At 72.6% G+C, this 113,684-nt stretch carries 102 protein-coding genes and 1 pseudogene (1 of these 103 running past the window's edge); 52 read left to right on the top strand and 51 right to left on the bottom strand.

Translation table 11 applies throughout. From position 1 onward, the window contains the following. Together ABT057_RS32965 and ABT057_RS32960 are read left to right on the top strand one after the other, a co-directional pair. On the top strand, positions 1–1,135 hold the end of the coding sequence (locus tag ABT057_RS32965; protein ID WP_352347318.1) for an AMP-binding protein. Its footprint begins 2,531 nt before the window's first position; the window shows 1,135 of its 3,666 coding nt (coding positions 2,532–3,666); its start codon lies off the left edge, out of view; the stop codon is at positions 1,133–1,135. Positions 1,136–1,275: 140 nt separating this feature from the next. Then, entirely contained in the window at positions 1,276–1,461 is a 186-nt protein-coding gene (locus ABT057_RS32960) for a hypothetical protein (RefSeq protein ID WP_352347317.1), read from the top strand. 43 nt (positions 1,462–1,504) lie between these two features. Here ABT057_RS32960 and ABT057_RS32955 read toward each other — a convergent pair whose 3' ends face one another. Next, the gene (locus ABT057_RS32955) at positions 1,505–2,500 is read right to left on the bottom strand and encodes an LLM class oxidoreductase (RefSeq protein ID WP_352347316.1); all 996 of its coding nucleotides are present in this window, start codon (positions 2,498–2,500) and stop codon (positions 1,505–1,507) included. Between the two features lie 252 nt (positions 2,501–2,752). Here ABT057_RS32955 and ABT057_RS32950 point away from each other — a divergent pair, with 252 nt between their 5' ends. The 18 genes from ABT057_RS32950 (at position 2,753) to ABT057_RS32865 (ending at position 22,479) form a co-directional block, all read left to right on the top strand. Then, positions 2,753–3,979: an IS701 family transposase gene (locus tag ABT057_RS32950; protein ID WP_352347315.1), complete on the top strand. Its 1,227-nt coding sequence runs from the start codon at positions 2,753–2,755 to the stop codon at positions 3,977–3,979. Positions 3,980–4,247: 268 nt separating this feature from the next. Further along, positions 4,248–5,888, top strand: coding sequence for a carboxylesterase/lipase family protein (locus ABT057_RS32945; RefSeq protein WP_352347314.1), 1,641 nt, complete (start codon positions 4,248–4,250; stop codon positions 5,886–5,888). 137 nt (positions 5,889–6,025) lie between these two features. Further along, positions 6,026–7,195 carry a 3-deoxy-7-phosphoheptulonate synthase gene (locus tag ABT057_RS32940; protein ID WP_352347313.1) on the top strand — a complete coding sequence of 390 codons (1,170 nt, stop codon included), beginning with the start codon at positions 6,026–6,028 and terminating at the stop codon, positions 7,193–7,195. Between the two features lie 56 nt (positions 7,196–7,251). Then, entirely contained in the window at positions 7,252–8,046 is a 795-nt protein-coding gene (locus ABT057_RS32935) for a 2,3-dihydro-2,3-dihydroxybenzoate dehydrogenase (protein WP_352347312.1), read from the top strand. A gap of 158 nt (positions 8,047–8,204) precedes the next feature. After that, on the top strand, positions 8,205–8,828 hold the full coding sequence (locus ABT057_RS32930) for an isochorismatase family protein (protein WP_352347311.1): 624 nt from the start codon (positions 8,205–8,207) through the stop codon (positions 8,826–8,828). Then, positions 8,825–10,747 (top strand): anthranilate synthase family protein, encoded by a 1,923-nt coding sequence (locus ABT057_RS32925; RefSeq protein ID WP_352347310.1) that lies wholly within the window; start codon positions 8,825–8,827, stop codon positions 10,745–10,747. The genes ABT057_RS32930 and ABT057_RS32925 overlap by 4 nt, the downstream gene beginning before the upstream one ends. Before the next feature lie 163 nt (positions 10,748–10,910). Then, entirely contained in the window at positions 10,911–11,966 is a 1,056-nt protein-coding gene (locus ABT057_RS32920; RefSeq protein ID WP_352347309.1) for a 3-oxoacyl-ACP synthase III family protein, read from the top strand. A 10-nt stretch (positions 11,967–11,976) separates the two neighbouring features. Beyond that, entirely contained in the window at positions 11,977–12,783 is an 807-nt protein-coding gene (locus tag ABT057_RS32915; protein ID WP_352347308.1) for an arylamine N-acetyltransferase family protein, read from the top strand. 5 nt (positions 12,784–12,788) lie between these two features. Next, a complete protein-coding gene (locus tag ABT057_RS32910) occupies positions 12,789–14,357 on the top strand; it encodes an FAD-dependent oxidoreductase (RefSeq protein WP_352347307.1) in 1,569 nt (522 codons plus the stop codon). 80 nt (positions 14,358–14,437) lie between these two features. Then, a complete protein-coding gene (locus ABT057_RS32905; RefSeq protein WP_352347306.1) occupies positions 14,438–14,923 on the top strand; it encodes an RrF2 family transcriptional regulator in 486 nt (161 codons plus the stop codon). Positions 14,924–14,999: 76 nt separating this feature from the next. Beyond that, on the top strand, positions 15,000–16,484 hold the full coding sequence (locus ABT057_RS32900) for an MFS transporter (RefSeq protein WP_352347305.1): 1,485 nt from the start codon (positions 15,000–15,002) through the stop codon (positions 16,482–16,484). Between the two features lie 140 nt (positions 16,485–16,624). Next, positions 16,625–17,929: an MFS transporter gene (locus tag ABT057_RS32895; RefSeq protein WP_352347304.1), complete on the top strand. Its 1,305-nt coding sequence runs from the start codon at positions 16,625–16,627 to the stop codon at positions 17,927–17,929. Continuing rightward, complete coding sequence (locus tag ABT057_RS32890) at positions 17,926–18,543, top strand: NAD(P)H-dependent oxidoreductase (protein ID WP_352347303.1); 618 nt, start codon at positions 17,926–17,928, stop codon at positions 18,541–18,543. Before ABT057_RS32895 ends, ABT057_RS32890 begins: the two co-directional genes overlap by 4 nt. 32 nt (positions 18,544–18,575) lie before the next feature. Further along, the gene (locus tag ABT057_RS32885; protein ID WP_352347302.1) at positions 18,576–18,968 is read left to right on the top strand and encodes a YybH family protein; all 393 of its coding nucleotides are present in this window, start codon (positions 18,576–18,578) and stop codon (positions 18,966–18,968) included. 104 nt (positions 18,969–19,072) lie between these two features. Then, complete coding sequence (locus ABT057_RS32880; protein ID WP_352347301.1) at positions 19,073–19,720, top strand: NAD(P)H-dependent oxidoreductase; 648 nt, start codon at positions 19,073–19,075, stop codon at positions 19,718–19,720. A 172-nt stretch (positions 19,721–19,892) separates the two neighbouring features. Beyond that, complete coding sequence (locus ABT057_RS32875; protein ID WP_352347300.1) at positions 19,893–21,536, top strand: class I adenylate-forming enzyme family protein; 1,644 nt, start codon at positions 19,893–19,895, stop codon at positions 21,534–21,536. A 42-nt stretch (positions 21,537–21,578) separates the two neighbouring features. Next, entirely contained in the window at positions 21,579–21,746 is a 168-nt protein-coding gene (locus ABT057_RS32870) for a hypothetical protein (protein WP_352347325.1), read from the top strand. A 148-nt stretch (positions 21,747–21,894) separates the two neighbouring features. Further along, positions 21,895–22,479 (top strand): NADPH-dependent FMN reductase, encoded by a 585-nt coding sequence (locus ABT057_RS32865; protein WP_352347299.1) that lies wholly within the window; start codon positions 21,895–21,897, stop codon positions 22,477–22,479. A gap of 256 nt (positions 22,480–22,735) precedes the next feature. On the opposite strand, the gene ABT057_RS32860 is transcribed toward ABT057_RS32865, so the two are convergent. From ABT057_RS32860 to ABT057_RS32820, 9 genes are all read right to left on the bottom strand, one after another. Next, entirely contained in the window at positions 22,736–23,962 is a 1,227-nt protein-coding gene (locus tag ABT057_RS32860; protein ID WP_352347298.1) for an FAD-dependent oxidoreductase, read from the bottom strand. Further along, on the bottom strand, positions 23,959–25,371 hold the full coding sequence (locus tag ABT057_RS32855; protein ID WP_352347297.1) for an FAD-dependent oxidoreductase: 1,413 nt from the start codon (positions 25,369–25,371) through the stop codon (positions 23,959–23,961). The genes ABT057_RS32860 and ABT057_RS32855 overlap by 4 nt, the downstream gene beginning before the upstream one ends. Further along, positions 25,368–27,527: a molybdopterin oxidoreductase family protein gene (locus ABT057_RS32850; RefSeq protein WP_352347324.1), complete on the bottom strand. Its 2,160-nt coding sequence runs from the start codon at positions 27,525–27,527 to the stop codon at positions 25,368–25,370. The genes ABT057_RS32855 and ABT057_RS32850 overlap by 4 nt, the downstream gene beginning before the upstream one ends. Before the next feature lie 22 nt (positions 27,528–27,549). Further along, positions 27,550–28,929, bottom strand: a complete 1,380-nt coding sequence (locus ABT057_RS32845; protein WP_352347296.1) for a nitrate/nitrite transporter — start codon at positions 28,927–28,929, stop codon at positions 27,550–27,552. 51 nt (positions 28,930–28,980) lie between these two features. Then, positions 28,981–30,381, bottom strand: coding sequence for a nitrosuccinate lyase (locus tag ABT057_RS32840; protein ID WP_352347295.1), 1,401 nt, complete (start codon positions 30,379–30,381; stop codon positions 28,981–28,983). Beyond that, positions 30,378–32,357 (bottom strand): FAD/NAD(P)-binding protein, encoded by a 1,980-nt coding sequence (locus ABT057_RS32835; RefSeq protein ID WP_352347294.1) that lies wholly within the window; start codon positions 32,355–32,357, stop codon positions 30,378–30,380. Before ABT057_RS32835 ends, ABT057_RS32840 begins: the two co-directional genes overlap by 4 nt. Positions 32,358–32,530: 173 nt before the next feature. Then, positions 32,531–34,093: a class I adenylate-forming enzyme family protein gene (locus ABT057_RS32830; protein ID WP_352347293.1), complete on the bottom strand. Its 1,563-nt coding sequence runs from the start codon at positions 34,091–34,093 to the stop codon at positions 32,531–32,533. Positions 34,094–34,159: 66 nt separating this feature from the next. Next, positions 34,160–34,723 carry an SRPBCC family protein gene (locus tag ABT057_RS32825; RefSeq protein WP_352347292.1) on the bottom strand — a complete coding sequence of 188 codons (564 nt, stop codon included), beginning with the start codon at positions 34,721–34,723 and terminating at the stop codon, positions 34,160–34,162. A 73-nt stretch (positions 34,724–34,796) separates the two neighbouring features. Continuing rightward, entirely contained in the window at positions 34,797–35,786 is a 990-nt protein-coding gene (locus ABT057_RS32820; RefSeq protein ID WP_352347291.1) for an NADPH:quinone reductase, read from the bottom strand. A 135-nt stretch (positions 35,787–35,921) separates the two neighbouring features. Between ABT057_RS32820 and ABT057_RS32815 the strand changes: the two genes are divergently transcribed. Further along, on the top strand, positions 35,922–36,362 hold the full coding sequence (locus ABT057_RS32815; RefSeq protein WP_502974007.1) for a GNAT family N-acetyltransferase: 441 nt from the start codon (positions 35,922–35,924) through the stop codon (positions 36,360–36,362). Between the two features lie 220 nt (positions 36,363–36,582). Beyond that, positions 36,583–37,029 carry a hypothetical protein gene (locus tag ABT057_RS32810; RefSeq protein ID WP_352347290.1) on the top strand — a complete coding sequence of 149 codons (447 nt, stop codon included), beginning with the start codon at positions 36,583–36,585 and terminating at the stop codon, positions 37,027–37,029. Between the two features lie 161 nt (positions 37,030–37,190). Here the strand turns inward: ABT057_RS32810 and ABT057_RS32805 are convergent, their stop codons facing one another. Genes ABT057_RS32805 through ABT057_RS32790 form a run of 4 tightly spaced genes read right to left on the bottom strand, consistent with a single transcriptional unit; the run spans position 37,191 to position 43,684 of the window. Then, positions 37,191–38,420: an MFS transporter gene (locus ABT057_RS32805; protein ID WP_352347289.1), complete on the bottom strand. Its 1,230-nt coding sequence runs from the start codon at positions 38,418–38,420 to the stop codon at positions 37,191–37,193. Next, the gene (locus ABT057_RS32800; RefSeq protein WP_352347288.1) at positions 38,413–39,708 is read right to left on the bottom strand and encodes an ATP-grasp domain-containing protein; all 1,296 of its coding nucleotides are present in this window, start codon (positions 39,706–39,708) and stop codon (positions 38,413–38,415) included. Before ABT057_RS32800 ends, ABT057_RS32805 begins: the two co-directional genes overlap by 8 nt. Positions 39,709–39,722: 14 nt before the next feature. Then, positions 39,723–40,268, bottom strand: a complete 546-nt coding sequence (locus tag ABT057_RS32795; RefSeq protein ID WP_352347287.1) for an NADPH-dependent FMN reductase — start codon at positions 40,266–40,268, stop codon at positions 39,723–39,725. Then, positions 40,265–43,684: an ATP-grasp domain-containing protein gene (locus ABT057_RS32790; protein ID WP_352347286.1), complete on the bottom strand. Its 3,420-nt coding sequence runs from the start codon at positions 43,682–43,684 to the stop codon at positions 40,265–40,267. The genes ABT057_RS32795 and ABT057_RS32790 overlap by 4 nt, the downstream gene beginning before the upstream one ends. A gap of 290 nt (positions 43,685–43,974) precedes the next feature. Here ABT057_RS32790 and ABT057_RS32785 point away from each other — a divergent pair, with 290 nt between their 5' ends. The 10 genes from ABT057_RS32785 to ABT057_RS32740 all read left to right on the top strand — a co-directional run bounded on the left by ABT057_RS32785 (position 43,975) and on the right by ABT057_RS32740 (position 55,015). Continuing rightward, positions 43,975–45,930 carry a WD40 repeat domain-containing protein gene (locus ABT057_RS32785; protein ID WP_352347285.1) on the top strand — a complete coding sequence of 652 codons (1,956 nt, stop codon included), beginning with the start codon at positions 43,975–43,977 and terminating at the stop codon, positions 45,928–45,930. Further along, the gene (gene ribA / locus ABT057_RS32780; RefSeq protein ID WP_352347284.1) at positions 45,927–46,559 is read left to right on the top strand and encodes a GTP cyclohydrolase II RibA; all 633 of its coding nucleotides are present in this window, start codon (positions 45,927–45,929) and stop codon (positions 46,557–46,559) included. The genes ABT057_RS32785 and ribA overlap by 4 nt, the downstream gene beginning before the upstream one ends. Continuing rightward, positions 46,556–47,527: a formylglycine-generating enzyme family protein gene (locus ABT057_RS32775; protein ID WP_352347283.1), complete on the top strand. Its 972-nt coding sequence runs from the start codon at positions 46,556–46,558 to the stop codon at positions 47,525–47,527. Before ribA ends, ABT057_RS32775 begins: the two co-directional genes overlap by 4 nt. Continuing rightward, positions 47,524–48,672 carry a pyridoxal-phosphate dependent enzyme gene (locus tag ABT057_RS32770; protein WP_352347282.1) on the top strand — a complete coding sequence of 383 codons (1,149 nt, stop codon included), beginning with the start codon at positions 47,524–47,526 and terminating at the stop codon, positions 48,670–48,672. Before ABT057_RS32775 ends, ABT057_RS32770 begins: the two co-directional genes overlap by 4 nt. Then, entirely contained in the window at positions 48,656–49,414 is a 759-nt protein-coding gene (locus tag ABT057_RS32765; RefSeq protein ID WP_352347281.1) for a class I SAM-dependent methyltransferase, read from the top strand. Before ABT057_RS32770 ends, ABT057_RS32765 begins: the two co-directional genes overlap by 17 nt. Positions 49,415–49,454: 40 nt before the next feature. Beyond that, positions 49,455–50,399, top strand: coding sequence for an isopenicillin N synthase family dioxygenase (locus ABT057_RS32760; RefSeq protein WP_352347280.1), 945 nt, complete (start codon positions 49,455–49,457; stop codon positions 50,397–50,399). Beyond that, positions 50,396–51,187, top strand: a complete 792-nt coding sequence (gene epsC, locus ABT057_RS32755; RefSeq protein ID WP_352347279.1) for a serine O-acetyltransferase EpsC — start codon at positions 50,396–50,398, stop codon at positions 51,185–51,187. The genes ABT057_RS32760 and epsC overlap by 4 nt, the downstream gene beginning before the upstream one ends. Positions 51,188–51,257: 70 nt before the next feature. Beyond that, complete coding sequence (gene trxB / locus ABT057_RS32750) at positions 51,258–52,226, top strand: thioredoxin-disulfide reductase (RefSeq protein ID WP_352347278.1); 969 nt, start codon at positions 51,258–51,260, stop codon at positions 52,224–52,226. A gap of 358 nt (positions 52,227–52,584) precedes the next feature. After that, the gene (locus ABT057_RS32745; protein ID WP_352347277.1) at positions 52,585–53,265 is read left to right on the top strand and encodes an NPCBM/NEW2 domain-containing protein; all 681 of its coding nucleotides are present in this window, start codon (positions 52,585–52,587) and stop codon (positions 53,263–53,265) included. A 25-nt stretch (positions 53,266–53,290) separates the two neighbouring features. Beyond that, positions 53,291–55,015 carry a phosphorylase family protein gene (locus ABT057_RS32740; protein WP_352347276.1) on the top strand — a complete coding sequence of 575 codons (1,725 nt, stop codon included), beginning with the start codon at positions 53,291–53,293 and terminating at the stop codon, positions 55,013–55,015. Here ABT057_RS32740 and ABT057_RS32735 read toward each other — a convergent pair. Next, positions 54,992–55,333 (bottom strand): MazG-like family protein, encoded by a 342-nt coding sequence (locus tag ABT057_RS32735; RefSeq protein WP_352347275.1) that lies wholly within the window; start codon positions 55,331–55,333, stop codon positions 54,992–54,994. The two genes, ABT057_RS32740 and ABT057_RS32735, sit on opposite strands and share 24 nt — an antisense overlap. Positions 55,334–55,373: 40 nt before the next feature. Next, positions 55,374–55,916 carry a DoxX family protein gene (locus ABT057_RS32730; protein ID WP_352347274.1) on the bottom strand — a complete coding sequence of 181 codons (543 nt, stop codon included), beginning with the start codon at positions 55,914–55,916 and terminating at the stop codon, positions 55,374–55,376. A gap of 129 nt (positions 55,917–56,045) precedes the next feature. Between ABT057_RS32730 and ABT057_RS32725 the strand changes: the two genes are divergently transcribed. Further along, positions 56,046–56,372, top strand: coding sequence for a nuclear transport factor 2 family protein (locus ABT057_RS32725; protein ID WP_352347273.1), 327 nt, complete (start codon positions 56,046–56,048; stop codon positions 56,370–56,372). Positions 56,373–56,441: 69 nt separating this feature from the next. On the opposite strand, the gene ABT057_RS32720 is transcribed toward ABT057_RS32725, so the two are convergent. Next, positions 56,442–57,170: an ABC transporter ATP-binding protein gene (locus ABT057_RS32720; RefSeq protein WP_352347272.1), complete on the bottom strand. Its 729-nt coding sequence runs from the start codon at positions 57,168–57,170 to the stop codon at positions 56,442–56,444. A 105-nt stretch (positions 57,171–57,275) separates the two neighbouring features. Beyond that, the gene (locus ABT057_RS32715) at positions 57,276–58,748 is read right to left on the bottom strand and encodes an ABC transporter permease (protein WP_352347271.1); all 1,473 of its coding nucleotides are present in this window, start codon (positions 58,746–58,748) and stop codon (positions 57,276–57,278) included. Positions 58,749–58,971: 223 nt separating this feature from the next. Between ABT057_RS32715 and ABT057_RS32710 the strand changes: the two are divergent. Further along, positions 58,972–60,113, top strand: a pseudogene (locus tag ABT057_RS32710) (D-alanyl-D-alanine carboxypeptidase family protein). A gap of 285 nt (positions 60,114–60,398) precedes the next feature. Here the strand turns inward: ABT057_RS32710 and ABT057_RS32705 are convergent. The 3 genes from ABT057_RS32705 to ABT057_RS32695 form a co-directional block, all read right to left on the bottom strand. Then, positions 60,399–61,382 carry a small ribosomal subunit Rsm22 family protein gene (locus tag ABT057_RS32705; protein WP_352347270.1) on the bottom strand — a complete coding sequence of 328 codons (984 nt, stop codon included), beginning with the start codon at positions 61,380–61,382 and terminating at the stop codon, positions 60,399–60,401. A 79-nt stretch (positions 61,383–61,461) separates the two neighbouring features. Next, entirely contained in the window at positions 61,462–62,628 is a 1,167-nt protein-coding gene (locus ABT057_RS32700; protein WP_352347269.1) for a serine hydrolase domain-containing protein, read from the bottom strand. Then, positions 62,583–63,878 carry a multidrug effflux MFS transporter gene (locus ABT057_RS32695; RefSeq protein ID WP_352347268.1) on the bottom strand — a complete coding sequence of 432 codons (1,296 nt, stop codon included), beginning with the start codon at positions 63,876–63,878 and terminating at the stop codon, positions 62,583–62,585. The genes ABT057_RS32700 and ABT057_RS32695 overlap by 46 nt, the downstream gene beginning before the upstream one ends. Positions 63,879–63,965: 87 nt before the next feature. Here ABT057_RS32695 and ABT057_RS32690 point away from each other — a divergent pair, with 87 nt between their 5' ends. From ABT057_RS32690 to ABT057_RS32680, 3 genes are all read left to right on the top strand, one after another. Then, positions 63,966–64,961 (top strand): Gfo/Idh/MocA family protein, encoded by a 996-nt coding sequence (locus tag ABT057_RS32690; protein WP_352347267.1) that lies wholly within the window; start codon positions 63,966–63,968, stop codon positions 64,959–64,961. Positions 64,962–65,003: 42 nt separating this feature from the next. Next, the gene (locus ABT057_RS32685) at positions 65,004–65,636 is read left to right on the top strand and encodes a TetR/AcrR family transcriptional regulator (protein WP_352347266.1); all 633 of its coding nucleotides are present in this window, start codon (positions 65,004–65,006) and stop codon (positions 65,634–65,636) included. A gap of 100 nt (positions 65,637–65,736) precedes the next feature. Beyond that, complete coding sequence (locus tag ABT057_RS32680) at positions 65,737–66,474, top strand: bifunctional DNA primase/polymerase (protein ID WP_352347265.1); 738 nt, start codon at positions 65,737–65,739, stop codon at positions 66,472–66,474. 9 nt (positions 66,475–66,483) lie between these two features. Here ABT057_RS32680 and ABT057_RS32675 read toward each other — a convergent pair whose 3' ends face one another. The 4 genes from ABT057_RS32675 to efeO are packed head-to-tail and all read right to left on the bottom strand — an operon-like array spanning position 66,484 to position 70,764. Beyond that, on the bottom strand, positions 66,484–67,497 hold the full coding sequence (locus ABT057_RS32675) for an SCO2278 family lipoprotein (protein WP_502974006.1): 1,014 nt from the start codon (positions 67,495–67,497) through the stop codon (positions 66,484–66,486). Continuing rightward, a complete protein-coding gene (gene efeU, locus ABT057_RS32670) occupies positions 67,445–68,329 on the bottom strand; it encodes an iron uptake transporter permease EfeU (RefSeq protein WP_352347263.1) in 885 nt (294 codons plus the stop codon). The genes ABT057_RS32675 and efeU overlap by 53 nt, the downstream gene beginning before the upstream one ends. A 3-nt stretch (positions 68,330–68,332) precedes the next feature. Beyond that, the gene (gene efeB, locus ABT057_RS32665; protein WP_352347262.1) at positions 68,333–69,604 is read right to left on the bottom strand and encodes an iron uptake transporter deferrochelatase/peroxidase subunit; all 1,272 of its coding nucleotides are present in this window, start codon (positions 69,602–69,604) and stop codon (positions 68,333–68,335) included. Positions 69,605–69,615: 11 nt separating this feature from the next. Then, positions 69,616–70,764, bottom strand: a complete 1,149-nt coding sequence (efeO, locus tag ABT057_RS32660) for an iron uptake system protein EfeO (RefSeq protein WP_352347261.1) — start codon at positions 70,762–70,764, stop codon at positions 69,616–69,618. A 291-nt stretch (positions 70,765–71,055) separates the two neighbouring features. Here efeO and ABT057_RS32655 point away from each other — a divergent pair, with 291 nt between their 5' ends. Next, positions 71,056–71,709 (top strand): PhzF family phenazine biosynthesis protein, encoded by a 654-nt coding sequence (locus ABT057_RS32655; protein ID WP_352347260.1) that lies wholly within the window; start codon positions 71,056–71,058, stop codon positions 71,707–71,709. A gap of 132 nt (positions 71,710–71,841) precedes the next feature. Further along, positions 71,842–72,111 (top strand): hypothetical protein, encoded by a 270-nt coding sequence (locus ABT057_RS32650; protein WP_352347259.1) that lies wholly within the window; start codon positions 71,842–71,844, stop codon positions 72,109–72,111. 93 nt (positions 72,112–72,204) lie between these two features. Here ABT057_RS32650 and map read toward each other — a convergent pair whose 3' ends face one another. Beyond that, positions 72,205–73,062 (bottom strand): type I methionyl aminopeptidase, encoded by an 858-nt coding sequence (gene map / locus ABT057_RS32645; RefSeq protein WP_352347258.1) that lies wholly within the window; start codon positions 73,060–73,062, stop codon positions 72,205–72,207. A 58-nt stretch (positions 73,063–73,120) separates the two neighbouring features. On the opposite strand from map, the gene ABT057_RS32640 reads away from it, so the two are divergent. Next, complete coding sequence (locus ABT057_RS32640) at positions 73,121–73,354, top strand: hypothetical protein (protein ID WP_352347257.1); 234 nt, start codon at positions 73,121–73,123, stop codon at positions 73,352–73,354. Here ABT057_RS32640 and ABT057_RS32635 read toward each other — a convergent pair whose 3' ends face one another. Together ABT057_RS32635 and ABT057_RS32630 are read right to left on the bottom strand one after the other, a co-directional pair. Further along, a complete protein-coding gene (locus tag ABT057_RS32635) occupies positions 73,355–74,647 on the bottom strand; it encodes an MFS transporter (RefSeq protein ID WP_352347256.1) in 1,293 nt (430 codons plus the stop codon). Between the two features lie 53 nt (positions 74,648–74,700). Further along, on the bottom strand, positions 74,701–75,294 hold the full coding sequence (locus tag ABT057_RS32630) for a hypothetical protein (protein WP_352347255.1): 594 nt from the start codon (positions 75,292–75,294) through the stop codon (positions 74,701–74,703). Between the two features lie 103 nt (positions 75,295–75,397). Between ABT057_RS32630 and npdG the strand changes: the two genes are divergently transcribed. Continuing rightward, positions 75,398–76,114, top strand: coding sequence for an NADPH-dependent F420 reductase (gene npdG, locus ABT057_RS32625; RefSeq protein WP_352347254.1), 717 nt, complete (start codon positions 75,398–75,400; stop codon positions 76,112–76,114). A gap of 62 nt (positions 76,115–76,176) precedes the next feature. Next, a complete protein-coding gene (locus ABT057_RS32620) occupies positions 76,177–76,383 on the top strand; it encodes a hypothetical protein (protein WP_352347253.1) in 207 nt (68 codons plus the stop codon). Here ABT057_RS32620 and ABT057_RS32615 read toward each other — a convergent pair. Further along, positions 76,373–77,173, bottom strand: a complete 801-nt coding sequence (locus ABT057_RS32615) for a site-2 protease family protein (protein ID WP_352347252.1) — start codon at positions 77,171–77,173, stop codon at positions 76,373–76,375. The genes ABT057_RS32620 and ABT057_RS32615 overlap by 11 nt on opposite strands. 180 nt (positions 77,174–77,353) lie before the next feature. Here ABT057_RS32615 and ABT057_RS32610 point away from each other — a divergent pair, with 180 nt between their 5' ends. Further along, entirely contained in the window at positions 77,354–80,671 is a 3,318-nt protein-coding gene (locus ABT057_RS32610) for an AfsR/SARP family transcriptional regulator (protein ID WP_352347251.1), read from the top strand. A 16-nt stretch (positions 80,672–80,687) separates the two neighbouring features. On the opposite strand, the gene ABT057_RS32605 is transcribed toward ABT057_RS32610, so the two are convergent. From ABT057_RS32605 to panB, 3 genes are all read right to left on the bottom strand, one after another. Next, positions 80,688–81,551, bottom strand: a complete 864-nt coding sequence (locus tag ABT057_RS32605) for an ABC transporter permease (protein WP_352347250.1) — start codon at positions 81,549–81,551, stop codon at positions 80,688–80,690. After that, positions 81,548–82,573, bottom strand: a complete 1,026-nt coding sequence (locus ABT057_RS32600) for an ATP-binding cassette domain-containing protein (protein ID WP_352347249.1) — start codon at positions 82,571–82,573, stop codon at positions 81,548–81,550. Before ABT057_RS32600 ends, ABT057_RS32605 begins: the two co-directional genes overlap by 4 nt. A gap of 166 nt (positions 82,574–82,739) precedes the next feature. Then, positions 82,740–83,606: a 3-methyl-2-oxobutanoate hydroxymethyltransferase gene (gene panB, locus ABT057_RS32595; protein WP_352347248.1), complete on the bottom strand. Its 867-nt coding sequence runs from the start codon at positions 83,604–83,606 to the stop codon at positions 82,740–82,742. A 192-nt stretch (positions 83,607–83,798) separates the two neighbouring features. On the opposite strand from panB, the gene ABT057_RS32590 reads away from it, so the two are divergent. The 5 genes from ABT057_RS32590 (at position 83,799) to ABT057_RS32570 (ending at position 89,147) form a co-directional block, all read left to right on the top strand. Next, positions 83,799–85,391 carry an MFS transporter gene (locus ABT057_RS32590; protein ID WP_352347247.1) on the top strand — a complete coding sequence of 531 codons (1,593 nt, stop codon included), beginning with the start codon at positions 83,799–83,801 and terminating at the stop codon, positions 85,389–85,391. Between the two features lie 67 nt (positions 85,392–85,458). Then, the gene (locus ABT057_RS32585) at positions 85,459–86,073 is read left to right on the top strand and encodes a TetR/AcrR family transcriptional regulator (RefSeq protein WP_352347322.1); all 615 of its coding nucleotides are present in this window, start codon (positions 85,459–85,461) and stop codon (positions 86,071–86,073) included. 193 nt (positions 86,074–86,266) lie between these two features. Then, positions 86,267–87,328: an endonuclease/exonuclease/phosphatase family protein gene (locus ABT057_RS32580; RefSeq protein WP_352347246.1), complete on the top strand. Its 1,062-nt coding sequence runs from the start codon at positions 86,267–86,269 to the stop codon at positions 87,326–87,328. 75 nt (positions 87,329–87,403) lie between these two features. Then, positions 87,404–88,630: an MFS transporter gene (locus ABT057_RS32575; RefSeq protein WP_352347245.1), complete on the top strand. Its 1,227-nt coding sequence runs from the start codon at positions 87,404–87,406 to the stop codon at positions 88,628–88,630. A 343-nt stretch (positions 88,631–88,973) separates the two neighbouring features. Beyond that, positions 88,974–89,147 carry a hypothetical protein gene (locus ABT057_RS32570; protein WP_352347244.1) on the top strand — a complete coding sequence of 58 codons (174 nt, stop codon included), beginning with the start codon at positions 88,974–88,976 and terminating at the stop codon, positions 89,145–89,147. Here the strand turns inward: ABT057_RS32570 and ABT057_RS32565 are convergent. The 6 genes from ABT057_RS32565 to ABT057_RS32540 all read right to left on the bottom strand — a co-directional run bounded on the left by ABT057_RS32565 (position 89,090) and on the right by ABT057_RS32540 (position 92,998). Continuing rightward, positions 89,090–89,449, bottom strand: coding sequence for a putative quinol monooxygenase (locus tag ABT057_RS32565; protein ID WP_352347243.1), 360 nt, complete (start codon positions 89,447–89,449; stop codon positions 89,090–89,092). The genes ABT057_RS32570 and ABT057_RS32565 overlap by 58 nt on opposite strands. A gap of 120 nt (positions 89,450–89,569) precedes the next feature. Next, entirely contained in the window at positions 89,570–90,139 is a 570-nt protein-coding gene (locus ABT057_RS32560; RefSeq protein ID WP_352347242.1) for an NADPH-dependent FMN reductase, read from the bottom strand. Between the two features lie 56 nt (positions 90,140–90,195). Further along, positions 90,196–90,597, bottom strand: coding sequence for a nuclear transport factor 2 family protein (locus ABT057_RS32555; RefSeq protein WP_352347241.1), 402 nt, complete (start codon positions 90,595–90,597; stop codon positions 90,196–90,198). A 78-nt stretch (positions 90,598–90,675) separates the two neighbouring features. Further along, positions 90,676–91,539 carry a fumarylacetoacetate hydrolase family protein gene (locus ABT057_RS32550; RefSeq protein ID WP_352347240.1) on the bottom strand — a complete coding sequence of 288 codons (864 nt, stop codon included), beginning with the start codon at positions 91,537–91,539 and terminating at the stop codon, positions 90,676–90,678. 32 nt (positions 91,540–91,571) lie between these two features. After that, positions 91,572–92,504, bottom strand: a complete 933-nt coding sequence (locus tag ABT057_RS32545; RefSeq protein WP_352347239.1) for a VOC family protein — start codon at positions 92,502–92,504, stop codon at positions 91,572–91,574. A 104-nt stretch (positions 92,505–92,608) separates the two neighbouring features. After that, positions 92,609–92,998, bottom strand: a complete 390-nt coding sequence (locus tag ABT057_RS32540; protein ID WP_352347238.1) for a lipocalin-like domain-containing protein — start codon at positions 92,996–92,998, stop codon at positions 92,609–92,611. 182 nt (positions 92,999–93,180) lie between these two features. Between ABT057_RS32540 and ABT057_RS32535 the strand changes: the two genes are divergently transcribed. Continuing rightward, on the top strand, positions 93,181–93,612 hold the full coding sequence (locus tag ABT057_RS32535; RefSeq protein ID WP_352347237.1) for an Rrf2 family transcriptional regulator: 432 nt from the start codon (positions 93,181–93,183) through the stop codon (positions 93,610–93,612). Between the two features lie 190 nt (positions 93,613–93,802). On the opposite strand, the gene ABT057_RS32530 is transcribed toward ABT057_RS32535, so the two are convergent. The 6 genes from ABT057_RS32530 to ABT057_RS32505 all read right to left on the bottom strand — a co-directional run bounded on the left by ABT057_RS32530 (position 93,803) and on the right by ABT057_RS32505 (position 100,849). Further along, positions 93,803–94,504 carry a GntR family transcriptional regulator gene (locus tag ABT057_RS32530; RefSeq protein ID WP_352347236.1) on the bottom strand — a complete coding sequence of 234 codons (702 nt, stop codon included), beginning with the start codon at positions 94,502–94,504 and terminating at the stop codon, positions 93,803–93,805. 149 nt (positions 94,505–94,653) lie between these two features. Beyond that, entirely contained in the window at positions 94,654–95,556 is a 903-nt protein-coding gene (locus ABT057_RS32525; RefSeq protein WP_352347235.1) for an NAD-dependent epimerase/dehydratase family protein, read from the bottom strand. A gap of 34 nt (positions 95,557–95,590) precedes the next feature. Continuing rightward, complete coding sequence (locus ABT057_RS32520; protein ID WP_352347234.1) at positions 95,591–97,345, bottom strand: NAD+ synthase; 1,755 nt, start codon at positions 97,343–97,345, stop codon at positions 95,591–95,593. Between the two features lie 90 nt (positions 97,346–97,435). Then, positions 97,436–99,376 carry a S53 family peptidase gene (locus ABT057_RS32515; RefSeq protein WP_352347233.1) on the bottom strand — a complete coding sequence of 647 codons (1,941 nt, stop codon included), beginning with the start codon at positions 99,374–99,376 and terminating at the stop codon, positions 97,436–97,438. A gap of 187 nt (positions 99,377–99,563) precedes the next feature. Then, complete coding sequence (locus ABT057_RS32510) at positions 99,564–100,184, bottom strand: DUF305 domain-containing protein (RefSeq protein WP_352347232.1); 621 nt, start codon at positions 100,182–100,184, stop codon at positions 99,564–99,566. Beyond that, positions 100,181–100,849 carry a thioredoxin-like domain-containing protein gene (locus tag ABT057_RS32505; RefSeq protein WP_352347231.1) on the bottom strand — a complete coding sequence of 223 codons (669 nt, stop codon included), beginning with the start codon at positions 100,847–100,849 and terminating at the stop codon, positions 100,181–100,183. Before ABT057_RS32505 ends, ABT057_RS32510 begins: the two co-directional genes overlap by 4 nt. A gap of 169 nt (positions 100,850–101,018) precedes the next feature. Between ABT057_RS32505 and ABT057_RS32500 the strand changes: the two genes are divergently transcribed. Beyond that, entirely contained in the window at positions 101,019–101,456 is a 438-nt protein-coding gene (locus ABT057_RS32500; protein ID WP_352347230.1) for an RrF2 family transcriptional regulator, read from the top strand. 42 nt (positions 101,457–101,498) lie between these two features. On the opposite strand, the gene helR is transcribed toward ABT057_RS32500, so the two are convergent. From helR to ABT057_RS32485, 3 genes are all read right to left on the bottom strand, one after another. Next, positions 101,499–103,667 (bottom strand): RNA polymerase recycling motor ATPase HelR, encoded by a 2,169-nt coding sequence (gene helR, locus ABT057_RS32495; RefSeq protein WP_352347229.1) that lies wholly within the window; start codon positions 103,665–103,667, stop codon positions 101,499–101,501. Between the two features lies 1 nt (position 103,668). Next, a complete protein-coding gene (locus ABT057_RS32490; protein ID WP_352347228.1) occupies positions 103,669–104,004 on the bottom strand; it encodes a hypothetical protein in 336 nt (111 codons plus the stop codon). Positions 104,005–104,231: 227 nt separating this feature from the next. Then, positions 104,232–105,458, bottom strand: coding sequence for a globin domain-containing protein (locus tag ABT057_RS32485; protein WP_352347227.1), 1,227 nt, complete (start codon positions 105,456–105,458; stop codon positions 104,232–104,234). 324 nt (positions 105,459–105,782) lie between these two features. Here ABT057_RS32485 and glnA2 point away from each other — a divergent pair, with 324 nt between their 5' ends. Further along, a complete protein-coding gene (gene glnA2, locus ABT057_RS32480) occupies positions 105,783–107,144 on the top strand; it encodes a gamma-glutamylpolyamine synthetase GlnA2 (protein WP_352347226.1) in 1,362 nt (453 codons plus the stop codon). 55 nt (positions 107,145–107,199) lie between these two features. On the opposite strand, the gene ABT057_RS32475 is transcribed toward glnA2, so the two are convergent. Beyond that, complete coding sequence (locus tag ABT057_RS32475) at positions 107,200–107,643, bottom strand: VOC family protein (RefSeq protein ID WP_352347225.1); 444 nt, start codon at positions 107,641–107,643, stop codon at positions 107,200–107,202. A 309-nt stretch (positions 107,644–107,952) separates the two neighbouring features. On the opposite strand from ABT057_RS32475, the gene ABT057_RS32470 reads away from it, so the two are divergent. Then, positions 107,953–110,991 carry a bifunctional [glutamine synthetase] adenylyltransferase/[glutamine synthetase]-adenylyl-L-tyrosine phosphorylase gene (locus tag ABT057_RS32470; RefSeq protein ID WP_352347224.1) on the top strand — a complete coding sequence of 1,013 codons (3,039 nt, stop codon included), beginning with the start codon at positions 107,953–107,955 and terminating at the stop codon, positions 110,989–110,991. 46 nt (positions 110,992–111,037) lie between these two features. On the opposite strand, the gene ABT057_RS32465 is transcribed toward ABT057_RS32470, so the two are convergent. The 3 genes from ABT057_RS32465 to ABT057_RS32455 form a co-directional block, all read right to left on the bottom strand. Further along, complete coding sequence (locus ABT057_RS32465) at positions 111,038–111,934, bottom strand: hypothetical protein (RefSeq protein WP_352347223.1); 897 nt, start codon at positions 111,932–111,934, stop codon at positions 111,038–111,040. Continuing rightward, on the bottom strand, positions 111,931–112,305 hold the full coding sequence (locus tag ABT057_RS32460; RefSeq protein ID WP_352347222.1) for a peptidase inhibitor family I36 protein: 375 nt from the start codon (positions 112,303–112,305) through the stop codon (positions 111,931–111,933). Before ABT057_RS32460 ends, ABT057_RS32465 begins: the two co-directional genes overlap by 4 nt. A 270-nt stretch (positions 112,306–112,575) precedes the next feature. After that, complete coding sequence (locus tag ABT057_RS32455; protein ID WP_352347221.1) at positions 112,576–113,439, bottom strand: phosphatase PAP2 family protein; 864 nt, start codon at positions 113,437–113,439, stop codon at positions 112,576–112,578. Between the last annotated feature and the right edge of the window lie 245 nt (positions 113,440–113,684).

Genomic DNA, 113,684 nt, shown 5'->3' with positions numbered 1-113,684 from the left:
CGCACCGGCACCCGAATCCGCGTCCGTCCCGGCTTCCGCCGCACCTCCCGCGCCCGCCGCCCGGGGCCGACTGCCCCTGGACGCGCCGGACTTCACCGGGCGCACCGCTGAACTGGCCGAGCTGACCGCCCTCACCGAGGAGGGGACGGCCGGGGAGAGCCCGCGGGTCGTCGTGGTCCTGGGGCCGGCCGGGGTGGGCAAGACCGCGCTCGCCGTGCACGCGGCGCACCGGATCACCGGCCGGTTCCCGGACGGGGTGCTGCACGTCCGGCTGCACGACGACGAGGACCGGCCCCGGCCGCCGGCCGCCGTACTGCGCGGGCTGCTGCGGGACTGCGGCGAGAACCCGGCCGGGCTGCCCGAGGACAGTGAGGAACTGGCCGGTCTCCTGCGGTCGTTCAGCGCCGGGCGGTCGCTGCTGATGCTGCTGGACGACGCCGCCGGCACCGACCAGGTACTGCCGCTGCTGCCGGCCGGCGGCGCGAGCCTCGCGCTGGTGACCTCCCGGGTCCGGCTGCCCGGCCTGCCCGGCGCCCTGACCCTGCCGCTCGGACCGCTGTCGGCCCGGGACGCGGCCGACTTCTTCGCCCGGGTCGCGGGGCCCGAGCGCAGCGCCGCCGAACCGGGCGTGCTGTCCGAGGTCACCCGGCTGATGGGCAACTTCCCGCTGACCCTGCGCGCCGTGGGCGAGAAGTTCGCGGCCCGCCCGATGTGGACGCTGCCCGACCTGGCCGGTGCGCTGGTGGACGACGGTCACCTGGCGGCGGAACTGCACGACGAGGCCTGCGACGTGCTGGCCCGGGCGGCCGGCGCCATCGCCCGGCTGCCCGGCTCGCTGCGCCGGGCGCTGGCGCTGCTGGCGACGACCGGCACGGCCCCCTTCGACATCCCCCTGGCCCGGCGGCTGCTGGGCGGCGACACCTGGTCCGCCCAGTCGTTGGTGGGCCGGCTGTGCGACCACCATGTGGTGGTGCCGGTGGACCAGGGCGACCCGGCCGTCCTCGCGTTCCGGGTGCCCGACCTGATCCGGCTGGCGCTGCCGTCCCCGGACTACGGGAAACTCCACGTCCTGCCCGGCGCCGGCCGCGACCTGGGCGACCGCTCCGTGGCCGGGGTGCTGACCTCGGCGAACTGAGCGTCCTGGCGGGCGGGGCGCGGCGCGGCCGACCACGGCCGTTGACCGTGCCTTCACCCCGGCTGGGCCGGCCGGGCCGATGCTGTCGGTCGGTCCGACCGGGTCCGCCGGTACGGCATGGCTCCGACCGAGGAGGCGGCGTGCGGCACGAGGAGTACGCGAGAGTACCGGCCCGCTGGCTGATGGTGCCCGCGGGAGTGGAGATCGACCTCGAACCGCCGTGCGGGGCCGTGCGTCCCGGACGGCGGCGTACCGGCGAGGAGCACGAACGGCACGCGGCCGTCTGCGGCCGGTGCGGCGCACGTCAGCCGGAGGAGGCCGCTTGACGGCTCCCTCCGGCTGACGTGCGTACGGTCGACTCCCCGCGCCTCAGGCGGCCGAGGCCGCAGGCGTGGCCGCCTCGTGCGCGGGGAAGTGCGGCAGGACGTGCTCGGCCAGCTCCTGCAGGACCTCGGCGGCCGGCCTGCGACCGTACTTGAGGTTCAGTACGACATGGTGCACGCCGGCCTCCCGCAGGCCCTCCAGGTGGGTGCGCAGATAACGACGGCCGGTCCGGTAGCCGAGATGGATGGCGCTGGGCCGGGCGTCGGGGCGCTCCACGAGGTCGAGGTAGAGCGACTGGGCGAAGGGCTTCCTCGGCTCACCCGCCTCGTGCACCGCCTTCTGCCACAGGGCGGTCGTGCGGCGCTGCTGGATCAGCGGGCGCGGGTACATGAGCCAGCCGTCGGCGTGCTCGGCGATCCACGGCACGCTCTGCCGGCTGTGCCCGGTCACCAGCACCGGGACGGCGCCGCCGTCCGGCTTCGGCAGCACACCCGCGTCACGCAGGGCGCCGTGACGCGAGTCGACGGCGGGGAAGTCCTCCGCCCACAGGCGCCGCAGCGTGGAGACCGCGGTACGGAACAACTCCCCGCTGTCGTCGCGGTCCAGGCCGTACGCCGGGAACTCCACGCCCCGGTCCCCGGTCGCCGCGCCCAGCACCAGCCGCCGCCCGCTGAGCCGGTCCAGCGAGGCGGCGGACTTCGCGGTGTCGATGGGGTTGCGCAGCGGCAGCACGGTGGAGCCGGTGGCCAGGGCCACGCGCGAGGTGCGGGCCGCCGTGTGGGCCAGCCACACCCAGGGGTCGTACATCTGCCCCGCGTCGCCGAACGCCGGGTCCAGCAGCGGGATGTCCCGCACCCACAGGGCCGCGAAGCCCGCGCGTTCGGCCTGCACGGCGCGCTCGGTCTGCTCCACGACGTCCATCCGGGCCACCGGGCCGTCGTACGACTCCAGCGGGAAGAACACGCCCAGCGTCAGGGCGTCGGGACGGAACATGCGCGCGAATCCGGGGCGCTCGGCGAACCGGGAGTCGAAGCGGGACACGGGACCTCCGAGAAGAAGAGCTCGCTCACCGCGGCCGGCCGTGACAGGTCCCGCCGCGGTGAGCGAACGCACCGACACCATCTCCGCCCGCCATCCTGTGCACCGCCCGGCCCGCCGGGTGCCGAGCCCGCGCACGGATCCTGACCGGTCCGCGCACCGACCTGCACGTTTCCCGTGCCTTGGCGGCTCCTTGGACGCCTGGTCCGAGGCTCCTTGGCAGAGAGCCGGGACCGAGTGGCGAGGTGGGATGGAATGCAGACCAGGCTGCACACGCGCACCACACCGGGGGAGTCGTTCCGCCGGGTGCAGGAGACGTCGCATGAGAGTGTGCTGGGGGAGTTGGGCCAGGTGCTCTTCGAGTCCCTCCCGCGCAGCGACCAGCGGCGCCGGGGGATGGAGTACGTCCTGGGTCTGCTCGGCGTCGAGGGCCGCAAGTCGATACGGAACATCTCCTCACTGTTCGGCGGGGAGGCGGCCGAACAGAGCCTGCACCACTTCATCAGCGGCTCCACCTGGGACTGGAGCCCGGTCCGCCGGGCCCTCGCCCGCCACCTGGAGGAGATCTCCCCGGCCCGCGCCTATGTGCTGGGGCCCATGGTGATCCCCAAGGCCGGCGACAGCTCGGTCGGAGTGGAACGCCGCTTCGACCCCAGCCGCGGGCAGATGCTCAACGCCCAGCAGGCGGTGGGGGTCTGGGCGGTGTCCGAGGAGCACAGCACGCCCGTCAACTGGCGGCTGCACCTGCCCGAGACCTGGCTGAAGGACGCGACCAGGCGGCGGCAGGCGTCGATCCCGGAGCACATGTCGGCCGAGACCATGGACCAGTGCTGTGTGGAGGCGTATCTCTCCATCGTCCGGGACTGGGGGCTGCCCGTGCGCCCGGCCGTGATGGACGCGCGCGAGTCCGAGGTGCCGGGTCTGGTGCGCCGGCTGCAGAGCGCGGGCGCGCCGATGCTGCTGCGGGTCAGCGCCAACATGCAGGTGACCCCGGTCGACCCGGGACTGCCGCGGACCGTCGCCGACAACGAGATGACGGCCCATCAGCTGATGATGGCGGTAAGGCCGTTGCGTCAGCCGGTCATCCAGCGCGGCCCGGCGCCGGGCGGCCGGGCCGTGCACGCGGGGCTGACCGCCGCCGTCCGGGTGCGGCTGCCCCGGCGCGGTGCGCGGCGTCCGGCCGGGGGCCGTGACCTGGTGCTGCTCGGTGTCGGCGAGAACGGCGGGCGCTGGCCCGGAGAGCTGTGGCTGACCGACATCACCGACCTGCATCCGGCGCAGCTGCTGCGGCTGAGCCGGCTGACCCGGCGGGTCGACCGGGACTTCAGCGAGATCGCCGAACGGGTCGGCATCCGCGACTACTCCGGCCGCTCCTTCAGCGGCTGGCACCGCCACGCCACCCTCGCCTCGGTCGCGCACGCGGTCGCCGTCCTCTCCGGCACGGCCGAACCGGTGACGGAGGTGAGCCGGGCGACAGCGTGACCCGGCGGGTGGGCGGGGGCCGGAATCCGGCCCCCGCCCACCCGCCGGGAACGGCACATCGGGCGTCGGGCACGGCGCAGTGTACGGCGCGGCAGCGGCCCTCCCGGCCGGTCCGCGCCCGTTTGAGTCAGCTCCGCGGACCACCTGGTCGAGGAGCTGACGGACTCCGTGGGGCAGCTGACGGATTGCCGGGGCGCTCTTTGGCGACCCCCGAGCCGGCGGCACACGATCGGCGCACCAAGCCGTTCCCGTGTCCGAGGAGTTCACCATGGCCAGCCAGCCGCAGGCCGAAGCCGAGCGGCGGGGCGTGTCCCCCGCCGTCGCGGCCCCGCCCCGTCCCCGCGCCGCCGAGCCCCGAGTGGTGGTGCGCACCTCGGCCGGGCTGATCGCGGGCGAACGAGTCGGCCGCGGCGCCGTCTTCCGCGGTGTCCCCTACGCACGGCCGCCGCTGGGCGCCCTGCGCTTCGCCTCCCCGAGGCCGCCCGAGTCCTGGCACGGGGTGCGCGAGGCCGTGCGCTTCACCGACGTCTCCCTCCAGAGCGTCATCCCCAACCGGCCCGTGCCGCCCAGCAGCGAGGACTCGCTGTACGCCAACGTCTGGACACCCGACCCCGGCGGCAGCCGGCCGGTCCTGGTCTACATCCACGGCGGCGGCTGGCAGGCGGGCGCCGGCAGCATGCCCGCGTACGACGGGGCCCGGCTCGCCGAGCGCGGCGACCTCGTCGTCGTCACCTTCAACTACCGGCTCGGCGTCCTCGGCTTCGGCCTGCACGAGGAACTCACCGACCCGGACACCGGCCACTTCGCCAACTGGGGTCTGCAGGACCAGGAGGCCCTGCTGCGCTGGGCGCACGCCAACGCCGCCGCCTTCGGCGGGGACCCGGGCAACATCACCGTGTGCGGCACCTCCGCGGGCGGCGCCACCGCCTGGCAGCTGGCGCTGCGGCCCGAGCTGCGCGGGCTGATCCGGCGCGTCGTGTCCATCAGCCCCAGCCATGCCACCCCGCCCGCGACCGCCCTGACGCCCGAGGACGCCCGTACCGCGTACGAGGCCGTCGCGGGCCGGCTGGGCACCACCGTCGCCGGTCTGCGCGAGGTGCCGGCCGCCGCGCTCGCCGGGGCCTGGGAGGAGCTCTTCGCCCCGCGCCCCGAGGAGCGGATCGTCGCCAGCGGGCGCTGGTACCGCGGCCCGGTGGTCGACGGGCGCACCATGCCCGCCCACGACCACCGGCTGCCCGGCCCCGATGTGCCCGTGCTGTCCGTCCACACCCGCACCGAGGGCTCGTTCTACACCGGCCCGGCCTCCCCGCAGCCCGCCCCCGCCCCGCGCGGGGAGGCCGAGCTGCGCCGGGCCGTGCGCGAGGTGCTGCTGCTGGGCGAGCCGGGCGCGGACGACCGCCTGACGGAGACCTGCGTCGCCGCCTACCGGGCCGCCGCCGTGGACGCCGGCCTGCCCCGCGACCCGCTCACCCTGTGGACCGAGATCTGGGGCGACGCGTACTTCCGGCACCAGATCGTCCGGTTCGCCGAGCGCCACGCCCGGCACGGCGACTCCCCCCTGTACGCGATGGAGTTCGCCCACGAGGCCCGCCCGCCGCACTTCGGCACCCCGCACGAGGCCACCTCGCCGTTCCTGTTCGGCACGCACCGGCTGCCGCAGTTCGCCCAGGTCCTCGGCGACGGCCCCGTGGAGCGGCTGTTGTCCGACGTGTTCATCGACGCCGTGGCCGCCTTCGCCCGTACGTCCGTCCCGCGCACCCCGAACACGCCGGACTGGCCGCCGTTCACGCCGGACGCCCCGAGCACGCTCGTCCTCGGCGGGCCCGGGGTCGTGGAGGTCGCCCACCCGGCCAAGCTCGCCCAGCTCGGCTTCTGGGACGCGGTGGGCTGGGAGCCCCGCCCCCACTGACCCGCACCCTCTCCGACCTTCTCCCGCACCCGTATCCGCCCTGTCCCCCTGTCCGCCCTATCCGCACCCGCACCCGCACCCGTATCCGCAGCCGTGGCGTGCGCCGCGCTGCCCGCCGTCCGTGTCTGGAGACAACCGTGGACGATTCCTTGCTCGACATCGAACCGAAGATCACCCCACAACAGCCGCAGTGGGACGACCTGGCCCAGGTGGGCCGGGTCCGCTCGGACCTGGCGAGCCGACCTCCTCTGGTGAGCGCCGACGACGTACGCACCCTGCGCCGGCGGCTCGCCCGGGTGGCCGCCGGCGAGGCCCTGGTCGTCCAGGCCGGGGACTGCGCCGAGAACCCCGACGAGTGCACCGCCGGGCACGTCACCCGCAAGGCGGCCGTGCTCGACCTGCTCGCCGGGGCGCTCCGGCTCATCAGCGGCAAGCCCGTGATCCGCGTGGGCCGCATCGCCGGACAGTTCACCAAGCCGCGCTCCCGGCCCACCGAACTGGTCGGCGGCCTCGAACTGCCCGTCTACCGCGGCCACCTGGTCAACGGCCCCGACCCCACCCCGGAGGGCCGGCGCCCCGACCCGCTGCGCCTGCTGACCGGCTACATGGCGGCCGACGAGATCATGCACCACCTCGGCTGGCGCCTGCCCGCCCCGTCCGACCGCATCGACCCCGAGGTGTGGACCAGCCACGAGGCGCTGCTGCTCGACTACGAGGTCCCGCTGCTGCGGCCGGAGGACGACGGCATGCTGCTGTCCTCCACCCACTGGCCGTGGATCGGGGAGCGCACCCGGCAGCCCGAGGGCGCCCACGTCGCCCTGCTGGCCGGCGTGACCAACCCGGTGGCCTGCAAGGTCGGCCCGACCACCAGCGTCGGGGACCTGCTGGAGCTGTGCCGGCGACTGGACCCGCGGCGCGAGCCGGGGCGGCTCACCCTGATCGCACGCATGGGCGCCGACAAGGTCGCCGACGCGCTGCCGCCGCTCGTCGAGGCGGTGCGTGCGGCCGGGTACCCGGCGATCTGGCTCACCGACCCGCTGCACGCCAACACCGTCACCACCCCCGGCGGATTCAAGACCCGTTACGTGGAGGCGGCCGAGCGCGAGGTCGCCGCCTTCCACCACGCGGTCGTCCACCACGGCGGCATCGCGGGCGGACTGCACCTGGAGACGACGCCCGACGCCGTCCTGGAGTGCGTGTCCGACGCGAGCATGGCCGACCGGGTGGGCGACGCCTACGAGAGCTTCTGCGATCCGCGGCTCAACGCCGGCCAGGCCGTCTCCGTGGTCTCGGCCTGGCCGGCGTGAACCGCCCCGTGTCCGACCGTCCCCCCGCGCACGGCATGCGAAGGAGAACGCACGACATGCACAGCGAAAGCGCAAACGAGAGCGAGAGCAGGCTGGCCCTGGTGACCGGCGCCGCCGGTGGCATCGGCGAGGCCGTCGCCCGGGTCCTGGGTGAACGGGGCGTCGCCGTGGCCGCCGTCGACCGGGACGCCGAGCAACTCGGCGAGGTCATCGGAAAACTGGGCGCGGACGCGCTGCCGGTGGCGCCGTTCCCGGCCGACGTGACCGACGCCGCGGCGGTGGAGGCCGTCGTCGCCGAGATCGAGAAGCGCCTCGGCCCCGTCGACTACCTCGTCAACGCGGCCGGTGTGCTGCGGCTCGGCGAGGTCAGCACGTTCAGCGACGACGACTGGGCCAGCACGTTCGCCGTCAACACCACCGGGGTCTTCCATCTGTCGCGCGCGGTGGTGAGCCGTATGGTGCCGCGCGGGCGGGGAGCAGTCGTGACCGTCGCCTCCAACGCGGCGGCCACGCCCCGCAGCGGGATGGCCGCGTACGCCGCGTCCAAGGCCGCCGCGGAGATGTTCACCAAGAGCCTCGGGTTGGAGGTGGCACGGCACGGGATCCGGTGCAACATCGTGGCGCCGGGGTCCACGGACACGCCGATGCTCAGTTCCATGTGGCACGACGACTCCGGGCCGCGGGCCACGCTCGCCGGGAACCTCGACGCCTTCCGGGTCGGCATCCCGCTGGGAAAGCTCGCCCAGCCGAAGGACGTGGCTCGTGCCGTCGCCTTCCTGCTGTCCGATCAGGCGTCGCACATCACCCTGCACACCTTGACCGTCGACGGTGGCGCCGCGTTGGGCGCCTGAGCGCTCCGCCGGCCAGGCCGGTTCGAAAGCCGCGGGCCGCCCGTGGCCGGCCGCGCAGTTCCCCGAGCCCCTCGCGGGGCGCTGTGCCGCGGCGGACCTCGTCGAACCCGCTCGGCGCCCCGTCATCCCAAACCGCAGGAAAGGAAACCGAGTTCGTCATGGCCGGAATTCCGCCCATCGCGTCGTACCCCTTGCCCACCCCGTCCGAACTGCCCGCCAACACCGCGCCGTGGATTCCCGACCCGAAGCGTGCGGTTCTGCTCGTGCACGACATGCAGCGTTACTTCCTCGAGCCGTTCCCCGATCCGCTGCGCGGCCAACTCATCGAGAACGCGGCACAGTTGCGGGAGCGGTGTGCCCAGCTCGGGGTGCCCGTCGCCTACACCGCCCAGCCCGGCGGGATGAGCGAAGACCAGCGCGGGCTGCTCAAGGACTTCTGGGGGCCGGGCATGCGGCCCGCGCCCGCCGACCGCGAGGTGGTCGACGCGCTCGCCCCCCGCGACGGGGACTGGCTGCTCACCAAGTGGCGTTACAGCGCCTTCCACCAGACCGACCTGCTCACCCTGATGCGGTTCCACCGGCGCGACCAGCTCATCGTCTGCGGGGTCTACGCCCACGTCGGCGTGCTGGTCACCGCGGTCGAGGCGTTCAGCCACGACATCGAGACGTTCCTGGTCGCCGACGCCGTCGCCGACTTCGACGAGAGCCACCACCGGATGGCCGTCGAGTACGCCGCCGCGCGCTGCGCGGTCGTCACCACCGCCAAGGAGGTCCTCGCATGACCGGCACCCGCGCCGGCCACCCCTACCAGGGCGGTCCGCTCGACGAGATCCTCGGCCCCACGCCGCCGCCGTTCGCCCTGCTGTACCGCCCCGAGGCGACCGGCACCGGTGTACTGGACGTCCTGGTGGGCGAGGTGAGCGAGCACCGGACACTGGCCGGCATACCGCTGCCGGCGCCCACCGCGGGCACCGGCGGCCCCCGGCACGACGTCCTCGCCCTCGTCCCGTACCGGCAGATATCCGAGCGCGGCTTCGCCGGGCACGACGACGGCACCCCGCTGGTGGCGCTGAGCGTCACCCGGCAGGAGACGGTCCCGCTGGCCGCCGCACTGCAACTGCTGCCGGACGAGCCCATCCGGACGGCCGCGGGCCGCTTCGACGTCGACGACGACGAATACGCGCAGACCGTCCGCCGGATCATCGCCGACGAGATCGGCACCGGCGAGGGCGCGAACTTCGTCATCAAGCGCACCTTCACCGCCGACATCTCCGACTACACCCCCCGCAGCGCCCTGACCTTCTTCAAGCGGCTGCTGGAGCGGGAGAAGGGCGCGTACTGGACGTTCGTCGTGCACACGGGTGAGCGCACCCTGGTCGGGGCCACACCCGAACGGCACATCAGCGTGCACGGCGGGACCGCGGTGATGAACCCGATCTCGGGGACGTACCGCTATCCGGCCTCCGGGCCCACCCTGCCGGAGGTGATGGACTTCCTCGCCGACCGCAAGGAGGCCGACGAGCTGTACATGGTCGTCGACGAGGAACTGAAGATGATGGCCCGGATCTGCCCGGGGGGCGGGCGGGTCACGGGACCCTTCCTGAAGGAGATGGCCCGCCTCGCGCACACCGAGTACTTCATCGAGGGGCGCACCGACCGCGATCCGCGCGAGGTGCTGCGGGAGACGCTGTTCGCGCCGACCGTGACCGGTTCGCCGCTGGAGAGCGCCTGCCGGGTCATCGGCCGGTACGAGCGGGAGGGGCGCGGCTACTACAGCGGGGTCGTCGCCCTGATGGGCCGGGACGCCGAGGGCCGCTCCGCCCTCGACTCGGCGATCTGCATCCGTACCGCCGACATCGACGCGGCCGGCACGCTGCGCATCGGCGTCGGGGCCACCCTGGTGCGCCACTCCGACCCGCTGTCCGAGGTGGCCGAGACCCGCGCCAAGGCGGCCGGGCTGCTCGCCGCGCTGGAGGGCGAGGACAAGGGCCGGTTCGCGGCCCACCCGCAGGTGCGGCGGGCGCTGGAGCGGCGCAACGAGACCATCGCCGGCTTCTGGCTCGCCCAGGGCACACCGCCCGCCGGGCAGACGGCGCTGCCGCCGGGCCGCCGGGCGCTCGTGGTGGACGCCGAGGACACCTTCACCTCGATGATCGGGCACCAACTGCGCTCCCTGGGGCTTGAGGTGACGGTCCGCCGGTTCGACGAGCCGTACGATCTCGAGGGTCACGACCTGGTCGTGATGGGGCCGGGGCCCGGTGATCCGCGCGATCTGTCCCACCACAAGATCGCCCACCTGGACGCCGCGACCGAAAGGCTGCTGGCCGATCGCCGGCCGTTCCTCGCGATCTGCCTCAGCCATCAGGTGCTCAGCCGCCGGCTCGGCCTGGACCTGCGCCGCCGGACCGTCCCCAACCAGGGCGTGCAGGTGGACGTGGATCTCTTCGGGCGGCGCGAACGCGTCGGTTTCTACAACACGTTCGCCGCCGTGAGCGCCGAGGACAAGACGGAGGCGGGCGGCACCGGCGTGGTCGAGATCGCCCGCGACCCGGAGAGCCAGGAGGTGCACGCGCTGCGCGGCGAGTTCTTCGCCTCGATGCAGTTCCACCCCGAGTCGGTGCTCACCCAGAACGGCGTGGCCATCATCGGCGACCTGGTGCGAGGTCTGCTGGACGGCCTCCCCGTGGCGCCCGCCGCGTGACACCCCGCGGCCGGCCCGGCACCCGGTGCCGGGCCGGCCGCCCCAGCTGACGTACTCCCCGGCGACCTGACGGCTTCGCCGTCCGGGCTTTGTCCGCGGCCGAGCGTTCTCGGGAGCATCGGGCTGCGCGGGGAGGCCCGAACTCCGACGGAAGGGTCACACAATGATCACCACGGGTACGGCCCGGAGCGGCCGGCCGAACACCGGCATCGCCATCCTGGGCACCGGCTCCTGTCTGCCCTCCCATGTGGTCGGCAACGACGAGGTGGCAGCCGCCGCCGGGGTCACCGACGAATGGATCGTCCGCAAGACCGGGATACGCAGCAGGCGCCGGGCCAAACCGGACGAGGCCACCTCGGACCTGGCCGTCGCCGCCGGCCGCGCCGCGATGGAGGCCGCCGGCATCGGCGCCGCGGACCTCGCGCTGATCGTCGTCGCCACCTCCACGCCCGACCAGCCCCAGCCGGCCACCGCGAGCGTGGTCGCCGACGGCCTCGGCGCGGGCCACGGCACCGCCGCCTTCGACGTCAACGCCGTCTGCAGCGGCTTCGTGTTCGCGCTGAACGCCGCCCAGCACGTCCTCGCGGGCTCCGACTCACCGTACGCGCTGGTCATCGGCGCGGACATCTACTCCCGCATCCTCGACCCCGCCGACCGGCGTACCGCGATCCTCTTCGGCGACGGCGCCGGCGCGGTGGTGCTCGGGCCGGCCCGGCCCGGACGCGGACTGCTGGCCGGACGGCTGGCCGGGTTCGGTGCCGAACGCGATCTGATCGAGGTGCCGGCCGGGGGCAGCCGGCTGCCCGCGAGCGCCGAGACCCTCGCCGAGGGCCGGCACTACTTCACCATGAACGGGCGCGGTGTCCGCGACTTCGTGAACGCCACGGTCACCCCGGCCATCACCGCCTTCGTCGAGGAGTCCGGCTTCCGCGCCGGCGACCTCGACCACTTCGTGCCGCACCAGGCCAACGGCCGGATGCTGGAGGCCCTCTCGGGCACCCTCGGCATCCCCGACGGCCGCACCCGCTACACCTACGAGGACTTCGGCAACACCGGAGCCGCATCCGTCCCCGTCACCCTCGACCACGCGGCCCGCTCCGGGCGGATCGGCGACGGCGACCTCGTACTCCTGGCCGGTTTCGGCGGCGGCATGGCGATGGGCCTGTCGCTGCTGCGCTGGCAGCTCAACCACCCCTCACCCACCACCCCCGACCTCTAAGGAGACGGTGATGTCGGACACCATCATGGACGACTACCTGCGCCGCATCGGCGCCACTCGGCCCGAGCGGGCGGACCTCGAAGGACTGCGGCACCTGATGGAGCGTCACCTTCTGTCGGTGCCCTTCGAGAACCTCGACTACCACATGGAGGGCACGGACATCTTCATGGACGAGCGCGTCCTGGAGAAGATCGTGTACGGCAACCGCGGCGGCGGCTGCTACGAGGTCAACCCCGCCCTGTACTTCCTGCTGACCTCGCTCGGCTACGAGGTCGACATCCTGCCGGGCTGGGTGCACCGCCCGGGCGGTGTGCTCGGCCCGTTCCTCGGCCATCTGGCGCTGCGGGTGAAGGCGGACGGCGAGGACTGGCTGGTCGACGTCGGCTTCGGCCGCAACAGCCGCTTCCCGCTCAACCTGGCCTCCCGCGAGGTGCAGCACGACCCGCACGGCGAGTACCGGCTGCACGACGCGGGCGACGGCGCCGTCGATGTGTACCTCGGCGGCAAGCCGCTGTACCGGGTCGCCGACCGCCCGGTGACCATCCCCGACTTCGCGCCCACCCTGTGGTGGTACCGCACCTCTCCCGACTCCTCCTTCCTGCAGGGCCTGTTCTGCTCCATCCGCACCACGGACGGCCTGGTCACCCTCAAGGCCAACCAGCAGGTCAGCCTGGTCGCGGGCGAGGAGCGCTCCAAGCGCACGCTCGCCGACGAGGCCGAGGCGCTGGAGGCGTACAAGGAGTACTTCGGCATCAGCCTGGACCGGCTGCCGAAGGAGCCCGCCGGGGGCATCACCGCCGGGGTGCGCACGGAATGAGCGCCATGACCGAGAACACCGCGCCCGACATGGACGTGCTCGTCGTCGGCGCCGGCCCCACCGGACTGCTGACCGCCGTGGAGCTGATGCGCCGCGGCGTACGGGTCCGCGTCATCGACCGCGCCGAGACACCCTCGACCACGCCCAAGGCGCTGTCCGTGTGGCCGCGCGCCCTCGACATCCTCGAGGACGCGGGGCTGGCCGACGGCGTCGTACGCGAGTCCGTGCGGGTGAACCGGCTGAGCTACTTCTCCGAACGCAGACCGCTCGCCTCCTTCGCCCTGACCGAGGACACCGCCTGCCGGGTGCTCCCGCAGCACGTCACCGAGCGCCTGCTCGCCGAGCGGTTCGCCGAGCTCGGCGGGAAGGTGGAGCGCGGGGTGCGGCTGCTGGCCCTGGAAGGCGTGGACCACTCCGGCGGCATCGGCGCGAGCGACGGCGTCACCGCCGTCGTGGAGCTGCCCGACGGCGGTGTCGACCGGATCCGGGCGCCCTTCGTCGTCGGCGCCGACGGCGCCGGCAGCGCGGTGCGCGGCCAGCTCGGCATCGGCTTCCAGGGCAGCACGTACGAGATGGCCTTCGCGCTGATCGACGCCCGGGTCGAAGGCCACCTCCCGCCGGACGAATGCCTGTTCTACCAGGCGCCCAGCGGCGCCCTGATCATCGTGCCGATGCCCGGCGGCGTCCACCGCTTCCTGTCCGTGATGCCACAGGGCCGGCGCGAGGTCTCCCTGGAGATGATGCAGGAACTCCTCGACGAGCGCGGGCCGCGCGGGGTGCGCCTGACCGAGGCGGTGTGGCACGCCGTGTTCCGGGTGCACGCGCGGCACGCCTCCGACTTCAGCGCCGGACGCGTCTTCCTCGCCGGAGACGCCGCGCACGTGCACAGCCCGGCCGGCGGCCAGGGGATGAACAACGGCCTGCAGGACGCCCAGAACCTGGGCTGGAAGCTGGCCGCGGTCATCCAGGGCCGCTCGCCCGCCTCGCTGCTCGCGAGTTACGGCACCGAACGCTCGGAGGCGACCCGGCAGATCGTGCGCGACACCGACCTGCAGACCCGGGCCTGGGTGGCCGGCAGCCGGGCCAAGGTGCTCGCGCGGGACGCCGCCTTCCGGTTCCTCGACCGCACCGGTGTCGTGTCGCGGTTCTACACGCCGGTGATGGCCGGACGGCGCCTGGCCTACCCGCCGGTGCGCGACACCCAGCGGCCCTCGGGGCTCGCCGGCTGCCGGCTCACGGGCCGGATACCGGGCGGCCTCAGGGACGGCGCCGTCTTCCCGCGGCGGCAGGCGCTGGCGCACGGTGTCAGCGGGCCGGACATCGACCCGCGGGCCTGGACGCTGGTGCTCGCGCCGCCGTCGGACGCCTGGCGCACCGAGGCCGGGCATGTCGTGGGCCGGTACGGCGCAGCCGTGCGCACGGTCGTGCTGCGCCGTCGCGAGAGCTCCCACGCCACCGGCTGCCGCAGCGCCGGCTACTGGCTCGTGCGGCCCGACGGGCATATCGCCGCGCACGGCCACGAGGCCGATCTCGACCGGCTGGCAGCCGAGCTGAAACATGCTCTGACCAGCTAGAACGGGTGCTACCCGGGCGACTTGACATTAAAAGAGGCGAGCCCTGTCAGCGGACATCGTGGATGCGTAATGTCCAGAACATGAAGCTGAGAGAGGGCGTGGAATGGGCAGTGCACTGCTGCATGAACCTGTCCTGGATCCTTCCCGACAGGGCGGTGCCGGCCGTCCGGCTGGCCGAGTTCCACGACCTGCCCACGGCCTATCTGAACAAGCAGTTGAACGCGCTGGGACGAGCCGGCATCGTCTCGTCCCGCTCCGGCCCGCGCGGCGGATTCCGTCTCGGCCGCGCACCGGAGGAGATCTCCCTGATGGATGTGGCGGCGGCCATAGACGGCTCGGCACGGGCCTTCCTGTGCACGGACATCCGCCACCACGGCCCGGCCGGCGACCTCGCCGGTCCGGCCGTCCACCGCACCACCTGCACCGTCGCCCAGGCCTTCGCCCACGCGGAGCTGGCCTGGCGGCACAGGCTGGCGGACCGCACGATCGCCGCTCTGGCGGACGAGGTCCGGCGGGCCGACCCCGCCGTGCCGGACCTGGTACGCCGCTGGTTCGACCAGGCCTGAGCACAGCGCAACAGCCGCACCCCGGTACCTCGTACCGATTCCCCCAGTGACCCCCCCCGTAGTGAAAGGCACAGTCATGCCGTCTCCGGCCACAGGCGCCGCCACCGAGGCACCGCGCCGGCGCCCTGGACTCCTCCTGGCGCTGCTGGCGTTCGCCCAGCTGATCATCTCCATCGACTACAACATCGTCTATGTCGCGCTTCCCGAGATCGGTGACGGGCTCGGATTCTCCGCCCAGACCCTGCAGTGGGTGATCAGCGCGTACGCCGTCGCCTTCGGCGGGTTCCTGCTGCTCGGCGGCCGGGCCTGCGACCTGTGGGGGCCGCGCCGCATCTTCGTCCTCGGCCTGTCCCTGTACGGGGTGTCCTCGCTGCTCGGCGGCCTGGCCTCCGACCCGTGGACGCTGGTCGCGGCCCGCGCGGTGCAGGGCATCGGCGGCGCGTTCCTCTTCCCCGCCACCCTGACCCTGGTCTCCACCAAGTTCGCCGAGGGCAAGGAGCGCAACCGCGCCTTCGCCGTGTGGGGCACGGCAGGCGGCTCCGGGATGATCCTCGGCTCGCTGCTGGGCGGCGTCCTCACCCAGGCGCTCGGCTGGGAGTCCGTGTTCTTCGTCAACGTGCCCCTGGCCGCCCTGGCGATCCTGTTCGCCTTCCCGCTGATCGCCCGTGACGAGACGGGCGGCACCCGCCGCTCCTTCGACCTGGGCGGCGCCCTGACCGCCACCGTCGGCACCACCTCCGTCGTCTTCGCCGTGGTCCAGGGCCCGGAGTCGGGCTGGGGCTCGGGCATGGTGGTCGGCGCCTTCCTGCTCGGCGCGGTGCTGCTGGCCTCCTTCTTCGCCATCGAGAAGCGCAGCGCCGACCCGCTGATGCCGCTGCGCCTGTTCGGCAACCGCAACCTGAGCACCGGCTCCGCGGTCACCTTCTTCTACATGGCGACCTTCGGCACGCTGCTCTACTTCCTCACGGTCTACTTCCAGGGCGTGCACGGCTACAGCGCGCTGGAGACGGGTCTGGCCTTCCTGGTCCCGATGGTCGCCATCTCCATCGGCGCCCAGACGGCCGGCCGGCTGGCCACCAGGTTCGGCCTTCGCGCCATCATGATCGCCAGCCTGCTGGTCGGGCTGGTCGGCACGGTCGTCGTCGGCCTGACCCTGGCGACCGACGGCTCCTACGTCTCGCTGATCCCCGGCATGATCGTCATGGGGCTCGGCCAGGGCGCCGGCTACACGCTGATGTTCGGCGCCGCCACCGTCGGCGTGGACCCGATGGAGCAGGGCATCGCCTCCGGCATGGCCTCCACCACGCAGCAGATCGGCGGCGCGGTCGGCCTCGCGGTCCTGGTCGCCATCGCCAACTCGGGCCTCGGCGGCCTCCACGGCGAGGCGCTGCGCTCGGCCACCACCGACGGACTGCGCACCGCGGTGTTCGTCGCCGCGGCCGGTATCGCGCTCACCGCGCTGGTCGCCCTCGGGCTGCAGAAGCCGGTCAAGGACCGGGCCGTCGCCCAGGGCGGGGCCGCGTCCGCCGCCGCCGACGAGCCGCAGACCGCCCAGGTCTGACCCCCCGACGCCGGACCTCCGCACCGTCCATTCCCCCGCCTGGTGCGGGGGTTCGGCATGTCAGGCGTCGCACGAAAGGGACTTGACGCATAGTCAGGTCGCCGATTGCGGACGGTCCGGGCCCCTCGGACGATCGGTGTATGTCGAAAACACCGGTTGCCGAGGTGTCGTCCCCGGCCGCACCGCGCACCGCGCCGCTCGCCGCGACCACCGCGACCGTCTCCGTCATGGGCGTGCTCGTGGTCGGCCAGATGTACGTCACCATCCCGCTGATGCCCGAACTCGCCGGCGCCTGGGGCGTGTCGACCGGGTCGGCCGCCGCCTCGACCACCGCGTTCGCCTTCGCCCACGCGGTGGGCTCGCTCGTCAGCGGGCCGCTGTCCACCCGCTGGGGGCGCCGCAACGTGATGGTGGTCAACGTGCTCGCCATGGCCCTGATCACCGCCTTCCTGCCGCTGGCCGCCTCGCTGGGCGCCGGAGTCGCCCTGCGCGCCGTGCAGGGCCTGTTCGCGGGCTCGTTCATCCCCATGTCGTACGCCTATCTGCACGCCCGCATCGCCCCGCACCGCGTCTCCCTCGCCCTGACCGTGGTCTCCGCCTGCATGGGGGCCACCGTCCTGATCGGCCAGCTCGAGGCGCAGCTCGTGGCGTCGCTGGTGGGCTGGCACTGGGTGTTCTGGGGGACCGTGCCGCCGCTGCTGGCCGGAGCCGCCGTCTCCTGGCGGGTGCTGCTGCCCGAAGAACGACACGGCACCGGCACCGGCGGGCCGTCCGGTCTCGGGCCCGCCCTCGGCGCCCGGATGATTCCGCTGTACCTGGTCATCCTGGTCGGTGCGGGCAGCCTGACCGCCGTCTACACCGGCGTCCAGCTGTACGGGCCCGCCTCCGTGGCGGGCGGCGGCGCACCGCTGCTCGCCCTGCGCGCCAGCGCCCTGCCGGCGCTCCTCGGCGCCGTCCTGGCCGCCCCCGCCCTCGCCCGCTTCCCGGCTCCCCGGCGCGCCGCCGTGGCCCTCGTGGTGACCGTCGCCGCGATGCTGGCCGCCGCCGCGGCCCGGGACGACGCGGTCCAGCTCGGTGCCGCCCTGTTCGTGTTCATGGCGGGCTTCGCCACGCTCGGCCCCGCGCTCATCCAGTCCGTCGGCGCCCGCGCCGGAGCGGCCGCCCAGACCACCGCGATCGCCCTGTACGGCTTCACCCTCAACGTGGGAGCCGGTGCGGGCGCCCAACTCGCCGCACTCTTCGACCGGTTCACCCCGCTCGCCCTGCTCCTGGCGGCTGCCCTGACGCTCGCCGTCGGCGGTGTCGTACAAGGCGGTCGTCGACCTGACGCACTCCCCGGCCCTTCGTTGCCGCATCCGGGCGCGGCGCCCCACGATGCGGACAGCGCCGCACACCCCACCACCCCGTCCTCATCACCCGTACGCCCAGGGAGCACCCGACCATGACCAATGTCGCCGTCATCTACTACTCGTCCACCGGCTCCACCCACCAGCTCGCCCGGGCCGCCGCGGACGCCGCGGTCGCGGAGGGCGCCGAGGTGCGGCTGCGCCGGGTGCCCGAACTCGCCGCCACCGGGCGGCCCGGCTCCACGGAGCACGCCGCCAGCGTGGCGGACATACCCGAGGCGACCCTGGACGACCTGGACTGGGCGGACGCCGTGCTGCTCGGCTCGCCCGTCCACTTCGGGCTGGCCGCCCCGCAGCTGATGCAGTTCATCAACACGACCTCGCCGCTGTCGATCCAGGGCCGGCTCCTGAACAAGGCCGTCTCCGCCTTCGCCTCCGGCTCCGCCGAGCACGGCGGCCAGGTGACGGCCATCCTCGCGCTGCACAACGCGATCTGCCACTGGGGTTCGGTCATCGTGGCCACCGGCTCGGCCGAGAAGGTGCTGTACGAGAAGAACAACGGCAACCCGTACGGCGCCAGCACCGTGGCCGGCAGCCGCGCCGGCTTCATCCACGAGGAGAACGTCGGCGCCGTCGCCTACCAGACCCGGCGCACCATCCAGGTCGCCGCCGCCCTCAAGGCCGCCGCGGACGTCGTCCCGGCCGTCTGCTGACCCGCCGGACGACAGGAACAGGAGGAGACACCATGGCAGTCAGCGACCCCGCCCTGCTCCCCTCGACGTTCGTCGAGGCCTTCAACGCCAAGGACCTGGGCGCCATCGACCGGCTCTTCGAACCGCAGGCCGTGCGGGTACTGACGCCCGGCGTGGTGGTCACCGGCGACGACCGCCGCCGCGCGACCAGCAGCTTCCTCGCCCTCGGCGTCCCGATCGGGATCAGCCTGCGCCACACGTACGTCTACGGCGACACCGCCCTGCTCATCGGCGACTTCGTCATCGACGGCACCAGGCCCGACGGCGAGCACGTCCACATCGAGGGCACCGCCACCGACGTCGCCCGCCGCGGCGCCGACGGCCTGTGGCGCTACATCATCGACAACCCGCCGGGAGTGGAGGTGGCCGCCGACCTGACGGACTAATCCTCCGCGTTGGGCCGCCCGGCGCGTGCCGCGCCACGATGAAGACGCACCCAGCCGCCGGAAACGGCGTGAGCACACGACCCGATCGAGGGAGCAGTACGGCCATGACCAATGTCGCCATCGTTTACTACTCGGCCACCGGAAACATCCACAAGCTGGCTGTCGCCGCCGCTGAGGCGGCGGAGAAGGCCGGTGCACAGGTGCGGCTGCGCCGGGCCGCGGAAATCACGGACGAACCGCTCGCGCCCAATTACACGGAATGGACCGCGGCCAGCGACGAACACCGGGCCGCCGCCCTCGAGGTCGAGGTCGCGACCATCGACGACCTCGACTGGGCGGACGCGGTCGTCTGGGGCACGCCGGGCCGCTACGGCCTGCTGGCCGGCCCGCTCAAGCACTTCATCGACCAGACCTTCGAACTGCACGCGCGGCGCGGCCTGATGAACAAGGCGATGTCCGCGTTCACCTCGACGGGCACCCCGCACGGCGGCCAGGAGTCCACGCTCCTGTCCCTGAGCAACGTCTTCTACCACTGGGGTGCCGTCATCGTGCCGCCCGGCGTCACCGACGACATCCTGCTCGCGCCGAGCAACGGCAACCCGTACGGCGTCAGCGCCACCTCGGGCCTGCAGGCGATCCCGGGCCACCTCGCGCAGAACGTCACCGACGACAACCTCGCCGCCGTCGGCTACCAGACCGTCCGCACCCTCCAGGTGGCCGAGGCGCTCAAGCAGGGGCTGAAAACCGGCTGAACCTCTTCCGTGAAAGGGCCGGGCCGCGCTGCCGCGCGACCCGGCCGATTTGTTTTTCCGCGCCGTGAGATGACGTATTGACCGGCCCTTCCTTTCTGCGGACGGGAATGCGTGGGAATTTATGAAGGGTAATTCCCCTTTTCGTGTGTCGGTTCTCGGAGGAAGAGTCCTGATGTTCAAGGTTCCGAAGAGCAAGAAGTTCCTCTACCTCGGGGTCGTCTCCGAGCGTGCGGCCGAGAGGTTCGGCGACACCCCGATCACGCTCGACCACGACATGGACGCCTTCCCCGAGGCGGGCCGGAAGCTGACGGTGGCGGAGTTCGCCGGCCATGTGGCCGAGACCGCGAACCGGCTCTGGGCCGCGGGGGTGCGTCCCAGCGAACACGTGGCCGTGCACAAGACGTCCAGCTTCGACATCACCGTGCTGGCCTGTGCCGCGGCCCGGATCGGCGCGGTGCCGGCGATGCTCTCCCCGCACCTGGACGGCGAGACCATCGGCAAGCTGCTCGAACGGCTGGAGCGCCCCACCCTGCTCACCGACGAGGCCAAGCTGACCGGTTCGCTGGCCGGGCTGCCGCTCACCGCGCTGACCGCGCGGGTCGTCACCGTGACCGGCTCCCACCCGGACGCCGTGAGCCTGGTGGACCTCGCGGGCGCGCCGGAGCGCCGCCCCGTGCTGCTCGACCCCGACCAGCCCGCCCTGATGACGCACACCTCCGGGACCACGGGAGTCCCCAAGCTGGTGGTGCACTCGGCGCGTTCGCTGGGCGCCCGCGGCAACTGGCAGGACAAGGTGGTCTCCCTCATCCGCAAGCGGGAGACGGCCGCCATGCACGTGTCGTACGTGCACTCGCGGATGTACCTGGGCCTCGCCGTGCTGCAGATGCGCGGCATGCCGATGGTGTTCCTGAACGACGGCGACCCGGCGCACGTCGCCGACATGCTGGTCCGTCACCGCCCGGGCGTCCTGGAGACGCACCCCAACTCCTTCCTGGAGTGGGAGTCGATGCTGGACGACCCGCGCCGGCCGATCTCCAACGTCAAGTACTTCAACAGCACCTTCGACGCGATCCACCCGAGCACGATGCACAAGTTCCTGCACGCCTCGGACCGCCGTGCCCCCGTCTTCCTCCAGGTGTACGGCCAGAGCGAGTGCGGCCCGCTGGCCGCGCGCACCTACCGGCGCCGCAACGCCCTCAAGGCCGACGGCCGCTGTCAGGGCTACCCGACGCCCGGCATGACGAAGTACCGGCTGGTGTCCCGGGGCGGTGCCAAGCCGTCCAGGGAGACCCCGGGCTACATCGACGTCGCCACGGCGGGCCGCGCGCTGACGTACTACGGCGAGCAGGAGCGCTTCGACAAGCAGGTCGTCGGCGAGTGGTGGCGCGGCGGTGACGTCGGGTACCGCACCAAGTGGGGCTGCCTGCACCTGCTCGACCGGGAGGTCGACGTCATCCCGGGCATCGAGTCCACGCTGGAGATCGAGGACGCCGTCCTGCACAAGCTGGACGAGCTGACCGAACTGGTCGTCGTGCCCGGCCCCGACAAGCGGCCGGTGCCGGTGGTGTGCACCCGCGGGGACGAGCCGCTCGACATGGAGCGCTGGCAGGCCGCCGTCGCCGACTGGCCCGCCCTGGGCGCGCCGGTTCGGCGCCGGCTGTCCGAGCTGCCGCGCACGGCCACCGCGAAGATCCGGCGGCTGGAGCTGGCCCGGCAGCTGGCCGAGGCCCTCACGCCGGGGGAGACCGGCGAGGAGACGGAGCACGAGGAATCGGAGAACACGGCCGCGGAGCCGACCGGGGCCCACGCCGGCTGAACGGTCCGGCACGGCGGCCGGCCGAGCGAAGGGAGAGCACCGGTGACAGCGCATCAACGGACAGCCGAGGAGACGGTGTGGGGCACCGGGCACGGCCCGGTGCCCCCGGACCCGGGCTTCCTGGAAGTCTGGGCGAGATCCGCCCCGATCCGTCTGGCCGGCTACGAGGAGGACCTCGCGGAGCCGCACATCCTGCAGAGCGTCGACTGACCCGCCCGCCTCCTGCCGGGTCCGCCTCTCCTGGCGGACCCGGCAGCGGCATGTCGTCGTATCGAAGATTCCGATGCGACTTGGAAACCGGCATGCAGGTTTGATTTCCTTGTGGAAGGCCGAGGAAGACCGCCGTGAAAGGGCTGACATGTCGAGTGACCGCATCCGCGTGGCTGTGATCCTGTCGAGCGTACGCAGGGGCCGCTTCGGCCCGACCATCGCGAACTGGTTCGTCGGCACCGCCGACCAGCGCGACGACATCGAGGTCGATCTGATCGACCTGGCGGACTACCCGCTGCCCACCGGGCTGAGCGACCAGCCGGAGCCCGACGTCGCCGAGCTGCTCGCCGCGTTCTCGGCGCGGCTGGCCGAGGCCGACGGCTTCGTGGTGGTGACGCCGGAGTACAACCACAGCTTCCCGGCGTCCCTGAAGGCCGCCGTGGACTGGACGCAGCACGAGTGGCACGCCAAGCCGGTCGGCTTCGTCGGCTACGGCGGCCTCGCCGGCGGTCTGCGCGCCGTCCAGCAGCTGAAGCACATCTTCACCGAGCTGCACGCCGTCCCGGTCCGCGACGCCGTCAGCTTCCACGGCCCCTGGTCGCAGTTCGACGCCGACGGCAACCTGACCGAGCCCGCCGACGCGGAGGCCGCCGCCAAGACCCTGTGGGACAAGCTGAGCTGGTGGGCGCTGGCCACGAAGGAGGCCAAGGCCCGCCGTCCCTACGACAACTGAGGACCCGTACCGACCAGGTACCCCCGGGACAACCCCGCAGCGACGCCGCGCCCGCCACCCCTGGGCCACGGCATCCCCACGGGCCGCCCCGGCGCCGCACCCCACCCCTGGTGCCGCCCGGGACGCCACCTGACCACCCCGAACCGCGGCCCCGCGCCCACCCCCGTCGCGGGCCCGCGAGAAAAGACCCTGCCGGGGCATCCGGTCTCCTCCGCACCCGGATGCCCGGCAGGGTCTCGGCGCGTGCGCGAGCCCGCTACCGGCTACCCGGCGTGCCGGTCAGCAACTCCTCGGGAGCCGCCGGCAGCCGGCGCCCCGTCAATGTGCGGAGCACCGGGTACGCGTGCGTGCTGCCCGCCAGGACGCCGCCCAGGAGGGTGCGGGCGTCGGAGGCGAGCACCAGCTTGGCGTAGGTGCCGCTGCGGGGGTCGTCCCGGATGTACTCGATCGCGCCCCGGGTGCGGGCGTGGGCGTCGCCGAATCCGGCCACCTCGATGCCGAGGACCTTGAGCTTCGCGGAGGCGTCCGCTCCGGCGAAGGCGTCGGCCGGGGCGCCGAGCAGTTGCCGGGCCACGGTCTCGGCCATCCGGAAGCCCGGCGCCGCCAGCCCGTGGCAGCGTCCCCCGACCGCCGCGCACTCGCCGATCGCCCAGATCCGGTCGTCCGCGGTCCGGCACCACTCGTCCACCAGGAAGCCGCCCCGCTCACCGCGTTCGAGCCCGAGTACGGCGGCGAGTTCGTCGCGCGGGCGGACCCCGGCGGCGAAGACGACGAGCCCGGCGTCCAGTGACGTCCCGTCGGCCAGCTCGACCCGCTCCACGCGGCCGTCCGCCCCCGCCCCGACCGCGCGCAGCACGGCCGGACAGTGCAGCCGCACGCCGAGCCCGCCGATCGCCTCGGCCAGCACCCGGCCGCCGCCCTCGTCGATCTGCTGCGCCATCGGCCACGGGGCCCGCTCGACCACATGGGGGCGCATGCCGAGAAGCAGGAGGGCGTTGGCCGCCTCCAGGCCCAGCAGCCCGCCTCCGACCACCACCGCCGCGCGGCCCGGGACGGCCGCCGCCCGGATCGCCTCGACGTCCTCCACCGTCCGGTACACGAAGCACCCCGGCAGATCATGTCCGGGCACGGGCGGCACGAACGGCTGCGACCCGGTGGCCAGCACCAGCGCGCCGTAGCCGACCACGCTGCCGTCCGAGCAGGTCACCGTCCTCGCGCCGCGGTCGACCCCGGTCACCGTGGTGCGCAGGCGCAGATCGAGACGCCGGTCGCCGAGGAGACCGGGGCCGGCCAGCGCGAGGTCCTCGGGGGCGGCGCCGTCCACCAGGGAGGACAGCGCCACCCGGTCGTACGCGGGCCGCGGTTCCTCGGCGAGCACGACGACGCGCCACTCGCCGTGCCGGTCCTGCCCGAGCACCTCCTCGACCAGGCGGTGGCCCGCCATGCCGTGGCCTGCCACGACCAGCGTGCGCGTCGTCGTCACGGGGTTCCTCCAAAGGGGGCTTCGGGGGCGGTGCCGGCGGCGGCGAGCGTCGCGCACAGGTCGCGGACCACCGAGGTGCAGCTGCCGCACCCGGTGGTCGCCCGGGTCGCCCCGGCCAGGGCCGGCTGGTCGTGCGCGCCGGAGTGCCACGCGTCCGTGAGGGCCTTCCGGGTGACGTTGTTGCAGTGGCACACGACAGCCTCCTCCGGCGGCTGCCCGTCGCCCTCGTACTCCCCGTCGGCGCCGGTCAGCAGCGCCAGCAGATCGGAGGGCACCGGCGTGTCACGCACGTACAGCCGGCTCACGGCCGCCACGGCGGAGGCCGAGCCGATGACGATCCCCTCGTGGACCCGTCCGTCGCGCAGCACGAGGCGGGCGTAGCGGCCGCCCGCCCGGTCCAGCAGGGCGACGCTCTCGGCGGGGTCCGGCGCCGGCCGCGGCCCGGCCGCCGGCAGGACGAGAACGTCCCTGCCCGGTGTGTGCGGCCTGAGCACGCGCCGCCCGGGCGTGTACGGCGTCCCCCGCCCGGTGAGGATCCGGGCCAGCGCGTCCGCCTGTTCCCACGCCTGGAGCACCGTCCCACCGGGGGTGCCCGCGTGCTCGGCGCAGTCGCCGATCGCGTGGATGTGCGGGTCGCTCGTGCGCAGCCGGGTGTCGACGACCACCCCCTCGCGCACCTCGAGACCGCTCGCCCGGGCCGGCCGGGTCTCCGGTGTCGTGCCCGTGCACAGCAGCACCGTGCCCGCCGCGAGGACCTGGCCGTCGTCCAGGACCACCTTGCCCGGCGTGTACTCCCCGACCCGGTGGCCGAGGTGCAGCGTGACACCCTGGTCGGCGAGCCAGTCGGCCAGCACCGAGGCGGCGGGCGCGTCCAGATGACGGTCCATCAGCCGTGCGGCGGGATGGACGAGCGCCACCTCGTGCCCGGCCCGGCGCAGCGCCAGCGCCGACTCGACGCCGCGGACACCGCCGCCCAGGACCACGGCGGGCCCTTCGGACAGCGGACGGCAGTCGGTCGCGGTGCGCACCGTGCGCACGCCCTCGGCGAGCCGTCCGGGCGCGGAGACCAGGCCCGGCACCGTCGGCACGCGGGGCCGGGCGCCGGTGGCCAGCACCAGGACGTCGTACGGCAGTGTGCGGCCGTCGCTCAGCCGCACCGTGCGGCGGACCCGGTCGACGCCCCGCACCCGGACGCCGGTCAGCTGCCGTACGTCCGGGGGCAGCGCGGGGAGCGACAGCCGCCCGGCGTCGAGCCGGCCGTCGAGGACCGAGCCGAGCAGGGCGCGGTTGTATGCGGGCCGAGGCTCGGCGCCGACCACCGTCACCCCGCCCGCGTACCCGTACCGCCGCAGCCGGGCGGCCAGCCGGTGCGCCGCGGGACCGCCGCCCGCGACGACGACGCCGCTCACGGTCCCTCACCCGCCGGGGTGACACGCACCGCGGTCACCTTGAACTCCGGCATACGGCTGCGCGGGTCGAGCGCGTCGCCGGTGAACAGGTTGGCGCGGGCGGCGCCCGGAAAGTGGAACGGCACGAACACGGTGTCCGTGCGCACGGTACGGGTCAGCCGCACCCGCGCCCGGACGGCGCCGTACACCGAACCGACGTCGGCGAACCCGCCGTCGGCAAGGCCCAGCCGGCGGGCGGTGTCCGGATGCACCTCGACGACCGCCTCCGGCGCGGCGGCGACCAGCTCGGGCACCCGGCGGGTCTGCGCGCCCGACTGGTACTGGGCCAGCACCCGCCCCGTCGTCCCGTACAGCGGGAACGCGCGGTCGGGTTCCCGGGCGGCGGCCCGATGCTCCACGGCCGCGAACCGGGCCCGGCCGTCGGGGTGCGCGAACCGGTCGAGGAAGGGGCGGGGAGTTCCCGGGTGGCCCTGGTGGCTCTCGGCCGCGTCCGTCCGCGCCCCTCCGGTGTCGCTCCTCCCGGCGCCGTTCTCCACGCCGTTCTCCGTCGGACAGGGCCAGTGCAGGGCCTCGCCCGCGTCCAGCCGTGCGTAGCTGATGCCGGAGTAGTCGGCCGGGCCGCCGGCCGAGGCGCGCCGGAGTTCGTCGAAGACCTCGCGGGGGCGGGTGGAGAAGCGGCCGGCGGGCTGGCCGAGCCGGGTGGCCAGCCCGTGCAGGACCTCCAGGTCGGTGCGCACACCCGGCGGCGGCGTCAGATGGGCGCGGCGGCGCAGCACCCTGCCCTCCAGGCTGGTCAGCGTGCCCTCCTCCTCGGCCCACTGGGCCACCGGCAGCACCACGTCGGCCAGGGCCGCCGTCTCCGACGGCACGAAGTCGGCGACCACCAGCAGGTCGAGGGCGCCCAGGCGTTCGGTGACGTGCGCGGCCCGGGGTGCCGAGACGACCGGGTTGGAGCCGAAGACCAGCAGGGCCCGCGGGCCTCCGTCGCGGCCGAGCGCGTCCAGCAGCTCGTACGCGCTGCGGCCGGGCCCCGGCAGGGCGTCCGCGTCGACCCCCCACACGGACGCCACGTGCGCGCGGGCCGCCGGATCGGTGAGGGAGCGGTAGCCGGGCAGCTGGTCGGCCTTCTGGCCCATCTCCCGGCCGCCCTGCCCGTTGCCCTGCCCGGTCAGGGTGCCGAAACCGCTGCCCTCGCGGCCCGGCAGGCCGAGCGCGAGGGCCAGGTTGATGAACGCGGCGACCGTGTCGGACCCCTTGCTGTGCTGCTCCGCGCCCCGGCCGGTCAGGACGTAGGCGCGGCGGGCGTCGCCGAGCATCCGCACCGCCGTGCGCAGGTCGGCCGCCGGCACGCCGGTGACCTCCTCGACCCGCTCCGGCCACCAGGCCACGCACCGCTCCCAGGCCGTGTCGAAACCGCCGGTCCGCTCGGCCACGTACTCCTTGTCGACCAGGCCCTCGGTGACGGCCAGATGCAGCAGGCCCAGCGCCAGGGCGAGGTCGGTGCCGGGCACCGGCTGCAGGTGCAGCGCGGCCTGCCGGGCCGTGCGGGTGCGCCGCGGGTCGACGACGACCAGCTCCGCCCCCGCCAGATGCCGCATCAGCGGCGGCATCGTCTCCGCCGGGTTGGCCCCGGCCAGCAGGATCACGTCGGCCCCGTCCAGATCGGTGACCGGGAACGGCAGCCCGCGGTCGAGCCCGAAGGCCGCCGTGGCCGCCGCTGCCGCCGAGGACATGCAGAACCGGCCGTTGTAGTCGATCTGGCTCGTGCCCAGCGCCACCCGCGCGAACTTGCCGAGCGTGTACGCCTTCTCGTTGGTCAGGCCACCGCCGCCGAACACCGCGACCGCGTCGGCGCCGTACTCCGCCCGGATCCGGGTCAGCCGCCCGGCCACCAGGTCGAGCGCCTCGTCCCATCCGGCCGGCTCGAGCTCGCCGCCGGCCCCGCGCACCAGGGGAGTCAGCAGCCGGTCGGGGGCGGCGAGCACGGCGGGCGCCGTCCACCCCTTCTGGCACAGCCCGCCCCGGTTGACCGCGAAGTCGGCCGAGGGCCGCACGGCCACCTCGGTGCGCTCGCCCGACAGCACGGTGGAACACTGCAGCGCGCAGTACGGGCAGTGGGTGGTGCTCTCCCGCGGGCCGCCCCGGGCGGCCGCCATGGCCCGCACCGCGCCGTCCCGTTCAGCCGACATGGGTCCATGCCTGCTCGCCGGCGGACACGGGAGCCGCCTTGTGCCCGCCCCGCAGATACACGACCCGGATCACCGCGGCGCACAGCGCGTAGTAGGCGAGGAAGGCGTAGAACGCGGGCTCGCCGGTGCCCAGCCGGCCGTAGGCCGAGCGGAAGGCGAGGTTGATGGCGACACCGCCCAGCGCGCCCATCGCCCCGGCGATGCCGATGACGGCTCCGGACAGCCGGCGGGAGCGGGCGAAGGCGGCGGTCGCGTCATGGCCGGAGGTGACGGCGACCTCCGCCTGCCGGGCGAAGACCGCCGGGATCATCTTGTACGTCGAGCCGTTGCCGATGCCGCTCATCACGAACAGCGAGGTGAACCCGGCCAGGAACAACGGGAACGAGCCGTTGCGGGTGGCCGTCAGCAGCACGCCGATCCCGGCCGCCATCCCGGCGAACGCCCACAGCGTCACCCGCGCCCCGCCGAACCGGTCGGCGATCCTGCCGCCGAGCGGACGGGCCACCGAGCCGAGCAGCGGCCCGAGGAAGGTGAACGAGGCGGCCTCGAGCGGCGTGGACCCGAACTGGCTCTGCAGGACGAGCCCGAAGGCGAACCCGAAGCCGATGAACGAGCCGAAGGTGCCGACGTACAGCAGCGAGATCGTCCAGGTGTGGGCACTCGCGGCGGCCTCGCGCTGTGCGCCCCGCTCGGTGCGCAGCACCGTCACGTTGTCCATGCGCAGCGCGGCCAGCACCGCCACCAGCGCGATCAGCGGCAGGTAGAACGCGGCGACGTACGCAGGATGCGTGTCCCCGACGGTGGAGATCACCAGCAGGCCGAGCAGCTGGACCGCGGCGACGCCCAGGTTCCCGCCGCCCGCGTTCAGCCCGAGGGCCCACCCCTGGTGCCGCTGCGGGTAGAACGCGGTGATGTTCGTCATCGAGGAGGCGAAGTTGCCGCCGCCCGCCCCTGCCGTGGCGCCGATCAGCAGGAACACCCACAGCGGGGTGCCCGGCCGCTGCACGAACCAGACCGTCGAAGCGGCCGGGACGAGCAGCACCAGCGAGGCGAACACGGTCCAGTTGCGGCCCCCGAACCGGGTCACCGCGTAGCTGTACGGCAGCCTCAGCAGCGCGCCCACCAGCGTGGGCACCACCACCATGAGGAACTTCTCGTCGGGGGCGAAGCCCAGTCCGATCCCGGGCGACATGAACAGCACCAGGACCGACCACATGCTCCACACCGAGAAGCCGATGTGCTCGGAGAGCACGGACAGCACCAGGTTGCGCCGGGCGACGCGACGGCCGCCGCCCCGCTCCCACAGGTCCTCGTCGTCGGGGTCCCAGTTCTCGATCCACCGCCCTCGCGCGGTGCGTGCGCTGGTCATCTTCTCCTCGGCTTTCTGGCGGGGGAACTGCGGGGACGGGGGTGCGCGGGTTCAGTGCCGCAGGGCACGGTCGACCAGGGCGGTCGCGGCGCCGGTGTAGGCGGCCGGGTCGCACAACTCGGCCAGGCCCGGGCTGAGTCCGGACGGCAGGTGCGGCAGGTCGTCCAGCACCTCGGCCAGCGGGCGGCCGGTGTCGGCCGCCGTCCGCGCCGCCTCGGTCGCCAGGCTCCTGGCCCCGGCCCTGCCGAGCAGCGGGGCGAGCTGCGCGGCGACGCGCTCCGACACCGTCCCACCGCCCGTCGACTCCAGGTTGGCCCGGATCCGTTCCGGCCTGACCTGAAGGCCCTCGGCCAGCTCCACCGCGGTGTGGGCCGCCCCGCCGGCCAGCCGCAGGCACTCGCGCAGCGGCTGCCACTCCGCGTGCCAGGCGCCGGCGGACCGCTCGTCCTCCGAGACCAGGCACTGGACGAGCGCGCCGGCCAGAGCGGGCACCTGAAGGGCCGCGCTGCGCATCAGCGTGGCGAGGACCGGGTTGCGCTTGTGCGGCATGGCGGAGGAACTGCCCCGGCCGGCCCCGCCGGGCTCGGCGACCTCGCCGACCTCGGTGCGGGCCAGCGACTGCACATCGACGGCGATCTTGCCGAGCGCACCGGCCGTGAAGGCCAGCGCGGACGCCAGGTCGGCGACCGGGGTGCGCAGCACGTGCCAGGGCAGCACGGGGCGGGCGAGGCCGGTCTCGGCGGCGTACGCGTCGACCAGCCGGTCCAGGTAGTCGCCGGGATCGGGCCGCCGGCCGTCGTCGCCGACGACCGCGTACTCCAGGTAGCCGGCCAGTGTGCCGGCGGCCCCGCCGAGCGAGACGGGCAGCCCGCCCTCGTGGACCCGGGCCAGCCGGGCCTCCGCGTCCAGGACCAGCTGCCGCCAGCCGGCCGCCCGCAGCCCGAACGTCGTCGGCACGGCGTGCAGGGCGAGCGTACGGGCGACGGCCGGGGTGTTCCGGTGCCGGGCGGCGAGCCCGGCCAGCGCCCCGGCGGTGCGCCGCAGGTCGGCCCGGACGATTCCGAGCACCCGGTGGGCGACCAGCATGGTGCCGGTGTCCAGGACGTCCTGGCTGGTGGAGCCACGGTGCACGAACTCGGCGGCTCGCGCGTCCTGTTCGGCCACCACCGCGGTGAACGCCTTCACGAGGCCGACCACCGGGTTCGCGGTCTCCCGTGCGGCGAGCGCGAGTGCCCGTACGTCGAGGCGGTCCGCCCGCGCCATCCGGGTGATGGTCTCGGCCGCCTCCCGGGGCAGCGTGCCGAGCGAGGCCTGCGCCCGGGCCAGGGCGGCCTCGGCGTCCAGCATGGCCTGCAGCCACGCCCGGTCGCCGGTGGCCGCCTCGACGGCGGTGCCGGCCCGCACCGGCGACAGCAGTCCGACGTCCGCGAGGTCGTCGGGCGGCGAGGTCATACGATCACCCCGGGCAGTTCGCCCTCGGCGTCCACCGGCCGCACGCCGACGGGCACATGGGCCACCGGCGGCAGCGCCAGCACCGAGCGGGCGATCGCGTCGGAGTCGCCGAGGGTCACCGAGTCCACGCCGGGCCGGATGCCGGCCGCGGTCACCCAGTGCACCGACTCCGTGGGCACACCGTAGGCGAAGCGCCGCGGGTGGGCGCGGCCCCGCCCGTCGAGCAGCCGGTACGGGCGCTCGGTGACGGCGAGTCCACCGGTCTCGTAACTGGTGCCGCCCGCGCCCGCGATCCGGAAAGGCGTCGCCTGGTCGGTGTCGAGCAGGTGCTGCAACAGCGGGTCGTCGGTGCGGCGCAGGTCCGGCTCGGGCAGCCGGGCCTCGATGAGGGCCGTCGCCCGCACCGGCTCGCCCGGCACGGCCGTCGACGTCGCCACGTACACCTGGGCGGTGGTGTCGATACGGACCTGGGTGCCCGGGCCGGTCGGCGTCAGCACGCCCGCCTCGATCAGGGCGATCATCTCCTCGATGCGGGAGGCCGGCGGACCGATCGACAGGAACGCGTTGAGCGGGGTGTACCAGCCCTCCAGATCGTCGCGGTGCGAGTTGCCGTCCAGGCCGCCGTGGTCGACCGCGAGCCGGATCTCGTTGCGCAGATCGCGCAGCACGTCCAGGGCGGCCTTGAGCGGACCGCTGACGTTGCCCTTGCGGGACTCCTCCACATCGTGCCGCAGATGGCCGAGCAGCCAGCCGGTGAACTCCTCCCGGTCGGCGAACTCCCGCTGCCCGTACGGCCGGGACAGGCGCTCCCAGTCCCAGCGCTGCCCGGCCGGGACGCCGTACGCGTCGAGCAGGTCGGCCGGGTCGGCGTCCGGCTCCAGCGCGAGGAACCGCTCGGCGAACTCCTCCCGGCGCTCCCCGTCGCCGCGCTCGGCGAGCAGGGCGCCGTAGTAGACGGACTCCACCTCGCGCGAGATCAGCGGCCACAGGTCGGTGCTGAAGGAGACGGGGACGCCGGTGGCGGAGCGCTCGCGCAGCTTCGCGATGTACTCGGCGGTCAGCAGGCGGGGAAAGTAGCGGCCGGTGGCGCCCTTCTCGTTCTCGCCGCGCGCGTGGTACGGCACGCCCCGCCGCGAGAAGGCGTACAGCTTCGGCTCCTGGCCCGAGGGGCGGTAGACCAGCCCGCCGCCCGGCGTGCGTTCGAATCGGCCGCCGCGGCCCAGCGTGAACAGGGCCATGTGGTCGAAGAAGTTGAGACCGAGACCGCGTACGAGGACGTTCTGCCCCGGGCGGATACCGGTCAGGTCGAGGTCGGCCGGGTTGGCCGGGGTGACGTAGGTGAGGTGGTGGATGCGCGACAGGCTCGCGGTGCGGGCCTCGCGGGCGGACAGCCGGGCCGGGACGTGGCCCTGGGCCATGATCACGGCGTCCAGCGCGTTCAGCCGGGTGCCGTTCTCCAGGCGGATGCCCTGCGGGCCGCCGGGCACGCCCTGGGTGTCGGCGGCGGCGACGGCGCGGGAGCGGTGCGTGCGGACTTCGACGTGGGCCGGGGCGGACCGGACGATGCGCTCGAAGCAGTTCTGCAGATAGCGGCCGTAGAAGGCGCGCGTGGGGTAGGAGTCGGGGCCCAGGCGCCGGGCCTCGTCGAGGACGGCGGTGCCGAACTCGGCCGGGTCGCCGAGCAGGGCCAGGCTCCGGGCCCACTCGTAGAGGCTGGGGCCGGGCTCGATGGGGCCTTCGATCCGGGCGCTGTCGTCGGTGAACACGGTGATCTGCGAGGCCACGGTGTTCATCAGCAGATGCTGGGACTGCCCGGTGCGCCACACCGTGCCGGCGCCGGGTGCCGAGGGGTCGACGACGTGGACCGTCACCGCGCTGTGCCGGGGCGCGTGGCGCTCGTTGGCCAGCAGTCGTTCCAGCACCGACAGCCCGCGAGGGCCGGCACCAATGACGCAGACCTCGAGGGTGCTGCTCATGCGGATACTCCGTTTCTGGGCAGGGTGGCATCGGCGGTGGGGAAAGGAGGGCCGGCACCGCCGGGTCGTGGACGGGGATGCGCGGGGGTCGGGGCCGCTCCCGTGCGGGTGCGGGTGCGGGTGTGTGCGGGTGCGGCCCCGGCTCCGGTGGGTCTGCGAACGCGGGAGGGCGGTTACCCGCCGGCTGCCAGGAGGCGGGCCAGCTCCAGGCGCTTGATCTTGGTGGTGGCGGTCTGGGGGAGGTCCTCCATGCGCCACTGGACCGGGTCGGCCAGCGCCGGCAGGTCGACGACCGCCGTTTTCCAGGCGAGTTCGTCCAGGGGAGCGTCGTCCCGGGTGCACACGACCGGTACCGCGCGGCCGTCCGGACCGGGGATGATGATGACCTCGACCAGCGCGGGCAGGCGGGTGAAGAGCTTGTCCTCGATCTCCAGGGTGGACTGGACGCCGGGGATCTCGTCGACCTCACGGTCCAGCAGGTGCAGACAGCCCCACCTGGTGCGGTAGCCGAGGTCTCCCATCCGCCACCAGCCGTCGTGGACCTGCTTCTGCCAGCGCTGGTGCTCGCCGAGGTAGGTGACGATCCTGCCGTCGCTCCTGACCTCGATGAATCCCGGGTTCTCCTTGCTGACCGGGGCCCCGTTGCGGCTGACCACCCGCACCCCGGTCATGCCCGGGAAGGGCACGCCGACGCAGCGGCCGTTGAAGTCGGCGCCGTCCTCGAGGGAGTAGGTGCGGGCCGCGATCGGACCGACCTCGCTCTGCCCGTAGGCCTGGGCGAAGCGGCGCCCCTTGCGGCGGGAGGCCTTGAGCAGGGTGTTGACGGTGCGCGGGTGGATGGCGTCGAAGGTGCTGGAGAAGTACTTCACGTTCGCCAGCGGCCCCCGCGGGTCGTCGGCCAGCACCTCCCAGCGCAGGAACGTGTTGGGATGGGCCTCGATGAACCCGGGCGGGACCTGGCTGAACAGGTCGCCCACGGTCTCCGGGTCGTCGTCCCGCAGGACGATCAGCGGATGGCCCTGCAGGATCGAGATGGGCATCGCCGTGAACAGCCGCGAGTGCACGAACGACACATGCACGGCGATGGGCTCGCTGCGGCGCACGGCGGCGCGGACGACGGTGGCCTGCGGCCGGTAGCGGGCCTGGAAGCTCATACCGGTGTGCACGGCCAGCTTCGGGGTGCCCGTCGTGCCGGAGGTGTGGGTGATGAGCGTGGGGTGGTCGATGGGCATGGCCACCGCCGGGACGCGCTCGGCACCGGCCAGCGAGGCGAACGAGGTCGCTCCCTCGTGCTCGCCGGAGGCCAGCAGCACCCTGCGGGACAGGCCGAAGACCTCGGCGGGCAGATGGTGTTCGAGCTTGTCCCGGTCGGTGAGCAGGAACGGCTGCCCCACCCGGCGCAGCAGCTCGGCGACCGTCGCGCCGTCCAGTTTCGGCGACAGCAGCACCGGGACGGCTCCGGTGCGGGCGATGGCGCAGGCGAGCAGGGTGATGTCGAAGCCGTCGCTCTTGTGCACCACGACGTGGTCCCCGGGCCGCACCTTGACGGACCACAGCCGGGAGGCGAAGTCGTCCACCAGGTCGGCCAGTTCGGTCAGCGTCATGCGCCGGCCGAGGTGGGGTGCGATGTCCAGGTCGTGGTCGAGGATCACGAGATTCGCCGGATGCCGGGCCGCCGCTCGGTCGAAGAGCGTGCCCAGCCGAATTCCCTTGCTTCCTATTCGCTGGAGAAACATATGACCGATCTCTCGTCCATGGCTGCGGATTCCTGAAGGGAGGTGTCGAATTACTCGGCCGATTCCTCAGCTCGCGCCGCTCTCGATGACGGCCTTGATACGGGCCAGGGTGTCGTCCAGGTCCTGCTCGAGCTTTGTCGTCCAGTCGGCGACGAACCGCCTGCGGGCGTCCTCGTCGAGATCGGCGACGATCTTGTGGATGCCGGCGGTGGCCTTGCCCATCCGGAAGTGGTGGACCAGCCAGGAGGTGCCGTCGCCCGCGTCCTCGACGTCGAAGCCCCAGACGGACTCCTGGTCCTCGCGGGCGTGGGTGAGCATCATCCAGCGGAAGGTCCGGCCGGGCTCGGCGGCCACCACCCGGGCCTCGGTGTACCAGGTGCCGCGCACCAGCGGCGCCCAGCCGACCACGTCCTCGCTGCGCAGGTTCTCACCGCGGAAGACCGAGCCGACCGCGGAGGGCTCGCCCTCGATCCATTCGCCCCCCATGCACTCGGGGCTCCACTCCTTGCTGCGGGTCAGGTCGCTGACCACGGAGTAGATCTCCGCGGGGCTCGCGGCGACGCGAATTCGGGCGTCGAGTTCGAAGAGCGGGGAATTTTTGATGACGGTTTCGTTGTCGGTTACTGTCATGGCGGTAATTCTGCTGATTGCCGGATGCCGCGGGCAATGAATCCGGCCGGGGTCCGTCAAGTCGAATTGCCTGCTATTCCTTTTCGGCGGTCCGTACGCGCAGGACGAGCTTGCCGCGCACCTTTCCCTCCTCCAGGAGGCGGTGCGCCTCGGCGGCCTCGGCGAGCGGCAGCACCTCGGTGGCCCGCGGGCGCAGCCGGCCGGCCGCCAGCAGCCCGTTGATGCCGCGGGCGGCGTCGGCGAGCTGGGCGGTGTCGGCGTGCGAGATGGCGAAGCCCCGCACGGAACGGTCCATCAGATACAGCGCCCCCACGGGCAGCACCGGGCGGGTGTGCAGCCCGGCGAGCAGCACGATCCGGCCCCGGCTCGCCAGCAGGTCCACGGCGGACTCGAGGTCGTTGCGGCCGGAGGTGTCGACATGGACGTCCACGCCGTCCGGCGCGGCGGCGCGGATCCGCCCGGCGACGTCGGCGGAGCGGTAGTCGACGACATGGTCGGCGCCCAGGGACCGTATGTACGGCTCGTCGCGGGCGGAGGCGACGGCGATCACCCGGGCGCCCGCCCGGCTCGCCATCACGACGGCCGCGCTGCCCACGTTGCCGCCCGCGCCGAGCACGGCGACGGTCTCGCCGGCGCGCAGCCGGCCGTGGGTGAACAGCGCCAGGTGCGCGGTCGCGGCCGGGTGGGCGAGGGCGACCGCGTCCACCGGGTCCGCCCCGTCGGGCAGGTGGTAGAGCCGGTCCACGGGCACCACCGCCTGCTCGGCGGCGGCGCCCTGCCGGCCGTCGTGGCCCAGGCTGTTGCACCACACCCGGTCGCCGACCCGGAAGCCGGTCGCGCCGGGACCGGCCGCGGCGACCGTGCCGACCAGGTCGCGGCCGATGACGAAGGGGAACTGCAGCGGGGTGCGCCAGACACCCGAACGGACGAAGGTGTCCACATGGTTGACGGCGCTCACCTCGACATCGACCAGCACGTCGTGCGGGCCGGGCACGGGCGGCGGCAGCTCGCCGTGGCGGATGACGTCGGGGGAGCCGAACTGGGTTGTGTAAGCGGCACGCATGGGCGCCGAGTCTGGCAGCGCCCCGGCGCCGCACGGCAGATCCTGCGCCGATCGCGGGCCACGGTCCGTCAGGTCGCCGTCCCGTGTGTCAACTCGGGCTCGCTGCAGGGAAGTTGTTCGCCTACGCTGCCCGTCGTGTCCCTCACCCCGACCGACGTGGCACCCGGCGACCGCCGGATGTCCGCGCACATACGACCGCTGCTGCTGGCCCTGAGGCCGGCGCTCACCGAGGCGGACTTCGACCGGTTCGCCGTCGAGGCGCATGCGCAGGGCCTGATCTTCACCGCCGCCTACGACACCCACGGCCACTGCGTCGCGGTGGCCACCCACAGGGTCCTGGCGACCAGCCGGGGCCGGATCCTCTTCGTCGACGACCTCGTCACCGACGCCACCCGCCGCTCGGCAGGCATCGGCGCGACCCTGGTCGCCCACCTCACCGAACGGGCCCGCGCGGCCGGCTGCGCACGGGTCGAACTCGACTCCGGCACCACCAACCTCGCCGCCCACCGCTTCTACCACGCCCGCCGGATGGCGATCTCGGCGCTGCATTTCACACTCGACGTCGAGAACGGCTGACGCCTCGGCCGGGCGGTGCCGTGCCGCGGTCGTCGACGGCATCGGCCGGCAGCCGGCCGCCGAGCGGTTCGAGACCTCCCGGACGAGGCCGGCTTGGCCGGGCCTTGGTCACGGCTTGGCCGTTGCCGTCGAGCGTGAGGGCGCGCCGTGTTCGCGGCGTCCGCGCCGCAGGCATGTGTGCTCGGCGCGGTCGGTACGACGAGGAAGCGAAACCCACCACATGTCCGACACCTCTCTCGCCCGAAGCGGGCAGGACGCATCGGTCACCGAGCTGCTCGTGAAGCTGACGGCCGCCCTGGCCCGGGAGCTGGCCGCCGGAGCCTGGTGCCCCGGCCCGCTGGAGCGGAGCCTCGCCCGCCGGCTGCTGACCGCCTCGGCGGGGGATCACGAACTGACCGCGGACCGCGTCCGCGAGGTGATCCGGGAGGGCGCGGTGGCCGTGTTCTACGTCGGCGAGGGCCGGTTGGCGGCCCTGCTCGGACAGCTGGCCGCCGTGGCCGAAGCACCCGAGGCACCCGAGGCAGGCGCCACGGACGCCGGGGCCGGTGCGCGCTCGCTGCTGGAGCGGATCGCGTACGGGGAGAACGAGGAAGGGGGACACGACGGTGACCTCTACCGCCCTCCCGCCGGCTGCCGACCGACGGACGGGGACCGGTCCGGGACATGAACGCCGTCGGCGGAGGCCCGGCGACCGCCTCCACCGCCAGGGCCCCGGTCCGGCCCGGGAGGCGATGCCGGGAGTGCCGGAGGAGGCGGGCCTCGCCCCGGCGGCCGGCACCCCGGTGATCGCCTGCCCGGCCCCGGCGGCCGTCGCAGGGAGCGGGCCGCTCAGATCGCGGCAGCCGTCCGCTGTTCCTGTTCCTCCCGCCGGACCCGGGCCGGCGGCCCGGGGACGCGCAGGGCGAGCAGGCCGAGGACCGTGAAGAAGGCCGCCCAGCCCGTCCAGCCGGCCCACTCCCAGCCGACGCTGGTGCTGATCAGCGGCGGGCCCACGACCGTCGTCACCCCGAACCCCAGATTGAGCGCCGCCAGATGACTGGTCTTCTGGCCCTCCGGGATGTGCTGCAGCGCCGCTCCGGTGGTGCCCGCGGTGATCAGCAGCTCGCCCAGCGACAGCAGCAGCGCCGCGACCACCACGACCGCGAAGGCGAACCCTCCCGAGCCCAGCGCCGTCAGCGGCACCACCAGCGCGCCGAGCCCGGCCAGCAGACCCCCGCCGCACATCAGCGCCCGGGCCCGCGTCGGCCGCTCCGATCCCTTGCTCAGCCGTACCTGCAACGCCACGACGACCGCCGTGTTCAGCAACTGGATCAGCGTCACGGTCCACGACGGCGCCTGCGTCCGCTGCACGATCCACAGCGGCATCCCGATGCCCAGCAGCAGCGCCGACAGCGTGAACGCCCCGTAGAGCGCGGTGATGGCGAGGAACGCGCGGTTGCGCAGGATACGGGCGCGACCGCCCCGACGGCCGGGGGTGGCGGCCGAGGCGGGGAAGCCGCGGCAGACCACCACACAGCACAGGAACAGCGCCGCGGAGGCCACCAGCACCGCCCGGTACGCCCACGCCTCACCGACGGCGATCGCGGCGCCCGCGGGCAGCGCACCCGCCGCCAGGCCGGCGTTGCGCAGGGTCCGCAGCCGCGCCAGCGTGCCCACGGCCCGGTCGTCGCGTACCCGGCTGATCAGCCCGGACTCGATCAGCGGGCCGATGCCCCGGCTGAGCACCCCCGCCACCGCCGCCGCGGCCAGCGCCTGCCCGAAGGTGGCGACCGACGCGAGCGCCAGGAAGGCCGCGCAACGGATCGCGAACAGCACGCTCAGCACCGCCCGGATGCCGAACCGTTCCGCCGCCCGCGCGATGGGCATGGCACCCAGCAGCGACGCCACGCCCGAGGTGCTCAGCACGAGGCCGATCTGCTGATTCGTCAGACCGGTCGCCCGGTCGAGGAAGAGCACCGACGACGACAGGTACATCCCGAGGCCGAGGGCGTCGCACAGGCCCACCACGTAGAACCGGCGGGGCGGGGCCGTACGGGTCACGGTGTCGTGGTCAGTCACGGTCCGCCCCCGTCGGCGCGTCGAGTCCCGGCACCAGCCGGATCGCCAGGGCCCGCTCCACCCGCCGGGTGACGGCGCGGGCGGCGGCCCGGTCGGGGGCGTCCACCATGAAGCTGGCCAGGTGCAGGGTGCCCTGGCGGCCGACCCGCTGACCCGGCGCGAAACGGGGCGAGACGTAGACGAGTTCGGGGAACGCGCGCAGCAGCTCCGCGACCGGGGTCTGGCCGGCCAGCCGCCAGTTGCCCGCCGGGATCGGCAGGAACCGCAGCAGCGCGACCCGGGTGAACTCCGGCAGCCGGGCCGGCGGCAGGCCGAGCGCGCTGCGGCCGGTCTCGGCGGCGTAGTCGTACCCGGCGGCCACCTTGAACATGGTGGGCAGCGGCCCGCCGGCCCGCGCGTTGACCTCGATGACGCGCGGGCCGTCGGGCGTCAGCGCGATCTCGGTGTGCACCGCGCCGCAGGTCAGCCCGATCGCCCGGATCGCCCGGTCGGCCACGTCCACGACGGCCGCCCGCGTCGCGCCGTCCGGCCTGCCGGGCAGCACGAGGCCCTCCTCGGCGTAGCCGTGCTCCAGCGGCAGCCGGTCGGAGACCGCCAGATGGTGGGCGGTGCCGTCGGTCAGGAGCGACTCCACGCTGCAGTAGGACGCGTAGCCGCTGTCGCCGTCCGTCTCCAGCGCCATCCGCTGCTCCAGCAGATACGCCTCGTCCGACTGCAGGAACGGTGTCCTCTCGGCGCGCGCGCTGCCGAAGGCGTGGATCAGCTCCGCGTAGGTGGACACCAGCCGGACGTTCTGGCTGCCCGCGCCCAGGGACGGCTTGAACACCCCCGGCAGCCCGACCCGGGCGGCGGCCGCCGCCAGGTCCCGTTCGCTGGTGATCACCTCGAACTCGGGGGAGGGCACACCGTGTTCGGCGAAGGCCAGGCGCTGGCGGGCCTTGGACTGGGCGACGGCCACCGCCTCGGGCGGGTTGCCGGGCAGCCCCAGCCGGTCGGCGATCTCGGCCTGCGGGCGCAGCAGCAGTTCCGAGTACGTCACCACGCCGTCGAGCGGCAGCCGGCCGTTCAGGCCGAGGGCGGCCTCGACCGCGGTGTCCAGGTCCGGGGCGTCCAGGAACTCGCCGCCGAGGCCGCGCCGTTCCCAGTCGGCCCGGACCTGCCCGGAAGGGCGCCAGGCGGTGACGTACACGACGCTGACGGTGTCGGTGACGGTGGCCAGCGATGCGAGGGCCTCGTCAGGGGCGTGGCCGCCGATCCCGGCGAGGAGGAGAAGATGGGGGGTACCCATGGCGGTGAGGCCTTTCAGCTGAGGACGGGAAACGACGCGGGGGCCGAACGGAAGGACAGGAGTTCGCCGACCAGCACGTCGAGCCGCCGGTCGAGGAAGTCGAGGGGTTCTCCGGGGAGCAGGTCGGAGGCGGTGGTGGCGACATGGGTGGGCGCCGCCCAGCCGCTGAGCGCCCGGACGACGGTGCGCAGCTGGTCGCAGGCGGTGCCCGCGCCGCGCGGCCCGCCGCCCGCGGCGATCAGGCCGACCGGCCGTCCGGCCAGCGCGTCTCCCCTGAGGTGGTCCAGCGCGTTCTTCAACAGCGCGCTGTAGGAGCCGTGATAGACGGGCGTGGCGAGCACGGCGCCGTCGGCGCGGGCGACGCGGGCCCGCAACAGCGCCGTCTGGCTGCCCGGCGGCGGGTCCTCGTAGTCCGCGAGGGCGTGCGGCTCGGGGAACTCCACGGCCAGGTCGACCAGTTCGAAACCGTGGCCGGCCCGGGCGATGCGCTCGCCGGCCCGCAGCAGGACCTCGCGGGTCACCGAGTCCTTGGCGGCGCTGCCGAGGAGACCGAGGATCATCGCCGTACCCCCTCGTCCGCCGGGCCGGTCACGACGCGTATCTCGCGCTCGGCCCGGGCCAGCAGCCGCAGGAGCTCGCGGTGGTCGTCGTGGACGAAGACATGGGTGCTCACGCCGGTGCCGGAGAACGTCGAGGCGGGGACGGTCTCGCCGACGCGCGCCCGCACGGACCGGACGTGGGCGTACGGCGCCACCGCCGTGTCGTCGTACTCCAGCAGCCGGCCGCCGCCGCAGTAGTGCACGGTCCAGCCGGCGTGGGCGGCGACGGGCTCCCGGCGCCCGGTGAGCGGGTCCTCGCCCGCGTCGGCGAGGAGTTTGGCGTGGCGCAGGTCGACGCCGTGGGTGGCGAGGAACGCCTCCACGACGCCGGCGCCGCCGGGCCGGGCGGCCACCTCGCAGAAGGTCAGCCGCTCGCCGGTCACGAACGCCTCCAGGTGCAGCACGCCCGAGCGGACCCGCCAGGCGTCCACCACCTGCGCCAGCAGCCGGCCGGCCGCGGCCCGCACCGCCGGGTCGGCGACGCTCGCCGACGACAGGGGCCGGCCGCTGCGCAGCGCCAGGGTGTCGCGCTCGTACGCGGACACGTTCCACACCGGTACGCCGTCCCGCACGACCGCGTCGATGTGGCACATCGGGGCGTCGACGAACTCCTCGCACAGCTGCGTGCCCGGTACGAACTCCTCGCGCAGCCAGGCCTGCAGGGCGGGCCAGGACGAGATGACGGCCACACCCTGGGAGCCGGAGGCCGCCCGCGGTTTGAGCACGAGCTTGCCGTGACGGTCGAACATCTCCGTCACGTCCTCGGGGGTGTGGGCGAGCAGCCCGTCGGCACACCGGATCCCGTGCCGTCGGGCGATCCGCTTCATGACGGCCTTGTCCACGAAACGGCGTACGTCCTCGGGCCGTTCGCCCGGCACCCGCAGCAACTCCCGCAGCCGGGCGGCCGGTTCGAGGAGCCGTTCCGACATGGCGGCCACCCGGTGCACCGGATGCGCCGCGTGCACGGCACGGGCGAGGGCGTCCAGCGCGAGGCCGTCGCCGAGGTCGGTGCGCACCGTCAGCGCGGCGGGACCGGACCCGTCGGCCGAGGTCAGCACGCTCGTCCGGAAGCGGTCTGAGGGCAGTACGGGGGTCGTGCCGTCGGCCAGGGTCCAGGTGCCGGCCCCGAGCCGGTCCAGGAGCAGGACGTGCGTACGGTCCCGCTCGGCGGTGCGCAGGACGAGCGCCCTCTCCAGCCGCGCGGCGGCCTCCCGCGCCGCCGTGTGACCGTCCGCGACCACGGTGTGCCGCACCCGTACGGCGGCCTCCCGGCCGTCGTGGACAGCGCCGGTCCCCATGAACACCTGCGCCCTGAACAGGCCCGGCCAGGCGCTCAGTTCAGCGTCGGTGGTGGCCTCGACCACGCGGAAGCGCCGGGCGGGCGTCCGCACCTCCCGCTGCACGGCGACCGTCCCGCGAGCGGCCCCGCGCGGGGCACGGCCGAGGGCGATCTCCGCGACGGCGCAGACGAGGCTGCGGGTGCGGGTGGCGTCGCACAGATCGACGGTCGCCGCGTCCAGGCCGGGGAGGAGGACGGGGGGCCGGGAGGCGGGTGCGTGGGTGTCCGGTCCGCCGGTGGGGAAGACACAGCGCACCACCCCCTCCAGCCGGGCGTCGCGCACCGCGCGCACGGCCCGTCGGGCGAGCGACGCGCTCAGCCGCGGGGGCAGGCCCGAGGGACACAGACGGGTGTCCGGTTCCTCGTCGACGACGGCGAGGACGCGGACGTCGTCGCGGTGGGCGGCCACCACGACGGTGTGGCCGTGCGGTGGGGGAGCGGTGGCCGGGGCGACCGGGGCACCGTCGCGGAGCTGCGCGGACACGGGGGACGAGGAGAAGGTCAGGGCGGCCCGCACCGGCTCGGCGGCGTGCACGAGACGGGCGGCGGCCCGGATGTCCGCTCCCGTCGGGGCGCTGTGCCACCGCCCGTGATACTGCCGCCGCCACAGCGCGCGCGCCGCGTCCTCGCCGTCCGGCCCCCCGGTCCACGCCACGCTCAGCCGCGCGGTGACCGCTCCGAGGGCGGCGAGGATCCGCTCGACGGGGTCGTCGGCACCGAGCAGAAGGAGCAGATGGTCCCCTGAGGGGACGCCGTCGCCGGAGGCGAGCGGCTCCGCCGCAGACCGCGGCGACCGAGCCGGCCGAGCACTCGGCTCCAGTTCCAGTTCCAGCGACCCCAGAACGCGCGCCGCGGCCTCGGCGGCCGTCGCCGCCGCCTCTTCACCGGTGCGGCCCCGGGCCAGTACGTAGCCGAAGCGGTCGTGGTTGGTGCGCAGGGGCCGGACGTGGTCGCCCTGCTCGACGGTGACAAGCGTCTCGATCACGTCCGGGGCGAGCGCGTCCGCCGGCTTCGCACCGCGCACCACCGCCGCCACGGGGCTGTACAGCTGGTGCAGGGCGACGACCGTCTCCGCCGGGGCGGCCTCCTGGACCGGTTCCCCGACGGCCAGCGCCACCAGGTCCCGGGTGAGCGAGCGGCCCAGTGCCAGGGACATCTGACGGGCCACCACATGCCCGGCGATCCGCGCGTTGATCTCGATCAGCTCGGGCCCGGTGGGCGTGAGCAGCAGCTCGGCGTGGACCGCCGACGCACGGATGCCGAGCGCCCGGACGGCGTCGTGGACGAAGGCGCGTGCCGCCGCCTCCTGGTCGATACGGGCCGGGAAGTGGCCGCCCAGCTCGGCGGCCTGGCCGGGCGGCGCCTGCAGCCGTTCGGCGAACCCGAGCAGCACCACGCGCTCGCCCTGCACCAGCAGTTCCGCGCTGATGTGCCGGCCCACCGCGTACTGCTCGACCAGTGCCCTCGGCGGCGCCCCGTCCCGCCCCGCCGGCACCCCGAGCACCTCGGCCAGCGCACGGGCCGCCGCCGCCCGGGTCCACGCGACGGTCACACCCACCGACCAGCCGCCCGCGGTGGGCTTCACCACGACGGGCAGCCCGATCTCGTCCACCGCGGCCAGCCCCTCGGCCTCGGTGGCGGCCACCCGCCAGTCCAGCGAGCCGACGGAGTGCTCCGCGAGGCGGGCGCGCACGGCCGCCTTGTCGCCGAGGATCCGTGCGGCGTCGAGCGACTCGTGCGGCACCCCGAGATCCCGGGCGAGCTCGGCGACGGCGTGCGGATACACCTCGTCGCGGCCGATCACCCCGTCCGGCGGGGTGGGGCCGAGCCTGCCGCGCAGCCGCGCCGCGAGGTCTCCTGCGGCCGGGTTCGGCACTTCCACGAGGCGCGCGGCGCGCGAGGCGAGTTCGAATCCCGGCTTCCCGCGATAGGCGGCCAGATTCCCGGTGACAAAACTCACCTCGATTCCCGAGTCCGCCATCTCCGCGACCATGTCGAATCCGCGGACGGACGTTGTCTCCACCAGAACTATGTGCACGCCGCTCAGCTCCCCGGCCCGGTCGTCCTGCTTTTGCGGTCAGCGTCCGCCCGACCGCCGATCTCCTCAAGGAGCCCCGGAGGAAAGGGTCAAGTAGCCTGCCGGCGCGGTCGTTCGAGGACGTGTTGAAGCACGTCAAGGCCTGCTGTCAACAAGGCGGGCCGTAATACCGGAAGTTGCCGGATTGCGCGCCGTCCGCTCGCTGTTCGTCAATCCGCCCGCCTAGTTTCGGCGCTCGGCAGAGAAACCATCCGAGCCACCCGAGTCACCCGAGAAAAGGATGAGACGGCGTGCGAACCATTGATCTCCCGGCCTCCGGGCCAGGCCACTCGGCTCCCCTCACCCACGTGGGATTCAGGCCCGACGGAAAGCGCCTGGCCACCTGTTCGTACGACGGCACCGTGATCGTCTGGGACACCGGCGACCCCTCCCGCCCCGTTCCGCTGGCCCGGCTGCGCCACCGCCGCCTGGTCAACGCCTCCGCCTGGAACCCGGTCGACCCCGAGGTGCTGGCCACGGCCTCGGCCGACAAGACGGTGGCGGTCTGGCGGGTGGACGCGCACGGCCGCGGCACCCTGCGCACCGTTCTGGCCCGGCACACCGACGACATCAACTCGGTCGCCTGGCTGCCCGACGGCGAACGGCTCATCTGCGTGTCGGAGGACGGCCGCGCCACCCTCTGGTCGGCCGCCGACGGAGTCTTCCTCGCCGAGGTCGGCTCGCACGAGGCGCACTGCATGATGGTGTCCGTCAGCGAACAGGGCCTGGTCGCCACCGTCGGCGAGGACGGACTGGTGGCCGTCAGCGACCCGGACGGCACCGCCGCGCCGGTCACCCGCCGCTACGACTCCTCCATCGAGGGCTGCGCCTGGTCCCACTCCGGCCGGCTGCTCGCCGTCGCCCGCGACGACGGCGCCGTCGACCTGCTCACCGCCGGCCTCGACCTGGTGCGCACGGTCCCCGTGTCCACCTCCGCGGCCCGCGCGGTCGCCTGGGCCGAGGACGACTCCTCGTTCGTCGTCGGCGCCTACGACGGCGCCCTGCACTGGTTCGACGTCGTGGGCACCCGCCTGCACCGCGTCGAGGACCGCCGGGTGTGGCCGCGCTCGGTGGCCGTCGCGGGCGGCGTCGTCGCGGCCGGCAGCTTCTGGAACGGCCCGCACCTGTACGACCTCACCACGGCCCGCGAGACCGCCGCCCCCGACACCCCCACCCACGGCCCCAACGCGCTCGCCCAACGCGGCGACGAACTGCTCGTCGGCACCGACTCCGGTCTCGTCGTCGCCGTACGCACCGACGGACCCGGCACCGAGGACACCGGGGCGGTCCGCACGACCGTCCTCACCGACGGTCCGATCCTGTCCCTGGCCGTCGACGGCGACACCGTCTGGGCCGGCACCTACTCCGGACACGTACTGCGCCACGACGGCACGACGCTCACCTCCAGCCCCGGCCTCGGCGCACCCGTCCCCTCCCTCACCGTCCACGAGGGCACGCTCGTCGCCGGCACCTACAACGGCGAGTTCCTCCTGCTCGACCCCGGCACCCTCGACGTACTCGAGCGGATCGACGCGCACGACGGCTCCGTGAAGTCACTGACCGCCGTGGCCGGAGGGTTCCTGTCGGCGGCCACCGACCGCACCGTCGAGGCCGGCGGACCGCGCGGGCGCAGCAAGCTGTGGGAGCACGGCAACCTCGTCAACGCGGTCGCCGCGCTCGGCTCCGAGGCCGCCGCCAGTGCCTCGCGCGACCACACCGTCAAGGTCGGCCGGCTCGTCCGGCAGGCCGACGGCGGCTGGCGCGCCGCGGACGTGCAGACCCTGCTCGGCCCCGACGAGTCCGTCAAGTGCGTGGCCCTGCTGGGCGACGCCGAGCGGCCCGTCGTGCTGGCCGGTTCCTACGACTTCGGGCTGCACGCCTGGCAGGTCGACTGGGCGGACTCCGCGGCCACCCTCGCCTCCGGCCGGGTGCTGGCCGAGTTCGCCCAGGGCCTGTCCTGCATGTTGCGGCTCACCGACGGCTCGGTCGCCGTGGCCGGCTGGGACGGCCGCGTCCTGGTCGTCGGCCGCGACCGCGCCGGCCGCCCCGAGGTGCGGACCTCGCTGCACCTGAACGAACTGCTCACCGCCGGCGCGCCGGAAGACCGCGCGAGAGAAAGCCGTGCGAGAGAAAGCCGTACGACAGGAAGCCGTACGACAGAAGGCCGTACCTCAGAAGGCCGTACGACAGAAAGCAGGGCCGCATGAACCCGCTCACCACGCTGCCGCACACCGCCTCGGTCCGCGCCCGCGTGCCCATCACCCTCGACCGCGCGGCCGGCCGGCCGGCCGAACTCGTCACCTTCCACCACCTGCCGGACGCGCAGGAGCACGTCGCCTGCGTGCTGCCGTACGCGCCGCGCAGCGTGCCCCTGGTACGGCTGCACAGCGAGTGCCTGACCGGCGACGTGTTCGGCTCCGCCCGCTGCGACTGCGGGCCCCAGCTGGACGAGGCGCTGACCGCGATGGCCGCCGAGGGCGGCGTGCTGCTGTACCTGCGCCAGGAGGGCCGTGGCATCGGCCTGTACAACAAGCTCGACACCTACGTCCTGCAGGACCAGGACATCGACACGTTCCGCGCCAACCGGATCATCGGGCGCGGCGAGGACGAGCGCGACTACCGGGCCGCCGCCGCGATGCTGCGGGCGCTGGGCCTGACCCGCGTCCGGCTGCTGACCAACAACCCCGACAAGGTGGCGCAGCTGCGCGGACTCGGCATCCGGGTCGACGCCGTGCTGCCCACCGCCGTCCACCTCACCCCGCACAACGAGCGCTACCTGTCCGCCAAGGCCAAGAGTGGGCACACCCTGGCGCTGCTGAAGGAGGCCAGCGCATGAACCTCGAAGACATCGCCCGTTCCCCGCACTTCACCGAACAGGCGGACCTCGCCGCCCCGGACCGGGTGCACAGCTTCCAGCGCCCGCGTGCGCGTCCCGTCTCCGCGGACACCCTGCGGCTGGCCGCCGCAGTCGAGGACCCCGAGCTGCCGCTGGCCGCACGGCTCGCCGCCGGCAGCATCCTGGCCGTGCTCGGCGACCCGCGCATCACCCCCGTCCCGGCCACCTGCTTCGTCCCCGGCGCCACGGTCCCGATCGGGCTGCCCGCCGAAGAGGTCGGGTACGTCACCCGGGCCTGGGCGGACAAGGGCGTGGAGGAGTCCTGGATCGTCAAGGAGACACCCGAACACACCGTGGAGGTCGCCGACTTCTGGATCGCCCGCTACCCGGTGACCAACGGCGAGTGGCGCGACTTCCTCGCCGACACCGGCCTGCAGGACCGCCCCACCACCTGGTACCTGGGCGCCTACCCCTGGGACCGCTCCAACCACCCGGTGGCCGGCATCCGCGCCGAGCACGCCGACCACTACGCGCGCTGGCTGAGCGACCGCACCGGCCACCCGTGGCGGCTGCCCACCGAGGCGGAGTGGGAGTACGCGGCCAAGGGACCGGAAGGACGTCCCTACCCGTGGGAGGGCGGGTTCGACCCTGAGGCCGCCAACACCCGGGAGTCGGGCGTGCACACCACCACCCCCGTCGGCGCCTTCCCGGCAGGACAGGCGCCGTTCGGCGCGCACGACATGGGCGGCAACGTGGAGGAGTTCACCGCCGACGACTACGTCCCCTACCCGGGCGGCGAGCACATCGCCGATCACCTGGTCGAGACGATGGGCACCTACCGCGTGGCCCGCGGCGGCAGCTTCGCCCGCTTCGGCGACCTCACCCGCACCCGCCGCCGGCACGGAGCCTTTCCCGGGCCGCTGTACCCGGTGGGCTTCCGGCTCGCCACCGGCGAGCGCCCCTCATGAGCGGGACACTGAGGACCGGGCCGAGGACGCCCGGGGCCACGGACACCGCGACAGCCGGCGCCGCGACACCGCCGATGCCCCCGGGGCGGGCCGGACTCGCGCCCCCGCCGCCCGGACTCGCCGGCATCACGCGGGCACTGGCCGTCCGTGCCCCCGACCGGGCCGGCATCGAGGCGCCCTTCGCCCCGCTGGAGCGGCGGGCCCTGCGGCTGCTGCCGCGGCTGGCCACGCTGCGGACCGCGGTGGGGGCCACTCCGCTGGTGCCCGTGCCCAGCCGAGGCGGGCGGGGCACCGTGTGGCTGAAGACGGAGGCCGCCAACCTGACCGGAACCGTCAAGGCCCGTACCGCGTACGCCCTGTTGTGCGCGGCGGTGGCCCGGGCCGGCACCCGCGGCGTGCGGCTGGCCGAGTACTCGGGCGGTTCCCTCGCCCTCTCCCTCGCGGAGATGTGCGCGGAGCTCGGCCTCGACCTGCACCTGGCCGTGCCGCACGGCGCGCCCGAACGTCTCGTCGGCACCCTGCGCAGGCACGGCGCGCTGGTCTCGTACGGATCCGAGGGCACCGGCTTCCTCGGCGCGATGGAGGAGGCCGTACGCATCGCCGCCCGCGAGGAACGCCGGCTGCTCCTGCAGCACTGCGCCCCCGAGGCGGTCGCCGTGCACCGCGAACGCACCGGCACCGAGATCACCGCCCGGCTCACCGCGGAAGGCGTACGACCCCTCGCGCTCGCGGCGGCGGTCGGCTCCGCCGGCACGCTCGTCGGCACCGCGCAGGCCCTGCGCACCCGCTGGCCGGACTGCCCGGCCATCGCCGTCTTCCCCGAGGAGGCGCCCTACGGCGACGGCCGCGCCCCCGACGGCACCCGCCGCATGAGTGGCACCGGCGGCCTCGGCCACGGCCTGAAACAGCCGCTGCTGGCCCCGTACGAGGACGACTTCACCTTCGCGCGGACCGGCTACGCCGAGGCGCTGGACGCCATGCGGCACCTGCGTCGCACCCAGCAGATCGCCGTCTCCAGCAGTGCCGCGGGCGCCTGGCTCCACGCGTCCCGCATCGTCGACCAGGCTCCACGCGGCAGCCACGCGGTGGCCGTCGCCGCCGGCCGCGGAACAGCTGAGGAGTGGGCCCATGCCACCGACCACTGACACACCGACCACGGACACAACGGCCGCTGACACACCGGTCACTGACGCAAGGGCCGCTGACACCCCGGCCACCGGCACACCGGCCACCGGCACCCCCTCCGGCTACCGCGCATACCGGCGGATCGTCGCCGACTCCTTCGGAAACTGGTACGGCGAGGGCCGTGACTCGTGGACCGGAGCCGAGACCAACGACCGGGTGACCCGGTTCGCCCTCGCCCAGGCGCCCGCAGCCACCCGGCCGGGGCGCCGTCGGATCCTGGACGTCGGCTGCGGCCGCGGCCGGCAGACCACCGAGCTCGCCGAAGGACTCGACGCCCACGCCACGGGACTGGACCTGCTGGACGTGTGGGACGCCCCGCCACCCGCACGCGGCGAAGTCCAATTCCGCCAGGGCGACTTCCTGGAGGTCGCGGAAACCGGCCTCGACCTCGTCGTGGACAACGGCTGCCTGCACCACCAGCGCCGCGCCGACTGGCCCGTCTGGGCCGCCCACGGCGCCGGCCTGCTGCGCCCCGGCGGCATGCTCGTCGTCAGCGTGTTCCTCAGCCCCGACGGCGAGATCGCCGAACTCCCCCTGGCCGACGGCCGGCTGAACTGGTGGCTGACCGAACAGGCCGTCACCGACCTGTACACCGGCGCCGGGCTCACCCCCGCGGACCGCCTGGTGATCGACCGGAACTTCCGGTACCAGGGCCACTGGCTCGAGTACCTGGCGCTGTCGTTCCGCAGAACCGACGGATGACCTCCGTCGCCGTGACCCGTTTCCCGTGAAGGGACCGACCATGCTCAAGGAAATCGACCTGGAACGGCCCGGCAGCCGGGAGCACCTGCGCGCCGCCCTGCGCGACGGGTTCTTCCTCGTCCGCAACACCGTTCCGGAAAGCCTCCTGGACGAGGCGTACGCCTTCCTGCGCGCCTTCTTCGCGCTGGACGCCGAGGCGAAGAAGACATGCCGGACACCCGGCAGCAACGGCCAGTCCGGCTACACCCCGCCGCTGGTGGAGCACGCGGAGAAGGGCTCGGTACCGGACTGGAAGGAACTCTTCCACTGGGGTGCGCCGCTGCCCGGGCACCACCCCCTGCGCGTCCGCTACCCCGCCCGCTACCCCGACCCGTACTTCCCCGACCACCTGGTGCCCGGCATCGGCTCCGCGCTGCGCGAACTGCATCTGCGCATGCTGCGCTTCCAGCACGACGTCGTACGGGCCCTCGCCGACGCGCTGGGCGCCCACCCCGACTACTTCGCCGACATGCTGGAGGACGGCCCCGTCGTCAACCGGGCCACCTGGTACCCGCCGATGGACCAGGCCCCCTCCGACCGCCATGTGTGGGCGGTGGAACACCAGGACTTCGACCTGATCACCGCCCTGCCGAGGGCGACCTCGGCGGGCCTGGAGGTCCTGGTCGACGGCGAGTGGACCGCCGTGGACGCCCCGCCCGGCCACGCCGTCGTCAACGTCGGCATGGTCCTCGACCGCCTCACCAACGGCCTGGCCCGAGCCGCCGTCCACCGTGTCGTGGCCCGCCCCGGCCAGCAGGAGGGCCGCCTGTCCATCGTCCAGTTCTGCCACCCGGCCCCCTGGACGACCCTCACCCCGCTGCGCGTCCCTGGCGCCGAAACGGCGCCCCAACGCTTCGCCACCCTCACCGCGGACGAACTCTTCCAGCGCACGATGTACCGCATCAACCGCCTGGACACCCCGCCCGTCCCGGCCACGGCACGATGACCGGCGCCCACTCGCCCCGGGCGACACGAACGACGACTCCGCTTCCTCCCGTACCCGACGAGGCGCCCACCACGAAGCCTCCGGGTCTGCGCGGGGTGCCGGGCGCGGACGGCACCGGCTCGGCGGGGCCCGACTCCCCTCCGCCGCGGCGCGGTGCGCCCCGTAGTGTCCGCCGCGCCCTCGATGGCGTCCGCCGCAGCCCCCGCACCCCACGACCCTTAGCCGCCCCCTCCCTCCTCCGGCTGATCCGCGAGGACCTCCAGGCGGTCCTCGACCGCGACCCGTCCTGCTCGGGCCGGCTGGAGGCGTTGCTGCACGCGGGCTGGCAGGGGCTCGCCCTGCACCGGCTGGCCCACCGCCAGTACACGCGCGGACGCCGGCTGCGGGCCGCCGCGCTGACCCGAACGGCCCGGGTGCTGACCGGCATGGAGATCCACGCGGGTGCCCATATCGGCCGACGGGCGTTCATCGACCACGGCTTCGGCGTCGTCATCGGCGAAACCGCCGTCGTCGGCGACGACGTGACGCTGTATCACGGCGTCACCCTCGGCTCCCGCGGCTGGGTGCGCGACAGCGACGGCGCCAGCCGACGACACCCCGTCCTGGGCGACCGCGTCCTCATCGGCACGGGCGCCTCGGTGCTGGGCCCGGTGACCGTGGGCGACGGCTGCCGCATCCCCGCCCACGCCCTGGTCCTGCACGACCTGTCCCCGACCGCCGCCCCCCGCCGACCCACCCACGGCACCGACGGCCCGCCCAGGTCCGCCGGCTCACCCCCACGCCCCTGAAGCGCCCTCTCGGGCCCCCGCACCCCACGCCCACCCCGCCACCGGACCCACCCCGACCGAAGGACCCGCCTTGACCACCACCAGCACCGGCACCCCCGCCGGCGACACCGTACGCGACACGATCGTCATCGGCTCCGGCCCCGCCGGCTACACCGCGGCCCTCTACACCGCCCGCGCCCAGCTGAACCCCCTCGTCTTCGCCGGCTCCCTCCTCGTCGGCGGCGCCCTGACCACCACCACCGAGGTGGAGAACTTCCCCGGCTTCCCCGAAGGAGTCATGGGCCCCGACCTGATGGACCGGATGCGCGAGCAGGCCGAACGCTTCGGCGCCGAGATCGTCGACGACGACATCACCGCCGTCGACCTCACCGGCCCCGTCAAGACCGTCACCGACTCCACCGGCACCCGGCACCACGCCCGCACGGTGATCGTCGCCACCGGCTCCCAGCACCGGAAACTGAACCTCCCCCGCGAGGACGAACTCTCCGGCCGTGGTGTCTCCTCCTGCGCGACCTGCGACGGCTTCTTCTTCAAGGACCGTGACATCGCGGTCGTGGGCGGCGGCGACACGGCGATGGAGGAGGCCACCTTCCTCACCCGCTTCGCCCGGTCGGTGACGGTCGTCCACCGCCGCGACACCCTGCGCGCCTCGAAGGTCATGCAGGACCGCGCCTTCAACGACCCGAAGATCCGCTTCGCCTGGAACAGCGAGGTCACCGCCCTGCACGGCGAGGACCGGCTCAGCTCCCTGACCCTGCGCGACACCGTCACCGGCGAGGACCGCACCCTCCCCGTGACCGGCCTGTTCGTGGCCATCGGCCACGACCCCCGCACCGACCTGTTCAAGGGCCAACTCGCCCTGGACGACGCCGGTTACATCAAGGTCGACCACCCCACGACCCGCACCGGCGTCCCCGGCGTCTTCGCCGCGGGCGACGCCGTGGACCACCTCTACCGCCAGGCCGTCACGGCCGCGGCCACCGGCTGCGCGGCGGCCCTGGACACCGAACGCCACCTCGCCGCAACCACCACCGACTGAAGGGAAGTTCCCGCAGCTCCCCCGCCACTCAGCGACGGCAGGAGTACCCGGGGCCACCGTAGAAGAAAGACCGGGTGCTGTCGGTTCCTTGCTGCGGCTCACCACCCCTGAAGGGCGTAGTCGTCAGGGTCTGTTCCCGCGGCCGGGGGATCGTCTGCGCTCGGCGTACGACCCCGCGAACGGCCTGCACCGGGCGGCTCCGCCCGCCCAGGATCCGACTGGTACGGGAGGGGCGTGGGAAGTGGGTGCGCGCCCTCTGAATGCCTCGTGCTTCCGTGCGTACAAAAGGAACTTCGCACTCCAGGGTTCCGGACCACTTCAGTCCCTACTGTGGCCAGGGAGACTGAGGGGGACGGGGATGGATCTCACCAAGCAGGAGCGCCGGGCTCGACGTCGATTCGGCGTCATTCCCAAGTGGTTCGAACTGCTCTGCATCTGTGCGGCCACCATCGCCGCCGGGTTCTTCGGCGGCCGGGAGACGGTGGTCAGGGCCGACGACCCGAAGCCGGCCGTGACCGTCACGGCGACGGCCACGGCGACGGCGACGATCACGGCGACGCCGGGGGACGGCCTGTACACCGTGAGCGAGCCGCCGTCCACGGGCGGTGCCTCTCCGGCGGGGCTCGGGCCCGGAAGCGTGTACCTCGCGGACCGCGAGCTGATCGACAGCGTGGGGGACGTCAGCGTGGTGCCCGTGACCATGGCAGGGACCCACTACGCGAAGAGCGTCCGGCTCGGCTGCGACAGCTCGGGCGAGAGCGGTGTGTACAGCACCAGCGGATACTCGCGGCTGACGGCGAAGGTCGGCATCCTCGCCGACTCGCACAACGCGATCGGGTCGGTGGGGTCGGTCCAGGTGGCAGGCGCGGCCGGGAATCCGATCGGCAAGGAGCTGACCATCCGCTCCAGCGCCGTCCAGGACCTCACGGTCGACATCTCCGGCCAGGACCAGATCCGTATCACCTGCGTGATGACCAAGTCGGGCGACGAGTCCGCGACCTACTTCTACAGCGGGCTGGGCGACGCCGAACTGTCCTGAGGGACGGCAGACGAGGGGATGGGGAGTGGCCGGGTATCCAGCGGTCGACGCGGTTGTCTTCACCGCGCTCGGCAAGGAGTACAAGGCGGTGCGGGAGCACCTGGACGGGCCGTTCACCGAGTACGACGTCGGCGGCGCCCTGTTCGAACTCGGTGTCTTCGGCGGTCGGCACGCCGCCCGGAAGGTGCTGTGTCACGAGACCGGGCCGGGGAACGCGGCCGCCGCCGTGCTGGTCGAGCGCGCCGTGCGGGCGTTCAGGCCGCGGTACATCTTCTTCGTCGGCATCGCGGGCGGACTGAAGGACGCCGCGCTCGGAGACGTGGTCGCCGCCCGGTTCATCTACGACTACGAGAGCGGCAAGGACCTGGCGGACGGCTTCCGGCCGCGGATGAGCACCCATCTGTCGGCCTTCGACCTCGTCCAGCGGGCCCAGTCGGTCGCCCGGGAGGACGACTGGACACGCCGGATCAGAAGCCCCCTGGCCGGCACCGTCCCGCAGGCGCATGTGAAACCCCTGGCCGCAGGCTCCAAGGTGGTGGCGGCCGAGCGCTCGGCCACGGCCCGGCTGCTGGCCCGCCACTGCGGCGACGCGGTCGCGGTCGAGATGGAGGGCTTCGGGTTCCTGCAGGCGGCGTACGTCAACGCGGGCGTGGGCGCCCTCGTCGTCCGGGGGATCTCCGACCGGCTCTCCGACAAGGGCGACGACAACGACCGGGTCTGGCAGCCGGCCGCCTCCCGCCACGCGGCCGCGTTCACCTTCGAGGTGCTGGATCGTCTCGCTGCTTCCACCGCCGGGTCCGCCTCCCCCGCGGAGGGGCTGGGGCGGAGCGTGGGGGAGATGCGTACGACCCGGCGGGCCGGTGGAGGATCCACGATCGGCTTCGGGCCCGGCACGGTCGTGGTCGTCTCCGGTGACGGAGCGATCGAGCGCTGGGACCTGCACTCCGGGGAGGACCTGGGGGGTGTCCCCGGTGGGGGCGCGCTGCGGGCGGGCCACCAGGCCATCGTCTCCCCGGCCCGGCACAGCGTCGTCGTCGCCCGGCCGAAGAGTCTGGACCTCGTCCATTTCACGGGGCGGGGCAGCGAGCACCAGCGACGGTCGGTCCCGCTGGGCGGGGAGGAGTTCCTCGTCACCAGCGGAGGAGAGCTGTTCGCGACCCACGACCGGCGGCGCCTCGCGCTGCGCGGGTTCGACGACGGCCGCATCCTCGGGGAGGTCCCCTGCCCCGCGGGCCTCGCGACGGCGTCCATCAGCGCCGACGGCTCGGTGGTGGCCATGGCGACCACGAACCGGGTGCACATCCACCGCGAGGGCGCACCGCGCGCCGAGAAGAGCATCCGCAACTGGCTGGAGATCGTCAGGCCGGGCTGCGCGCTCGCCGTCTCCCCGTCGGGCGGGTTCGTCGCCTGCGCGACCTTCCGGGAGCTGATCGTCTGGCGGACCGCCGACGACACGGTGGTACTGCAGCGTGAGTTCCGGGGCCGGGAGAGCGCGGACGCGCTCGGTGCCCACGGCATGCGGCTGGTGTGCACCGACGAGGGCCGCGTGCTGTGGCTCAGGCGCGGCCTGCTGTCGGAGGTGACCGACCGCCCGGAGATCCGGCACCTGGAACAGGCCGGACGCTACGACGACTTCGCCGTCCACCACGACGGGGACCTGCTGGCGGCCGTGGGCGCCGGGGAACTGGTCCGGGTGTGGCGATGGCACGGCCGGGTCACCGCCCGCTCAGCCGACGTGGCCGCCCAGTGACCGCTTCGCCACCCGCGCCAGATGCCCCGCGAACACGGCCTCCGCGTCCGGCGTGAGCGTCCTGAGCGCCACCAGTGCCGTGATGACGACGTCGCAGAGCTCGCTCTCCACGTCCTCCCAGGTGTGGCTCGTGCCCTTGCGGGGGTTCTGGCCGGTCGCGCCGATCACCGCCTGGGCCGCCTCGCCGACCTCCTCAGAGAGCTTCAGCATGCGCAGCAGCAGGCCTTCGCGGCCGGACACGGGCTGGTCCGCCTCCAGCCAGGTCCACAGGGCGTCGACGGTGGGCCAGAGGTCGGGAGGGCGCGGTTCGGCGTTCATGGGCGCAGCCTGCCATCGGCCACCCCCACCCAAACGCCCGCTACTCGAACAGCGCCTCCTGTTCGCCCTCCTCCCGCTTCCGCAGCCGCTGGTTGCGCAGTCCCACGACCACCGCGGTGACCGCCGCCGTCACGCCCAGGGCGGCCGGGACCATCCAGCCGCGGTTGACGGTGTGGCCGAGGGCGTGGTCCAGGGAGAGGCGGCCCGGCCCGGTGATGGCGAGGCCCGCCGCGGTCAGGCCCAGCGTCGCCGCGTACTCGTAGCCGCCGCCCTGGTTGAAGAAGCCGTTCGGGGTGTGCACCGCGGCCGCGCCCGCCATCCCGCCGGCCGCCGCGGCGCCCGCCGCCGGGGTGGCCAGGCCGAGCGCCAGCAGGGTGCCGCCGCCCGCCTCGGCGAGGCCCGCCGCCGTCGCGCTGGCCTTGCCCGGCGCGTAGCCGACGGACTCCATGAACTGGCCGGTGCCCTCCAGACCGTGGCCGCCGAACCAGCCGAAGAGTTTTTGCGCGCCGTGCGCCGCGAGCACCCCGCCGGTGCCCAGCCGGAGCAGCAGCAGGCCCAGATCGCGTCGGTCGTAACAGGTCACGGTGACTCCCTGAGCAGACAGCAGGAACACCCCCACGTGTTTCCACCGTCGCACTCCTCACACCGGACCGGCCGCTCGTGGGCGCCGTTCGGGTGGCGGGGGCGGGAGGGCGGTGTGACGCTGTCCCGTATGACGATCCAGACCGGAAAGCTGACGGACCCGGCCGTCCGGGCCTTCGTCAGCGCTGTCAACGGCAACGACGAGCAGGCCTTCATGAGTCTCCTCACCGCGGACGCGACCATGTCGGACGACGGCTCCGAACACGACCTCACCCAGTGGATCGACCGGGAGATCTTCGCCTCCCGGGGACACATGGACGTCGTCAACGAGTCGAACGGCGGTCACGACCTCGTCGTCAACTACCGCAACGACACCTGGGGCGAGATGCGCACCAGATGGCACTTCGACGTCACGGACGACGGCCACATCTCCCGCTTCGAGACCGGCCAGGCGTGACGTACGGCAGCACGCCGAAGGGCCGCCCACCCCGTCGGTGAGCGGCCCCTGTGAGGACGTACGGAAGGCTCAGTACCCCTGGCCGCCCCCGGACACCGCCGGCTCCGGGTACGCGCGGCCGCCGGCCTGCTCGGTCAGCGTGATCTGACCGGCCTTGATGGTCGCCAGGCGCGGGGCGCGGCGGGCGATGGACGAGTCGTGGGTGACCATGATGAAGGTCAGCCCGTACTCGTGCCAGAGGCCTTCCAGCACCTCCATGATCTCGTCGCGCATGCCCTCGTCGAGGTTGCCGGTCGGCTCGTCGGCGAGCAGGACCTTCGGCTTCTTCACCAGCGCGCGGGCGATCGCGACACGCTGCTGCTGGCCGCCGGAGAGCTCGGACGGGGCGTGGCTGAGGCGCTCGCCGAGGCCGACCGAGCGCAGGGCCTCCGCGGCCCGCTCGCGCCGCTCCGCAGGCTTCACACCGAGCGGGACGAGGGCCGTTTCGACGTTCTCCTGCGCGGTCAGCGTCGGGATGAGGTTGAAGGACTGGAAGATGATGCCGATCTTCTCGGCGCGCAGCCGGGTCAGCTTGGCCTCGCTGATCCGTGCGAGGTCGACGCCGTCCAGCTCGACGCTGCCCTCGGTCGGGCGGTCCAGGCCGCCGATCATCTGCAGGAGGGTGGACTTGCCGCCGCCCGTGGGGCCCTGGATGACGAGCTGGTCGCCGTCCTCGATGGTGAGGTCGACACCGCGCAGTGCCTCGATGGTCTCCTTGCCCCGCGAGTAGCGCTTGGTGACGCCGGTCAGTCTGTACATGGGTTGCTCCGTAGCCGCGAAGAGAAGTCAGGAAGAAGCCGGAAGAGGGGGAGGGGGCGCCGCGTTCCGGGGGGAAGGAGGCGCGGCGCCCCTGCACGGGGGGTGTTACGAGACGCTGCGCAGGGCGTCCGCCGGGCGCATCCGGGAGGCGCGCCAGCCGCCCATCGCGCCGGCGATCAGACCGCCGGCCACCGCCAGGCCCACCGCGAGGGCGATGGTGGTGACGGAGACGGGCGCCGAGAGGGCGATCTCCATGGTGTTGGACGCGGACTGGCCGCCCGGGCCGCCGCCACCGCCGGGGCCGCCGGGGCCGCCGCCACCGGTGTTGCCGAGCTCGGCCGTCAGCTTCGGGCTGATCGCGGTCACCGCGTAGGCGGCCGCCAGGCCCAGGGCGATGCCGAGGGCGCCGCCGAGCAGACCGTTGACCATGGACTCGCCGACGACCTGCCGGGTCACCCGGCGGCTCGGCCAGCCGAGCGCCTTCAGGGTGCCGAACTCACGCACCCGGCGGGACACGGCCGAGGAGGTGAGCAGCGCGGCCACCAGGAACGCGGCGGCGAGGACGGCGATGGACAGCCACTTGCCGACGCTGGTGGCGAGGTTGGAGGCGGTGGACAGGGAGCCGGAGACGGTCTCGGCCAGGTCGGCGGAGGTGGTCACCGTCGTACCGGAGATGTTCTTCTGGATCGTCGCCTTGACCGCGTCGATCTGCGTGGAGTCGGTCGCCTTGACGTAGATCGTGGTGACCTGGTTCTTCGCGTCGGCGAGGGTCTGGGCCTGCTTCAGGGGCAGGTAGACGTCGGTGGTGGACTCGCTGCTCTCGGGCGTCGCGATACCGATGATCTTGTACTTGGTGCCGGAGATCTTCAGGGTCGAGCCGACCTTGTACTTGTTCTCCTTCGCGTACGACTTGCTGACGACGGCGACCTTCGCGTCGGTCTGCGCGGAGGTGAAGGTCTTGCCCGAGGTGATCTTCGAGCCGGCCAGCGGGCCGAGGTCCTGATCGGTGACGTCCACTCCGGCCACGGAGTAGGAGTTCACGTCGAAGGAGGCGCCGCCGCCCTGCACCTGCGGGGCCGCGGTGGAACCGCTGTTCCCGCCGCCACCGGGGCCGCCCTGGCCGCTGTTGCCGCTGCCGCTTCCGCTGGAGCTCTGCGCCTTGCCCTGGGTGAAGGAGCCGTCGACCTTGGTGACGTTCAGGGTGAGCGCGCCGACCGCGGACGCCACACCCTTCTGCTTGGCGACCTGCGTCACCAGCGAGGACTTCAGGGCCTGACCGCCCTGAGTCATCACCCGGTCGGAGCTCTGCTCGGTGTCGTCGTCGTTCGACTTCGCGTCGAACTCGAATCTGGGCTGGCCGGAGCTGTTGCTCGAGGGCGCCGTGCGGGCCTTGGTGACCGTCATGTCGGTGCCGAGGCCGTACAGCGACTGCAGGACCTTGTCCTGCGCCTTCGTCATACCGGCCGACACCGAGCTGACGGTGATGACCAGGGCGATACCGAGCGCCAGACCCAGTGCGATGACCAGGGCCGCCTTCTTGCGCCGGCCCAGCTCGCGCTTGAGATAGATGCCAAACATCCCGTTCCTCGAAGGTTCTTGGCGCCCGCTGTGGGCGCGGCATCAAACTAGGGACGAACCTTTGAGGCCGACTGAGTAAAAGATGTGTGAGAACTGAGAATGAAGGCCGGTTTTCGGCCGCTGGATCAGAATTCGTTCAGACAGCTGATTCCTAAGCTGTGGAGGGGATTTTCCCAGGTGGAGGGGGTTGGATACGCACAGGATCGCCTTGTACGGTCCCGCCGTGCACGCAATTTCACGCCTTTCCCGGCGCTCCCTCCTCGCGCTCGCCGCGGCGGCCCCGCTCGGTGTTCCGGCCGCCGCCCCCGCCTCGGTGGTCGGCGGTGCGCGACTCGCCCGGGACGGAGTCCAGGCGACGGTGACCGCCGGACTGCCGAAGAAGCTCACCGCCCGGGCCTGGCTGCTCGCCGACCACGACAGCGGAGAGGTGCTCGCCTCCTACCGCGCGCACGGGCGCCTCGCGCCCGCCTCCACGCTGAAGATGCTGTTCGCGGACACCCTGCTGGGGAGGTTCGCCCGCACCGAGCGCCACCGGGTGACCGACGCGGACCTGGCCGCCATCCCCGCCGGCTCCAGTCTCGTCGGTCTCAAGCCCGGCATCACCTACACCGTCGAGCAGTTGTGGCAGGGCGTGTTCCTGCGCTCGGGCAACGACGCCGTGCACGTGCTCGCGCTGCTGAACGGCGGGGTCGCGCGGACGGTCGCCGCCATGCAGGCGAAGGCCGCCGACCTCCAGGCCCTCGACACCCACGTCGTCAGCCCCGACGGCTACGACCACACCGGTCAGCTCTCCTCCGCCTACGACCTCACCCTCTTCGCCCGGCACGGCCTGAAGGACGCCGACTTCCGCGCCTACTGCGCCACGAAGGCCGTCGACTTCCCGGCGGGCGGCCGGAGGACCTTCCGGATCGAGAACACCGACCGGTTGCTGTCGGGGACGTACGGGGTGACGTCGTACCGGGGCATGATCGGGGTGAAGAACGGCTACACCAGCCACGCCGGCAACACCTTCACCGGCGCCGCCACCCGCGACGGAAGGACCCTGCTGGTCACGGTGCTGCACCCGGACAGCGGCCACAACGCCGTCTACGAGGAGAGCGCCGCGCTGCTCGACTGGGCTTCGGGAAGGGGAGTTCGGCGGGCGCGGTGGGAAGTCTGGTCGAGCCGCTGAGCGAGGGCGGGGCGAGCGCCTCACCGTCCGCGGCGCCGCACGCCGGGGCACGGGCCGCCGCGGCGGCGGGAGGCGCCGCGCTCGGAGCGGACGGCTGGGGCGGGCTGGGCACCGGGGGAGCGCTGGCGCTGCTGGCGGGCGGGGCGTACGCGCTGCACCGGCGCCGTACGGACCGGACCCGGCCGTCGGACTGATGGTGCGGCAGCCGTCCCACGGTCCCGGTGCGCATCTCGCGGATCCTGCGAGGTCCACCCCCACCCGGTGCCGTGGGACGGCTGCCCTTCCCCCCTCGGTGTGGCTCAAGGAGCGGAGCACAAGTGCTCCAAGTGTGAAGCTCTTGTGTAGGAGAGTTGAGCATAAGTCCGCTACTGGCGGCAATGGGGCGGACGTTGTTATTCCTCTTGTGCAGGTTGTCGCGACTTGGCGTCCCGAACCGGCCCCGCGTACGGCATCGAGGATTCAGGAGACTCGAGGCCCTGTCAGGCCGGCGGCCAGGCGTCGCCCCAGCCGGCGTCCCGCGCCGCCTTGTACAGGTCGCCGTGCTTCTTCGTCACCGTCGTCCGGCCGAGCCGCTCCTCGGCCTCGCACAGGTCGAGCAGGACCTGCCCCTTGCGGATCTGCGGACGCCGCACCACCCGGGAGGGGGCCGGGGAGACGGGAAAGCGGGCGGCGGCGACGTACGAGAACTTCTCGTCCTCGTACGGCAGGGAACCGCCCTTGACCTGGCGGTGCAGCGAGGAGCGGCTGACCCGCGCCGAGAAGTGGCACCAGTCCGCGCCGGGCACGATCGGGCAGGCCGCGCTGTGCGGGCATGGCGCCGCGATCCGGAAACCGGCGGCGATCAGCCGGTCGCGGGCCTCGATCACGCGCGCGTAGCCGTCGGGAGTGCCCGGCTCCACGATCACCACGGCCTGCGCGGCCGAAGCGGCGGCGTCCACGAGGGCGGCCCGGTCGCGGGCGGCCAGCTCGTTCAGCACGTAGGAGACGGTCACGAGGTCGGTGTCCTCGAGCGCCAGGGAAGCGCCGATACGGGCACGCCGCCAGCGGGCTTCCCGCAGCGCCGGGTTCGCGGCGGCCACCTCGCGGCCGAGGGCGAGGGCGGGCTCCGCCCAGTCCAGCACGGTCACCGGGCGCGTCCCCTCCCAGACGGCGCTGACCGCCCAGGTCGCCGCGCCGGTCCCGCCGCCCACGTCGACCTGGGCGGCGGGCCGCCACTCGGGAGCCGCGTCCGCCAAGGCCTCCAGCGCCGCGCGCACCGCCTCGAAGGTCGCCGGCATCCGGTAGGCGGCGTACGCGGCGACGTCCGCCCGGTCGCGCAGGATCGGGGCGTCGGTCGGGGTGGCCCCCCGGTAGTTGGCGATGAGCCGCTCGACGGCCTGTGCGGCCTGCCGGGGAGGGAGACCGTCGAGAAGCTCTCCGAGGGCGGCACGGAGGGTTTCGGCGGTGGAGGGAGAGACGTTCACGGGGAGATTTTCTCAGCTGCCCGGATCTGCACTCGCCCCGGCCACGGGTCCGCACCCACTCGGCCACCGGGAACCGCACTCACCGCACCGCCCTGGCGACACGCGTCCCCGCCGCAGCCCGGGGAGAACTGTCCGGCCGTCGCCGTACCGGGTGCACCGTGTTCGCCAGCAGGACGACGAACGTGTCCGTCGCCCGGTCCAGGACCAGGGACGTTCCGGTGAAGCCGGTGTGCCCCGCCGCGCCGCGGCCCGCGAGCTCGCCCATGAACCACGGCTGGTCCACGGCGAACCCCAGCCCCGGCGGGGCCAGCAGCAGGTCCACGAAGTCGGGGCCGAGGACGCGGGCCGGGCCGTAGGAACCGCCCGCGAGCAGGGTGCGGCAGAACACGGCCAGGTCGCGGGCCGTGCCGAACAGGCCCGCGTGCCCGGCCACCCCGCCCAGCGCCCACGCGTTCTCGTCGTGGACCACACCCCGCAGCATCCCCCGGTCCGCCTTCGCCCACGGCCGCCGCTGGTCCTCGGTGGCCGCCGCGCCCGCACACGGCCCGAAGCCGGTGGACGTCATCCCCAGCGGCCGGGTGATCCCCTCGTGCACCAGGACGTCGAGGGTGCGGCCGGTGAGGCGCTCCAGGAGCTGCTGGAGGAGGAGCATGTTCAGGTCGGAGTAGACGTACGTGCCCGGCTCGCCGACCGGGGCCTCCGCCCGCAGCAGATCCAGGCGCTCGATGCCGTCCGCGCAGTCGTACAGCGGCAGCTCGGGACGCAGCCCCGAGGTGTGGGTGAGCAGCTGACGGACGGTGAGGCCATGGGCGGCGGCCCCGAGGAAGTCCGGCAGATAGGCGCCGACGCGGGCGTCGATGCCGAGCGTGCCCCGCTCGATCTGCTGCACCGCCGCCACCGACGTGAACAGTTTGGTGAGGGAGGCCAGGTCGAAGGGGGTGCCGACGGTCATCCGGACCCGGCCGGCCGGCGGCAGCTCCACACCCGCGTCGCGCTCGGGGTCGTAGGCCTCGTAGCGGACGGCCCACCCCGCCGCCTTCTGCACGGCGATCACCGGACCTCGTCCGGCGACCACCACCGCGCCCGCCGCCCACGGCCGCACACCGGTGGTGAGGTCCACGACGTCGCGCACGAGGAGCCGCGTCTCCTCGGGGTCGAGCCCCGCCCGCTCCGGGGTGTCGACGCGCAGTCTCGGTGCGCTCAGCTCTCCGCTCCTTCCGTCCCTGTGTTCCGCCAGGGACGGCACATTCCCACGAAGCAGGTCAGCGCCACCAGCGCGGCCGCCAACTGGACGACGGCCATCGGGACGGCGGTGTGCTCGCCTGCGATCCCGACGAGCGGGGAGGCGACCGCGCCGATCAGGAAACTCGACGTACCGAGGAGCGCCGAGGCGGACCCGGCGGAGTGACGGACGCGCAGCAGCGCGAGGGTCTGGGCGTTGGGCAGGGCGAGCCCCATCGCGGACATCAGCACGAACAGGGCCACCGCCACCGGGGCGAGGCCCACCCCGCCGAAGGTGCCCGTCGCCATCAGCAGCAGCGCGGCCGCGGCCAGCGCCACCACGGTCAGACCGGCGGCCAGCACCCGGTCCAGCCGGACCCGGCCCACCAGCACCTTGCCGTTGATCTGCCCGACCACGACCAGGCCCACCGAGTTCACGCCGAACAGCACGCCGAACAGCTGCGGCGAGGCACCGTAGATCTCCTGCACCACGAACGGCGAGGCGGAGATGTACGCGAACAGCGCGGCGAACGCGAAACCGCCGGTCAGCATGTAGCCGGTGAAGGGCGGGTCGGCCAGCAGCCGGCGCATCGAGCGCAGCGCCTCGCCGACCCCGCCCGCGTGCCGCTCGGCGGGGTCCAGTGTCTCCGGGAGCCTCGTCCACACCAGGCCGGCCAGCGCCACCCCCACCACCGTCAGGACCGCGAACACGCCCCGCCAGTCCGTCACGCGCAGGATCTGCGAGCCGATCAGCGGCGCCACCACCGGCGCCACCCCCGAGACCAGCATCAGGGTGGAGAAGAAGCGGGCCATCGTCACACCGTCGTACAGATCACGCACGACGGCCCGCGCGATCACGATCCCGGCCGCGCCCGCGAGCCCCTGGACCAGCCGGAAGGCGATCAGCAGTTCCACGGTGGGGGCGAGGGCGCACAGCACGGTCGCCACGACGTACACCGCGAGCCCGGCGAGGAGCGGCCTCCTGCGGCCCCACCGGTCGCTCATCGGGCCGACCACCAACTGCCCCAGCGCCATGCCGGCCAGACAGGCGGTCAGCGTGAGCTGCACGGTCGCGGCGGGCGCGTGCAGCACGCGGGTGACCTCCGGCAGCGCCGGGAGGTACATGTCCATCGACAGCGGGGGAGTGGCGGTCAGGCCGCCCAGGACGAGGGTGACGAGCAGACCGGTCCGGCGCCGCGCGCGCACCGACGGCGGCACGACCGTGGTCGTCTCCGCCCCCACGGGCACCTCGGGTATCGCCCCGCCCTCGGGCATCCGGCAGCCCCTCCCTGTCCGACATCTCCGCCACCTATGCTCTCAGCTCGAACAGAGTGCCGGTACAGGACGAGGGACGGGCGGGGTATGACGACGGACACGGTGCGGTGGGGGATCCTGGCGACGGGCGGCATAGCCGCCGCGTTCACGGCGGACCTGATCGACCTGCCGGACGCGGAGGTCGTGGCGGTCGCCTCCCGCACCGAGACCGGCGCCAAGGCGTTCGGCGAACGCTTCGGCATACCGCGCGCCTACGGCGACTGGGCGGCCCTCGCGGCGGACGAGGACATCGACGTCGTCTACGTCGCCACCCCGCACTCCGCGCACCGCGCGGCCGCCGGACTCTGCCTCGAGGCCGGGCGCAACGTGCTCTGCGAGAAGGCCTTCACGCTCGACGTCCGTGAGGCCGAGGAACTCGTCGCGCTGGCCCGGGACCACGACCGCTTCCTCATGGAAGCCATGTGGATGTACTGCAACCCGCTGATCCGCCGCCTCACCGCCCTGATCGACGACGGCGCCATCGGCGAAGTCCGCACCGTCCAGGCCGACTTCGGCCTCGAGGGCCCCTTCCCGCCCTCGCACCGGCTGCGCGACCCCGCCCAGGGCGGCGGCGCCCTCCTCGACCTCGGCGTCTACCCCGTCTCCTTCGCCCACCTCCTGCTCGGCGAACCCACCGGCGTCTCCGCGCAAGCCGCCCTCTCCGCCGAGGGCGTCGACCTCCAGACCGCCCTCGCCCTGTCCTGGGACTCCGGCGCGCTGGCCGCCCTGCACTGCTCGCTCGTGGGCGGCACCGGCACCTCCGCCTCCGTCACCGGTTCGCGCGGCCGCATCGACATCCCGGCCGGTTTCTTCCACCCCGACCGGTTCGTCCTGCACCGCGCCGGGCGCGACGCCGAGGAGTTCACCGCCGACCCGGCCGACGGACCCCGGAACACGCTGCGGCACGAGGCCCGCGAGGTCATGCGCGCGCTGCGGGCCGGCGAGACGGAGTCCCCGCTCGTGCCGCTCGACGGCACCCTCGCGGTGATGCGCACCCTGGACGCCGTACGGGAACTGATCGGGGTGCGGTACCCGCGGGAATGATCCCCGGCGAGACGCGCCGTCTCCCATTGGTACGGTCGAGGCATGGTCACCCAGCCCGCCAGACCCGCCCCCGACACCACCCGGCGCAGTGAGAAGTCCCGCCGCGCGATCTACGACGCCGCCCTCGCCCTCGTCGGCGAGGTCGGCTACCCGAGGACCACGATCGAGGCGATCGCCTCCCGCGCCGGCGTCGGCAAGCAGACCATCTACCGCTGGTGGGGGTCGAAGGCCGACGTTCTGCTGGAGGCGTTCCTCGACCTCAGCGCACAGGCCGCGGAGGAGGCGGGGGCGTCGGAGCAGGAGCCGTACGCCATCCCGGACACCGGCGACCTCGCCGCCGACATCAAGGCCGTGCTGCGGGCCACCGTCGACCAGCTCGGCGATCCCCGGTTCGAGGCCCCCGCCCGCGCCCTGGCCGCCGAGGGCGTGGTCAACGAACAGGTCGGCCGCGCGTACATGGCCAACCTCATGGAACCGAGCATCCAGCTGTACGTCGACCGGTTGCGCTCCGCGCAGGAGGCCGGGCAGGTCCGCCCGGGCATCGACCCGCGCATCGCCCTGGAGTTCTTCATCTCCCCGCTCGCCCAGCGGTGGCTCCAGTACACGGGCCCCATCACGTACGACTACACGGACACCCTCGTCGACTACGCGCTGTACGGTCTCGCTCCCCGCTGACTCCTGCCCTTTGCCCCCATTGGGCACCGCGCACCCCCGATGCGCAGGATGATGGGACCATGAGGCATGCTGGCGGGACGACAGCGATGCGAGGCGATAGATGAGCGCGGAGTTCGGCGGCCCGGGCGGCCTGCGGGGCAAACTCACCCGGTGGCTGCGCGGAAGCGGCCCGACCGGGACCGCCGACGACGGCGGCCGTGAGGCCCTGCTGCTCGCGGCCGCCGGGGCCGGACTGCCCCTCGCGCCCGCCGCGTATCCGGCCGCCGGCTACCGGTGTTCCTGCGACCGGGTCGGCTGTCCGACGCCCGCCCGGCATCCGGTCTCCTTCGCCTGGCAGACGCAGTCCACCACCGACCGCGCCCAGATCGAGCGCTGGGCCCGCCACCAGCCGCAGGCCAACTTCATCACCGCGACCGGCATGACCCACGACGTCCTCGACGTGCCCGTGGAAGCCGGACGTGAGGCCCTCGACCGGCTGCTCGGCTCCGGCATCGAGGTCGGCCCGGTCGCCGAGAGCGACGACGGGCGGCTGCTGTTCTTCACCCTCACCCGCGGCACCCCCGAGGACGAGGACGAGTGGTGGCCGTGCGAACTGGACTGCCACCCCGAGACCATGGACGAACACCCGGGCCTGCGCTGGCACTGCCGGGGCTCGTACGTCCTGGTCCCCCCGGCCCGCCTCCCCGGCGACGACGGCCGGTCGGTGCACTGGGTACGGGGCCCGCAGCACCCGCTGCCGGACCCCCTGAGCCTGCTCGAGATCCTGACGGACGAATGCGCCAGGCACGCGGGGCAGGACCGGGACCAGGCGACGGCGGCCTGGCCGTCGCGCCGGTGACCGGCCGGGCTATTCGCCCTTCGCGCCGGTCAGGCCCTCCAGCCGGCTCAGCACCGACACCTTCCCGCTCCCGGACCCCTTCACCGGGTCCACCGCGATCCCGTCGGCGACGAACTCCATCGTCAGTGACTGCTTGACCTCGCCGGTGGTCAACGCCTGCACACTCTTGTTGGGCGTCGGCACCGACGCCCCGGCCGCGGCGGTCTGCTTGACGTAGTGGTGGCTGCTGAAGAACACCAGCGCCCCGCCGTCCGCCGTCCTGAGCGCCAGCGGCGCGAATCCGCCGTTCGTCAGCGGCTCGTCGACGTACTGCTGGACCAGCCCCGGCTTCTCCGCGTTCTTCGCGCGGGCGGCACGCAGCTCGCTGGTGTACGCCCCGTCCGCGAAGGCACTCCCGCCGTTCTTCAGGTAGGCGGTGTAGTCCTCGCTCAAGTCCTGCGGGGTACGGGCCAGTCCGGCGGAGTCGGCCGGTACGGCCTCCGCCCAGCCGTCCTTGTCCTTGGTGAACTCCGGCAGCGCGCCCGGCGCCACCAGCGTCAGATACGTCGCCCGCCACGGCTCGGACAGGTCACCGCGGGTGAACACCAGCAGCCAGCGCGCGCCGCCGCCCTTGTTGGACCGGGCGTCGGCGACGAACCAGCGCGGCCAGCCCGCCTTCTTGGGGATCGTGTAGGTGACGTCCGACAACGCCAGCGGGGTGTGCTGCGGGTTGCCGCCAGGGTTGTTGGCGTGTCCGGCCTTCAACCGCGCCGCGTCGATGGCCCGCAGGGCGCCGGTGGTGTGCCCGGCGTCCAGGGAGGCGTCGTACGCCTTGTCGGCCGCGTTGTACGCGGTCGTGAACTGCTTCAGCGCCTTCGCGGCCTCCGCACGGGTGGCCGCGGGAAGCACCTCACGTTCCCCGTGGACCACCACACAGCCGCTCGTCGTCAACGACAGAGCGGTCACCGAGGCCGCGATCAGCGTTCTCCGGTCAGGCCCGCGGAACCTGCGAGTGCCGTGATCCCTGGTCGTCCGGTGCGTCATCAGGTGCCTTCACCTTCCCCTTCCCGGAGGCGAACCCTACCGGGACGAGGAACAGCGCGAGCGTCGGGACCAGGTACAGCAGCCACACCGTGACCTGGACAACGGTCGGATCGGGCTGGAAGTTGAACACCCCCTTCAGCAGGGTGCCGTACCAGCTGTCCGGCGCGATGGTGCCGCTGATGTCGAAGGCCAGGCTGTTCAGGCCCGGGATCCAGTCGGCCTCCTGCAGGTCGTGGAAGCCGTACGCCAGCACGCCCGCGGCAACGACGACCAGCATGCCGCCCGTCCAGGTGAAGAACTTGGCGAGGTTGATCCGCAGGGCCCCGCGGTAGAACAGCCAGCCGAGCAGGACCGCCGTGCCGAGGCCGAGGGCCACACCGATCAGCGGGCGCGGGGTGCCGTCACCGGCCGCGTGCACCGACGCCCACACGAACAGGGCCGTCTCCAGGCCCTCCCGGCCGACGGCGAGGAACGCGGTGGCCACCAGCGCGCCCGTGCCCATCGCCAGGGCGGCGTCCAGCTTGCCGTGCAGCTCGGACTTCAGGTGCCGGGCGGTGCGCCGCATCCAGAAGACCATCCAGGTGACCAGTCCGACCGCGAGGACCGACAACGACCCGCCGAGCGCCTCCTGCGCCTGGAACGTCAGTTCCTGGGAGCCGAATTCGAGCACGCACCCGAAGCCCATCGCGATGAGCACGGCGACGGCGACACCGGCCCACACCGGCTTCAGGGCGTCCCGGCGCTCCGTCTTCACCAGGTAGGCGATGAGGATGCAGACCACGAGCGAGGCCTCGAGGCCCTCCCGCAGTCCGATCAGGTAGTTGGAGAACACGGGCTACGCCTCCTTGGAGAACAGCGTCCGGCCCCACCAGTCGTCCTTGTCGCGGACGCCCGGCGGGACGGCGAAGACCGCCGAACCCACGTGCTGGATGTACTCGTTGAGAGCGTCGGTCGCGAGGTTGCGCTGGATGCGGATGAACCCCTCGCGCACGTCCCGCTGGTAGGCGAGGAAGAACAGCCCGGCCTCCAGGCGCCCCAGACCGTCGGTGCCGTCGGTGAAGGAGTAGCCGCGGCGCAGGATCGTCGAGCCGTGGTTGGAGTCGGGGTGCGCGAGCCGGACGTGCGCGTCGGGCTTCATCGCCTTCAGGAACGGCTTGTCGCGCTCCTTGGCCTTGCCGACCGGGGCGCCCTCGCCCTTGTCCCGCCCGAAGACGTCCTCCTGCTCCTGCAACGAGGTCCGGTCCCAGGTCTCGATGTGCATCCGGATCCGCCGGGCGACGAGATACGAGCCGCCGGCCATCCACTCCGGCCCGTCCTGCTCCCCGACCCACACGAACTTCTTCAGCCGGTCCGTCTCGGTGCCGGCGATGTTGCGGGTGCCGTCCTTGAAGCCCATCAGGTTGCGGGGTGTCTGGGCGTCAGGGGTGGTCGAGGAGGTCTTGCCGAAGCCGAGCTGCGACCAGCGCACGGAGACCTTGCCGAAGCCGATCCGGGCCAGGTTGCGGATGGCGTGCACGGCGACCTGCGGGTCGTCGGCACAGGCCTGTACGCACAGGTCGCCGCCGGTGCGGGCGGCCTCGAGGTTGTCGCCGGCGAACTTGGGCAGGTCGACGAGCGCCTCGGGCCGCTGCCCCGTCAGCCCGAACTTCTCGAACAGGGACGGCCCGAACCCGATCGTGAGCGTCAGCCGCGACGGTTTGAGCCCCAACGCCTCGCCGGTGTCGTCCGGCGGGGCCTCGGCGAGCCCGCCGTACGCCCCGTCACCGACGGCCTTCCCGGCGGTCATCCGGCGGGCGGCGGCCGTCCAGTCCTTGAGCATCTGCACGAACTCGGCCCGGTCGTCCGTGTCCACGTCGAACGCGGCGAAGTGCAGCCGGTCCTGGACGGGAGTGGCGATGCCGGCCTGGTTGACGCCGTGGAAGGGGACGGCGGCACCCGTGCCGGCGGCCGCCGGGGAGACGTCGTCGCCGCTGTCGCCCAGCGCCACCGCACTGCCGGCCACGACGGCACCGAGCGCGAGCCCGGCACCGCCCCAGCCGATGAGCGCACGACGGGAGGGAGCGCTGCCGCTCTCCTGGATCCCGGTCGTGTCCTGGGTCTCGGTCATGTTCCCGCCCCTTACTTCACCACGGCCGCGGCGAGCTTCGACAGGGGCTCCGCGAGCGCGTTCACCGCGTCCGAGAGCTCCTTGCGCTGTGCCTCGGTGACCTTGTCGTACGAAACGAAGCCGTTCTGTGCCTTGTCCGTCGCGCCCGACCGGTACTTGTCGAGGACGCTGTTCAGCGCGGCGAACTGCTTGTCCAACTCGGTGGCCAGAGCCTTGTCGTTGACCTGCGCGACCGGCTTCAGCAGCTCGTAGGCCTTCTGCGCGCCCTCGACGTTGGCCTTGAAGTCGGAGAGGTCGGTGTGCGAGTAGCGGTCCTCCTCGCCGGTGACCTTGCCGGTGGCGACCTCGTCGAGCAGCTCCTTGGCGCCGTTGGCCATGGAGGTCGGGGTGATCTCGGCCTTGCCGACCCGCTTCTGCCAGTCCTTCAGGTCGGTGACGAGCTGATCGGCGAGGGTCTTCTCCTGCGCCCCGATCTTCTTGTCCTCCCACAGGGACTTCTCCAGCCGGTGCCAGCCGGTCCACTTCTGGCCGGCCTCAAGACCGTCGGCACGGGTGTCGGTCTTGGGGTCGATGTCACCGAAGGACTCCGCGACCGGCTCGGTGCGCTCCCAGCCGACCCGGGAGGGCGCGAACGCGTTCCGGGCGGCGGTGATGTCACCGGCCTTGATCGCCTTCGCGAAGGTCTCGACGAGCGGGATGGTGGCGTCGGCCTGTTCCTGCGCGTACTCGCGGTACTCGGCGACGGCCTTGTCCAGCTCGGGGTTTCGCTTGGCGGCGGCGCCGCCGGTGACCTTGAGGGACTGCCGGATGCCGGTGCCCTTCATGCCCGGCTTGCAGGCGATCTGGTAGTCGCCCGCCTTCACCTCGGCCGTGACGCGCTGCTTGGTGCCGGGCCCGATGTTCTCCCGCTCGCTGACGATCCGGTCGTCCGGGAAGAGGATGTAGACCTCGGTGACCTTGGAGCCCTTGTTCTCGACGGCGAGTTCGACGTGCCCCGCGGAGATCTGCTTCTTGGTGGTCTTGCACGTGGAGTCGGTGGCGGTCACGCCGATGACGCGGTCGCCGCCCTTCGCGTCGCTCTTGGAAGTGCAGCCCGTGACGGCGGTCAGTGCGGTCACTGCGGCGACGGCGGTGACGACGGACAGTCTGGCGGCTCGCATGCGGGCTCCCGGCAATGGCTGAAAACTACGTAACGAGACTCACCCGAAGTTGGTGAGGCTCACCTAACTTATCCAAGCCTTACCTGTGTGATAACCGTCCGTGCAGTGATTCACCTCTCATAGACGCTGTAAGAGCACGAGATGATCACGGTGACTCAAAACGGACCCCAAGGGACAGTCAAAGGAGATTCAAAGATTCCGCTTGGGTGTGATGAGCGCGGCTCCCGCCCGAAGGAGCGGAAACACCTGGTCCCGGCGAGCGCACGTCTCCCGCGATGCTTCAATTTCCGGGTGACTGATTACGACGTGCTCCGCGTCTTCTGTGCGCCGAACGGCGGCTACGGCAACGAACTGGGCGTGGTCCGCGACGGCTCGGTGCTGCCCGAGCGGGAGGACCGCCAGGCCCTCGCCGCGAAACTGGGCTTCAGCGAGACGGTGTTCGTCGACGACCCCGAGCGCGGGGTCGTCGACATCTACACGCCCACCCTGCGCCTGCCCTTCGCCGGCCACCCCTGCGTGGGCACGGCCTGGCTGCTCGACGTGCCCGAGCTGGTCACCCCGGCCGGGGTGGTGGGCGCCCGCCTGGACGGGGAGTTCAGCTGGATCGAGGCGCGGGCGGAGTGGGCCCCGCCGCGCACCCTGCGCCAGTACGCCACCGCGGCCGAGGTCGACGACCTGAGCGTGCCGGCGCCCGGCGAGTGGATCTACGCCTGGGCCTGGCTGGACGAGCCCGCGGGCCGGATCCGCGCCCGCGGCTTCCCCGGCCGCGACGACGGCATCGAGGAGGACGAGGCGACCGGCGCCGCCGCGCTCCTGCTCACCGAGCGACTCGGCCGCGCCCTGAACATCACCCAGGGCGCCGGCTCCCAGATCCTGACGGCCCCGCAGCCGTACGGCTGGGTGGAGATCGGCGGCCGGGTCTCCCTGGAGGGCGCCGAATCGTAGTGCCCCGGCAGGCGCCGGGGCATCGGCGGCGTCCGTGGTGTTCTGGGCGGCCGTACGGGTGGTGTGGCGTGTGCGTGCCGGGGCGAACGGTTACCTCTGGGCGTGACCACTCCGCCTCGTGAGAGGAACACCATGCGTATCCGATCTGTCCTGGCCGCAACCGTTCTCGGCGTCGCCCTGGCCGCCGCCGGCGCGACGAGCGCCGTCGCCGACGAGGGTCCCCGGCACCACGGCAACCACTACGGCTCGGAAGGTCACCACGGCCGGCACGACGAGGGCCGCCATGACCATGGCCGGCACCACGTCTTCGGCAAAGAGCCCGTCTGCAGCCCGTACATCGGCAAGGTCCACACCGTCAACAGCGACATCTTCTGGGCCGGCGCGCACTGCAGCTGGTTCTGACCGGGCCGAGCCGCGGCCGCCCGGTCGCGGATGATCCGTCCCCCGGACAGGAGGCCCGCCCCGGCAGGGAGCGGGCCTTCGGGTGCTCCGGGGCTACGGCAGGGTGAGGATCTCCGCGCCCGTCTCCGTCACCACCAGCGTGTGCTCGAACTGCGCGGTCCGCCTGCGGTCCTTGGTCACCACGGTCCAGCCGTCGTCCCACATGTCGTACTCGTGCGTCCCGAGTGTCAGCATCGGCTCGATCGTGAAGGTCATCCCGGGCTGGATCACCGTCGTCGCGTGCGGGCTGTCGTAGTGCGGGATGATCAGTCCGGAGTGGAACGACGAGTTGATGCCGTGCCCGGTGAAGTCCCGCACCACGCCGTACCCGAACCGCTTCGCGTACGACTCGATGACCCGCCCGATGATGTTGATCTGGCGCCCCGGCCTGACCGCCTTGATCGCCCGGTCGAGGGACTCGCGGGTGCGCTCGACGAGCAGCCGGGACTCGTCGTCGACGTCCCCCACCAGATACGTCGCGTTGTTGTCGCCGTGCACCCCGCCGATGTACGCGGTCACGTCCAGGTTGACGATGTCCCCGTCGCGCAGCACCGTCGAGTCCGGGATGCCGTGGCAGATGACCTCGTTGACGGAGGTGCACAGGGACTTCGGGAAGCCGCGGTAGCCGAGGGTGGACGGGTAGGCGCCGTGGTCGCACATGTAGTCGTGCGCCACCTTGTCGAGTTCGTCGGTGGTGACGCCAGGGGCGATCAGCTTCGCCGCCTCCGCCATGGCCCGCGCGGCGATCCGCCCCGCGACGCGCATCGCCTCGACCGTCTCGGGCGTCTGCACCTCCGGACCGGTGTACGGCGTCGGCGCGGGCCTGCCGACGTACTCGGGGCGACGGATGTTTCCGGGCACGGAACGGGTGGGGGACAGTTCCCCGGGCACGAGCAGCGACTGGCCAGACATGCCAGCGAGTCTAACCAGCGGCCGTGGGGGAACATGTGGGTGGCGAGAGGAGCCGGTCATGCCCCTGTTCAAGAAGCGCGCCACCGGAAAACCGGGCGAGTGGTACTACTGCCTGGAGCACAAGAAGGTCGAGGAAGGGCCGGACTGCCCGGGAAAGGACCGCTTCGGCCCCTACGCCTCCCGGCAGGAGGCGCAGGCCGCGATGGAGACCGCCCGCGAGCGCAACCTCCAGTGGGAGAACGATCCCAAGTGGCACGACGCCCCGACGGGCCGGGCCGCGGACGAGGACTGATCACGCCCCGGCGGCGGGGACCGCCGCCGCGCGCCGCTCGCGCTGCCGCTCCGCGTGTTCGTCGGTGCGCACGTCGTAGCGCATCAGTCCCGGCAGGCACAGCGCCAGCAGCCCCACCGCACCCGCGCACAGCAGCCCGCCCGACCAGACGGACGCCCGCACCCCCAGCCAGGCCGCGAAACCGCCGGACCGGACCTGGCCGACCGTCGGCCCCACCGAGTACGACAGCAGTTCGATCCCGGCGAGCCGCCCGCGCAGCTCGTCCGGGATCGTCTGGTTCCACATCGCGCCCCGGAAGATCCCGCTCACCATGTCGCAACCACCCGCGAGAGTGAGACAGAGCAGCACCAGCCATATGTTGCCGACGAGCCCGGCACCCGCGACCGCCACCCCCCACAGCGCGGCCGCCGCGACCACCATCCGCCCGTGCCGGTGGATCCGCGAGGTCCACCCGCTGGTCAGACTCACCAGCATCGACCCGGCCGGCACCGACGCGTACATCAGCCCCAGCGCCCAGTCGGCGTCCAGCTCGTCGGCGAGGAACGGCAGCACGGCCAGCGGCATGGCGAGGAACATCGCGGCCAGGTCGACGGCGTACGTCCCGAGCAGCTCCTTGCGGCTCCAGGCGTACCGGGCTCCCTCGGCGACGGCCCTGAGCGACGGCTTCGCCGCCTCGTGCGCGGCGGGCGCGGACGCGATCCGCACCACCAGGGCAATGGACACGACGAAGGTGATCAGGTCGGCGGCGTAGGCCCAGCCGAGACCCGCGTAGGCGACGACCACCCCGGCGAGCGCCGGCCCCGCGACGCCGCCGACGGTCCAGCGCAGCGAGTTGAGCGAGGCAGCGGCCGGCATGTGCTCATGGGCGACGATCCGGGGCCACAGCGACTCCAGCGCCGGCCGCTGCACGGAGGCAAGGGCGGAGGAGAGCGCGGCGACCAGATACAGCGGCCACACGGCGGGCCCCGGCAGCAGCGCGTTCACCAGCAGCACGGCACTGAGCAGCCCCTGCCCGGCCTCCGTCCACACGATCAGCGTCCGCTTGTCGAGCGCGTCCGCGAGGGCACCGCCGTACAGCCCGAACACGACGAGCGGTAAGAGCTCCACGGCCCCGATCGCCCCCACGGCCACCGCGGACCCCGTCAGATCCTTCAGCTGCACCGGCAGCGCGACGAAGGTGAGGAAGCTGCCGAAGTTCGAGATCAGCCCCGACACCCAGAGTCTCCGGAAGTCCCGTGAGGCCCGCCAGGGGGCGAGATCGGGCAGGACGGCGCGCAGGGTTCCGGAGGTCACGAGGGGTCATGGTCCGGGGACCCGCGAGGCCGGGCAACTGTTTTTCCGGGGACTCACCAGGGTCCGGGGGGCGGGGCCGTCAGGGACTCCGCCAGCCGGGACAGTCGGTCGCGCAGTCCCCGGCGGCCTCGTGGGGCCGCCGCCTCGCCCGCCGCGGCGCTGACCAGGTGCTGCACGGTGTCGAGGTCCAGCTCCGAGTCCTCCGGCACGGTGAGCGTCTCGTGCGACAGGGCCGTCAGCTCCCGCTCGCCGGGGCCGAGCGCCAGTACCGTCACCCCGGCCCGCCGTGCGTCGGACACCCGCTCCAGCAGCGCCGGGTCACTCTCCGGCGACGCCACGAGCAGCGTCTCGCCCCGCCGGGCCGCCTCGATCCGGCCCAGCCCGACCGCGAGGTGCGCGGGGTCGGAAGGACGCGCGTGATGCCGTACCAGAGTGGGCGCCAGCTCCGGCGTACCGGACCACGCCGCCTCGTCCACCAGATGGGCCGCGAGATGCCAGGGCTCGTGGCGGGCCGTGCCCACCAGCAGCAGCCCGCCCCCGTGCGAGACCACCGACCCCCGCAGCACAGCGCCGAACCTCCGGGTCGCCCCCAGCCACTGGGTCCCGGCGAGCACCTCGCGCAGCAGCGCGACCCGTACCGCGTCCATGCGGCCGCATCCTGCCCCAATCGGCCGGCGGGGGCGGGCGGTTCGCCGCCGATTCACCCGGCACGGCGAAAAGGCGCCCGCCACGCCGACGTAAAGTCGGCCCATGACCTCTACCGACAGTGCACAGAACGTCCCCGCGAAGGCCCCCGCCAAGGACCCGTGGGACCTTCCCGACGTGTCCGGCCTGGTCGTCGGCGTGCTCGGCGGAACCGGCCCGCAGGGCAAGGGCCTCGCCTACCGTCTGGCCAGGGCCGGCCAGAAGGTGATCATCGGCTCGCGCGCCGTCGACCGGGCACAGGCCGCCGCCGACGAACTCGGCCACGGCGTCGAGGGTGCCGACAACGCCGAGACCGCCCGCCGCAGCGACATCGTGATCGTCGCCGTCCCGTGGGACGGGCACGGCAAGACCCTCGAGTCCCTGCGCGAGGAACTGGCCGGCAAGCTCGTCGTCGACTGCGTCAACCCGCTCGGCTTCGACAAGAAGGGCGCCTACGCGCTCAAGCCCGAGGAGGGCAGCGCCGCCGAGCAGGCCGCCGCCCTGCTGCCGGACTCCCGGGTCACCGCCGCCTTCCACCACCTCTCGGCCGTCCTCCTCCAGGACCCGCAGATCGAGGAGATCGACACCGATGTGATGGTGCTCGGCGAGGAGCGGGCCGACGTGGAGATCGTGCAGGCGCTGGCCGGCCGGATCGCCGGGATGAGGGGCGTCTTCGCCGGGCGGCTGCGCAACGCCCACCAGGTGGAGTCCCTGGTCGCCAACCTGATCTCCGTCAACCGCCGCTACAAGGCGCACGCGGGGCTGCGCGTCACCGACGTATGAGGGATGGGGGACACTGGACGGCGCACACCCACCCCGTGTCCCCCGACAGGAGAGCAGCCCCCATGCCCCTCTCGCCCGCACCCGGCTCGTCCCGGCGACTCGCCGTCTACACCCTCGTCGTATGCCTCCTGGCCGTCGCCGCCGCGGTCGTCTCCTTCGTGCAGGGCAGCTTCCTGGGGATCGTCTGGGTGCTGCTCGCGGGCCTGTCGTCCAACATGACCTGGTACTACATCAAGCGCGACAAGGCCCGCAGGTCCGTCACGAGCTGACCGAGCAGAACTCGTCGGTGCCCTGCCAGAAGCGGAAGAGACTCTGCCCGCAGTACGTGTCCAGGTCGTTGATGCCGAGGCCGCGCAGCACCGCGTCGACGGCGTCGAAGAACACGTTGTTGACCGACGGCACCCACAGCAGTGCGAACACGAACAGCAGCCCGAACGGCGCGAACGGCTCCACCTGCCGCTTCACGCTGGACGACAGCCAGGGCTCGAGCACCCCGTAGCCGTCCAGGCCGGGCACCGGCAGGAAGTTCAGGATGGCCGCCGTGACCTGGAGCAGGGCGAGGAACGCGAGCGCGTACCGGAAGCGGGCCGGCACGCCGTCCAGCGCGTCCAGCCAGAACGGGGCGGTGCACACCGCGGCGAACAGCACGTTCGTCAGCGGGCCGGCCGCCGAGACCAGACTGTGCCGCCAGCGCCCCCTGATCCGCCCCCGCTCGATGAAGACGGCGCCGCCCGGCAGACCGATCCCGCCCATGATCACGAAGATCACCGGCAGCACGATGCTCAGCAGGGCGTGCGTGTACTTGAGGGGGTTGAGCGTGAGGTACCCCTTCTCGCCGACCGTGATGTCACCGCTGTGCAGGGCGGTCCGCGCGTGCGCGTACTCGTGCAGACACAGGGAGACGATCCAGGCCGCCGTCACGAACAGGAACACGGCCACGCCCGGCTGCTCGGCGAACCCGCTCCAGGTCGCCCAGCCGGTGACCGCGGTGACGGCCAGGATCCCCACGAAGACGGGGCTGATCCGCCGGTCGCCGCGGCGGGTGGTGGCGGTGGTCATGGGGCTCCCTGAGTTCGGACTCACGCGTGGAACTGCCCGACCTTACCGGGCGTACCGGGAAAACGTCTCGCGCTGGGCCGCCGGTTCCCGGGAAGGTGGGGCGCCACCCGCCGGCTCCCCGGGAAGACGGGGCGCCACCCCGCAGGAACACCGTGACCGCCCCCGGCCCCGCCGGAGAGAATGGACCCCGTGCGCTACCGCATCCTCGGCACCACCCAGGCACTCCGTCCCGACGGCACCACCGTCTCCGTGGGAGGGGCGCGGCTGCGCGCCCTGCTGACCGTACTGGCCCTGCGGGTCGGGCGGAGCGTCCCCGTGGGGCTGCTGGTGGAGGAGGTGTGGGCGGGGGATCCGCCCGCCGACGCGCCGGCCGCGCTGCAGGCGCTGGTCGGGCGGCTGCGCAGGGTCCTGGGCGCGGACGCGGTCGCCTCCGGCGAGGGCGGCTACCGGCTCGCCGCCGCCCCCGACGCCGTCGACCTGCACCGTTTCGAACGGCTCAGCGCCGACGGTCTGCGCGCCCTCGCCGACGGCGACCCCGCCAAGGCGGCCGTCCTCCTCGACGACGCCCTCGCCCTGTGGGAGGACCCGGCCCTCGCCGACCTGCCCGACCGTGCCGCGGAGGGGGCCCGCATCGAGGCCCGTAGGCTCGACACGCTGCGGGCCCGGCACAGCGCGGCCCTCGCCCTCGGTCACGCCGAGCAGGCGCTGCCCGGGCTCACCGCCCTGTGCGACGCCCACCCGCTGGACGAGCCCCTGCAGTCCCTGCGCCTGCGCGCCCTGCGCGACGCGGGCCGCACCGCCCAGGCCCTGGCCGCCTACGACGACGTACGCCGGCTCCTCGCCGACCGCCTCGGCTCCGACCCCGGCCCGGAACTGCGCGCCCTGCACACGGAGTTCCTCAACCCGCCGGAGAGCCTCCCGGCCCGGCCGCCGTCCGGCTCCGCCGTGTCCGACGGCGCCGCCCCGGCCCCCGCGGTCCCCCAGCCCCGCGGCAACCTCCGGGCCCGTCTCACCTCCTTCGTCGGGCGGGAGGCCGAGCTCGACGCCATCCGGGAGGATCTCGGGGGCGCGCGGCTCGTCACCCTGCTCGGGCCCGGCGGGGCGGGGAAGACCCGGCTGTCGCAGGAGGCCGCCGAGAAGGCGCGGGACACCGCGCGGGACGGGGTGTGGCTGGCCGAGCTGGCGCCCGTCGCCGACCCCGACGCCGTACCGCAGGCCGTGCTGACCGCCGTGGGGGCGCGCGAGACCGTGCTGTACGGCGCCGGCGCCGAGGAGATACGGGCGGTCTCCGAGCGGCACGACGAACCCGTGGAGCGGCTGGTCGAGCACTTCGCCCGGCGCCGGATGCTCGTCGTCCTCGACAACTGCGAGCACGTCGTCGGCGCGGCCGCCCGGCTCGTCGAGGAACTCCTCAGGCGCTGCCCGGAGTTGACCGTGCTCGCGACGAGCCGTGAACCCCTCGGTGTGCCGGGGGAGTTGCTGCGTCCGGTCGAGCCGCTGCCGGAGCCGGTCGCGCTGCGGCTGCTCGCCGACCGGGGCGCGGCCGCCCGGCCGGGGTTCCGGGTCGAGGACGACCCCGAGGCGTGTGCGGAGATCTGCCGGCGGCTCGACGGACTGCCCCTGGCGATCGAGCTCGCGGCTGCCCGGCTAAGGATGTTGACGCCGCGTCAGATCGCCGACCGGCTGGACGACCGGTTCCGGCTGCTGACCTCCGGCAGCCGTACCGTCCTGCCCCGGCAGCAGACCCTGCGCGCGGTCGTGGACTGGTCCTGGGAGCTGCTCGACGAGGACGAGCGGGAGGTCCTGGCCCGGCTCTCCGTCTTCGCCCGGGGGTGTGACCTCGCCGCCGTGGAGGCGGTGTGCGCCCGCGCCGTGCGCGACACCTTCGACTCCCTCGCCTCCCTCGTCGACCGGTCCCTCGTCGTCGCCGCCCCGGCCCCGAACGGCGAGATGCGCTACCGGCTCCTGGAGACCGTCGCCGAGTACGCCGCCGAGCGCCTCGACGAGGCCGGGCGGCGCGCGGAGGCCGAGCGCGCGCATCTGCGGCACTACCGCGAACTCGCCCGCGCGACCGAGCCGTTGCTACGCGGTCCCCGCCAGCTCGCCGCCATCGAACGCTTCCAGCTGGAGTACGAGAACCTGCGCACCGCGCTCGGCCGTGCCGTCGCCGCCCGCGACGAACAGGAGGCGCTCAGCCTCAGCCTCTGCCTGACCGGCTACTGGCAGATGCGCGACCTGCGCATCGAGGCCCGCACCTGGTGCCGGGCGGTGATGGACCTCGGCCCCGACCCCTTCGCCGAACCCGTCCGGCCCGCCGCCCCCGTCTGGAAGCCCGTCACCGAGGTCCCGCCGCCGTACACCGGCGAGGTCCTCGAGGAGGCCCGGCGCGGAGTCCACCTCGCCCATCTCGCCTGTATGGACACGGAGTTGGACTCCTGGCAGACCCCGGAGGCCCAGCGCAAGCTGCGGATCGTCGGCGAGACCTACGAACCCGGCCTCCCGCAGACCTGCCGCGCCCCCGGACTGCTCTGGTTCTACGCCGTGATGCTCTCCGACGGCATGGAGCGCGTCCGTACCATCCTCGACGCCAGCGTCGAGACCTGCCGCCGCACCCCCGGCTTCGACGGGGAGCTCGCCTCCTGTCTGCAGATGCGTGCCAACCTCCTCGCCAACCGCTCCGACTGGGCGGCCGACGCCGGCCGGGACGCCGACGAGGCGCTGGAGGTCTTCCGCCGCCTGGGCGACTCCTGGGGCGCGGCCGAGGCCCTCTCCGCGCGCGCCGAGGTGCATGAACGGCTGGGTGCCTACCCGGAGGCGGCCGCCTTCTACGAGGAGGCCATGGTGCTCGCCGAACGGCTGGGCGCCCGCCACCAGTTGGCGGTCCTCCAGGCCCGGCTCGGCACCGTGCTCCTCGAGTCGGGCCAGGAGGAACGGGGCGAACGCCTGCTGCGCGAGGTGATCGACAACCCGACGGGCGGCGTCAACGAGGCGATGCCCGCCGCGCGTCTCTTCCTCTCCAGCTGGCTCGGCCTCACCGGCCGCCGCACCGAGGCCCGAGAGCAACTCCGGCTGCTACGCGAGGAGTTCACAATCGCGTACTTCGTCGTCTTCGACGCCTTCATCCTCGGTACCGAAGCGTGGGTGGACGCGGTCGACGGCAGTTTCGACACCGCCCTGACCACCGTCCGGAAGGCCCTGGAGCGCTCCTCCGACCGGCTCTCCCTGACCATCGCCCCGCAGATGCGCGCCTTCTGCCTCTCCACCGCCGCCCTGGCCCTGGGCGGTGTGGACGGCGGCCGCCGGGCCGCGGCCGCCGCCCGCTGTCTGGGCACCGCGGCCGCCCTGCTGCCCCCGGGGCATGTCGCCGTCCGGATGGAGCGCGAGACCAGGGCCCTGGCCGAGGGGGCCGCCCGCGCCGCCCTCGGCGACGAGGCGTTCGAGGCCGCCTACGCCGAGGGCGGCGGCCTCTCCTTCGAGGAGGCCGCCGCCCTGGTCTGACCGGTCTTCCGGTGGTTCAACTCTTGGTACGGAACTTGTGGATCGCAACGGGCGCCATCACCGCCGTGAGCCCCACCGACCAGGCCAGCGTCACCGTCAGCCCGTGCGCGACCGGTCCGCCCACCATCAGTCCGCGGGCCGCGTCCGCGAGCGAGGACAGCGGGTTGTAGTCGGTGAAGTTCTGCAGCCAGCCCGGCATCGAGGCGGTCGGCGCGAAGATGGACGAGCCGAACTGCAGCGGCATCAGCACCAGGAAGCCCATCGCCTGCACCGACTGCGCGCTCTTCATCATCACGCCGAGGGTGAGGAACACCCACATCAGCGCCGAGCCGAACACGACGGCCAGCCCCACGGCGGCGAACAGACCGGCCCAGTGGGTGATGTCGAAGCCCACCAGCACGGCCACGACCATGAGGATCACGCAGGCCATGAGCATGCGCATCAACTCCACCGCGATCTTGGCGAACAGCACCGAGCCGCGTCCGATGGGCAGCGACCGGAAGCGGTCCATGACCCCGGAGTTGAAGTCCGTGTTGAAGCCGGTTCCCACGCCCTGCGCCATGTTCATCCCCATCATGGCCAGCAGCCCGGGAATGACGTACTGGACGTAGGCGTCCTGTCCGCCGCCCATCGACTGACCGATGGAGCCGCCGAAGACGTACACGAACAGCAGGGTGAAGATCACCGGGAAGAGCACCGCGTCGAACATCGACTCCGGGTCCTGCCGGATCCAGAGCAGGTTGCGCCGGATCAGCGCCCCGGTGTGCCGGAGGTGGCTGCGCAGCGGGATACGGGTGTCTGCACTGGTGGTGACGGTGTTCGCAGGGGCGGCGCGAAGCGCCTCGTTGAGGGTGGCGGTGGGCGACGGGTGGGAGCTCATACGGCGACCTCCTCGCGGGTGTCGGCGGGCACGGCGTCCTGCGGGGCACTGGCGCGATGGCCGGTGAGGGACAGGAACACCTCGTCCAGGCTGGGCAGTTCGGTGGTGAGGGAGGAGAGGGTGACCCCGCGGGCGGTGACCGCGGTGACGACGGCGGTGAGCTGCTCGTCGCTGAGCACCGGCACCAGCACCGAGCCGGTCTCGGTGTCCACGACGGTGCCGGCGAGGCCGGTGATGCCGAGCTCGTCCAGTGCGCGGGCCAGCGGCCGCAGATGCACCGGATCGGTCGGCCTCACCCGCAGGGTCCGTCCGCCGACCCTGGCCTTCAGCTCCTCGATGCCGCCCCTGGCGATGACCTGGCCCCGGTCGACGACGGTGAGCTCGGAGGCCAGCTGCTCGGCCTCCTCCATGTACTGCGTTGTCAGTACGACGGTCACCCCGTCGCCGACCATCGCCTTCACCTCGGCCCACACCTCGTTGCGGGTGCGCGGGTCGAGTCCGGTGGTCGGCTCGTCCAGGAACAGCACGACGGGCCGCCCGATCATGGACGCGGCGAGGTCGAGCCGCCGCCGCATACCGCCGGAGTACGTCCCCGCCGGCCGCTTGGCCGCGTCGGTGAGCGAGAACCGCTCCAGCAGCTCGTCGGCCCGGGCCCGGGCGTCCTTGCGGGACAGGTCGAGCAGCCGCCCGATCAGGTACAGGTTCTCCCACCCGGGGAGCTTCTCGTCCACCGAGGCGTACTGCCCGGTCAGTCCGATCACCCGGCGCAGCTGCCGGGGCTGCCGTACGACGTCGTAGCCGGCGACGGTCGCCTGCCCGGCGTCCGGGGCGAGGAGGGTGGACAGGATCCGCACGAGGGTGGTCTTCCCGGCGCCGTTCGGCCCGAGCACCCCCATCACGGTCCCCTCCCGCACCTCCAGGTCGACCCCGTCCAGCGCCTTGGTCTCGCCGTAGTGCTTGACCAGCCCCCGCACGGTCACGGCGCTCCCGGCGCCCTTCGGGTTCATGTCGATTCGCGTCATGCCGGGAACAGTGCCAGCGCCCACCGACAAACCACCGACAGGACGCCTACAGGGGCCCGGGGCCGCCTACAGCGCACCTACGGGCACGGGTGGGACCGGGTGGACCCCGGCAACGCGGCAGCCCGCCGACGGGGGAAGATCGGCGGGCTGCACTGTGCGGAGATGGCTAGTGAACGCTGTGCTCCTCCAGCGGGAACGTTCCGCCGACGACGTCCTCCGCGAACGCCTTCGCCGCGTCGCCCATGACCTGCCGCAGGTTCGCGTACCGCTTGACGAACTTCGGGACCCGCCCGCCGGTCAGACCGAGCATGTCGGTCCACACCAGCACCTGCGCGTCCGTCTCCGGACCGGCGCCGATGCCCACCGTCGGGATGTGCAGCACCCGCGTCACCTCGGCGGCCAGCTCGGCCGGCACCAGCTCCAGGACCACCGCGAACGCGCCCGCGTCCTGCACGGCCTTCGCGTCCCGCAGCAGCTGCTGGGCCGCCTCCTCGCCGCGCCCCTGCACCCGGTAGCCCATCGCGTTCACCGACTGCGGGGTCAGCCCGATGTGCGCCATGACCGGGATGCCGGACTCCACGAGCAGCTCGATCTGGCGGTGCGAGCGCTCGCCGCCCTCCAGCTTCACGGCCCCGACCCCGGCCTCCTTGACCAGCCGGGTCGCCGAGCGCAGCGCCTGCACCGGACCCTCCTGGTAGGACCCGAAGGGCAGGTCGCCGACGATCAGGGCGCGCCGGGTGCCCCGTACGACCGCCGCCGACAGCATGGTCATCTCGTCGAGGGTGACGGGTACGGTCGTCTCGTACCCCAGATGGCAGTTGCCCGCCGAGTCGCCGACGAGCATCACGGGGATCCCGGCCTCGTCGAACACCGACGCGGTCATCGCGTCGTACGCGGTGAGCATGGGCCACTTCTCGCCGCGCTCCTTGGCGAGCGCGAGGTCGCGGACGGTGATACGGCGTGTGCCCTTGCCCCCGTACAGCGCGTTGCTGCCGTCGGTGGACTGCTTCTGGGCAGCCGAAAGCTGCGTCATTGCAACGGCTCCTTCGTCATCTCGAGGCGCCCTGACGGCGTCCCCGGACCACATCCATGGTGGCACCTCGTGCCAGCGGGGGCCAGACCGCCTCCTGTGGTCAAAAACTCGTGGGTAAAACCTGAGTAAGAGAATCCCTCGACCAACCGATACGAGACGGTCTCGTATCGAAATGGCTCTACCCTCGACGGCATGACTACTCCTGCCGTCCCCTCGGCCCCCCGGATACCGGAAGCGGTGCACCGGCGACGTTGGGCCATCCTCGGCGTGCTGATGCTGAGCCTGCTGATCGTGGTGCTGGACAACTCCATCCTGAACGTCGCGATCAAGACCATCTCCACCCCGGCTCCCACCGGCCTCGGCGCCACGCAGAGCGAGCTGGAGTGGGCCATCAACGCCTATACGCTCGTCTTCGCCGGCCTGCTGTTCACCGCGGGTCTCCTCGGCGACCGGATCGGCCGCAAGAAGGTCCTGCTCGGCGGTCTCGCCGTGTTCGGCGTCGGCTCCGCGCTGGCCGCCGAGTCCGGCTCGCCCGCCCAGCTGATCGCCTTCCGCGCGCTGATGGCACTCGGCGCGGCGTTCGTGATGCCGGCCACCCTGGCCGTCCTGATGAACGTCTTCGAGCGGGACGAGCAGCCCAAGGCCATCGGCATCTGGGCCGGCGGCGTGGGCCTCGCCATCGCGATAGGGCCGATCACCGGAGGCCTCCTCCTCGACCACTTCTGGTGGGGCTCGGTCTTCCTCATCAACGTGCCGATCGTGCTGCTCGCGTTCGGGCTGATGCTGTGGCTGGTGCCGGACTCGCGCGACCCCAACCCCGGCCGGGTCGACCCCGTCGGTGTCGTGCTGTCCGTCGTCGGCCTCGTCCTGCTGGTCTACGGCATCATCAAGGGCGGCGAACTCGCCGACTTCACCGATCCGACCGTCCTGGCGACCATCCTCGGCGGCCTGGCCGTCCTCACCGCGTTCGTCGTGTTCGAGGCACGCAGCGACCACCCGTCGATAGACGTCACCTACTTCAAGAACAAGGTGTTCTCGGCCGCGATGGCCGTCATCACGCTGGTCTTCTTCGCGCTGATGGGCGTCACCTTCTTCTCCGTCTTCTACACCCAGAGCGTGCGCGGCTACTCCCCGCTGCAGTCCGGTCTGCTCCTGCTGCCGCTGGCCGCCGCCCAACTGGTCTTCGCACCGCGCGCCCGGCTGGTCGTCGACCGCATAGGCGTCCGGGCCACGACCACCGCGGCGATGGTCGTCCTCGGCGCCACCCTCGTCGCCTTCGCCACGCTCGACGCGGACACCCCGATCTGGCTCCTGGAGATCGTCTTCTTCTGCATGGGCACCGGCATGGCCCACGTCATGACCCCGACCAGCGTGGTCATCATGCAGGCCCTGCCCCGCGAGAAGGCCGGCTCCGCCTCCGCGCTCAGCAACACCTTCCGCCAGCTCGGCGGCGCGCTCGGCATCGCCGTACTCGGCTCCGTGCTCTCCACGGCGTACCGAAACGGCATCGAGGGCAGCCTCGGCACGCTCCCGGCCGCCCTGCGCGACACGGCGGGCGAGTCCATCGAGGCGACCCTCGGGGTCGCCGCGAAGCTCGGCGATCGCGGCAAGGGCCTGATCGGCCCCGCCAACGACGCGTTCCTGCACGCCATGCACGTCACCGCGCTGTGCGGGGCGGCGGTGGCGTTCGCCGGCGCGGTCGTGGTGGCGCTGTTCCTGCCGGGCCGGCCGAAAGAGCCTCAGGAGGGCGCGGCGGAGGAGGAGTTGGTGCGTACGGAGTCGTGACCTGCTGTCGGAGGAGGAACCGCGTGTGCGCGAGAATTCCCGCCAGTACGACGAAAGGACGACAGACGTGAGCCTCGCCGGCAATGGCGTTCCGCAGCAGCCCGTCAGGGGCCGGCCTCGCAGCGAGACCGTGGAACGGGCCATCATCGAGGGGACGATGAAACTCCTGGAGGACGGCGTTCCGCTCGCCGAGATCTCCATAGAGCGCATCGCCCGCACCGCCGGCGTCGGCAAGGCCACGATCTACCGGCGCTGGAGCGGCAAGGAGGAACTCTTCGTCGACGTGCTGCGCGCCGCCGAACCCGAGGACCCGCAACTCCCGGGCACCTCCGTGCGCGACGACCTCGTCGTGCTCCTCGAGTCGCTGCGGCAGCGCGGTCTCGCCAACCGCTCCTCGGCGATCCTGCACAACGTGCACGCCCAGATGAAGAGCAGCCCGAAGATCTGGGCGGCGTACCACAACTGCGTCATAGCACCGCGGCGCAGACTGGGGGTCGAGGTCCTGCGCCGCGGTCAGCAGAACGGCGAACTCCGCGCCGACCTCGATGTGGAGCTGATGAACGACATTTTCGTGGGTCCTATGCTGGTGCGGGCGGTCCTGCGCCCCGAGGCCGACCTCCCCGAGGACCTCCCGGAAGCCATCGTCGACACCCTGCTCGCCGGACTACGCCCCGTCAACTGACTCGCCGGTCAGCGGAATGTGAGCGTTTCGTCACAGACCGGGTGTGGCGCGGCAGGTCCGGAACTCCTGGCGCCACGCCGGTCGTCATGGTGCGAGTACGGCCGTCGAGGGACGGCAGGATCGAAGCCGGAACATCCCCTAGGGTCGTACCCGCGGGGCAGACGGTGTGCACGGCAGGCAGTGAGGCGACGGTATGGCGCAGCAGGCGTACATGACGGAGACGGACGACAACGGAGGCTCGGAACCCGAGCGCCGGGGGGACCGGTTCCGGCGCCTGCTCGGACGTCTCGCGGGCCGGCTGGCCTCGGGCTGGCGCGGCGACCCGCGCATCTGGCGCCGCGGCCTGGTGATCGCCGCGCTCGCCCTGCTGCTCGCCCTGGTGATGGGGCTGCACTCGCGCATCCCCAACCGCTACGGCAACCTCGGCAGCCTCACCGAGACGTTCCTGCCCTGGCTGGGACTGCTTCTCCCGCTGCTGCTCGTCCTCGCGCTGGTGCGCAAGTCGGCGACCGCGCTGATCGCGGTGATCCTGCCGGTGGCCGTCTGGCTGAACCTCTTCGGCGGGCTCCTCGCGGACCGGACCGGCAGCGGTGGCGACCTCACCGTCGCCACGCACAACGTCAACGCCGACAACCCCGACCCGTCCGGCACCGCCCGTGACGTGGCCGCGTCCGGCGCGGACGTGGTGGCCCTGGAGGAGCTGACCGCCTCCGCGGCGCCGGTGTACGAGAAGGCGCTGGCGGCGACGTACAAGTACCACTCGGTGCAGGGCACGGTCGGCCTGTGGAGCAAGTACCCGCTGAGCGCCGTCAAGCCGGTCGACATCAAGCTGGGCTGGACGCGCGCGATGCGGGCGACGGTGGCGACGCCCAAGGGCGCCGTGGCCTTCTACGTCGCCCACCTCCCCTCCGTGCGCGTCAAGTTGCAGGCCGGCTTCACCGCCCGTCAGCGTGACAAGAGCGCGGACGCGCTGGGCGAGGCCATCGCCGACGAGCGGCTGCCCCAGGTGATCCTGCTCGGCGACCTCAACGGCACCATGAACGACCGCTCGCTCAACGCCGTGACCTCCCAGATGCGTTCCACCCAGGGCGCGGCGGGCGACGGCTTCGGCTTCAGCTGGCCGGCGTCCTTCCCGATGGCCAGGATCGACCAGATCATGGTGCGGGACGTGGAGCCGGTCACCTCGTGGACGCTGCCGAGGACGGGCAGCGACCATCTTCCGGTGGCGGCCCGTGTGAAGCTCGCCACGGAATAAGGGGCCCGGTCGGGTTTGTTCCGCCATTGAACATACGATGGAACGAACCCCGACTCGAAAGGCACAGGCTTTCTCATGCCACTGGCCCTGCTCGCCCTCGCCGTGGGCGCCTTCGGCATCGGCACCACCGAGTTCGTGATGATGGGCCTGCTGCCCGACGTCGCGGCGGACCTGCACGTCCCCATCCCCACCGCCGGACACCTGGTCTCCGCGTACGCCCTCGGTGTCGTCATCGGCGCCCCGCTGCTGGCCGCGGTGACGGCCCGGATGCGGCGCCGGACCCTGCTGATGTCGCTGATGGGCCTGTTCGTGGCGGGCAACGCCCTCTCCGCCCTCGCCCCCGGCTACGACTCCCTCCTCGCCGCCCGCTTCCTCAGCGGCCTGCCGCACGGAGCCTTCTTCGGCGTCGGCGCGGTGGTGGCCACCGGCCTGGTCGCGCCGGAACGCAAGGCCCGCTCGGTGTCGCTGATGTTCCTCGGGCTCACGGTCGCCAACATCGCGGGCGTCCCCGTCGCCACGCTCATGGGCCAGCACCTGGGCTGGCGGGCGACGTTCCTCGGCGTGAGCGCGATCGGCCTGGCGGCGACAGCCTCGTTGGCCCTCCTGATCCCGCGCGACCTGACGGGCTCGGCCCCCGCGGCCGGCCTGCGCGGCGAAGTGGCGGCCCTGAAGTCGCTGCCGGTCTGGCTGGCGCTGGGCACGACGGTCGCCGGCTTCGGAGCACTCTTCTCCGCCTACAGCTACATCACCCCGATGCTGACCGACGCGGCCGGCTACGCCGATTCCAGCGTGACGTTGTTGCTCGCGTTGTTCGGCGTGGGCGCCACGATCGGCAACCTGCTGGGCGGCCGCCTCGCCGACCACGCGATGCGCGCCACCCTGTTCGGCGGCCTGACCTCCCTGGCCCTCGTCCTGGCCCTCTTCCCCCTCCTCATGACGACGGCGTGGAGCGGCGCCCTGGCCGTGGTCCTGCTCGGCGTGGCGGCCTTCGTGACGGGCACCCCGCTCAACCTGATGGTGATGGAAAAGGCGGCCGCGGGCCCCTCCCTGGCCTCCTCCGCCAACCAGGCGGCCTTCAACCTCGCCAACGCCGGCGGCGCCTGGATCGGCGGCCTGACCCTGGCAGCAGGCTTCGGCGCCACCTCCCCGGCAATCGCGGGCGCGGCGCTGGCGGTACTGGGCCTCGCAGTGGCGGGGGTGGCGTACGGGGTGGACCGCCGCAGGGCGGCCACGGCTCCGGCCGGCCGGGAACGCATCGTCGCGAGTCATCTTCCGCAGCAGGCGCAGGCACTGCACCGCTGACACCACCGGTGCCGGTCAGAAGTCCGCCACCAAGAGGCGGTAGCCGACGCCAAATGTGTCGAGCGCGAGCAGGCCGACGTGCCGCTCGTGCCATCGGCCGGTCGCGACAACGGGTCCAGCCGGCCCTCGGCACCCACCCCGTCGAGGTCCCCCCACCGTTGGACCGGCTCCTGCTCGCCCTGGCCGAAGACCGCGACGGCCCTCCCGGTCCGGGGGGCAACAGTGCGTCGCGCAGCAGTAGATCGCGGCGACGCTGCGCTGCGTGCAGCATCCGCAGGAGCACTTGCCTCCCGCTCCGCCATCAGCCTCCCCGCGTGCACGGGATCGCCACGGGCCGGGTCCGATGACCTTGAGCGAGCTGGCCGTGCAGATGGGCTGCGAGCTGTCGAACGCGATACTTCCGCTCGACAAGCTGGAGGAACAGGGATTCGTCGAACGGCGTGTTCTCGTTCTGGCGACCTACTCGCCCGTGGTGACGCTGGGCGGGTCGCCTGCACCCTGGGCGGCGATTTCGTAGCGCTGACCTTGGCGGCCCACGATACGCACTCCGGTCATCACCTCGCGCAAGGCCGTCTGGAACGGAGCGGAGGCATTGTGTGCGTCGAGTGCCTCCTGGTTCCGCCAGCCTTCGGAGAGGTGGAAGGTGTTCGGGTCGCTGAGGTCCTGCGCGAAGACGTAGTAGACAGAACCCGGGTTCTGCGCCGAGGGCGCGAGGTGGGGGACAACGGCGTCGATGAACTTCTGCCGGTCATCCGGGTGAACGGTGTAGTAGCTGCTGATGACAATGCCGGTGGGCTCGTCCTTGTCATGGGAGATCATCTTGCGTCTTTCTGTCGCGCAGCAGTGGACCGCCACGTTTTGCCGAACAGGGACTCCGCTCCTTGACGGGGCGCTGCGCCTGGGAGCCGGCTTGATGCGGTGCCGGCCCCGGGGCGCAGGTCAGGATGCCTCCCTGAGCGGGCGCAGTGCCGCGTCGACCCGCACCAGCTCATCGAACATGGCCTTCGTGGAGACTGTGACGATGTCGTTGGGGACGAACCGGCCGTCCTCGATGTACTGGGGAATGAACGGGATGGTCACCGCCTCGACGACTGGCGTCATCCGGACCGCCGCGATCACCTGCTTGATCATCTGCGCCGCGCGGGTGCCGGCTGCGATCCCGCCGTAGCTGACGAGTCCCACGGCCTTGTAGGCCCACTCGTTGAACAGGTAGTCGATCGCGTTCTTGAGTGCGGCGTTGTAGCCGTGGTTGTACTCGGGCATGACGAACACGAAGGCGTCCAACTTCGAGATCGTCGCGCTCCAGTCCTTGGTGTGCTGGTGGATGTAGTCACCCAGCCGGGGGTGGTTGGGCTCGTCGGTGAGGGGCAGGCCGATCTCGCCCAGGTCCAGGAGCTCGACGCTGTCGAATCCGGCGTGCTCTCGTGCTTGGTCCGCGATCCACTGACCGATCGGCAGCCCGACCCGGCCGGGGCGGGTGCTGGCCACGATGATTCCGAGTTTGGACATGGTTCTACCTCTTCTTGGGGGATGGGGTTGCGGCAGAGCCGCGGGGTGCGTGTTGTTCAGGGACGCATGGCACGGGCGACGCCCAAGGAGTCCTCGAACATGTAGAAGCGGCTGATGCGGCCCTCGGCGTTGACGACGATGTCCACCGCGAACGGCGTGTCGATTGCCTTGCCCGTCGAGCGGACCACGACCCGCGCCCGTCCGATCAGCACCGCGTTGGGGCCGTCGACGAGGACGCGCTCGACCTCGAAGAGCTCACGGACGGTGAGTCGGGCCATCGTCTGGAAGAAGTCCGGGATGCCGGCGACCCCGCACCTGCCCACCCAGGGCGCGATCTCCGAGTCTCCGGGGACCTCCCAGTGGGCGTCGTCGGCGAACAGCGCCACCAGGGCCGGGATGTCGCCCTCCCCCATGCGCTTGAGGAGTTCGTTCACCAGATCGCGTGTCTGGTCGCTCATGATTGTTTCCTTCTCTGCCGATCGGAGTCGGCGTCTCGGACTGCGTTCTTGCGTCGTTGGTGGTGACCTGGAGCCCGGTCAGGCAGCGCTCTGCACTCCGGCACCCGCCACCAGGTGGTTGCTGAGCGAGCCGATGCCCTCGATGGTGCTCACCAAGGTGCCGCCCGGCGGCAGGTAGCGCTCCGGGTCCCGGCCCATGCCCACCCCGGACGGGGTGCCGGTGAAGATGACGTCGCCGGGAAGCAGCGGGACGACGGCGGAGAGCCGTGCGACGAGCTCAGGCACGGAGAAGATCAGATCCTTGGTCCTGCCGTCCTGGAGCACCTCGCCGTCCAGGGCGCAGGACAGGGCCAGATCGTCGGGGTCGGCGAACTCGTCCACGCTCACCAGCGAGGGGCCGATCGGGCTGAACCCCGGATAGGACTTGCCGAGGGAGAACTGAGGCACGGGCCCCTCCAGTTGGACCGTCCGCTCGGACAGGTCCTGGCCCACGGTCAGGCCCGCCACGTGGCTCCACCCGTCCTTCTCCGCCACCTGGTGTCCCGGGCGCCCGATGACCGCGACCAGCTCGACCTCCCAGTCGACCCGGGTGCTGGGCAGCGTCACGGTGTCGTAGGGGCCGGCGATACTGGTGACGAACTTCGTGAACACCGCCGGTGAGGTGATCTGCGGGCGCACGCCGGCCTCCGAGACGTGCGCCTGGTAGTTGAGGCCGATCGCGAAGACCTGGGCCGGGCGCAGGACGGGCGCGCCGACCTGCGCGGGTGAGAAGGGCACCGCGTCATCCAGCGAGCGGCCCTCGGCCCACTGCGCGAACTCGTCCCACCGCTCGAAGAGCCGGTCGGGCTCGGCCGCGAACCTGCCATCGCTCGCCTTCTCGACGTCCAGTGCTCGGTCGCCGTGCAGCAGTGCCAGCCTGCCGCCGATCCTGCCAATGCGCATGACTACTCCTGTGGGTGTGGGTGCAACGAATGTCAGCGGGGGCTGTGCGAGCCGGTCATCAGAGCGGCGAGGTCCTCGGGCTGGATGAAGGACGGCGGGAGCGGCGGGCCCCAGTTGTAGATCCCGCGGGCCCCGTCGACGGTGGAGGGCTTCCACAGCTGGTCGTCGACGATGCAGTCGAGGTCGCTGTAGTACTCGGAGAAGTTGCCGGCCGGGTCCTTGAGGTACCAGAAGAAGTTCGAGCCGATGTGGTGCCGGCCCAGTCCCCACACGTGCCGCTCGGGGTGCTCCTCCAGCATGGCGGTGGCGCCGCGGCCGACCTCGTCCACGTCGTCCACCTCCCACGCAGTGTGGTGGAGGAAGTCCACCGGAGCCTTCTGGATGAGGATGTTGTGGTGGTCGGTGGAGCAGCGCAGGAAGCTGGCCAGGCTGGGCACGTGGTCGGTGGCCTTGAAGCCGAGGCCCTCGGTGAAGAAGCGCTGGCTCGCGTCCTGGTCGCGCGACCCGATCACCACGTGACCGAGCTTGCGCGGACGCACCCGGTTCGTCCGCTCCACCCCGGGGGCGCGGCCGTTGGCCCGGGAGGGGCGGCCGGGGCCGTTGTAGGGCACCTGCTCGGCCGAGGTCTGCTCAAGGTGCGCGGCGATCTCCAGAATCACCGTCAGGTTGGAGTTCGGGTCGGCGACTCGCAAGGACGTCGCGCCCCGCTCAGCCGGCACGTCCAGCTTGGCCAGACCGGCGGCCACGCGGTCCAGGTCGTCCTGATCGTCCACGCCGACGCCGAGCTCGACAAGTCGGCGCTGTGCGGAGTGGGCGAGCTTCAACTGCTCGCCGCCGTCCTGGGTGGCGAAGCGGTGGACCTTCCCGTCCCCCACCGGCGTCAAGCCGAAGTCTTCGTAGTAGCCGGCCGCGGCCTCGACGTCGGGGACGCCGAGCGTGATCGAGGTCAGGCGGTGCAGGGCCATCGCGTTCTCCTTCCGATGGGGGGCGCGTCCGCGGGTTGCCGACTGCTGCCCGGTACTGGCTGTCACGCATGTGTCGTTGATCGGGGGAGGCCGGGGGCCGCGTCTCAGGCGCGGGCCCATCGCAGCTCGATGCGGCGCCGCCCCTCGACGTCGGTCGAGAGGGAGAGGGAGTCGCCGTCGAGCCGCGCCCACCGGACCTGGTCCTCGGTGAAGGGCGGCAGTCCGACGCGCACGATGTGCCGGAGCATCCCGGCCGCGTCGGCCTCGTAGTCGCCCATGTAGGCCACCGCGGGTGCGTCGGCGTGGCCGGGGATCACCACTGCCACCTGGTGCGCCGGCCCGTAGTGGAGCCTCCCCGACGGCCGCTGTCCGTACGGCTCGTCCAGGAGAGCGCCGTCGTCGCCCAGCTCGCGGATGCTGCGCAGGGTCCACGTCCCGAGAAGGCCCGCGTCCCAGTCCGCCCGGGGGGCGGTCGTCTTCTCCGTGCCACTCATAGCGCTTCCTTCTGTTCCCGGGCCCGGCGGTACCCGATCCGGGCTGTCGTGTGCGCCTGCAAGGCACCGACCTTCCGAGCGGCACCACTCCACTGTAGCCAAATATCGTCAGAGCGCAAGAATATCGAAATTTTTATGTGGTCGTCGGGCACCCGTTTTCTACGGGGTGAGGGAGGTGCGCCGTGAGCGCCAACACCAGGCTGACCATCGCGGCGCACGCGCTGACGTGGATCGGGCTCCACCAGCGCCGTGGTCACGAGGTCGCCACCTCCGGGCAGATCGCGACGAGCGTCAACACCAATCCGGTGGTGATCCGGCGCCTGCTCGCCGATCTGCGCAAGGCCGGACTGGCCGACTCGCGGCGAGGCGCGGGAGCTGGCTGGATGCTCTCCCGGGGCCTGACGGACATCACTCTGCTCGATGTCCATGAGGCGGTCGAGCCGGGCCCGGTCTTCGCCCTGCACCGCTCGACACCCGACCCGGAGTGCGTCGTGGGAGAGCGCATCGGACCGGTGATGACCGCCATCTACAGAGAGATCGAAGCAACCCTCCGCAAGGAGTTGGCGCACACCACGCTGGAGGACGTCCTGCGGGACATCCTCCAGGCCGCCTGATCCAACCGCTCACCCCCATGGGTGACGCGACGAGGTGGCCGCCAACCACCCTTCGCCTCGCAGCGCAACCAGAACTCCCGCGCCACCGGTGCGGGGCGGCGGGCCTCGCCGCGGCAGTCATGGCGGTCCCGTCACGCTGTCGTGCTCAGGTCGTCACGAGGGGACGTGTGACGGCTTGCTCACCCGCCCGTCAGGCCTTCGCCGGCGGATGGGTGGGATCTTCCAGATTGTGTTCACGGGCGTAGGCGATGAGCTTTCGGGGCGCCCTGTCGATATGTTCGGTGAGCGCCGCGACCGCGGCATCCGCGTCGCGGTCGAGCGCATGGTCTCGCAACGCCCGGTGCTCCCCAGCCAGGTCGCGGACCTGGTCTTCCGTCAGGGCCCAGTACCAGCGCCGGTAAAGCTCCGCACTGTCGCGCAGCGCGGTGACAATCCCGCTCAGGCGCGGGCTCTGACAGCCGGAAAGCAGCGCCTGATGGAAAGCGCGATGCGTGATGGGCCAGTCCTCGTTGAGACGGCCGTCCTCCCCGCTGGCCGGGGTGCGATCAAGAGTGTGGAAGGACGATACGACGGCGGCCTCCCACTTGAGACCCCCCAATGCGATGGACTCTCGCAGGGCGAGCGACTCCACCTGGATCCGGGTCTTGGTGAGGTCGGACAAGTCGTCGATCGACAGTGGCATCACACTGAATCCCCGCTGAGGGCTGGAGACGACCAAGCCCTGCTCGGCGAGCCTGGTCAGCGCCTCCCGCACCACCGAAAGACTCACGCCGAAGCGGCCGGCGAGGGCGACGAGCTTCAACCGTTGCCCCGGGACGAGTTGCCCGTTGAGCAGATCTGCCCGGATGTCGTCGAACACCTCTTCGGTACGCGTCGCGCTCTCTCTCGCCATCGGAGCACTCTAACATTTTTCGATAGAATGTGTATTTATCGAAATTCGATGGGCTGCGGGTGAGGGCGGGGCTTCGCGGTGCCCTGACCACTCCACTTCCGTCACCGACAGGAGTGAGGTCATGGCCGGGCAGGAGCCGCCGCGCACGGTCACTGGACGGTTCCGCGGATCGCACCGGTCGCATCGGGCTCAGCGGCGAAACCCGTCCGCCAGGTCGCTCGGTTCGGGTGCCAACCCCGGCTGCGCGCAAGTGTGTTGAGTGCGCCGCGCTCCCAGCCCTGGCGGCCCTCCACCCGCCCTGGGACAGGGACGCCGAGGGAATGGGCCAGGGCCGGGAGCCATACGTGTGCCGGGGCGGGCTCGTCGTCCACGATGTTGACCGGGCCGGTCGGCCAGCCGAGCGCGGCCAGTGCCGCAGCCGCCGCGTCGGCGACGTGGACGAAGGAACTCACCGCGTCGTTCGCCACGGTGCTCCCCAGGAACACCGCCGAGCGGTCGCCGGCCAGGGCCGCCGCGAAAGCGCCGCCCGGCGCGTACCAGGTGCCGGGGCCGTACAGCAGGCCGTAGCGCAGGACGGCCGCCGTCTCCAGCTCGGCCGCCGTCTCCTCCAGTTCCCTGACGGCGGCCACCATCCGCGCCCGGGGTTCGGCGGCCGTACCGTCGAGCGGGACCGCCTCGTCGGCGGGGTGCTCGCCGGGCTCGTACGCCCAGGAGATCGACTGGACGACGATCCGGCCGACGCCGGCCGCCTTCGCGGCGTCCACGAGATGGCGAGTGCCCTCGCGGCGGATCCGGCCGTTGGCGGCTCCGTCGGCGGCGGAGAGGTCGGTGAGCTGATGGATCACCGCGTCCGGCGCCGCCGCCCGCACCACGTTCCGGAGCTGCTCCGCGTCGAGCGCGTCCCCCCGGACGCCCGTCGCCCCGAGGCTCCGGATCCGCTCGACCCCTGCCGGGGTCCGGGAGGTTCCGGTGACCTCGTGCCCGGCCGCGACCAGCATCGGGACGAGCAGACGGCCGACGGCGCCGGTGGCGCCGGCTACCAAGACCCGCATGAGTACTCCAGAGGTACGCACTGGACGGTCACGGTCAGCCCGACTCGCGCCAGCTGCTCGTGATCGGGAGGCGGCGGTCCTTGCCGAAGCCCTTTGCCGAGATCTTGGTGCCCGGCGGGTACTGGCTGCGCTTGTACTCCGCCGTGTCCACCATGCGCAGGGTCTTCACGACCAGCTCACGGTCGTACCCGGCCGCGACGATCGCGTCGGCGCCCTGGTCGCGGTCGACGTACAGGTCGAGGATGGCGTCCAGGACGGGGTAGTCGGGGAGCGAGTCCGTGTCGACCTGGCCGGGGCGCAGCTCCGCGCTCGGCGGCTTGATGATGGAGTTCTCGGGGATCGGCGGGGTCTGGCCGCGTTCCGCCGCCGCCCGGTTGCGCCACTCGGCGAGGCGGAAGATCCAGGTCTTGTAGACGTCCTTGATGGGGCCGTACGCGCCCACCGAGTCGCCGTAGAGGGTCGAGTAGCCGACCGCCAGCTCGGACTTGTTGCCGGGGGCCAGGACGATGTGGCCCTCCTGGTTGGAGATGGCCATGAGGAGGGTGCCGCGCAGGCGGGACTGGAGGTTCTCCTCGGCCAGGCCGGTCAGCTCCGTCGCCGCCATGTAGGCGTCGAACATCGGCTCGATCGGTACCGTGCGGAAGTTGAGGCCGGTGCGTCGCGCCAGCTCCGCCGCGTCCCCCCTGGAGTGGTCCGAGGAGTACTTCGAGGGCATGGACACGCCGTACACGTTCTGCGCGCCCACCGCGTCGCACGCGATCGCCGCGACCAACGCCGAGTCGATACCGCCGGAGAGGCCGATGAGGACCGATCGGAAACCGTTCTTCACGACGTACGCGCGCAGGCCGACCACCAGCGCCGAGTAGACCTCCTCGTCGTCGTCGAGCCGGTCCGCGTGGCCGCCGCTCATCGTCGGCTCGTACGCCGGGAGCGGCTCCTCGGACAGGACGACGCGCTCGATCCGCATCCCGTCGTCCACCACGCCCGTCGGTGCGTCCGCCGAGGCCGCCGGCAGGTCGAGGTCCAGGACCACGCAGCCTTCCGAGAACTGCGGCGCCCGTGCCACGACCGCGCCGTCCCGGTCGACGACGATCGAGTCGCCGTCGAAGACCAGCTCGTCCTGGCCGCCCATCATCGCGAGGTAGGCGATGGTGCAGCCCGCCTCCTGGGCCCGCTTGCGGACCAGCTCCAGGCGGGTGTCGTCCTTGTCGCGCTCGTAGGGGGAGGCGTTGACCGAGAGCAGCAGACCGGCCTCGGCGGAGCGCGCCGCCGGCACCCGGCCGCCGTCCTGCCAGAGGTCCTCGCAGATGGCGAGGGCCACGTCCACGCCGTGCACCCGCAGCACCGGCAGGGTGTCGCCGGGCACGAAGTAGCGGAACTCGTCGAAGACGCCGTAGTTGGGCAGGTGGTGCTTGGAGTAGGACAGGACCACCTCGCCGCCGTACAGGACGGCCGCCGCGTCACGCGGGGAGCCGGCCGGGCGGCCGAACTTCGGCTGGTCGTTCTCGGACCGGTCGAGGTAGCCGACCACCACCGGCAGCTCCCCGAAGCCCTCCTCGGCGAGGCGCGCGGCGAGCGTGCGCACGGCCGTGCGGGAGGCCTCGACGAAGGACGAGCGCAGGGCGAGGTCCTCGACGGGATACCCGGTCAGCGCCATCTCCGGGAACGCCACGAGATGCGCTCCCTGTTCGGCGGAGTGCCGGGTCCAGCGGAGGATCGTTTCGGTGTTTCCGGCGATGTCGCCGACACGCGTGTCGATCTGGTTCAGGGCGAGACGAAGTTGAGGCACGCGCCCAGTGTAATCGTCAGAGCGACGCGATGGGGGTGCGTGAGGTGTCACACACCTCACGCACCCCCATCGGTACCTATGGCTGCCGGTTCAGTGCTTGCGGTACGACTCGACGTAGCCGTTGGCGGGCGTGCCCACGCCGGTGACGTCGTCGTAGCCCTTCACCGCGGACAGCGAGCTGTCCTTGCCGAGGCTGCGGACCGAGGTCAGCAGGCCGTCGGAGGCGTCAAAGGCGTTGGCGAAGTCGACGCGGGCGACCGCGAGGCCGGAGCCCGTCGGGTTGTCCGTGACGTCGTGGTAGACCCGCGAGCCGAACTTGGAGTAGATCGACGGGTTGGCGAAGCCGATCGCCTTGCCGCCGCGCGCCTCCTGCGCCAGCGCCTGGACGGCCGCGATCACCGGAGCGGCCAGCGAGGTGCCGCCGATGCGGTACTCGCTGTACTGCTGAGACCCGTCCGGGAAGGTCTGGGTCTGCCCGACCTTGAACCCGGTGTTCGGGTCGGCGATCGCCGAGATGTCCGGGACGACGCGGTTGCCGGCCGGGCTGTTGGCCGTGGCCAGCGCGTTCGGGACGACGCCCTTCTGGTAGAAGGGCTCGGCGACGGTCTTGCTGGTGCCGCCGCCCGCACCCGAGGTGAACGCGCCGGGGAAGCCGGTCCAGCTCTTGCCGTCGTCGGACAGCATGGCCTTCTCCGTGCCCCAGCCGGTCTCCCACAGGTACTTGTCGCCCTTGCCGACCGCCAGCGAGGTACCGCCGACCGCCGTCACCCACGCCGAGTTGGCCGGGGTGTCGACCTGCTTCGTCCCGGTGTTGGCGACCTCGTCGCCGTTGTCGCCGGAGGAGAAGTAGAAGCCGATGCCCTCGACCGCGCCGAACTGGAAGACCTGGTCGTAGGCGGCCGCGAGGTCCGGCGTCTGGTTGGCCTCGATGTCGCCCCAGGAGTTGGAGACGATGTCGGCCAGGTGGTTGTCGACGACCTTGCTCAGCGAGTCGAGCAGGTCGTCGTCGTAGCAGGACGCGCCGCCCACGTACGTGACGTTCGCGTCCGGCGCGACCGCGTGCACGGCCTCGACGTCGAGGGTCTCCTCGCCGTACCAGCCGGCCGCCCCGCACTCCTCGGTCTTGGTGTAGCCCGAGGGCAGCACCTGCGTCAGCTGGCCGGTCTTCCAGGCCTTGTCGCCGTGCGCCTTCGCGTACGTGGCCGCGTCGTAGGCGATCGTCGGGGAGGCGTACGCGTCGGTGATCGCGATGCGCACCCCCTTGCCGGTGTACGTGCCGGCGCCGTAGGCCGCCCGCAGCTGCTTGCCGGTGTACCCCTGGACGGCGTACGGGATCTTCTTGCCGTACGCCGACGGGAGGGTGCTCGCGGTGTTGGAGCCGTAGTACGAGGAGAACGGCCCCGAGTTCTTGAACACCGCGTCCGGCGGCGGGAGCTGGTCCTTGGAGGCGGCCTTGTGCGGGGCGTTGTCCAGACCGGTGACGGTCAGCACGGCGCCGTCCAGGCTCGTGGGAGCCGAGGCCGACTTCGAGGGCGCGCGGTAGGTCTTGGTGCCCTTGGCGTAGTTGTGCAGCTGGGTGCCGAACGCCTTCTCGGCGGCGGCCACGTCACCGGTGACGGAGACATAGTGCTGCGTGGTGCCGGTGACCTTCAGACCGGCCGACGCGAGCCACGACTTGACCGCCGCCACCTGAGCCTTGGTGGCGCCGAAGCGGGCCTGCGCCTGCTTGGCGGAGAGGTACTTGCCGTAGGCCGGGGAGTTCGGGTCGGCCACGGCCTTCGCGTACGCGGCGAGGCCGGTGGCGTCCCGGCCGGCCAGGTAGACCCGGGCGTGCACCTGGGCACTGTCCGCGGTCGCGCCCTTGTCCGCCTTCGCGGTGGCCCACGCGGGCTTGGTCCCGGCCAGCGTGTCACGGGCCGGGGCATCCGCGGCGTGCGCCGCGGGTATGCCGAGCGCCAGTGCGCCGGCGATCATGGGCAGTGTCGCTGCCATGCTCACCCCGGCGCGCAGCGCGGCACGGTTGGATCTCATGGGACCCCCTGATATGTGGTTCGACGCGAGTGGATCACTTCGCGTGCTGGCCACTCTTGCGACGAACGCTTCATGCAAGGGGAATGCGAACACCAAGAAGCGACCAAGTGACCGCTTTCTGGCCCGGTTTGACGGATACGTCCACCAAGTCAAGGGAAAACCCTATGGATTGGCTGAAAGTCGTACGCTAAGGGGTGGCACCCCGTGCCTTCAACATGCCCGCCATCAGATCGATTTCGGACTGCTGCGCCTCCACCATGCCCTGCGCGAGCCGCTTCTCCACGCCGACCGTGCACTTTTCCGCACAGCCCTCGGCCATGTGGACACCGCCCTTGTGGTGCGCGGTCATCAGCCGCAGGAAGAACACCTCGGCCGCCTTGCCGTTCAGCGTCCCGAGCTTCTTCAGCTCGGTGTCGGTCGCCATGCCCGGCATCAGCGCGCCGTCCTCGCCGTCGGCCATGTCGCCCATGCCCATCCAGGTCATCGGCGCCTTCGACGACACCTTCGGCAGCCCCCACAGATCGAGCCAGCCCAGCAGCATGCCCCGCTGGTTGGCCTGCGTCTGCGCGATGTCGTACGCGAGCCGGCGCACCTCCTCGTCGGACGTCCGGTCGCGCACGATGTACGACATCTCGACGGCCTGCTGGTGGTGCACGGCCATGTCCCGGGCGAATCCCGCGTCCGCCGAGTCGGCGGCGGGGGCCGCCGTGTCCGAGGTGCCGTCCTCGGCGACGGCGAAGGTGATCGCGCCGGCCGCGGCGAGCGCCGCCACCGCGGCCGACGCGATCCAGCCCGCGTGCTTCCTCACTTCATCGTCCCGCCGGTGCACGAGGCTCCCGGCTCGGGCGTCTGCTCGCCCTGCACGAACTGTTCGAAGAACTTGTCGACGTTCGGGTCCTTCGCACCGGTCACCGTGCGCTGCTTGCCCCACGCGGTGAGCATGATCGGATCGGCCTGCTCGTCGTCCGGGCTCATCAGTGTGTACGGCGTCTTCTTGACCTTCGCCGCGAGCGCCTCGACGTCCGCCTTCGAGGCCTTGGTCGTGTACGTCACCCAGACCGCGCCGTGCTCCAGGGAGTGCACGGCGTTCATGTTGTTGACGGGCTCGGTGTACACGGTGCCGTTGCAGTTCAGCCAGACCGGGTTGTGGTTGCCGCCGACGGGCGGCTCCATCGGGTAGTTCACGGTCTTGGTGACATGGGTGCGCCCGAGGGTGCCCTTCCATGTCCGCACACCGTCCGACCCGGTGACGAAGTGCCCGGAGGAGGCCTTGGAGTCGGAGGCGGCCTCGGAGCCGTCGTCCTTCTGCGACTGGATGAAGAACACGGCACCGGCGGTGAGCGCGGCCACGGCGACGACGCTGCCGGTGATCGTGAAGATGCGGTTCCGGCGCTCACGGGCCTTCTCGGCGCGCCGCATCTCCTCTATGCGCGCCTTGCGCGCCGCGCTGGTGGTCTTCTCGGCGGAACCCATGGGCCTGTCCTTCTGGGGGAAAGGGGGCGGGACGGTCGGGACGGTCGGGCCCGCTGATCGTAATGGGGGAGGAGGGCGTTGTCGTAGACAGGTCACGGCCAAGGAGCGGGTCGCGGGAAATCCGCCGGATAATTTGAAGGTGAGATGCGTATTATCTACCCTTCCTCTCATGCGGTTGCTGAGATCCACCGACCTGGCCCTGCGCGTCCTGATGCGACTCGCGGTCGCGGACGACACCACCCCCACCACACGCGAGGTGGCGGCCGCGATGGCGGTCCCCTACACGCACGCCGCGAAGGTCGTGGCCGAACTCCAGCACCTCGGCCTCCTGGAGGCCCGCCGGGGCCGGGGCGGCGGCCTGGCCCTGACGGAGAAGGGCCGCACCGCGTCGGTGGGCGGGGTGGTCCGCACCTTCGAGGGCGACGGCGACGTGGTCGACTGCGAGGGCACGACCCCCTGCCCGCTGCGCACCGGCTGCCGGCTGCGCGGCGCCCTCCGCCGCGCCCAGGAGGCGTTCTACGCGTACCTCGACCCGATCACGGTGGCGGACATCGTGGCGGAACCGACGGGCCCCCTGCTGCTGGACCTCACCGCCCCGCCCGGCTGACGCCGGGCGCCCGGGGAGGACTCGGGGGCCTGCGGGGAGGACTCAGCGGCTCGTGAGGACGACGAGCTGCCGGGTCGCCCGGGTCATCGCGACATAGCGGTCGACCGCTCCTCCGATGCCCGTCCCGAACCTCTCCGGGTCGACGAGGACGACCAGGTCGAATTCCAGCCCCTTCGACAGCTCGGGCGTCAGGGAGCGGACGCGGGGCGTCGCGCGGAACGCGGGGTCGCCGATGACGCAGGCGGTCCCGTCGGCATGCGCGGCGAGCCACGCGCCGAGGACCGAGTCCAGGTCCGCGGTCGATCCGTGGACCACGGGGATGCCGCCGGTACGGATCGAGGCCGGCACGTTGGCGTCCGGGAGCACGGCCCGGATGACCGGCTCGGCCTCCGCCATGATCTCTTCCGGGGTGCGGTAGTTGACGCTGAGCGAGGCCAGGCTGATCCGGTCGAGGCCGACCCGTCCGAGGCGTTCCTGCCAGGACTCGGTGAACCCGTGCCGGGCCTGGGCGCGGTCCCCGACGATGGTGAAGCTTCGGGACGGACACCGGAGCAGGAGCATCTGCCATTCCGCGTCGGTCAGTTCCTGCGCCTCGTCCACGACGACATGCGCGAACGGGCCGGCGAGCAGGTCCGGGTCGACGGCGGGCAGTTCGGACTCGTCGACCAGGCTGACCCGGGCGTCCTCGCCGCGCAGCATCGTGACCAGACCTTCGCCGTCGTCGCCGTCGGCGCCGGAGGAGGCCACGGCGTCGATCAGGTTGTCGACGACCTGCTCCATGCGCTCGCGCTGGGCGGCGATCACGGCCCGGTGCCGGCGCGACCGCCGGGCCGCCGCCGGGTCGCCGAGCCGCTGCCGTGCCGCGTCCAGGATCGGCAGGTCGGACACCGTCCAGGCCTGGGCGTCCGCGCGCCGCAGCCGTCGTACGTCCTCGGGGCCGAGCCAGGGTGCGCACAGCCGCAGATAGGCGGGGACCGTCCACAGGTCGCCGACCAGGTCGGCCGCCTCGAGCAGCGGCCACGCGCGGTTGAAGGCCGTGAGCAGTTCCCTGTCCTGCCGCAGCGACTTGCGCAGCAGCTCGGGCGAGGCGTCCCCGTCGTACCGGTCGACCAGGATCGTCAGCAGTTCCTCCCAGACCTGTTCGCGCGCATCGTTGTGCGGGGTGCCGGGTTCCGCCGCCTCGAACGCCAGGGCCCAGTCGTCGGGGCTCAGGTGCAGATCGGACCACTGGGTGGTGATCGTCATGCCCTCGGCGGGCGGCTCCTCGTAGAACCGGACGGCCGTCTCGACGGCCCTCACCAGGTCCGCGGACGACTTCAGGCGGGCCACCTCCGGGTCGGCCTCGACCGTCGCCGCGGCTCCCTCGGCGACGAGGTCGCGCAGGGTGCAGGTCTGCACGCCCTCCTCGCCGAGGCTGGGCAGCACATCGGCGACGTAGCCCAGGTAGGGCTTGTGCGGACCGACGAACAGCACGCCGCCCCGGCGGTGTCCGAGGCGCGGGTCGGAGTAGAGGAGGTAGGCGGAGCGGTGCAGGGCGACGACGGTCTTGCCGGTGCCCGGACCGCCGTCGACGACGAGAGCGCCGCGGGAACCCGCCCGGATGATGGCGTCCTGGTCGGCCTGGATGGTGCCGAGCACGTCCCGCATCCGGGACGACCGGCCCGCGCCCAGGCTGGCGATGAAGGCGGACTGGTCGTCGAGCGCGGCGTGCCCGGCGAAGGCGTCCGGGGTGAACACCTCGTCCCAGTAGTCGCTGATCCTTCCGCGGGCCCAGCGGTATCTGCGGCGGCTCGCCAGGCCCATCGGGTTGGCGTGGGTGGCGCCGAAGAACGGCTCGGCCGCGGGGGAGCGCCAGTCGATCAGCAGCCGGCGGCCGGCGCTGTCCGTGAGGCCGAGCCGTCCGACGTACACCGGCTCGGAGCCGTCCGCGCCGACCATGTGTCCGAGGCACAGGTCCAGCCCGAAGCGGCGCAGCGCGCGCAGGCGGGCGGTCAGCCGGTGGATCTCCGCGTCCCGGTCCATCGCCTGCCGGCCCAGGCCGCCGGGCGCCCGGCGCTCGGCGTCGAGGAGGCCGGACAGTTCCGCGATGGTCTGCTCGAGGCAGGCCGCGACGGCCGCGAAGTGCCGCTCGTCGTCGGCGATCAGCGCCGGGTCGGCCTTGGCGGCGAGGCGGTCGGGAAGGGCGAAGGCGCTGGTGGTCAGAGGGTTCACGTCATCGCTCCGGGTGGGGGTTGCCTGCGGTGTCTTCGCCGACCGTGTCCAGCGGCAGCCGCGCGGCCACCGTCGCCCCGCCGGCGCGGACCGTGGCGGCCACGGCGGCCCGTGCGCGGGTCTCGGGGGCCGGGGCCGTTTCGAGCGTGGCCGGCAGGGCCTCGAAGGCCGGAACCGGGCCGTCGTGCGCCGCACCGAACAGCACGCGCACCGACCGGCCGGCCGGCACCGGGTCCAACCCGACAATGGCCGCCGGCTCCCCGAACTCCTCGTCCGGCGGCGCGCACACCCGTACCTCCGCGACGCGTTCCCGCAACCGCACCGCGAGCGCCGCCATCGGCCGGACATCCCCGCGCGACCCGAAGGCCGAAAACAACACACGCACTCAGCGACTCCCGTTCACCGCGGATTACGGCTCAGGCCGGTGATTCTGCGGCACGACGGGGGCCTTGCCGCAAGGCCCCCCTTGCGCTATACGTTAAAAAGGGCAAGGGGTGCGAGCGGATTCCCCCTGGGCCGTGATGGGGGCCGTGATGAGGCCAGTCGGTCGCCGGGCGGCAGGTGTCAGGCCCCGGCCAGCCAGAGATCCGGCCCGAACACCTCGTAGTGCACGTCGGCCGGTGCCACCCCGTGCTCGATCAGCTGCGCTCGTACCGCCCGCATGAACGGCAGCGGACCGCACAGGTACGCGCGCGTGCCCGGCCGTACCGGTACATCCGTCAGGTCGACGAGGCCGGTACGGGCCTCCTCCGGGGCCTCCCGCTCGTACCAGAGGTGGACGGACACGTCCGGCAGCTTCGCCGCGTACGCCTCGTGGTCGGCGCGCAGGGCGTGGTGCGCGGGGGAGCGGTCCGCGTGGACGACGGTGACCGGGGCCCGGTGGCCGGCCGCCGCCAGCCCGGCCAGCATCGCGACCATCGGGGTCACCCCGATGCCGGCCGAGGCCAGCAGCAGGGGAGTGCTGTCGGAGCCGTCTGAGCCGTCTGAGCCGTCTGAGCCGTCGAGACCGGAGAGAACAAGGTCGCCGTACGGCTCGGACAGCTCCAGGACGCCGCCCACCTGCACGCACGCGTGGAGGTGGTTGGAGACCTCGCCCTCCGGGGTCGTGGCGTCGCCCGGGATCCGCTTGACGCTGATCTGGCGTACGGCGCCGGAGTCCGGTGCGCCGGACAGGCTGTACTGGCGTGCCTGGCGGGCGCCGTCGGGGAGCTCGACGCGCACGGAGACGTACTGCCCGGGGCGGAAGGGCCGCACGGGGCCGCCGTCCGCCGGGCTCAGCCGGAAGGTGACGACGTCCTCGGTCTCCGTGACCCGCTCCACGACCCGCCACCCGCGCCACCCGCCGCCCGCGCTCTCCTCGTACAGCCGCCGCTCGATCGCGATCAGGGCGTTCGCCATCAGCCAGTAGACGTCGGTCCAGGCGGCCGCGACCTCGGGGGTGACGGCCTCGCCGAGGACCTCCGCGATCGCGGCGAACAGGTGCTCGTGGACGAGGGCGTACTGCTCGGGGGCGATGCCCAGGGAGGCGTGCTTGTGGGCGATGCGGGCGAGCATCGCGTCGGGGCGGCTGTCCGGGTGGTCGACGAGGTGGCCGGCGAAGGCGGCGATCGAACCGGCCAGGGCCTGGCGCTGGGTGCCGGCGGCCTGGTTGCCGCGGTTGAAGAGGTCCCGCAGCAGCTCGGGGTGAGCGGCGAAGAGGCGGGCGTAGAAGCGCTCGGTGATCTCGCCGATGGCCGCGCCCACGGCGGGGAGGGTGGCGCGGACGGTGGCTGCGGACTGCTCGGACAGCATCGGGGGTCTCCTCGGGGTCGCAGGGGCGCACGGGCGGCGCTCCCACCGCTGCGTACGGTAGTTAAACTTGCATCTGGGATGCAAATTTAGCAGGTGGAGATGAGACGGGGGAGGCCGGGCATTACGGATGTCAGTCCGAGCAGGCAAGATGGGCGGCAGAGCAGTACACCCGCCGGACGCGAGGCGTTCAGGCCCCGGTCGCCATGGCGATCATGGTCGGCAATGCGCACGAAATGGTGTTGTGGTGGGATGCTCAGGTGCCCGACCGCCTTTCCGTGGGACGGGAATCAGGCGGCCTGACCAGCAAGGATGGGGAAGCGGAAGATGGACAAGCAGCAGGAGTTCGTGCTCCGGACGTTGGAGGAGCGCGACATCCGGTTCGTACGCCTGTGGTTCACGGACGTGCTGGGCTTCCTCAAGTCCGTCGCCGTGGCCCCGGCCGAGCTCGAGCAGGCGTTCGACGAAGGGATCGGTTTCGACGGCTCCGCGATCGAGGGCTTCGCCCGGGTCTACGAGTCCGACATGATCGCCAAGCCGGATCCGTCCACCTTCCAGGTGCTGCCCTGGCGCGCCGAGGCCCCCGGCACCGCCCGCATGTTCTGCGACATCCTCATGCCGGACGGCTCCCCCTCCTTCGCGGACCCGCGCTACGTGCTCAAGCGCGCCCTCGCCAAGGCCTCCGACCTGGGCTTCACCTTCTACACCCACCCGGAGATCGAGTTCTTCCTGCTGAAGGACCGCCCGCTGGACGGCTCACGCCCCACGCCCGCCGACAACTCCGGCTACTTCGACCACACCCCGCAGAACGTGGGCATGGACTTCCGCCGCCAGGCGATCACCATGCTGGAGTCGATGGGCATCTCCGTCGAGTTCTCCCACCACGAGGGCGCCCCCGGCCAGCAGGAGATCGACCTGCGCTACGCCGACGCGCTGTCGACGGCCGACAACATCATGACGTTCCGCCTGGTCATGAAGCAGGTGGCACTGGAGCAGGGCGTCCAGGCGACCTTCATGCCGAAGCCGTTCTCCGAGCACCCCGGCTCCGGCATGCACACCCACCTCTCGCTCTTCGAGGGCGACCGCAACGCGTTCTACGAGTCCGGCGCGGAGTACCAGCTCTCCAAGGTCGGCCGCTCCTTCATCGCGGGCCTGCTGAAGCACGCCGCCGAGATCGCCGCCGTCACCAACCAGTGGGTCAACTCCTACAAGCGCATCTGGGGCGGCTCAGAGCGCACCGCCGGCGCCGGCGGCGAGGCCCCCTCGTACATCTGCTGGGGCCACAACAACCGCTCGGCCCTGGTCCGCGTCCCGATGTACAAGCCCGGCAAGACCGGCTCCGCCCGCATCGAGGTCCGCTCCCTCGACTCCGGCGCCAACCCCTACCTGGCGTACGCCATGCTGCTCGCCGCCGGCCTCAAGGGCGTCGAGGAGGGCTACGAACTCCCGCCGGGCGCCGAGGACGACGTCTGGGCCCTCTCCGACGCGGAGCGCCGCGCGATGGGCATCGAGCCCCTCCCGCAGAACCTCGGCGAGGCCCTGACCCTGATGGAGCGCAGCGACCTCGTCGCCGAGACCCTCGGCGAGCACGTCTTCGACTTCTTCCTCCGCAACAAGCGCCAGGAGTGGGAGGAGTACCGCAGCGAGGTCACCGCGTTCGAACTGCGGAAGAACCTGCCGGTGCTGTAGGGCTGCGCCGCCTCGCTGTAGGGGCGTGGGATTGCGGCGCGGGTCTGCGGGGGTGCTATCCGGCCCCCGCCAGGTCGGCCAGGACCTTGTGCAGGGGCTGCGTCGACCTGCGGCGGTACTCCTGGACGGCCCAGCCGTTGCCGTCCGGGTCCCTGAAGTACATGAAGGTGGCGCCGTCGTCCGGGGCGTACCGGACCGGTTCGGAGATCTCCAGGCCGCGTTCGAGGAGTTCCGCGTGGGCCGCCTTGATGTCGGTCACGCAGAGCTGGAGGCCCTGGTAGGAGCCGGGGGCCGGGCGGGGGCCCTCCATCGTCTCCCAGATCGTGTCGCCGAGCGCGATGGAGCAGCCCGACCCCGGGGGCGTCAGCTGGACGATCCGCATGCCGGGCATGACCTCCTGGTCGATGTCCACATGGAAGCCGACCCGGTCCCGGTAGAAGTCCCGGGACCGGTCGATGTCGCTCACGGGCAGCGGGATCACTTCGAGCGTGTACAGCATGCTGTTCCTCTCCGGTTACCGCCGGTCGTCGGACCGTCGGCGCGAACGGCTGGACGGCTCCCCCCACCGAAGCCCAGAACGCGGCGCGGCGCCACCGAGAGGACCGGGTTCCGGCGCAGTCGGTTCTCGACCGGCGCCCCCGCACCGGCAAGGACATCGGCCGGGATTCCGGCAAGGACCTGCCGTGGCCCGAATTCATCGGTTCCCGCTCCGGCGCCCGCGTCGGCCACTCCGGTTACGCTCGGGACAGTGCGACCTTGATCCGACGGGCCGTACGCAGGTGGTCCAAGGGTCCGACGGGAGGCCGGGATGATGGCGCCGGGGCGCAGGAGCAGTACCTTCACACGGCTGCTGCGGCACGGCTTCACGGATCCCTCGGCGGCCGAGCGGCTGTTGGACGGGCCCGAGCTGGCAGCGATGCGCAGCGATCCGTTCCTGTTGGAGGCGCTCGGCGCGACCGCCGATCCCGATCTCGCGCTGCACGGTTTCGTAAGGCTGGTGGAGGCGCAGCCCGGCCCCGCCGCGAGACGCGAACTACTGGACACCGTGATAGCGGCGAAGCCCCTGCGGGACCGGCTGCTGGGGGTGCTCGGGGCGTCCGCCGCGCTCGCCGACCATCTGGCCCGGCATCCGCGGGACTGGGAGGCACTGGTCACCTACGAGCCGCGGGATCTGCATCCCGGGGTTGAGGAGTTCGAGCGCGGGCTCGCCGGGGCGGACGATCCGGTGTCGCTGCGGGTCGCCTACCGGCGGTGTCTGCTGTCGATCGCGGCCCGGGACGTGTGCGGCACGACCGATGTGGCCGAGACCGCCGCCGAGCTGGCCGACCTTGCCACCGCCACCCTGCGGGCGGCGCTCGGCATCGCGCGCGCCGCCGCCCCCGACGACGCGGCCCTGTGCCGGCTCGCCGTCATCGCGATGGGCAAGTGCGGCGGACACGAGCTGAACTACGTGTCCGACGTGGACGTGATCTTCGTCGGGGAGGCCGTGGAGGGGGCCGACGAGGGGAAGGCCCTGCGGGCGGCCACCAAGCTCGCCTCGCACATGATGCGGATCTGCTCCGAGACCACGGTGGAGGGGTCGATCTGGCCCGTCGACGCCAATCTGCGGCCCGAGGGGCGCAACGGTCCGCTCGTGCGGACCCTCAGCAGTCATCTCGCCTACTACCAGCGGTGGGCCAAGACCTGGGAGTTCCAGGCCCTGCTCAAGGCCCGGCCGGTGGCGGGCGATCCGGCGCTGGGGGCCGACTACGTCGCCGCGGTCGAGCCGCTGGTGTGGAAGGCCGCCGAGCGGGAGAACTTCGTCGCCGACGTGCAGAAGATGCGCCGGAGGGTCGTCGAGAACATTCCGGCCGGTGAGATCGACCGGGAACTGAAGCTCGGGCCCGGCGGGCTGCGCGACGTCGAGTTCGCGGTGCAGCTGCTCCAGCTGGTGCACGGGCGGTCCGACGTCTCGCTCAGGAGCGGGACCACGCTGGACGCGCTGCAGGCGCTCGCCGCGGGCGGCTATGTGGGGCGCGTCGACGCGGTACAGCTCGACGACGCGTACCGGTTCCTGCGGTCCATGGAGCACTGCATCCAGCTGTACCGGCTGCGGCGGACCCATCTCGTGCCCGAGGGCGAGGACGATCTGCGGCGGATCGGACGGTCGCTCGGGCTGCGGGCCGATCCGGTCGCGGAGCTGAACCGGGAGTGGAAGCGGCACGCGGCCGTCGTACGGCGGCTGCACGAGAAGATCTTCTACCGCCCGCTGCTCGACGCGGTCGCCCAACTCTCCCCCACCCTCGAATTCGCTCGGGCGGGGGGACCCCCGTCCGGGGAGGCCCGGCTGAGCCTGGAGGCGGCTCGGGAGCGGCTGGTCGCGCTGGGGTACGCCGATCCGGCGTCCGCGCTGCGGCACCTGGAGGCGCTCACCTCGGGAGTCTCCCGCAAGGCCGCCATCCAGCGGACCCTGCTGCCCGTGCTGCTCGGCTGGTTCGCCGACTCCGCCGACCCGGACGCCGGACTGCTCAACTTCCGCAAGGTGTCGGACGCGTTGGGCAAGACCCCCTGGTATCTGCGGCTGCTCCGGGACGAGGGGGCCGCCGCCGAGAACCTCGCGCGGGTGCTGTCCGCGGGGCGGCTCGCTCCCGATCTGCTGTTGCGGGCTCCCGAGGCCGTCGCCCTGCTCGGTGACGGCGACGGCGACGGTGGCGGGCTGCGGATCCGCGAGCGGGCGCCCCTGGAGCAGGAGATCCTGGCCACGGTGGGGCGCGCGGAGAACGCGCAGCAGGCCGTCACCGCGGCCCGCGGAGTGCGCCGGCGCGAGCTCTTCCGTACGGCCGCCGGGGACATCGTCAGCTCGTACGGGACCGAGACCCGGCCGGCCGAGCCCGACCAGGGCGCGCTGGTGGACCGGGTGGGCGCCGCCGTGTCCGATCTGACGGCGGCCACCCTGGCCGGGACGCTCCGGGCCGTGGTGCGCGAGGGCTGGGGGGACACCCTGCCCACCCGGTTCGCCGTGATCGGCATGGGCCGGTTCGGGGGCCACGAGCTGGGCTACGGGTCGGACGCGGACGTGCTGTTCGTGCACGAACCCCGGGAGGGCGTGGACGAGCGGGAGGCCGGTGAGGCCGCGAACCGGGTCGTCTCCGAGATGCGACGGCTGTTGCAACTGCCCAGCGCCGACCCGCCGTTGCTGATCGACGCCGATCTGCGGCCCGAGGGGAAGTCCGGGCCGCTCGTACGGACGCTGAAGTCGTACGAGGCCTACTACCGGCGCTGGTCCCTGGGATGGGAGTCGCAGGCGCTGCTGCGGGCCGAACCGGTTGCCGGAGACGAGGAGTTGGGGCGACGGTTCATCAACCTCATCGATCCCCTGCGATACCCGGTGGAAGGGCTGGGGGAGGAGGCCGTACGGGAGATCCGGCGGCTCAAGGCCCGTATGGAGTCGGAGCGGTTGCCCCGGGGCGCCGATCCCAAGCTGCACACCAAGCTCGGGCCGGGCGGCTTGTCCGACGTGGAGTGGACCGTGCAGTTGCTGCAGTTGCGGCACGGGTGGGCGGAGCCAGGACTGCGCACCACCCGCACCAGGGAGGCGCTGGCGGCGGCCCGCGCGGCCGGGCTCATCTCGGCCGTGGACGCCGGGACACTCGACGAGGCCTGGGTGCTCGCCACCCGGGTGCGCAACGCCGTGATGCTGGTCCGGGGGCGGGCCGGGGACACGTTTCCCTCGGAGAGCCGTGAACTCACCGCTGTGGGACGGTACCTGGGGTACGGGCCCGGGCGGGTGGGGGAGCTGCTGGACGGGTACCGGCGAACGGCCAGGCGGGCGCGGGGAGTTGTGGATCAGCTGTTCTACGAGGGGTGACCACACCCCTGTCGCGGTCACCCCTCACCGGCCCCTGCCGTCCCCGTCAGGCGTCCTCCGCGGCGAGCGCCCTGCGCTTGTCCGCGAGGTAGCTCGCGACGGTCTTCCGGTCGGCCGCCGTCAACATGCGCCGCTCGACGGCTCGTTGCACGTCCCGGACGGCCTCGTCGAGACCGGTCTCGGCCTGGCACGCGGCGTCGGCGCTCGCCGTGCGGATCTCGTCGCGGCCGAGAGCGCGCAGCGCGTCCGGATCCTTCGCGGCCGCGGACAGCCGGGAGTCGATGGCCGCGCGCGGCGCCTGCAGGTCGGTCACCCGATGCCCCGCCTTCGTCATGCACGAGGCCCAGCGCCGCACGGCGGCCCGGTAGCCGGTGTCCTTCTCGACGGCGCCGATCACCTGGTTCGCCAACCCGGTGGCGACGGGAGCCACCGTGTTCCAGTCCGGCCCGTACGTGTCGGTACGCGCCTGCGCCACACAGCCGTCCGTGGAGTACTCGAGGCGGGTTCCGTCCGGCAGCGCGATGCTCACCCGGTGCTTCGACGTGCCGGTCAGGGCCCGCTGCCAGGCCGGCTCCCGGGATTCGGAGGCCGGACGGGGGGCGGACCGCAGATAGAGGTACTCGCCGACGATGCCGTACCCGTCCTGGGCAGCCTTCGCCGCGGTGAGCAGGCCGTACGGGTTGGTCTCCTCGCCGCGCGCGGACGCGGTCCGGGGCTGCACCGTGTAGCTCTGCCCCTTGGAGGTCATGCACGCGGCGACGGCACGCTCCTCGCGGTTGTACAGCCGTACGGCGTCGGCGTGGCTGAACGCCGTGGCCCCGGACAGCGGGCGGACGTCGAGCCCGGAGGGCCCGCGGCCGGGCTCCCCCTGGGGGGAGCAACCGACCGCTGCCGACACCAGGATCACCGCGAGGAGTGTCCGCCGCGCCGTGGATACGTTCACACGCACCAGTCGTTCGAGGCGACGTTGTGCCACCACACCGTGTTCGCCAGGGAGCCGTTGTAGTAGCCCCGGGCGAGCACGTAGCTGGAGCCCGTGTAGCCCAGGCCCGAGTAGATGCGGACGTTGCAGCTGTTGCCGTTGTTGTACAGCGACTCGGCGTTGTTGAACTTGTTGTACTGGAGCAGGTTCGAGTTGTCGGCGTAGACCACGCCGGGGTCGCCCGAGCCGTTGACGCCGAGGTAGGCGCACAGCGCCCCGGAGGGACAGTCGGACAACGCCGCGTTCGCCGGGCCGGCCGTGGCGAGTGCGCCGGTGGCGACCAGGGCGATGCTCCCGACGGCCATGCCGGTCCTGGCGAGAATCCGCTTCATGCTCAAGGTTTCCTCCATCGATCAGGTCCACGCCCCGGTGGGGCGGGTTGCCATGCACACGCTGTGCCAGGGATCTTGTCGAAACCTTGCGGTGCTGTTCAGCGGGGGTCGCAGGGGTCCGTCCGCGGGGTTCGCGAGTGGTTCATCAGGCCCTCGGGGGTCCCCGTCGAACACGCCCGGCGGGCCGACTCCCGCCGCCTTCGGCCCGAACCCGGTGGAGGCCCCGGCGGACGAAGCGGCGCGGGCACCCGCCCGAGGGGAGGACCGGCGTCAGCCCTTGGTCGGCAGCAGAGAGGCGCCGCCCGCCCGTCTCGCGGGCACCCTCCGTGGCAGCGCGTACGGCAGGCTGCCGTACCAGAGGCGGGCCACGGTGAAGCCGAAGGCGAGGCAGAGGAGGCCGCCCACGGCGTCCAGCCAGAAGTGGTTGGCCGTGGCGACGATGACCACCAGGGTCGCCACCGGGTAGAGCAGCCCCAGGACGCGCACCCAGGGCAGCCGCGCCAGCGCGAAGATCGTCAGGCCGCACCACACGGACCAGCCGATGTGCATGGACGGCATCGCGGCGTACTGGTTCGACATGTGCTTGAGGTCGCCGGAGGCCATCGAGCCCCAGGTCTGGTGGACCGCGACCGTGTCGACGAAGTCACCGCCCCGCATCAGGCGCGGGGGCGCCAGCGGGTAGAGGTAGTAGCCGACGAGGGCCACCGCCGTGGTCGCGAAAAGCACCAGACGGGTGGCGGCGTACCGGCCCGGATGACTGCGGTAGAGCCACACCAGGACACCCAGGGTGACGATGAAGTGGAGCGTCGCGTAGTAGTAGTTCATGCCCACGACGAGCCAGGTCACCGAGTTCACGGCGTGGTTGGTGTACTCCTCGAAGGCGATCCCCAGCCCGTGTTCGGACCGCCAGATCCAGTCCGCGTTGCGCAGCGCCGCGGAGCGCTGCTCCGGGACCGCGTTGCGGATCAGTGAGTACGTCCAGTAGCTCACCGCGATGAGGAGGACCTCGAACCAGAGGCGGGGACGGCGCGGGGTGCGCAGCCGGGCGAGCGGGCGCCCGGGCTCCTCAGCCGTGACGGGCTGTGGAGCGGCCTGGTCACGGCCTTCCAGCGGCGTCACGGTCGATTCACCCATAGACACAAAGTCTGCCAGAAAAGCCCTCTCGGCCCGATCATCCTCCGGTCGGGTCCGACCCGCATGTCCTACGGCGCACAGACTCCATCGTCTCCTACCGCCGCAGTGGAGGAAACCCCTGTTTCTCCACCCTGGGGATGATTCCGGCCCAAGGGCTGTCCCGTAATCCCCGGCGGGCGCGCGACGACAGCTACGGCACCTCGCCGCGTTGTCGGAACATCCGCATACATCCAGTATGCGGATGC

This window comes from Streptomyces sp. NPDC002588, from assembly GCF_040295925.1.
In the GTDB taxonomy this organism is placed as follows: domain Bacteria; phylum Actinomycetota; class Actinomycetes; order Streptomycetales; family Streptomycetaceae; genus Streptomyces.
This window is presented reverse-complemented; position numbering and strand designations above follow the sequence as displayed.

What these genes read in the sequence shown, in the direction of transcription:
- ABT057_RS32950 (WP_352347315.1), top strand. Translation starts at nt 2,753, where the DNA reads ATGCAGACCAGGCTGCACACGCGCACCACACCGGGGGAGTCGTTCCGC.
- ABT057_RS32945 (WP_352347314.1), top strand. Translation starts at nt 4,248, where the DNA reads ATGGCCAGCCAGCCGCAGGCCGAAGCCGAGCGGCGGGGCGTGTCCCCC.
- ABT057_RS32935 (WP_352347312.1), top strand. Translation starts at nt 7,252, where the DNA reads ATGCACAGCGAAAGCGCAAACGAGAGCGAGAGCAGGCTGGCCCTGGTG.
- ABT057_RS32930 (WP_352347311.1), top strand. Translation starts at nt 8,205, where the DNA reads ATGGCCGGAATTCCGCCCATCGCGTCGTACCCCTTGCCCACCCCGTCC.
- ABT057_RS32925 (WP_352347310.1), top strand. Translation starts at nt 8,825, where the DNA reads ATGACCGGCACCCGCGCCGGCCACCCCTACCAGGGCGGTCCGCTCGAC.
- ABT057_RS32920 (WP_352347309.1), top strand. Translation starts at nt 10,911, where the DNA reads ATGATCACCACGGGTACGGCCCGGAGCGGCCGGCCGAACACCGGCATC.
- ABT057_RS32915 (WP_352347308.1), top strand. Translation starts at nt 11,977, where the DNA reads ATGTCGGACACCATCATGGACGACTACCTGCGCCGCATCGGCGCCACT.
- ABT057_RS32910 (WP_352347307.1), top strand. Translation starts at nt 12,789, where the DNA reads ATGACCGAGAACACCGCGCCCGACATGGACGTGCTCGTCGTCGGCGCC.
- ABT057_RS32905 (WP_352347306.1), top strand. Translation starts at nt 14,438, where the DNA reads ATGAAGCTGAGAGAGGGCGTGGAATGGGCAGTGCACTGCTGCATGAAC.
- ABT057_RS32900 (WP_352347305.1), top strand. Translation starts at nt 15,000, where the DNA reads ATGCCGTCTCCGGCCACAGGCGCCGCCACCGAGGCACCGCGCCGGCGC.
- ABT057_RS32895 (WP_352347304.1), top strand. Translation starts at nt 16,625, where the DNA reads ATGTCGAAAACACCGGTTGCCGAGGTGTCGTCCCCGGCCGCACCGCGC.
- ABT057_RS32890 (WP_352347303.1), top strand. Translation starts at nt 17,926, where the DNA reads ATGACCAATGTCGCCGTCATCTACTACTCGTCCACCGGCTCCACCCAC.
- ABT057_RS32885 (WP_352347302.1), top strand. Translation starts at nt 18,576, where the DNA reads ATGGCAGTCAGCGACCCCGCCCTGCTCCCCTCGACGTTCGTCGAGGCC.
- ABT057_RS32880 (WP_352347301.1), top strand. Translation starts at nt 19,073, where the DNA reads ATGACCAATGTCGCCATCGTTTACTACTCGGCCACCGGAAACATCCAC.
- ABT057_RS32875 (WP_352347300.1), top strand. Translation starts at nt 19,893, where the DNA reads ATGTTCAAGGTTCCGAAGAGCAAGAAGTTCCTCTACCTCGGGGTCGTC.
- ABT057_RS32865 (WP_352347299.1), top strand. Translation starts at nt 21,895, where the DNA reads ATGTCGAGTGACCGCATCCGCGTGGCTGTGATCCTGTCGAGCGTACGC.
- ABT057_RS32850 (WP_352347324.1), bottom strand. Translation starts at nt 27,527, where the DNA reads ATGGCGGCCGCCCGGGGCGGCCCGCGGGAGAGCACCACCCACTGCCCG.
- ABT057_RS32845 (WP_352347296.1), bottom strand. Translation starts at nt 28,929, where the DNA reads ATGACCAGCGCACGCACCGCGCGAGGGCGGTGGATCGAGAACTGGGAC.
- ABT057_RS32840 (WP_352347295.1), bottom strand. Translation starts at nt 30,381, where the DNA reads ATGACCTCGCCGCCCGACGACCTCGCGGACGTCGGACTGCTGTCGCCG.
- ABT057_RS32835 (WP_352347294.1), bottom strand. Translation starts at nt 32,357, where the DNA reads ATGAGCAGCACCCTCGAGGTCTGCGTCATTGGTGCCGGCCCTCGCGGG.
- ABT057_RS32830 (WP_352347293.1), bottom strand. Translation starts at nt 34,093, where the DNA reads ATGTTTCTCCAGCGAATAGGAAGCAAGGGAATTCGGCTGGGCACGCTC.
- ABT057_RS32825 (WP_352347292.1), bottom strand. Translation starts at nt 34,723, where the DNA reads ATGACAGTAACCGACAACGAAACCGTCATCAAAAATTCCCCGCTCTTC.
- ABT057_RS32820 (WP_352347291.1), bottom strand. Translation starts at nt 35,786, where the DNA reads ATGCGTGCCGCTTACACAACCCAGTTCGGCTCCCCCGACGTCATCCGC.
- ABT057_RS32810 (WP_352347290.1), top strand. Translation starts at nt 36,583, where the DNA reads ATGTCCGACACCTCTCTCGCCCGAAGCGGGCAGGACGCATCGGTCACC.
- ABT057_RS32800 (WP_352347288.1), bottom strand. Translation starts at nt 39,708, where the DNA reads ATGGGTACCCCCCATCTTCTCCTCCTCGCCGGGATCGGCGGCCACGCC.
- ABT057_RS32795 (WP_352347287.1), bottom strand. Translation starts at nt 40,268, where the DNA reads ATGATCCTCGGTCTCCTCGGCAGCGCCGCCAAGGACTCGGTGACCCGC.
- ribA (WP_352347284.1), top strand. Translation starts at nt 45,927, where the DNA reads ATGAACCCGCTCACCACGCTGCCGCACACCGCCTCGGTCCGCGCCCGC.
- ABT057_RS32775 (WP_352347283.1), top strand. Translation starts at nt 46,556, where the DNA reads ATGAACCTCGAAGACATCGCCCGTTCCCCGCACTTCACCGAACAGGCG.
- ABT057_RS32770 (WP_352347282.1), top strand. Translation starts at nt 47,524, where the DNA reads ATGAGCGGGACACTGAGGACCGGGCCGAGGACGCCCGGGGCCACGGAC.
- ABT057_RS32765 (WP_352347281.1), top strand. Translation starts at nt 48,656, where the DNA reads ATGCCACCGACCACTGACACACCGACCACGGACACAACGGCCGCTGAC.
- ABT057_RS32760 (WP_352347280.1), top strand. Translation starts at nt 49,455, where the DNA reads ATGCTCAAGGAAATCGACCTGGAACGGCCCGGCAGCCGGGAGCACCTG.
- epsC (WP_352347279.1), top strand. Translation starts at nt 50,396, where the DNA reads ATGACCGGCGCCCACTCGCCCCGGGCGACACGAACGACGACTCCGCTT.
- ABT057_RS32745 (WP_352347277.1), top strand. Translation starts at nt 52,585, where the DNA reads ATGGATCTCACCAAGCAGGAGCGCCGGGCTCGACGTCGATTCGGCGTC.
- ABT057_RS32735 (WP_352347275.1), bottom strand. Translation starts at nt 55,333, where the DNA reads ATGAACGCCGAACCGCGCCCTCCCGACCTCTGGCCCACCGTCGACGCC.
- ABT057_RS32725 (WP_352347273.1), top strand. Translation starts at nt 56,046, where the DNA reads ATGACGATCCAGACCGGAAAGCTGACGGACCCGGCCGTCCGGGCCTTC.
- ABT057_RS32720 (WP_352347272.1), bottom strand. Translation starts at nt 57,170, where the DNA reads ATGTACAGACTGACCGGCGTCACCAAGCGCTACTCGCGGGGCAAGGAG.
- ABT057_RS32715 (WP_352347271.1), bottom strand. Translation starts at nt 58,748, where the DNA reads ATGTTTGGCATCTATCTCAAGCGCGAGCTGGGCCGGCGCAAGAAGGCG.
- ABT057_RS32695 (WP_352347268.1), bottom strand. Translation starts at nt 63,878, where the DNA reads ATGCCCGAGGGCGGGGCGATACCCGAGGTGCCCGTGGGGGCGGAGACG.
- ABT057_RS32690 (WP_352347267.1), top strand. Translation starts at nt 63,966, where the DNA reads ATGACGACGGACACGGTGCGGTGGGGGATCCTGGCGACGGGCGGCATA.
- ABT057_RS32685 (WP_352347266.1), top strand. Translation starts at nt 65,004, where the DNA reads ATGGTCACCCAGCCCGCCAGACCCGCCCCCGACACCACCCGGCGCAGT.
- ABT057_RS32680 (WP_352347265.1), top strand. Translation starts at nt 65,737, where the DNA reads ATGAGCGCGGAGTTCGGCGGCCCGGGCGGCCTGCGGGGCAAACTCACC.
- ABT057_RS32675 (WP_502974006.1), bottom strand. Translation starts at nt 67,497, where the DNA reads ATGACGCACCGGACGACCAGGGATCACGGCACTCGCAGGTTCCGCGGG.
- efeB (WP_352347262.1), bottom strand. Translation starts at nt 69,604, where the DNA reads ATGACCGAGACCCAGGACACGACCGGGATCCAGGAGAGCGGCAGCGCT.
- efeO (WP_352347261.1), bottom strand. Translation starts at nt 70,764, where the DNA reads ATGCGAGCCGCCAGACTGTCCGTCGTCACCGCCGTCGCCGCAGTGACC.
- ABT057_RS32650 (WP_352347259.1), top strand. Translation starts at nt 71,842, where the DNA reads ATGCGTATCCGATCTGTCCTGGCCGCAACCGTTCTCGGCGTCGCCCTG.
- map (WP_352347258.1), bottom strand. Translation starts at nt 73,062, where the DNA reads ATGTCTGGCCAGTCGCTGCTCGTGCCCGGGGAACTGTCCCCCACCCGT.
- ABT057_RS32640 (WP_352347257.1), top strand. Translation starts at nt 73,121, where the DNA reads ATGCCCCTGTTCAAGAAGCGCGCCACCGGAAAACCGGGCGAGTGGTAC.
- ABT057_RS32630 (WP_352347255.1), bottom strand. Translation starts at nt 75,294, where the DNA reads ATGGACGCGGTACGGGTCGCGCTGCTGCGCGAGGTGCTCGCCGGGACC.
- npdG (WP_352347254.1), top strand. Translation starts at nt 75,398, where the DNA reads ATGACCTCTACCGACAGTGCACAGAACGTCCCCGCGAAGGCCCCCGCC.
- ABT057_RS32620 (WP_352347253.1), top strand. Translation starts at nt 76,177, where the DNA reads ATGCCCCTCTCGCCCGCACCCGGCTCGTCCCGGCGACTCGCCGTCTAC.
- ABT057_RS32615 (WP_352347252.1), bottom strand. Translation starts at nt 77,173, where the DNA reads ATGACCACCGCCACCACCCGCCGCGGCGACCGGCGGATCAGCCCCGTC.
- ABT057_RS32610 (WP_352347251.1), top strand. Translation starts at nt 77,354, where the DNA reads ATGGACCCCGTGCGCTACCGCATCCTCGGCACCACCCAGGCACTCCGT.
- ABT057_RS32605 (WP_352347250.1), bottom strand. Translation starts at nt 81,551, where the DNA reads ATGAGCTCCCACCCGTCGCCCACCGCCACCCTCAACGAGGCGCTTCGC.
- ABT057_RS32600 (WP_352347249.1), bottom strand. Translation starts at nt 82,573, where the DNA reads ATGACGCGAATCGACATGAACCCGAAGGGCGCCGGGAGCGCCGTGACC.
- panB (WP_352347248.1), bottom strand. Translation starts at nt 83,606, where the DNA reads ATGACGCAGCTTTCGGCTGCCCAGAAGCAGTCCACCGACGGCAGCAAC.
- ABT057_RS32590 (WP_352347247.1), top strand. Translation starts at nt 83,799, where the DNA reads ATGACTACTCCTGCCGTCCCCTCGGCCCCCCGGATACCGGAAGCGGTG.
- ABT057_RS32580 (WP_352347246.1), top strand. Translation starts at nt 86,267, where the DNA reads ATGGCGCAGCAGGCGTACATGACGGAGACGGACGACAACGGAGGCTCG.
- ABT057_RS32575 (WP_352347245.1), top strand. Translation starts at nt 87,404, where the DNA reads ATGCCACTGGCCCTGCTCGCCCTCGCCGTGGGCGCCTTCGGCATCGGC.
- ABT057_RS32570 (WP_352347244.1), top strand. Translation starts at nt 88,974, where the DNA reads ATGACCTTGAGCGAGCTGGCCGTGCAGATGGGCTGCGAGCTGTCGAAC.
- ABT057_RS32565 (WP_352347243.1), bottom strand. Translation starts at nt 89,449, where the DNA reads ATGATCTCCCATGACAAGGACGAGCCCACCGGCATTGTCATCAGCAGC.
- ABT057_RS32560 (WP_352347242.1), bottom strand. Translation starts at nt 90,139, where the DNA reads ATGTCCAAACTCGGAATCATCGTGGCCAGCACCCGCCCCGGCCGGGTC.
- ABT057_RS32555 (WP_352347241.1), bottom strand. Translation starts at nt 90,597, where the DNA reads ATGAGCGACCAGACACGCGATCTGGTGAACGAACTCCTCAAGCGCATG.
- ABT057_RS32550 (WP_352347240.1), bottom strand. Translation starts at nt 91,539, where the DNA reads ATGCGCATTGGCAGGATCGGCGGCAGGCTGGCACTGCTGCACGGCGAC.
- ABT057_RS32545 (WP_352347239.1), bottom strand. Translation starts at nt 92,504, where the DNA reads ATGGCCCTGCACCGCCTGACCTCGATCACGCTCGGCGTCCCCGACGTC.
- ABT057_RS32540 (WP_352347238.1), bottom strand. Translation starts at nt 92,998, where the DNA reads ATGAGTGGCACGGAGAAGACGACCGCCCCCCGGGCGGACTGGGACGCG.
- ABT057_RS32530 (WP_352347236.1), bottom strand. Translation starts at nt 94,504, where the DNA reads ATGGCGAGAGAGAGCGCGACGCGTACCGAAGAGGTGTTCGACGACATC.
- ABT057_RS32525 (WP_352347235.1), bottom strand. Translation starts at nt 95,556, where the DNA reads ATGCGGGTCTTGGTAGCCGGCGCCACCGGCGCCGTCGGCCGTCTGCTC.
- ABT057_RS32515 (WP_352347233.1), bottom strand. Translation starts at nt 99,376, where the DNA reads ATGAGATCCAACCGTGCCGCGCTGCGCGCCGGGGTGAGCATGGCAGCG.
- ABT057_RS32505 (WP_352347231.1), bottom strand. Translation starts at nt 100,849, where the DNA reads ATGGGTTCCGCCGAGAAGACCACCAGCGCGGCGCGCAAGGCGCGCATA.
- ABT057_RS32500 (WP_352347230.1), top strand. Translation starts at nt 101,019, where the DNA reads ATGCGGTTGCTGAGATCCACCGACCTGGCCCTGCGCGTCCTGATGCGA.
- ABT057_RS32490 (WP_352347228.1), bottom strand. Translation starts at nt 104,004, where the DNA reads ATGGCGGCGCTCGCGGTGCGGTTGCGGGAACGCGTCGCGGAGGTACGG.
- ABT057_RS32485 (WP_352347227.1), bottom strand. Translation starts at nt 105,458, where the DNA reads ATGCTGTCCGAGCAGTCCGCAGCCACCGTCCGCGCCACCCTCCCCGCC.
- glnA2 (WP_352347226.1), top strand. Translation starts at nt 105,783, where the DNA reads ATGGACAAGCAGCAGGAGTTCGTGCTCCGGACGTTGGAGGAGCGCGAC.
- ABT057_RS32475 (WP_352347225.1), bottom strand. Translation starts at nt 107,643, where the DNA reads ATGCTGTACACGCTCGAAGTGATCCCGCTGCCCGTGAGCGACATCGAC.
- ABT057_RS32470 (WP_352347224.1), top strand. Translation starts at nt 107,953, where the DNA reads ATGATGGCGCCGGGGCGCAGGAGCAGTACCTTCACACGGCTGCTGCGG.
- ABT057_RS32460 (WP_352347222.1), bottom strand. Translation starts at nt 112,305, where the DNA reads ATGAAGCGGATTCTCGCCAGGACCGGCATGGCCGTCGGGAGCATCGCC.
- ABT057_RS32455 (WP_352347221.1), bottom strand. Translation starts at nt 113,439, where the DNA reads ATGGGTGAATCGACCGTGACGCCGCTGGAAGGCCGTGACCAGGCCGCT.